This window comes from Pseudomonas frederiksbergensis (assembly GCF_003732275.1).
GTDB classification, from domain to species: Bacteria; Pseudomonadota; Gammaproteobacteria; order Pseudomonadales; family Pseudomonadaceae; genus Aquipseudomonas; species Aquipseudomonas frederiksbergensis_H.
In genome coordinates, this window is record NZ_MOBM01000039.1 from 1 (window position 1) to 115343 (window position 115343).

Here is a 115343-nt window from a genome sequence, read left to right on the forward strand (position 1 = left end):
GGTGGGTCAGTTTTACTTCGGTAGGGTGGGTCAGTTTTCAACCGGTGTTGACACGTTCTGACCAAGAGGCTGCTGTCAGCGCAATGCTAAGTCATGACACCGGTATCCTCTGCGCACCGACTGCTTTCGGTAAAACAGTGAGTGCTGCTGCGTTGATTGCCGCACGTGGCATTAACACGTTGGTGCTTGTGCATCGGACGGAACTGTTAAGGCAGTGGCAAGAGCGCTTGCAGGTGTTCTTGGGAGTCGGGAATGGTGTCGTTGGAACTCTTGGAGGCGGAAAAGCGAAGCTTACCGGCATCATCGACATTGCCGTAATGCAGTCGTTATCGCGAAAAGGCGAGATCAGCGATCAGGTAAAAAACTACGGCCAGATCATCGTTGATGAGTGTCATCACCTATCAGCAGTGTCATTCGAGGCACTACTGAGGAGCGCGACCGCGCGGTACGTGCTGGGACTCACGGCAACCCCAGTGCGCCGAGATGGGCAGCAGCCTATTATTTTCATGCAGTGCGGACCGATCCGACATTCTGCTGCTCGGCCAGCGAATGCGCCTCATGACCTATCTGTCGTGCCTCGATTGCTGTCCAAACCAATAGTGGTCCCCGACGGCTTTGGGATTCAGGACGTTTTTCGGCATCTAGCCGACGACTCTGAGCGGACAGCCAAAATCGTCTCGGAGATTGAGCTGGCGTACAGCGAGGGTAGAAAAATTCTAGTGCTAACGGAGCGGACGGAACATGTGGATGCCCTTGAATTAGAATTGAAGCAGCGTGTGCATAACCTTTTCACGCTTCATGGGCGAGTGCCTAAGAAACAGCGCCTTTCCCGTATGCATGAGCTTGAGTCCCTTCCCCCTGATGCTCCACGGGTGCTGTTGGCAACAGGAAAACTAGTAGGTGAAGGCTTCGATCACCCGCCGTTGGACACGCTGGTGCTGGCAATGCCCATCTCATGGAAGGGAATCCTTCAGCAATATGCGGGGCGGTTGCATCGATCGCATGCCGATAAGGCCGACGTGCGAGTGATCGACTTCGTTGACGAGGGTAATGTCGCGCTGCTGAGGATGTGGGATAAGCGCCAGGCGGGTTACAAAGCGATGGGCTACCGTATGGCTGATTCCATGGCCACCATGGACCTACTCTAACTCTAACGTGGTTGACAGTTGATCATCCTATTAAGTGAGACGTGGTTCGTAGGCCTGTTCCCGCCGTGCCGCTCGAAGAATTGCTAACTTGGAGGTAGCTATGTCCTCAATTGAGTTTTATGTGCCTGGTGATTATGACAGCCCTTTAACAGCCAGCGGTCGAGGTCGCACTATCGCAGCGTTTCATCTTGCGCAGGGTGACGTTGAGTTTTTGACCAAAGTTACTGAAATGCGTCGCGATGTACTTAATCGTCTCATGAGCCCTTCTGCCGTGAGCTATTGGATCGCTCAGAAATGGCTGGAGAAAGCCCGTGATGTCGGGAGGATTCAGCTTCTTCGACTCACCGCTAAGGGTTTGGTCACATGTAAAAACAGTGTCAATGGCGGAGGAAATGTACCTACAACCGCAGCGCTGGTAGCTCGGTGGAGGGCCAATATGAAACGAGGCGGCGTATCCTCGTTCACGCTAGTTTCGTTTGATCCGATCTCTGACTGAGTAGCCGCTGAGCTTTGGCCAGGTGGCTTTGTTTGTCGAGGCACATACACGCATTCAGACCAGACTGACGACACAGCGTACTTATACAGAAGTCACATCGACCGGTTGAATCCACAGCCAAAGCAGTCACTCGGATGTGTTTTCCTCATCCATCACAGTATGGCCTGCGTACGCCACCTTCAGAAGCTTGCTGCCGCCGTGCTCATGGGGTATCGAAAGAACTCCAATAAAAATACGGGCTTGATTAGGATAATCGTAGGGATATGAATACTAAAAATCAGCATAATTTCATTGTAAAACAAATACTTATTTTTTTATTCGAGTCCAGGTCGTGGAGCCAGACAGCAAAATCGAAAAGCCCCTGAATCGAAAGATTCAGGGGCTTTTTTGTGGCTGACGGAAAGACGCGAGCCTAGGTATTCCCTCCTCCGACAGAGTAGGAAACTTCCTGATTTTCTGTAGCCATATTTTAGGCTATCCCCTCAGCCCCCGAAAACCCTGTACTAGAGCATCAGTAGCTACTTTCATGATGGCCAGATGAGGTCTGTGAGGCAGCGAACTTGTGCGTTATGAATAGCGACTTTCACCTGCCGATATCCCTGGATCGTTCAAGTGTCAGAGTTACTCAAACTCAAGGAGAACGTCCTTGTCCCTCACCCTTGCGGCTCATTGAGCTTTGGCACCCTTCCCGACATGCCCCGGTTCAATTTACGGGGAGGTGAAATATTCCTGCGAGTCGGGATACACAAAGGAATCAATAAAGGATTCGGAGTTCGACATGTCTGGGAAGCCCAGAAGACCGACCTGGCGAAATATGGGTGCCACACCATTGATGATGTAGCGATACACATCGCCAAAATGGTCGTACCCGGCGCACCCATCTATTGTGAATTCAAGGAAATGAGAGGTGATCATAGAGTTGCCGTACTTAAAAACCCTACCGGCTCACTCATTTTGGAGCCTCGAAACGAGCGTCGCGGCTTCGGATATTACGTCGTAACCTGGTATCCCAAGAGACGCGCAGTAGGCACCCTTGTCGGCACAATAGCCAAACCGGGTTCCAGGCAATAAAAAAGGCGTCCCGAAGGACGCCTTTTGAATACATCGAGGAGTAGTCGCAGCGATTCTTTAGCTCCTGGTCACGAATGACCTTGGGTTCAGAATCCGACCGGCATGCCAGTCGTCACTACTTCAGAGGGAGCCAGCTTCTCTGCTGCCAACAAGATGGGGGGCCAATGCTGGAGGCCAAGCCCAAGGATGCGCAATTGCAGACCTCGAATTCAATTCTCAAGCATGAGTGGAGCGAGTGTCAACCTGACTGACAGTTGAATCGGTCGACCCACACTTGATCACTGTCAGACATGCTCACTGCTTTTCGCATGCGCCGCCCGCGGCTCTGCATGCCCATGCTCTGCCTCCACCACCGGAATCTCATTCCCGTCGCAGTCACGCAGCTTACCTTCGCTGAAATAATCCCCTTCCCGCAACGCTGCCAGGTCCTGATAACGCAACACGCGCTCAGCACCAGCCGCAAACACCGATTGTTGATCCGAGTTGCCGGCAGTGAGGTGGTTGAAGGTCAGGTTCAGCACGATGGCCATAATCGCCGAGGAGCTGATGCCCGAGTGGAAGATCGTCGCGAACCAGCTAGGGAAGTGGTCGTAGAAGTTCGGTGCAGCGATGGGGATCATGCCAAAGCCGATCGAAGTGGCGACGATGATCAGGTTGACGTTGTTGCGGTAGTCGACCTTGGACAGCGTCCGAATACCACTGGCCGCCACGGTGCCGAACAGCACGATGCCGGCGCCGCCGAGGACGGAGGTCGGCACAGCGGCGATGACCCGCCCCATGAAGGGCAGCAATCCGAGCACCACCAGGAACACACCGCCGGTGGCCACCACGAAACGGCTCTTGATCCCGGTTACCGCCACCAGCCCGACGTTCTGGGCGAAGGCGCTCTGGGTAAAAGAGCCGAAGATCGGCGCGACCATGCTCGACAGCATGTCGGCGCGCAGGCCGTTGCCCAGGCGTTTGGAGTCGACTTTGGTGCCGATGATTTCACCGACGGCCAGAATGTCGGCCGAGGTTTCCACCAGGGTCACCATGATCACGATGCACATCGACAGGATCGCGGCGAAGTGAAACGTCGGCATGCCGAAATGAAACGGTGTCGGGAAGCCGAACATCGGGCCTTGGGTGACGGACGAGAAATCCGCCATGCCGAGGAACACGGCTATAACGGTGCCGATGACCATGGCCAACAGGATCGACAAACGAGAGATAGTCGCACTGCCGATCTTGCTCAGTAGCAGCACCAGCACCAGCGTCACCGCCGCCAGACCAATATTCGCCACACTGCCGAAATCCGGAGCGTGACTGTTGCCACCCATGGCCCAGCGCGCGGCCACCGGCATCAGCGTCAGGCCGATAGTGGTGATCACAATGCCCGTCACCAGCGGCGGAAAGAACTTGGTGATTCGCGAGAACACCGGCGTGATCAGCAAACCAATCAGCGACGCGGCAATCACCGCCCCGAGAATCGACTGAAAGCCGCCCTCCCCACCACTGCTGACAATCGCCACCATGGTCGCAACGCCGGAGAACGACACGCCCTGTACCAGCGGCAACTGACAACCGAAAAACGGTAAACCCAGGGTCTGCAGCAATGTCGCCAGGCCCCCTGCAAACAATGAAGCAGCAATCAACAAACCGATGTCCGCCGGCGAGAGTCCGGCCGCCTGGCCGATGATCAATGGCACCGCGACGATACCGCCATACATGGTCAGAACGTGTTGCAGGCCGTAAGCCATATTCGCGCCGATCCCGAGATTCTCATCCTCGGGCCGTTGTTGTGAAACATGGGGCGTTTTCATGGTTGGGGGGTTCCCTGGTTTTTGTTGTGCGCACACTGTATTCAATAGTCAGGACAAATGTCTATAGAGTTGTATACAACTAATCAGTCAGATTATGGACAGATGTTCACACTGCCCTTTAGCTATAGAGCCCCAGCCTAAAAAACTCTTGAAATACATCCTTCCTCCGCTTTCCCTCCCCACCGCTAATCTTTTGCTTTCCAAGCGACCGCCGGCACGGCCGCCTCTCGCTTATACATATGAAGTATGCATAATTAAGTCATTCGAAATTCAGTATCACAAGGCAAAGAACGCGGCCAACAAACTAAAGCATCAAGGCGTCAGTCTCGCAGAGACAGAACCTGTGTTTTATGACGAACGAGCCCTGACGCTTCAGGACAACCAACATGATGAGCAGCGATGGATCATCATCGGGCTGGATGCCAAAGGTCGCTTGCTGGTCGTTGCATACACCTACCGCGACCCGAATTTCGTGCGAATCATTTCCGCGCGCATCGCCACCAAAAACGAGCGTCGCCACTATATGGAGGCTTGACCGATGAAAGATGAATACGACTTCAGCAACGCCAAGCGTGGAGCGATTGCCTCCAGCAAAGGCAAGACCCGAATCACCATCATGCTCGATGATGTCGTCATAGAGGCCGCGCGGGCGCTGGCAGAAAGCGAGGGGTATGGCTACCAGACGGTGATCAACAATACCCTGCGCCAGGCATTGCTCAGCGATAAAGGCAAAACGGCGAAGCCCGATCAGGACACTGCTGTTGCCAATGTCGGGCATTTCAAAAAAGGCATCACCGCCTCCGAGCTGAAAAGCCTGGAGAAAAAATTGTCAGAGGCCCTCAGCGAAATCCAGCATGTGATGGAGCTTGAAGTTCGTTCCTAGACACAACACCGATCAAAAGAAAAAGGGGCGAATTGATCAAATCCGCCCCTTTGCGTGGTGCTCAACTTACCTGCTAACAGGCTCAATCAACCGCTCAAGCGCCCGCTTCAACACTTCCTGCGCCGGCACTCGAATCCCGAATTCACTTTCCAGTAACCCGATCAACTCATCCACATCCGTCACCTGCCGCCGTTCGCTCTCGTTGCCCATGCGATGAATGGCAAAACTGCTGTTATTCAATGTGCGTCGCCATCCCTCCCCCGTCCGCGCCACCATCAGTTGTTTGATGAAGGACGATTCGGGATGGGTCGAGACGTACCAGTTGCCGAGGGTGTAATCGATGTCTTCCTGACGTTGCAGGTCGAAGATGTACATCGCCCGCCATTCACCGCCGACATTGGCGCGCAGGGTGTAGCCGTCGGCGTGTGGTTCGATGCGATAGGGTTCGTGGGGGGTGAACTGTTCGGCTTCGGTATCCAGCATCAGCGGTGCGGTGGGCACCATGCCGCCGAAGCCGACGTCAGTGATATAGCGCACGCCGTCGAGGGTTACCAGGCTCAAGCGGTGTGTTCGTGCGGTCCACGCGCCTTCGGGCTGGCCCATGACCACGCGACCGGTGATTCCACGTGCGTCGAAGCCCAGTGTCTGAAGCAAGGCCAGGAACAGGTTGTTGAGCTCATAGCAGTAGCCACCACGACCGTCGTGCAGGACTTTCTGCTCTATGGACGGCAGATCGATGAGCACCGGTTCGCCCAATAACGTGGTGAGGTTTTCGAACGGGAAGGCACCGGTGTGGCGCAGTTGCAGTTGGCGCAGGGTTTCCAGGGTCGGCGCCGGGGGCGCATCGAAGCCCAGGCGTTGCAGGTACAGCGCAAGATTTGTCAGTCGTGTCTCGCTCATCGCTCAATCCTTTATGCAGAGGTCCGCGGATCGCTCCGCCGATGGGCGCCATGTATAAGGGAAAACACCGTCGGACTGACAATTGATTTAGCCAATCGCCGCACACGCCAAGGTTATCGACGCTTGCGCGAACCCAATCGAATCCATGTCGGCGCATGATCGCTGGCATGAGGTTCGTTGCGAACCCAGGCATCGACGCCCGCCTCCTGCAGGTAAGGGCTCAGTGCCGGGTTGAGCAGCAGATGATCGATGCGCAACCCCGAGTTTTTCTGCCAGTGTTGACGGAAATAATCCCAGAAGGTGTAGATCCGCTCCTCTGGATACAGATGACGCAGGGCATCGGTCCAGCCCTGATCCAGCAACCGCTGATAACACGCGCGACTCTCGGGTTGCAGCAGCGCGTCCTTGAGCCAGGAACGCGGGTTGTAGATGTCCAGATCGGTGGGCACCACGTTATAGTCGCCGGCCAGCACCACCGGATGGTCGCTGCTCTGCAGGTCCTTGGCGTGCGAGATCAGCCGTTCGAACCACGCCAGCTTGTAATCGAACTTCGGTCCCGGTTGGGGGTTGCCATTGGGCAGGTACAGACAACCCACTAGAACCCCGTGCACGGCAGCTTCCACGTAGCGGCTATGGGTATCGCTGTCATCACCCGGCAAACCGCGTCGGCTCTCCAATGGTTGCGCATCGCGCGCCAGAATCGCCACCCCGTTCCACGACACCTGGCCGTGCCAGACGGCGCCATACCCGGCCGCCTCCAGTTCGGCGACGGGGAATGCGCCGTCAACCGATTTGAGTTCTTGCAAACAGGCGATGTCTGGCTGCTCCCGTGCAAGCCAGGCCAGTAGATTCGGCAAGCGGGCGCGCATGCCGTTGACGTTGAAGGTGGCGATTTTCAGGTTCTTCATGATCCGACGCTCGCAACGGATTGGGCGGTATCCAGTTGTGACCGGGGTGCGTCACGGCAGTTGCCGTGGCGCACGAAACAGGCGACTAAAGGTGCGTGCCCTGCGGCGGAAAATCATCCCTTGATGCCTTGAGCAACGGCAGCAGAGCATACTTGTCCACCGGCCGACTGAGGTAGAAACCCTGCACTTCATGGCACTGGTCCGAGATCAGGAAGTCCAGTTGCTCCAGCGTCTCGACGCCCTCTGCGGTCACGGTCAGCCCCATGGCCTTGCCCAGATTGATAATCGCCTGCACCACGGCGCGGTCATTGCTGCCGCTGCTCATGGACGCAATGAAGCGCTTGTCGATCTTGATCCCGTCGAAGGGATACGTGCGCAGGTAACCCAGCGAAGAATAACCGGTGCCGAAGTCGTCCATGTTCAGTCGTACGCCCAACTCCTTGAGCGCGTTCATGGTCGCCAAGGCGCCATCGACGTCGATGAGCATCACGTTTTCAGTGATCTCCAGTTCCAGTCGACTGGCCGGCAATCGGCTCTGGATTAACGCCTCCCGGACATCCTCGATCACATCGCTACGGGCAAATTGCACCGGCGACAAGTTGACCGACACCATCATCGCACCGGGCCAGGTCAAGGCCGTCTCGCACGCCTCGCGCAACACCCAGCGCCCTAATGGCACGATCAGATCGGTCTGCTCGGCCAGTGGAATAAACGCGTCGGGGTTTAACAAGCCTTGCACCGGATGCTGCCAGCGCAGCAGTGCTTCGACCGAGACGATCTGCTTGCCATCGACGTGATAACGCGGCTGGTAATGCATCACGAATTCGTTGTTCTTGATCGCCTGACGCAGGTCGCTTTCCAGTTGTCGGCGGTGCTGGATCTGATCGTTCATGTGCGCCGCAAAGTAGCACCAGGTCTTCTTGCCATTGGACTTGGCCTGATACAACGCAATATCGGCACAGCGAATCAGCTCCTCCGGAAGATGCCCTTGGCGCCGACTCAGGGCGACGCCGATGCTCGCACCAATGTGCAGCGTGTGGTGATCGTAATGGATCGGTTGATGCAGGCTATCGAGCAAGCGTTCGCAAAACCGGTCGATTTCCGCATGGCTGTCCATACCGTGGAGCACCAGCACGAACTCGTCACCACCCAATCGGGCAACCAGATCAATATCCCGCGTGCATTCGCGCAAACGGGTAGCAACCTCCAGCAGTACCGCATCACCGGCCGGATGGCCGAGGGAATCGTTGATCGGCTTGAAGTTATCCAGGTCGATCATCAACAACGTCAGCGCCGCCGATTGCTCTTTCAGTGCCAGCGCATCTTCGAGGTAGCGCGCCAGTTTGTTGCGGTTCGGCAAGCCAGTCAGTGCGTCGTGCATCGACAGATGCTGGATCTGCGCATGGGCGGCGACCTCATCGGTAATGTCGCTGGCCGTCCCGCGAAAACCGAGTACCGCGCCCTTGCGCTGGATCGGTCGCGCCGACACCCGGCACACCCGTTGTTGCCCCGACTGATCGCGGTAAGAGCAGCGCAAGTGGCTGACGGCTTGCTCCTCATCGAGTTTGTTCAGCCACAGCGACAAGGGCGTGGTATCGCAGTTGAGCAATTGGCCGATGTTCTGCCCCAGCCATTGCTGATCGGAGAATCCGGTGACGGTACTGAAGCGCCCCGACAGATAGGTGATGCAGTGCTGGTCGTCGATTTCCCAGATCCAGTCGGACGCGGCTTCGGCCACCGCACGAAAACGTTCTTCACTGGCCTCCAGTGCCTGATTCGACAAGTCGAGGCTGGTGTAACTGGCATCCACATGCCCGGACGTGCGCAGGACATATCGAAAGAAGTACGCCGTCAACAACGCCAGAATCAACAGCGCCCCGCCCAATGGCGGCAGCAGCGACCAGAGCAATTGGTGACCCGGTCGCTCAAGCCGGGAGACCAGGCTGTAACCGGTGCCGGTCAGGGCAACGGCTGGCTGACCGGGAACAATGGCGTCGTCGGCCGTCAGGCTCAAATCATTCAACCCGTAATCGGCCCCCAAGGTTTTGAGCTTTTCAGGGCTCAACTGGTCGACATATATCAACACCGAGGTGCTCTTGGGATCGACAGCCGGGCGTTCGTCATTGGGTACGATCGCGGCCGCCGTCAACAGCGCCGGTTTGCCTTCGAACAAGGTGTATCGGCTGACGGGCTCGATGAGGCTTTCCTGACTTTGAACCTCGTCTATAAGTGTCGCCATCGAGGTCGACAGATAGGTTGTCACCTGATCCTGAACCAGCAGCCCGCGCACCGTGGCGTATTTGGTTCGCTGACCATCGATCACGAAAACCCCGTCGTAGTGATCGATGGTAAACAGGGTTTTACCCACGTTCTGATCGACGTAGGCCCACTGCACATCAACCTTGTCGTTCAGGTGGTCGTAGGCGGTCGTCCAGTTGGCGTAGCTGGCGATGTAGTTTTTCGAGGCAGTGATGCGGTTCTCAAGTGCGCGCTGCGTGTAGAACGTGGTTTTACTCAGGTCTTCGGCATCGAGCCGTGCGGCAATGCTGAACAAAGCCATCAGCGCGATCAGCACCCCAACCATAAATAGCAGGCCGATGACGAACATCAGGTTGCGGGTAATCGGTGTATGACGCGCTGGTGCAGCGGTGGTAACGGCAGTCAAATCCATGCACTTGATCCTGTCAATCGATCGCCTTATCGGGTGAAACCGGCGGGGTCTAGTCTGTCGTCATGACAGCCAGACTCTCCACTGACCATAGCAGCCATGCTCGGTCACCGCCCTTGAATAATGCAAGTCATTGTCGCACTTGAAGAACCGAACATATCGCTATTGCCAATCGATAGACGCTGGCCTGTAATAGCACGCCTCATCCGCGCCTCTTTTCATGCAGAGAATGCCTGTCATGGACACACTGGAAGGTCAAAGAATCAGCCTGCGCCCCTTGCAATTCAGCGATGCCGCCACGCTGGTCAATGCCGCGCGGGATGGCGAGTTATGGAACCTGACGGTCACCGTAGTGCCCTCCTCGACCACCATCGACAGCTACCTAAAAAAAGCCCTCGACGGCCGCGATGCCGGTACCGTCCTGCCCTTTGTCATCGTGCTCAAGGACACCGGCGAAGTCATCGGCTCGACACGTTTCTGGAAAGTCGACCGACTCAACCGCAAGCTCGAAATCGGCAGCACCTGGATCTCGGCCAGTTGGCAGAAAACCTTCGTCAACACGGAAACCAAATACCTGATGCTGCGCTACGCCTTCGACGTGCTGGACTGCGTGCGAGTGCAATTCACCACCGACGAAAACAACCAGAAGTCGCGCAACGCGATTCTCAGGCTGGGTGCGCAACAGGAAGGCATCGTGCGCCACGAACGGATCATGCCAGACGGGCGCAAGCGCAACTCGGTACGGTTCAGCATTATTGATGAAGAATGGCCGAAGGTGCGGGAGAGTCTCGAACAGAAGCTGACGGGTTATGGTCTTCGATAATCACTGACGTATCGCCTGATGTCGCCTGACACACCGTTTTCGCGAGCAAGCCCGCTCCCACAGGTTTCGCACCTTAACTGACAGGCATTAGCGGTCCGAGCGCATCAGCGCCTCGACGCCGCCTTCCATCGACAACACCGCCGAACGATTTCGCCCCGAATGCTTGGCCTGGTAAAGCGCCGCGTCTGCGCGCTTGATCAACATTTCGGTGCTGTCATGCCCTGTCGGCACAAACGAGTAACAGCCAAGGCTGACCGTCACGTAGCCCGTGGGTGAACCGCTATGGATAATGTTCTTGTCCATGACGCTGCGGCGGATCTGCTCGGCGATCGTCAGCGCACCATGGATGTCGGTGTCCGGCAGCAACACTGCAAACTCTTCGCCACCGTAGCGCACCGCCAGATCGGCATTGCGGTGACAGCAACTCTTCAGTGCCCGCGCCACTTCGGCCAGGCAATGGTCCCCCGCCACATGACCGTAGGCGTCGTTATAGCGCTTGAAATAATCGATATCGAGCATGATCAGGCTCAGCGGACTCGAACGCCGGGCACCACGTCCGAACTCGATCTCCAGCGCCCGCTCGAACAATCGACGGTTGGCCAACCCGGTCAGGCTGTCGTGGGTGGCGATCAATTCCAGGGTTTTCTGCGCCTCGCGCAAATCCGCCTCGATGCGCTCACCCGCGCGCACCTGATGAATGAACACCCAACCGAACAACCCCACGCCGAGGACGACCAGAGCGACGATCACACTAGATCGAATCGCCGTGTCGTACCAGTCCTTGAATATCGCGTCTTCGGAAGATGCCGCCGCGACCACCACTGGATAGGCATCGAGCTGACGATAGCCATACAACCGGACGATGCCATCCACCACCGAGCCGATCATGGCGTTGCCCGATGTCGCGTTGGGCAAGAGCGTTTGAAAGATCTGCCCCTGAGCCAATGACGTACCGATCTGCGATTCCACAAACGGCCGTCGCGCCAGCAGTGTTCCATCGGTCAACGCCAAAAACATCGCGCCCTTGTTATCGAGGCTGAAGCTTTTGAAGAACTGATCGAAATACGACATCTTGATCCCGGCCAGCAATACGCCCTGGAAATTGCCGTTCTGGTCGTTGACTCGCCTGGAAACCGGAATGATCCATTCGCCATTCTCCCGACTGCGAATCGCCGGGCTGATGTGCGCCAGGGACGACGCGTTTTGCTGGTGAAACCTGAAATATTCGCGGTCCGCCACACCTGGGCCACGGGGCAGATTTTCGAACGACGTCACGACCCATTGCCCCTGCTTGTCGAACAGAAATATCCCGTGCAATTGATGCAACGTCTGCACCCGCCGCGCGAAGGTTTTCTGAAGGCGTGGTGTCTGGACAGCGTCGAAACCCTCAGCCTGAATCCAGTCCACCAGACTGGTCAGCACCAGATCGGCCTTCATGAACGTATCTTCGGCCTGCTGCGCCATGGCCCGGGTCAGGTTTGACGAAGACACCTGCGCCAACGCCAGATCGTGACGGCGCGACTGCTCCAGTTGCAGGTAAAGCAGCCCGCAGAGGCAGAGGCACACCGCCGCAATAAACAGCACCGCGGCTTTGAGCAGGGGCAGCCGCTTCAAGGCACCATCGGGCGCGTGGTGCGGATCGGGAATGGGGATAGGCAAAAGCGAGTCCTGAAAGGGTAAGTCATGGGCAGAGGCCCAAAACCCTTATTCTTTGTGAGCTTACTCTACAGGGTTGTGCGGGGCAATTGCGCCAGTTTTACAGAGGCCGATTTGCCCGCGCGAGCGAAATACGAAAACCCTCTCTGCTAGGATGAAAAACCTCAGGAGCCTATCGAACGCTTCGATATCGGCTGCCGCGCCTGCCCCGAACCGTTTACCCAAGGAGGAAAAACATGAGCGTTGCGCACCACCCTGCCCCCATTGACACCGTTGTCTTCGATCTCGGCAATGTCCTTATCCGCTGGAACCCCAGAAACCTTTACCGAAAGTTGTTCGGTGAAGATTTGGAGGCCATGGAAACATTCCTGTCAGAGGTCTGCCATACCGCCTGGAACGAACAACAGGACCAAGGCAGAACCTGGCAGGAGGCGATTGAGGAAGCCATCGCCCGACATCCGTCCCAGGAGGCGTTGATTCGCGCCTACCGCGAGCGCTGGGAAGAAATGCTCGATGGCGCCATAGAAGAGACGGTGAATATCCTCGATGAACTGCACGCCAAAGGCATGCGACTGTTGGCTCTGACCAACTGGTCCGCCGAAACCTTTCCGATTGCCCTTGAGCGCTTTGAGTTCTTGCAGCGATTCGAAGGCATTCTGGTGTCGGGTGCAGAGGGGATAATCAAGCCTTCGCCGGAGATTTTTCAGTTGCTGCTATCGCGGTTTGACGTTGATAGCCGCCGCGCGGTGTTCATCGATGATCATGCGCCGAATATTGCAGGAGCACGCCGGGAGGGATTTCATGCGGTTCAGTTCTTCAGCCCGGAACAATTGCGCGAGGAACTGGTGGCGCTTGGGTTGCCCGTACAAGGCCAATCAGCGAGGTAAACCGCTTTTCGCAGGAGCCAGCGGTGCGGCAAGCCTGGCTCCTGCTGGCCCGCCCATTTCTTCAAGACCGCGGGTGTTTCAATCACATGACGCAAGGCAAAACCGCATGACCTTGAAGGAGCTACGATTAACTGACATCACGACAGGAAATCGAAATGAATAAAGCAGACGAGCTCGCCGAGAAGCTGAAACAAATCCGGCAAACCAGTGCCGACGCGACCATCGCCGATCAGGCCATCGACAGCTGGCCCGCCCAGGTCTATGAGCTCTACCACCAGATCGAAGCCTGGCTGCAGCCACTGATCGAAGTGGGCCTGAAGCTGCGACGCAATTCCACTCACGTGTTCGAGAGGGCTCCGGACGGGGCGAGTTACGATTACGCCATCGGCCAACTGCTGATCGAAGGCAACCACCACAGCATCACCTTCGACCCTGTCGCTCGCTTCACCGCCGACGGTGCCGGGCGGATCGAGATCCACTCGACAGGCAAGGAACTCGCCCTGTTGCGAACCGTGAATGAACACGGCGAGACGCAGTGGTGGCTTCAGGCGATCGAGCAAGCCGGACAACAACCGGATGCGATCGCGCTGACGGAGCACAATCTGCTGCTGGCGGTGCAAGAGGGGCTGGAGCTTTAAGACCTAAAGCTTGCTCTGCCCCACCGCCATCGAGGGAGGCGTCGCTCGCCTCCCGTCCAGGGTTGGCCACTCCGAAGGCAGATTCAGCGCCCGCAACACCGGGTTATCGTACCCATACACATCAGGCTTGAACGTCACCCGCCCATCAAGGCTCAGGTCCACCGTCCAATAGGCCAACAGCACCGGCACTTTCACGGGGAGCCTGATGTTCTCTGTCTTGCCATTGGCTAGCTGTTTTTGAATCCCTTCGCTGCCCCAGCGAACCGGGTCGTTGAACAACAGCTCCACCAGTTGCAGCGGGTTTTCTACCCGAATACAACCGGAGCTGGTCGCGCGATTGGATTGCGCGAACAACTCGCGATGGGGGGTGTCGTGCAGATAAATCGAATAGTCATTGGGAAAGCGAATGACCACCTGTCCCAACGAGTTATCCGCCCCTGCATCTTGACGTAGCGTAAGACCGCGCGGGTTGTCCCAATCGACGGTCAACGGGTCGAGCACGTTGCCTTCTCGATCGATCACGCGAATCCGGCTTGCATCAAGGTAACCGGGATTGTTGCGAATTTTCGGCAGCATGTCCTTGACCAGAATGGTCGGCGGTACGGTCCAGGTCGGGTTGAACGTGACGTAGGTGATCTCCGATTGAAAAATCGGCGTGCTGCGATACGGTTTACCCACCTGCACCCGGGAGCGCCATATCAGCTTGCCATCGCGATAGAACGAAACCTTGTACCCCGCGATGTCAACGATGACAAAGGTGCCCTGAAGTTTGTACAGCAGCCACCGCGCCCGCTCCATGTTCACGCGGACCTGGTCGATTCGCGCCTCGACCGGCACGTTCAACGCCGCGAGCGTCGCCGGCCCCGCCACACCATCCGCCCCGAGGTATTGCTCGGCCTGATACTTCTTCACCGCCGCCATGACAGTGTCGTCGTAGTCGGAGCGTGCGTTCATTTTCGCGGTCAGATAACCACCCGCCACCAAACGGGCTCGCAATTGCGCAACCGAGGCGTCGTCCATACCCGGCCTGAGGGTCTGCCCTGCTGGAATCTTTGGCCAGCCGCCACTGTCGCGAACCCTGCGCAGTTGCGCCAAACCCTGTCGCAACGTGCCATAAATCGCTTCTTGTGGCGGCGCCTGGGCGAAGGCGCGCGCGACGTCATGGCTGTCGAGGGCGGCGAAGAAAAGGTCGACATCCTCCCGAGGATCGATGCCCACCGGGTCGAAATTCCAATGGATGTCCAGTCGTGAAGGGTCGACCTTGCCGCGCCGCAACTGCAGCAGCGCCGTGATAAACGTCTGGGTCGCCGAGATATCAAAAGCTGCCCGTTGCCCGGGGGTTGGCTCAGTTGTCTGCATCGAGTTTCTGGCCGTGACCAGTTCGGCAATTCGAAAGTCCTCGGGGTCCAGGCCATCAGCCCCAGTGTCGCTCAGGCTTTTCAATAACTGGACGACATCGCCATCGTCCGTCCAGGCGGCGCGATAGCCACGATGGCTATAAAAATCCAGCACCGCTCGGTTAACGTCGACCCGTTGATGACGTGGCGAGGTGAGCAATGGGGGAAATGCCGAACTCAATGGCGCCAGCGCCGCCTGAATCGCCTGACCAACGTAATCGCCAGGCGCTGCCTCCGCGACCACGCTAACGGGAGATGGCGGCTCAATCGGCGAAGTTTCCGCAATTGCCATGCCGCTTATCAGAAAGCCCATAAAAAATATGCGGCTTATGACGAATAACCTTGTTAACTGCCCCATGGATAATCCTTAATCTCCCGTTTTCAACCGGCTAGCGTCGTGCGCGCTGCTAGACTCGAAACAATCAGATGAGACTTGCATATGGCCCTAGACCGCTTCGGCTTTTTAATGACGGCCCTGTTGCTGACCGCGTGTACATTACCGGCAGCCTACGCCGATTCGCTTGAAGCCGCGCTGATCAAAGCGGCCCCCAATGCCAACGCCAAGGTGATTGCCTTGGCCGTACGCGCTTCCCAATGCAGTCGGGTTCAAAGCGCAGCCCCGGTTCAAAGACTAGCAGTCATCGATTATTCCCTGCCCTCGACTGCGCAGCGTCTTTGGGTGTTCGACCTTAAACAACGCAAATTGTTGTTCCATGAACTGGTCGCCCACGGTCGCAACAGCGGCGAAAACATGGCCCGCCAATTCTCCAATCAGAATGCCAGCTACGCCACCAGCCTCGGCTTGTATCGCACCCAATCCAGCTATGTCGGGCACAACGGTTATTCGTTGCGCATGGAAGGTCTGGAGCCGGGTTTCAACGACAACGCTCTCGATCGGGCGATCGTCATTCATGGCGCACCGTATGTCAGTCCTGATCTGGCGCGAGCGAATGGCCGGATCGGCAGAAGTCTCGGCTGCCCTGCTGTAAGGCCTGCGATTGCGCATCAGCTGATCGACTCGATGAAGGATGGGCAGTTGTTGTTTTCTTACTATCCGGATCAGCGCTGGTTGAAGTCTTCTTCGTATATCAATTGCGGTAATGCCACCGTGGCGGACTCGTCCAGGCCGACCGGAAGTCATTGAACACAGAGTGAAACTGTCAGAACTGTAATCTTCGCCTCAGCCTGCTGAAAGGCGCCGCCCGTTAGCCTCCACCTCATTAAGTTCTCTTCCCTCCGCTCAGGATGGACTTGAGGGCTTCATCAGGCTGACGGACGGGAACCAAACGGCATGCATTCCAACACCTCAAGACGCACCTTCGTGAAGGGCCTGGCCGCTGGCGGGGTTCTTGCTGGCCTCGGGCTGTGGCGCACGCCGGTCTGGGCGGTCACCAGCCCCGGCGAACCAAACGTGCTGGCCGGTACCGACTTCGACCTGTTCATCGGCGAAACCCCGGTCAACATCACCGGCAACCCTCGCACCGCGATGACCATCAACGGCGGCATTCCCGGCCCCTTACTGCGCTGGCGTGAAGGCGACACCGTCACACTGCGGGTGAAGAACAAACTCAAGGACAGCACCTCGATTCACTGGCACGGCATCTTGCTGCCCGCCAATATGGACGGGGTGCCAGGCCTGAGCTTTCACGGCATAGAACCGGATGGCATGTACGTTTACCAGTTCAAGGTCCGCCAGAACGGCACTTACTGGTATCACAGCCATTCCGGCTTTCAGGAACAGTCCGGGGTTTATGGGCCATTGGTGATCGACGCCAAGGAACCGGAGCCGTTCCAGTACGACCGCGATTACGTGGTGATGCTCACCGACTGGACCGACGAAGACGCCGTCGGCCTGATGAGCAAACTCAAGAAACAATCGGATTATTACAACTACCACAAGCGCACCGTGGGCGATTTCATCCACGACGTCAGCGAGAAAGGCTGGGGCTCGACGGTTGCCGATCGCAAGATGTGGGCCGAGATGAAGATGAACCCGACCGATCTGGCTGACGTCAGCGGCGTCACTTACACCTACTTGATGAACGGCCAGGCGCCGAACATGAACTGGACGGGTGTATTCCGCCCCGGCGAAAAGCTGCGCCTGCGTTTCATCAACGGCTCGTCCATGACTTACTTCGACGTTCGCATCCCCGGCCTGAAAATGACCGTGGTCGCGGCGGATGGCCAACACGTCAAACCGGTGAGCGTCGACGAATTCCGCATCGCGGTGGCGGAGACGTTCGATGTCATCGTCGAGCCGACCCAGGACGCCTACACCCTCTTCGCCCAGTCGATGGATCGAACGGGTTATGCCCGCGGCACCCTGGCGGTGAAGGCCGGGTTGTCGGCGCCGGTGCCACCGCTGGATCCGCGGCCGCTGGTGACCATGGATGACATGGGCATGGGCGGGATGGATCACGGCAGCATGGGCGGTGACATGGCGGGTATGGATCACAGTGCCACGCAAGGCATGACGGGCATGGACGGCGGTGACCTGCAGGGCATGGACAACATGACCGGGATGGATCACAGCAGCATGGCCATGGGTGGCATGGCCGGTATGCAATCCCATCCAGACACGGAAAAAGACAATCCGCTGGTGGACATGCAAGCCATGAGCCCCTCGCCGAAACTCGACGACCCGGGCCTTGGCTTGCGCGACAACGGTCGCCGGGTGCTGACCTATTCAGACCTGCGCAGCACCTTCGAAGACCCGGACGGCCGCGAGCCCGGCCGCACCCTCGAGCTGCACCTCACCGGCCACATGGAGAAATTCGCCTGGTCGTTCAACGGCGTGAAATTCTCCGATGCCGAACCGCTGCGACTCAAGTACGGCGAGCGAATCCGGGTGGTGCTGGTCAACGACACGATGATGACTCACCCCATTCATTTGCACGGCATGTGGAGCGATCTCGAAGACGAGAACGGCCAGTTCATGGTGCGCAAACACACCATCGACATGCCGCCGGGATCAAAGCGCAGCTATCGGGTCACCGCCGACGCGCTCGGCCGCTGGGCCTATCACTGCCATCTTCTGTATCACATGGAAATGGGCATGTTCCGTGAAGTTCGCGTGGAAGAATGAGGCGCTACCCATGACCAGACTGATTCGCTCTACCCGCCTCGCTTTGGCACTCGCTGGCTTCACGGCTTCTTCGGCCATGGCCGCCACCGGTGACATGCAGGGCATGGACCATAGCCAGATGTCGGGCATGGATCACAGCCAAATGCAGAGCATGGACGACGGCCAGATGCAGCCCGCCGCGCCAACCCAAAGCCGCACGCCGATCCCGGCATTGACCGACGCCGACCGCGCCGCCGTGTACGTCAGCCCCGCCGGCCACGCCGTGCATGACACCGCGCTCAACTATTACTTCCTCGCCGACAAACTCGAATGGCAGGACGCCGACGACGGCAGCGCGTTGGCCTGGGATCTGTCCGGGTGGATCGGCGGCGACATCGATCGCCTGTGGCTGCGCTCCGAAGGCGAACGCGTCAATGGCAAAACCGAAGACGCCGAAGTCCAGGCCCTCTGGGGCCACGCGATCAGCCCATGGTGGGACGTGGTGACCGGCGTGCGCCAGGATTTCAAACCCGGCGATCCGCAAACCTGGGCCGCGTTCGGCGTGCAAGGCATGGCGTTGTACAACTTCGAAACCGAGGCCACCGCCTTCATCGGCGAAGGTGGCCAGACCGCCGCACGGCTGGAAGGTGACTACGACATTCTGCTCACCAACCGGCTGATTTTGCAGCCGACCGCCGAGCTCAACGTCTACGGCAAAAACGACCCGCAGCGGGGCATCGGCTCCGGGCTGTCCAACACCGAAGCCGGCCTGCGATTGCGCTATGAAATTCGCCGGGAATTCGCGCCCTACATCGGCGTGACCTGGAACCGCACCTACGGCAAAACCGCCGACTACGCCAGGGACGAAGGCGAGGACCGCAGCGAAGCCCGCCTCGTGGTCGGCGTTCGGTTGTGGTTCTAAACGCTTCAATTCAAAAACCTAAAAACCAACCGCTTAAAGCGGTAAGAGGCCTTGCATGCGCACACTCAAAACCACCGCTGTTGCCATCGCACTTTCCACCGGGCTGCTCATGAGCGCACTGGCTCAAGCCCACCCGAAACTGCTCTCCTCCACCCCGGCCGAAGGCGCGGACGGCGCAGCACCCAGCAACATCGAACTGCGCTTCTCCGAAAACCTTATGACCCAATTCTCCGGCGCCAAACTGGTCATGACCGAAATGCCCGGCATGGCCCACTCGCCCATGCCGATGAAGGCTAAAGTATCCGGCGGCAGCGACCCGAAAACCATGCTCATCACCCCGCTCTCACCACTGCCCACAGGCAGCTACAAAGTCGAATGGCGCGCCGTGTCTTCGGACACTCACCCGATCACCGGCAACGTTACGTTCAAAGTGAAGTGATGGATGAGCGACTCAATCAGCATTGCCCTGCGCTTTGCGTTGTATGTGGATTTGATGCTGTTGTTTGGGCTGGCGCTTTTTGGGCTGTACAGCCTTAAAGGGCGGGAGCGGATGTCGGGAACGGTGTTGCCGTTCCGGTCGATGTTTGCGGGGACGGCAGTGCTGGGTGCGCTGCTGTCCGTTGCCAGCATGCTGATGATGGTGAGCGCCATGAGCGGGGAATCGGACTTCGCCGAACTGCGTCCGCACATCGAAATGATGGTGCTGGAAACGGACGTAGGGTTGGCGTGTGTGGTTCGCATCGTTGCGCTGGTGATTGCCGGTTTGGCGGTGATGCTCCGTGCGCCAGGCCTCAGCTTGTTGGTCGCAGCTTTTGCCGGCGCTATCGCCCTCTCCAGCTTGGCCTGGAACGGACATGGGGCGATGGATGAAGGCAGTCGTCGTGATTGGCATTTCGCGGTGGATATTCTGCACTTGCTGGCGGCTGGAGCCTGGCTTGGGGCGTTGCTGGCGTTTGCGTTGATGGCGAAAATCAATGCCCTGCAAACCGAAGCGCGCATCCGGTTGTTGGTCCGCGCGGTTAATCGATTTGAGGTGATTGGCGCGGTCATCGTGGTGCTCATCACGGTGACGGGGGTTGTGAATTATCTGTTCATCGTCGGGCCAAAACTGGATGAAGTTTTTCTCAGTACTTATGGGGTTTTGCTGTTCATCAAAGTGATGCTGTTTGCCGGGATGCTCGTGCTCGCCGCGCTGAACCGGTTTCACCTTGGGCCGTTTTTGGAGCGGTCGTTGCGGGACGGGCAATACACGGTCGCCGCCAATGCGTTGCGGCGTAGCGTGGTGGTGGAATGGGTGGCGGCGGTGTTGATTGTGGGGTTGGTGGCTTGGTTGGGGACGTTGAGCCCGGAGATGGACGTTCTGTAGAGAATGTAATCAGGGAAACACGCTCTACAGCATCCGATGACCGGCCATAGCAGTCAGTGGACAGGATGAGGGGCCTTTACTAGCGTCTAACCACACTAGATTTCAAGCCAGAGGGTTCAACACCCAAGCGCCAAGGTGAAAAAGAGGCGCAATTATCGAAAGGAGATCGAAAATGGCTGAAGTAATGAAAGTAGTGGATGTCGAGTTAAAATTACTTAAATCAAACCCACCGCAGCTACACATATCGGCAATTGGCCTCGTGAGTTCTGCTGGATGGACAAACCCGAGACTGGAGCCACGGGTTTATATTCAGTTCCCGCCTGACGGCATTCAAGACTTCGATTTTGTCGCTGATCCGCCCCAAGGAGCTGCTATACAGGTCATCCTTCCCATCGACGCATCAAAACTTTGGAAAGAGCCGCCACTCGATAAACTCAAGGGAGTAAGAGTCCACTCTGCCAGCAACTCGATTGAAGCTCATCTTAAGAGTTCGAAGTCCGTGGCTTGTGGATAAACAACTAATGTGAAGGGATACGTGTCGGGCCTTGCCTGGCACGTATCACGCATTGGAACGAATGGGTATTGGGACACTGGAGGACAGTCGAGAAGCGCTTTCACTACACTGACTCCCGCTTGAACCCCACTCCGTCACAAAAGCCCGATAACAATGAAAACCATAAAAAGCACAATGATGCTCTATGGCCCGCTGGCTCTATCCTGCGCAGCACAATAAGCCTCTGTAGGCGTTGTTTGATATGGATCAACAACGCCCTCCGGTCGTAGCGTAAGTTCGGGATTATTCCCTTCTATCGGGAACACGACATGCTCTGATCCGCAGCTGCTTAGCGCTGCCGATCCCCCTAATATTGTGGAGATTGTCATGCACACCTACGTCAAATCGCTCATAGCCGCACTGCTCATCAGCAGCCCATTGCCAGTGCTGGCCACCGACGAACATCACCCCGAAACAGCGCCTGCCGCCCCCACAACCGACTCAACCCAAACCACGCCCATACAAGACAAGGCCATGAGCGAACAGATGCAGAAAATGCAGGCGGCCCACGACAAAATGATCGCCGCCAAAACCCCGGCCGAACGTCAGGCGGCGATGCAGGAAGCCATGACCACGATGAAGAACGGCATGGGCATGATGCACGACAATTGCAAAGGCATGGGGATGGGCATGTCCGGCGGCAAGGATGGCCAGGGCACGGCGATGATGGACATGATGATGAAAATGATGGATCAGCAATCCAGCATGATGAAGACGCCGATGGGCCAATAAATCTCACTCGTCGCTGAGGTTCGCACTGGCCGGTTTGGCAGGACGAAACCCTTATGACATTCTCGTCAGAATGGAGCTCGCCACATGAACCACTCACCACCCTCGACGCCTCCAGCCTCCTCCTTCTGGCGCAGTAAACCCGGCATCGCGCTGGGCATGCTGCTGGTGATCGGTCTGTTTTACCTGGCCCGCGAGCATTACGGCCATATCTCCCCGATTCTGCCCTACCTGATTCTATTGCTGTGCCCGCTGATGCACCTGTTTGGCCATCACCACGGCGGCAGGCACTGACCCATGCATCGCCATAACGGACATCTGGATGACTTCAAGTCACCTGCTCAGACGCAGCAGGCACCGGAGTCGGCGGCAACCGAAAAAGAGTACACCTGCCCCATGCACCCGGAAATCCGCAAGCGCGGCCCGGGTACATGCCCCAAGTGCGGCATGACCCTGGAACCGGTTTTGCCCGAACTGGAGGAAGCAGGCAATCCTGAGCTCGAGGACTTTTCCCGGCGCTTCTGGTGGACCCTGCCGCTGACTCTGGCCGTCACCGCGCTGGCCATGGGTGGTCATGCCTTGAATCTGTTTCACGGTGCCACACAGAACGGGGTCGAATTGGTGCTCGCCGCGCCTGTCGTGCTGTGGGCCGGCTGGCCGTTCTATGTGCGCGGCGTGCGTTCCGTCATCCAGCGCAGCCCCAATATGTGGACGCTGATCGGCCTCGGTACCGCCGCAGCCTTCCTCTACAGCCTTGCCGCCACGCTGGCACCCGGCCTGTTTCCAGCCACCTTCATGATGGACGGCCGGGTGGGCGTGTACTACGAAGCGGCGGCGGTAATCATCTCCTTGACACTGCTCGGACAAATACTCGAACTCAAGGCGCGCTCGCAAACCTCGGCTGCGATCAAATCCCTGCTCGGCCTGGCGCCCAAGACCGCGCGCCGGATCAACGTCGATGGCAGCGAAGCGGACATTGCCCTGAGCCATGTGCACAGCGGCGATACCTTGCGCGTGCGCCCCGGTGAGAAAGTCCCGGTCGACGGTGTGGTGCTGCAGGGTGAAAGTGCGGTGGACGAATCCATGCTCACAGGCGAGCCGGTCCCCGTGATGAAACGCCCTGGCGACGAGCTGATCGGTGCGACTCTCAATACCCACGGAAGCCTGGTGATGCAGGCGCAGAAAGTCGGCTCTTCCACCGTGCTCGCGCAAATTGTGCAAATGGTGGTCCAGGCACAACGCTCCAAGGCCCCCATGCAACGCCTGGCAGACGTGATTGCCGGCTACTTCGTCATGGTAGTGATCGCCATCGCCGCCCTGACCTTTGTCGGCTGGGGGCTGTGGGGGCCGCAACCGAGCTGGGTGTTCGGCCTCATCAATGCGGTGGCCGTGCTGATCATCGCCTGCCCGTGCGCCCTCGGCCTGGCCACACCGATGTCGGTGATGGTCGCCACCGGTAAGGCTGCCAGCAGCGGCGTGCTCTTCCGGGATGCGGCGGCGATCGAGAACTTGCGCAAGATCGACATCCTGATCGTGGACAAAACCGGCACCCTCACTGAAGGTCGCCCGGCCTTCCACAGCGTCGAACCTGCGCCTGGCTACAGTGCTGACGAAGTGCTGCGTCTGGCCGCCAGCCTCGACCAGGGCAGCGAGCACCCGTTGGCCCACGCCATCGTCGAGCGCGCTCGCGCCAACGGCCTGGTATTGAGCACAGCGCAGACGTTCGAATCGGCGTCAGGGATCGGCGTGCGCGGACAAGTCGACGGGCACCGCGTTCAACTGGGCAACACCGCCCTGATGGCTGAAGCCGGCGTCGCCATCGAAGCCCTGCAGCCCAACGCCGAGCAACTGCGCAGCGACGGAACCAGCATCATGTACCTGGCCGTGGATGGCGTGCTCGCAGGGCTACTCGCCGTCGCCGACCCAATCAAACCCACCACCCGGCTCGCCGTCGAACGCCTCCAGGCCGATGGCGTGCGAGTGATTATGGCGACCGGAGACGGCCTCACCACCGCCCGCGCCGTCGCCCGCCAACTGGGCATCGAAGAAGTCCACGGCGAGGTCAAACCACAGGACAAGGAACGCTTGGCCGCCGGATTGCAGGAACGCGGGCACCGTGTGGCAATGGCCGGCGATGGCATCAACGACGCCCCGGCCCTGGCCCGTGCCGACGTCGGTATCGCCATGGGCACCGGCACCGATGTCGCCATGAACAGCGCTCAGGTGACCTTGGTCAAGGGCGACCTGCTCGGCATCCTGCATGCCCGCAGCCTGTCGGTGGCAACCGTACGCAACATGCACCAGAACCTGGCCTTTGCCCTGGCCTACAACGCCATGGGCATCCCCCTCGCCGCCGGGTTGTTCTACCCGCTGACCGGGCATCTGTTGTCCCCGTTGGTGGCTGCACTGGCCATGAGCGTCAGCTCTGCCTCAGTGGTATTCAACGCCTTGCGCCTGCGCCAGGCCTCGATTGACTGAGCACGAAACAAGCGCTTGACCTTGCCATCGTGACAAGGTCAACGATGACTTCAAGCGCTGATGGGCGCCGCCACCAAAGAGGTTTTATCCATGAACAGTATTGAACTGCACGTCGAAGGCATGAGCTGCAGCAGCTGCGTCAAACACGTCAACGCGGCACTGCAACCGCTGGCGGGGGTTGGCGAAGTGACGGTCGATCTGGCCCATGGCCGGGTCAAGGTGACGGGCGATGTACAAAGCAACACCCTGATTTCTGCGCTGACGGAGGCTGGTTATCCGGCAAGCCTGTTGGCCGCAGACATTGATGAGCGTGTCAGGAAAACGTCCGGGTGTGGGGGCTCCAGTTGCTGCTGTCATTGAGCCGGGCCATCGGTGGATGTCGTGGCATCGTCATCCAGCGTGCTGGCCGCTGCGGCGTGATGGATGACAGTCAAGAAGCGGTTTCACTACACTGATCCCGCCTTGCCCCTACTCCATCACAAAAGCCCGATAACAATGAAAACCATAAAAAGCACAATGATGCTCTGTGGCCTGCTCGCGTTAGCCAGCGGCGTTCAGGCAGAGCAAGGCCCTTCCCATCTGGACACCGTCCTGCAACAGGGCCAACTGCGAGTTTGCACGACCGGCGACTACAAACCCTATACCTTCAAAGGTGAAGACGGCGAATACTCGGGGATCGACATCGCCATGGCCCACTCACTGGCCGACAGCTTGGGCGTCAAAGTTGAGTGGGTCCAGACCACCTGGAAAACCCTGATGCCCGACATGCTCGCGGGCAAATGCGACATCGGCGTCGGCGGCATCTCCGTCACGCTGGAACGCCAGAAAAAAGCTTTCTTCAGCACCACGCTGGATGTCGACGGCAAAATCCCTCTGGTGCGTTGCGAAAATCAGGCTCAGTACCAGACCATCGAACAAATCAACCAACCTTCGGTTCGCCTGGTCGAACCGGCCGGCGGCACCAACGAAGCCTTCGTCCACGCCTTCCTGCCCAAGGCGCAATTGCAGCTTCACGACAACGTGACCATCTTCCAGGAACTGCTGGATAAGAAGGCTGACGTGATGATTACCGATGCGTCGGAGGCGCTGTACCAGCAGAAACTCAAACCGGGCCTGTGCGCGGTTAACCCGACGCAATTTATGCAGTATGGGGAGAAGGCTTATCTGTTGCCGCGTGATGATATTAGCTGGAAGTTGTATGTCGATCAGTGGCTGCATCTGGCCAAGGTGACGGGGAATTACCAGAAAATTCTGGGTCAGTGGATCGCGGTGCCAGAGGCGAAATAGCTCGCTAAATACACCATGGAGCAGCTGCGTTCGATTGCGCAGCAGTCGCAATATCAGAATGCGCGATTCGTCAGGTAGGTCACGCAACGGCGGAAGCATTTCAGCCGTTGCGTCACTTTTAGTCGTGCAGCAAGCCTGAGCTGTATTCATTGAAGCTATTGCCGATAGCGCTGCCGCCAAAGTTCACCTTGTTGGCGCTATGGCCATCGAACTGTTGGCAGGCTTCTGAAAAACACGTGCTGGTGCTCATGCCCGAACAGGCGCTCAGGAGCAAGGCACTGGAGATCATCACGACTTTGAAGAGGTTCGAGATCATTTTTCAGTTTCCTGTGGGGTGGAAGCGTGGTGACACGATCTTAGGTGAGCATCCTATGCCGCAAGCCTGACGAACTTGATGAAACATTGCTGAGCGACAGCGTTGGTTCAGCTAGTGTGGTTTCTTGAAGCGAAAAAAGGGCGTTCCTCAGGAACGCCTTCTTCTATTACGGTTTCCAGCAATTGCGTCATGAAGCTGCGGTAACGTGCTGCAGCGACGGCTAACCATAAGAAACCGTCAGATATTTCCTTATTTTCTTCGAATAAAATCGTTCGTTTAACTGAGATGTTTAAAGACACTCGCGGTTACTTCACAAAGGCTACAACGCCTTGCGTCGTCGCCTACGAGTGCGCCAGAATCCGCCGGCTTGTGCGCTTAAGGTCTGGGCCTTATCGTTTTCCCGTCGCTGAAAAATAGCGATCGGGTTTGGTAGCCCGTACATGAGGTTTGCACAGCATCACCATTCGCGGCGTTTTTCGTCTCGGCTTTATGGTGGTCATGCACAGGGCACCTTCGGGTGCGCCGGCTTCCTCATGTCCCGGTCTACCAACCTGCGCATGGCCGCCACCTTCGTTTGGTAGCGAGGTTGGATGGCTCCTTTATTTACGGCATGAGGAGTTTTATCTATGTTCAAACCAACACCCAATCCGCCGATCACAGACCCGGCATCCCCCTACGAATCACTTGATTCCAAAAAACTCAACGAAGCCGCCGAACGCGCCCTCGACTACCATCTCAAACCGGCCGCTCAAATCATGGCCACGGCCAATGAACCCGAGCGCATGTTCCTAGCCAACTCGGCATACAACACCGAATCCTTGCTGGCCAACGCCTGCGAGTCACTGGGATCGGCCACGGTTATGCTCAGTGATTTTGCAGCGCTGCTGGAGGGGACACACCGCAAAACCCTGCTGGGCATTGCGCAAGTGGTCATGTTGGGTGAGCTGGCGGTGAACCAGGCGCTGGATAACGTCGAGCCATCTAAGTAATCAATGCTGCACATCGGCGTGGGGTGGTGGGAGCCCCTCGCGCCACAGAACACCACTCCAAATGCAAGTGCATAGCCGTGAGTCACCTTTCAAAGCAAGTCTGATACAGTCGTCCCCGATGACAGATCAAATAGTGCATATAAACATACACTTGATATTTCAATTTCTTCCAAGGTCGGAAAATCTCCTGAGGTGAGAGCTTTGTGCTCGCCTATACTAAAAAAGTTAAATAGTGCTGACGAGTGCGTTTGGCAAGACATTGAAAATATTGAAATTTAAAATTGCAGGCACCCTTGGAGGTTGCTGGTTAAAAAATATTTTCTGTGATGGTGTGGTGTCGTGACGAGGATTTGATATGAACGTCTTGTTGAAAGAACTACAGGCCTATCATCATGAAGTGGCTATGAAAATTACTCAGATCAAAGAGTTGCTGAGAAAAATGAGGCATGAATCCGATGGGGCTGATGACTGCAAGCTGTTGTTCAAGACGCTGGAAGCCTTGCATGGTGATGCAGAGCGCCACCACCATGAAAATGAAGAACTTATTCGGCTGGCCTTGCTAGCGACTGAGGCACCGATTCACCAACGGGTCAAGGATATCGAGCGAGATCATCAGGCATTTGGGCGCATTGCTGGACAGCTGAAGATGTTGGAAGACACAACTCAGGAAACGAGAGTAATTGCTGACACTATCGATGACTTCATTAAAAAATATTACGATCATATGGACGCTGAGGAAAATATTTTCTTTCCTGCGGCAGATAAGTGGCTGTCAGACGACCAGTGGCAGGAAATCAAGCGTCAATGGCATTAATTGGAGCTCACCGTATACTTTCAAAATTTAGCTACTACTTAGTACTGACCTCACTAAGTAATTACGCGGACACCACGTATTAACTTACAGGGGTGTCCATATATCGACGATTCGTCATTGCAAGTCCCTTCGCTTTGGCGCCTGTACCAACGACACAAAGATCCAAGGCTATTTACCAATGGCCATACAGGGAAAGAGGAATGGAAAGAAAAATCGGGACACACAGTTAGCCGGTCTCGTACCAAGTCGCTCAATCCCTCCCGCTTCTGTGCTCACTCTCTCAACTACCGCCACTAGACTCGCCTGAGCCCCGCAAGCCCAATCCTGATAAACTCCCCACCTCCCAGCCTCACCCATTCCAGAAACGCCAATGCCCCCAATCACTGCCACACCCGCCCCGCTCTCCCGCCGCTTCTCCGTCGCCCCGATGATGGATTGGACAGACCGCCACTGCCGTTTCTTCCTACGCCTACTCTCCAAGCACGCCCTCCTCTACACAGAAATGGTCACCACCGGCGCGCTCCTTAACGGCGACCACGACCGCTTCCTGCGTCACAACGAAGCCGAGCACCCGTTAGCTCTCCAGCTGGGCGGCAGTGTCCCGCTGGACCTGGCCGCCTGCGCACGCATGGCCCAGGATCACGGCTACGACGAGGTGAATCTGAATGTCGGCTGCCCGAGTGATCGGGTGCAGAACAATATGATCGGCGCGTGCCTGATGGGGCATCCGCAGTTGGTGGCTGATTGCGTGAAGGCGATGCGCGATGCGGTGTCGATTCCGGTGACGGTGAAGCATCGGATCGGGATTAATGGACGGGACAGTTACGAGCAGTTGTGTGATTTTGTCGGCACGGTTCGGGATGCCGGATGCACGAGTTTTACGGTGCATGCGCGGATTGCGATTCTGGAGGGATTGTCGCCTAAGGAGAACCGTGACATTCCGCCTCTGCGCTATGACGTGGCGGCGCGGTTGAAGACGGATTTTCCGGAGCTGGAGATTATTCTCAACGGCGGGATCAAGACGCTGGAGGCTTGTCACGAGCATTTGCAAACGTTTGACGGCGTGATGCTGGGTCGTGAGGCGTATCACAATCCTTATATGATGGCTGAGGTGGATCAGCAGCTGTTCGGCAGCAAGACTCCGGTGATCAGCCGGGCCGAGGCGCTGGCGCAGTTGCGGCCTTATATCGCTGAGCATTTGCTGGCGGGTGGGGCGATGCATCACATCACCCGGCATGTGCTGGGGCTGGGCACCGGATTTCCGGGGGCGCGGAAGTTTCGGCAATTGTTGTCGGTGGATATTCATAAGGCTAAAGAGCCTTTGGCGTTGCTGGATCAGGCGGCGGAGTTGTTGGAGGGGCGTTAACGGTCACCTGCGTTGAACCTGTCCCCCATTTCAGCATCGTATCTACCGATACCACGCCCCGCCTTTCAAACATCCGTTTTCAGGATGTTGCCGCTGGGGCCATCGATACACGTACGCGCCCTTGAGTGGCTGCAAGCGCTCGGGTAATGTCATTAGACCCATAGGACAGAGCACGCTCATGACTTCCAAGCTGGAACAACTCAAACAAATGACCACCGTGGTTGCCGACACCGGCGACTTCGAAGCAATCGCTCGCGTTAAACCCGTGGATGCTACCACCAACCCTTCCCTGCTGCTCAAAGCGGCGGCCATTCCCGCTTATGCCGAGTTGCTGAACGCTTGCGTTCACGACTGCAAGGGCGATGTGGGCCTGGCCAGCGACCGTTTTGGCGTTGCGGTAGGGCAAGAAATCCTGAAGGTTGTACCGGGTCGTATTTCCACTGAAGTGGATGCGCGCCTGTCGTTCGACACTGACGCCGTATTGAAGCGGGCGCACCGTCTGATCGACCTGTACGACAAGGCCGGCGTTGGCCGTGACCGTGTGCTGATCAAGATCGCTTCGACCTGGGAAGGTATCCGCGCTGCCGAGAAGCTGGAAAAGGAAGGCATTCAGTGCAACCTGACGCTGCTGTTCTCCTTCGCTCAGGCTGCCGCCTGTGCCGATGCCGGGGTGTTTCTGATTTCGCCGTTCGTGGGCCGCATCTACGACTGGTACAAGAAAGCCACCGGCAACGACTACACCGGCGCGGATGATCCGGGCGTGCAGTCGGTGACGCGTATCTACAACTACTACAAGGCCAATGACTACAAGACTGTGGTGATGGGCGCGAGCTTCCGTAATCTGAATCAGATCGAGCAGTTGGCCGGTTGTGATCGTCTGACCATTAGCCCGGATCTGCTGGAGAAGCTGGCGGCGGACAATGGCAAGCTGGAGCGCAAATTGGCGCCGGGGCATGCCGGTGAAGCGCGTCTGAGCCTGAATGAAGCGCAGTTCCGTTGGTTGTCCAACGAGGATGCGATGGCGACCGAGAAGCTGGCTGAAGGTATCCGCCAGTTTGCTCGGGATCAGGAGAAGCTTGAGGCGTTGTTGCAGGCCAAGCTGTGATCTAGCTCGCAGCGATGCAAAAAGGGCGAACCTTAGCGGGTTCGCCCTTTTTTGTGTGCGTTTGGTAGTGGGGATTGGGTTGGCTTCGCGCTGGAGCCCGTGGTGGGTGTGCGGACGCCTTCGCGGGCAGGCCCGCTCCCACAGGGGATTCGTGGTGGGTCGGGATAGCGTGTTCGACGCGGGACTAATGTGGGAGCGGGCTTGCTCGCGAAAGGGCCAATACATTCAACATCGTAGCGACTGGACTGACGCTTTCGCGAGCAAGTCCGCCCACAGGGGATTTGTGGTGGGTCGCGATAGAGTGTTTGCGCGGGTCACCCATACCGCTTTAGGGAATCAGTGCCGCTCCAGCGCATTCACCAGGTCATGGAACGCTTCACGGTTGGAGTCGTTCAGGCCCATGAGGATTTTGTGCGCTTCGAGGACTTTGACACGCACCACTTCTTCGGACTGATCCTGGTCTGGCAGGTCGGTCAGGCATTCAGGGCATGGGATCGGGCGGTCAACGATGTTGAACACTTGCTCGAAGCCCATGGACTGCAGCAGGCGGGTGATGTCTTCGTGGGTGGTGACGACGGTCGGCAGCAGGCCGACCTTTTGCCGTGACAGGATCGACAGTTTGGCCAGCAGGCCCAGGGTGGTGCTGTCGATGCTGCGGGTTTCGGTCAGGTCGATCACGATAGCGTTGAAATTCAACGCGGTGAAGATCCGCTCAATAGTCGCATCCAACGCCGAACACAGGGTCAGGCGAACTTCACCGACGAACTTCAGGACGAAGGTGCCGTCCTGCTCGGCGAACTGGATTCTACCGGTACTCATTAAAGATTCCTGCTCAACACCAACAGGGCGATATCATCCGGCATCTCCCCTAGCGTGGCCAATCCAAAAACCTGGCGCAGACCATCCAGGCTGCCGCCCGCTGCCTTCACCCGTTGAGGCAAAGCAGCTTCTTTATCTTTGAGTGTGGGTTCTGGCAAAAGGTCCAAAATGCCATCAGACATCAGCGTCAAGCTGAACACTGGCGGCAATTCCAGTACGTGGTCTTCGTAGGTGGCTTCATTGAAGAGGCCCACCGGCAGACCGCGCCCTTCCAGGTAACGAACACTGTCTGGCGTGTACAACACGGGCAACGGCAGATGACCGCCGATGCTATAGGTCAACAAACCGGTCTCCTCGTCGATGACTCCACCGACCATTGTGACGTGTTTACCCAGCTTACAACTGATCAGGCCCCGGTTGATATGACCAAGAACCTCTGAAGGCTTGAACTCTGGCAATGTGCCGTTGCGCTTGGATTCGAACAGCAAGCGCGTGGTCATGAACTTCAACAGCACGGTAACGAAGGCTGAAGAGGCGCCATGACCGGAAACGTCCGCCAGGTAAAACGCTACCCGACGCTCGTCGACCCGAAAGTAGTCGACGAAATCGCCCGACAGGTACAACGACGGAATGATCTGGTGGGCAAACTGGAACTCGTCGATGCTCCAGGGGCTGACCGGCAGCATGTTCATCTGCACCTGGCGACCGGCGTTCTGGTCTTCCTGGAGCAGGTTCAGGCTGGCTTCGAGCTCGCGGTTGGCCTTTTCCAGCTTCTCGCGGTAGCGCTGGTTTTCCAGCAGCAGGCGCGCACGGTCCAGGGCCCGGCGCACGGAGTGCTCGAGCACGGCCAGATCTTCGAGAGGCTTGATCAGGTAGTCCGCCGCGCCCAGGCGCAGGGCCTCGACCGCGTCGTTCATCACGCCGGCGCCCGACACCACGATTACCGGTGTTTGCGGCGACAGCTCGGTGACCTGGCGAATGAGTTCGAGCCCGCCCATCTGCGGCATGCGCAGATCGCAGATGACCAAGTCGGGCTTGTCTTGCTCGAATACCTGAAGACCCTGCTGGCCATTGCTGGCCTGCAGGACACTGAAACCACTGTCTTCCAAGTAGGCTGCGAGGCTCGCGCGCACTACTTCGTCATCATCGATTATCAGCAGCGTGGCACTGGTTTTTGGCATGTGGGCAAACGGCGCCAGAATTAGGTTGGCGTAGCAGGCTGGGCAATGGGCCCTGCTTATACTACTGGATTCGCTTTCTAGCCTCTCTGACTGCACTGTTTTCGAGCGTTTGCCCTACTCACAAGTCCACCAAAGGTGCCCTTCTAAGGCGCAGACGGTACTCCCATCCGCGAGGCGTTTCAAGCTCACGCCGATGGTCGCTTGACGTCTTTACTTGTCAAATCACTGAGAGTTATAAGAACAGGCAAAACCGTAACCCAAAGGAAGGATCGAGCCCATGAGCCAAACTGATCGGGACTATAGCGAAAAGCGCGATTTCATCCGCATGCGGGTCGATGCCGATGTGGCACTGATTCATGAGGGCGATGAGGTGCCAGCCGTCTGTATCGACCTTTCCAGCAGCGGCATGCAGGTTGAGGCGCCCCGCTTATTCAAGGTCGGTGACCGGCTTAGCGTTCGGATCGATTCCGATCATGCGGCGCTAAAAGGCCTTGAGGCCGATACCGAAGTGGTATGGGTGAAAGCACAGGACGGTGCTAATCAGAAACTCGGGCTTACAATCCTGAAGATGAAATAACCCCGATACCCGCAAGCCAAACGAAAGAAGGCGGCCAAATGGCCGCCTTCTTCGTTTTACCGGTCGAGATTAAAAATCGTCTTCGACCTGGCCGTCCTTGACCTTGAATTCGCGATTTTGCAGGTACGCATTGCGAATAAAGGTGTATTTGTCGCCGCTGACCAGCTTCTCGGCCGACAGCAGGTTGGCGCGGGCGTCGACGATGTTCAGGCCGAAGATCGAATTACGCACCGGCACATCGTGGATGTAGTGGTACGGGCCGGTATAGCCGTCGACATACTTGGAAGGCGCATCACGCAAGGTGCTTGGACCCAGCAGCGGCAGCATTATGTATGGGCCGCTACCCACGCCCCAGTAACCGAGGGTCTGGCCGAAGTCTTCATCATTGCGATGCAGGCCCATCTGAGTGCCCACGTCGAAGAAGCCCAGCAGGCCGAAGGTGGTGTTGAAGATCAAACGCGCGGTGTCGACGCCTGCCGCGGCGGGCTTGACCTGCAACACGTCGTTGGCGAGGTTGGTCACGTCACCGACGTTGCGGAACATGTTGTGGATGCCATCTTCCAGAAACTGCGGCGTAACGAATTGATAGCCCTGAGCCAATGGCTTCAGTGCGTAAGTGTCGACAAAATCGTTGAACTTGTAGATCGGGCGGTTAATGCTTTCCCAAGGATCTTCTTCCGTGGCAGCCTGAGCTGCAAACGGAACCAGCAACACACTGGCACACATACAAAGCTGAGCGAGTCGATTGCTCCAGCGCATAGAGAAACTCCTTGGATTGTACTGACGCGGGCGCTTGGCCCAGTCGCAAAGACCGCTAGTATATGACGGATAACCCGGTTTAGGCAGCATCGTGCGCGACGGCCCCCGGATGACTCCTCCTGGCCGGGAGCGATTCACATCAGTGTCACTCAACTGTCACCGTCCACGAATAGCCTTGTTACTATTTCAAGGATGTTGATATGCCACGCGCCGAAACCTCGCCTCTCATCGCACCCAGCCTGACCGCTGTACTGTTCGGCCTCAGTGGATGCCTGGTGGATTTCGGCGCAAGCACTCGCCAAGCCGGCACACTGACTGCCGAGCATGCCGAAGTCACGCTCGGCGCTCTGGATAGCCTGTCCAGCCTGCAGCGCCAACAGATTCCTTGCGCCTGGCTCGATGAACTGCCCCCTGCCCTCAGCCACACTTTGGCTGCCGCACTCCCGGACTGGATCAAACCATCGCAATACCCGGCAACAATTAATCCATGGCCCGCGCCGAATGCCTGCTGGCAAGCGTTGATGGCGTTGAATGTCGAACGTCTGGACGGTTGCGTGCTGGTCAGCGGCGAACCGCGTCTTCTGCAATCGGGCCTGAATGCCGGGTTGTGGACCATTGGCCTGGCGTCCTGCGGCTCGCTGTGCGGGCTGGCCCCAAGCGAATGGCAGGCCTTGAGTCAAAAGGAACGGGAACACCTGCGCGGCAAGGCGACAATGCAGTTGTTCGGCCTGGGTGTGCATTCGGTGATCGATCATCTGGGCGAACTCGACACCTGCCTCGCCGATATCAGCCTGCGCCGGCTCAAGGGCGAAAAGCCCTGACCGAGATCATGCAGGTTGCGCGCGAGTGGATTAATCTAAAGGTCAAGCCATAGACCTTTGGCGCGCCGCTGCGGTCTATGCCAGTGCCTATCGATAAAAGGAAGAACGCCATGCCTGCCCGCGAACTGCAAGAACAGCTCAACAAACTGCGCGAGCAATTGGAACAGAATCCACCGCTGACTGAATCCGAGCGCGAAGACCTGCACGCGCTGATGCAACAGATCGAACTCGAGCTTGAACTCGAAACCAAAACCCAGGACACCAACCTCGCCGACAATGTGAATCTGGCCGTCGAGCGCTTCGAACTTGAACACCCGACCCTTGCCGGCACCTTGCGCAACATCGTACAAGCCTTGGGCAACATGGGGATCTGAACCCGCCAGATGCAAAAAAGCCCCGCTATCGATAGCGGGGCTTTTTCATATCTGGGATTTGTAAATGCAATCCCTTGTGGGAGCGAGCCTGCTCGCGATGGCTGAGTGTCAGTCAACATCACTGTTGAATGTGCTGGACTCATCGCGAGCAGGCTCGCTCCCACATTGGTTCGTCATTGACGGACCAGGCGATGGTTCGGCAGTTGCACTTCTTCAGTACTGCGATACGGGTTGATGTCCAACCCGCCGCGACGCACATACCGGGCATACACCGTCAGTTTCTCTGGTTTCAGCAACCGTTGCAGGTCGAGGAAAATCCGCTCCACACACTGCTCATGGAAGTCCGAGTGCTGGCGGAAGCTCACGATGTATTCCAGCAAACTCGCATGGTCCAGCGCCGCGCCGCGATACTCCACCGCTACGCTGCCCCAATCCGGCTGACTGGTGACCGGGCAGTTGGATTTGAGCAAATGGCTGTGTACGCACTCTTCAACAATGAGCGACTCATCGCACCGCAGCAGTTCCGGACGCGGATGCTCATAGTTGCTGACGCTGATGTCCAGGTCATCGATGCACACACCCGGCAACGCCACGACGCCTTCTGCCTCAACATCTTTCAAGCTGCGAATCCGCACGCCCACCGGTTTGCCGGCAGCGGCCGAGAGGTCTTTCGCCAGTGTCGCTTCAAGGCTTGCGGTGTCGGCAAACGCTGTTTGGTTCAGCGAGTTGAGGTACAGCTTGAACGACTTCGATTCGATGATGTTCGGCGAATCCGCCGGAATGCTGAATTCGCCAATCGCCACCACAGGCTTGCCGGATGGCAACAGCCACGACAGTTCGAAGCAGTTCCAGAAGTCCACGCCCTTGTACGGCAGGGTTTCAGCCGTCAGGCCCAGCTCGGCCCATTTCGCGGTGCGCGGGATCGGGAACAGCAAGGACGGCGTGTAGGTGGCGATGTATTCGCTGGATTTGCCCAGCGGCGAATGTTCGGCTGCGGGATGCATGGCGGAAACCTGACTGAAGAATCAGCGGATTCTACCAGCCTTTGCTCCCGCCTTTGAGTGCTTACTGACTGACTGTCAATTTGCCGACCATGCCGGCCTGATAGTGACCGGGGATATTGCAGGCAAATTCCAGGTTGGTGGCCTTGGTGAACGTCCAGGTCAGCTCGGCGGTTTTACCCGGTTCCACCAGCACACTGTTCGGGTCATCGTGTTTCATGCCATGCCCTTCGGAAGAATGGTCCATTGCGGCCATGGAGCCGTGGTCCATGGCCTTCATGCCTGTAGGCATCAGCATGCCGCTTTGCTGCATCTGGAGCATTTCCTGCTGGTGCCGGGCATGCATCGCCGCGTCGCCGAGGTTGAATTCGTGCAGCAACTGGCCTTTATTCACCAGTACAAAGCGAACGGTCTCACCGGCCTTGATCTCGATGGCTTTCGGATCGAACGACATATCGCCCATTACCACTTCAACGCTACGGGTAGCCCGGGCGGCCGGGGCCGATTGACCGAAGTCGTAGGTATGCGCCGGCGAGGCCTCTAGCCCTACACTCAGTGTCAGCAAGCAAGCGGCCAACACCAGACGCTTTCGCAAAAACATAGTCGCACTCCAACAAGATGAGGTTCAGCTTGTGGGAAACTCTAACCCGCGGGCTCTGCCAGCCACCTGACAGGCAGATTACAACTTTGTCAGGTTGGCCTGTATCGCCGCCGCCCACGGTATAACGCACCTGTTCCAATTGCCCGAGCCGCCCATGAAACTGCTGATTGTCGAAGACCAACCGAAAACTGGCCATTACCTGCGTCAGGGCCTGACCGAAGCCGGGTTCACCACCGAATTGGCGGCAGACGGCAGCACCGGCCAGCAACTGGCGTTGAGCGGCGATTACGCCTTGTTGATCCTCGATGTGATGCTGCCCGGTCGCGATGGCTGGCAAATTCTGCAAGCGGTGCGCGGCGCGGGCCTCGACACGCCGGTACTGTTTCTTACAGCGCGAGACGCGGTGGAGGACAGAGTCCACGGCCTGGAACTGGGTGCCGACGACTACCTGGTCAAACCGTTCGCCTTCTCCGAACTGCTCGCGCGGGTTCGTAGCCTGCTGCGGCGCGGCAGCACCACGCCTCAGGAAACCAGCCTGCAACTGGCCGACTTGCGCCTGGACCTGATCCGCCGCCGGGTCGAGCGCAACGGTCAGCGCATCGACTTGACCGCCAAGGAATTCGCCCTGCTGGAAATGCTCCTGCGGCGCCAAGGCGAAGTTCTGCCCAAATCGCTGATCGCTTCCCAAGTGTGGGACATGAATTTCGACAGCGACACCAACGTTATCGAAGTGGCGATCCGTCGTTTGCGCCTGAAGATCGACGACGACTTTCCGAACAAATTGATCCACACCGTACGCGGCATGGGCTACGTCCTTGAAGAGCGCCCTGCCTGATGCGCCGGCTCTCACTAAGCAATCGTCTGGCGCTGCTGTTCGCAGCTTGCACTGCCGTGGTGTCGTTGTTCGCCGGGGTGTTGTTCAGCCGCGCCAGCGAGGCGCACTTTGTCGAATTGGACCAGCAGTTGCTGGATGGCAAGCTGATTGGCTTGCGCCGGGCGCTGGATGACATCCAGTCCAGCGAAACCGAGTCCAAACTGGCCGATGAGTTGAGCCGACAAGCCGATCTTTCGCTGCGCATCATCGGCAGCGACGGCCAACGCTTGTACGACAGCTCGGACCGTTTACCCAAAGACTTGCCGCGCCAGCCTGGCCTGTCGACAGTGAGCGACGACGGCACCGACTACCGCGTCCTGAATGCGCCGCTGTTCCTCGATAAACCCGACTCACCGCAACTGACCCTGCTGCTGGACATCACCCATCACCAACACTTTTTGCAACGCATGCAGCACTTGATTTGGCTGACGGTCGGCTTGTCGGCGTTGGCCACCGCCCTGCTCGGTGCCTGGGCGGCGCGCAGTGGTTTGCGCCCGCTGCGACGCATGAGTGCGGTTGCCAGCGGCGTGTCGGGGCAATCGCTCAACGCGCGCCTGCCGGAAGCAGGCATGCCGCCAGAACTCGCGGAAATGGCCCACAGCTTCAACGCCATGCTCGGACGCCTTGACGACTCTTTTCAGCGGCTTTCGGCGTTTTCCGCCGACATCGCCCATGAACTGCGCACACCGCTGTCAAACCTGCTGACCCACACCCAGGTCACCCTCACCCGCCCTCGCCCAATCGAGGATTACCGCGAGGCGCTGCACAGCAACCTCGAAGAACTGCAATGGATGGCGCAACTGGTTAACGACATGTTGTACCTGGCCAAGGCCGACCACGGCTTGCTGATGCCCAAGCGCGAACCGCTGGAACTGGCGGAAGAAGCCGATGTGCTGCTGGAGTTCTTTGCACCGCTGGCCGAGGACGCTCAGGTGAAGTTGAGTCGTGACGGCAGCGCGCGCATGCAGGGCGACCGCAGCATGTTGCGTCGGGCGCTGTCCAATTTGCTGGACAATGCGTTGCGGTTTACCCCGGCCAATGGCGAGGTGCGGGTAAAGATTATCGAGCAGCCGACAAGCTTGAGCCTGACTGTTGAAAACAGTGGTGAAGGGATTTCTGAAGACTTGTTGCCGCGTTTGTTTGACCGTTTCTACCGGGCAGACCCGGCGCGTCGTGAAGGCAGCAGTGAGCACGCGGGATTGGGATTGGCGATTACCCGGTCGATCATCCGTGCCCATGGCGGGCAGATTCGTTGCGAATCGGATAACGGATGGACGCGGTTTGTGATTGAGTTGCCGAAGGGGGATTGAGGGCAGCAGGGCCGGCCCCATCGCGAGCAGGCTCGCTCCCACATTGGACCTGAGTCAGCTCGGAAAATGTGGGAGCGAGCCTGCTCGCGATGGGGGTGTAAAAGGTTACGAATACCGCAATGCCGTAGCCGGCTCGACTTTCGCCGCCCGCCACGCCGGATACACCGTCGCCAAAAAGCTCATGATGAAACCGGCGGAACAGATCAACAACACATCCGCGCCCTGCAGCTCCGACGGCAAGTTACTGACAAAGTACACATCGGAACTGAAGATGTGCTGCCCGCTGACCCGCTCCATCCAGCCCACCAGTTCACTGACGTTCAGCGCTGCGATCACGCCCAGCACGCCGCCAATCAAGGTGCCGACAACCCCGATCACCGTACCCTGCACCATGAAGATCGCCATGATTTGCCGAGGTGTCGCGCCGATGGTGCGCAGGATCGCGATGTCCGCGCCCTTGTCGTTCACCACCATGATCAGGGTGGCGATGATGTTGAACGCCGCCACCGCGACGATCATCAGCAACAGCAGGCCGATCATGGTTTTTTCCATTTTCATCGCGCTGAACAGACTGCCTTGGGTATGGGTCCAGTCGTCAGCCTTGTAGGCGGCGCCCAGGCCGGTCGCGATATCGCTCGACACTTGCGGCGCGGCGTACAGATCCTTCACCGCCAGGCGCACGCTCTGCACCTGATTCGGCTGCCAGTGTTGCATCTGCGCGGCATCGGCGACGTGGATCAGCGCCATGGAGCCGTCCAGCTCGGCGCCAACCTTGAACACGCCGACCACATTCAATCGCTGCATGCGTGGGGTAATCCCGCCCGGTGCAGTGCTGATTTCCGGCACGATCAGGGTGATCTTGTCGCCGACATTCAAGCGAAAGCGCCGAGCAGTGATCTCACCGATCACCACGCCAAACTCGCCTGGCTTCAAGGCATCGAGACGCCCCTGAACAATGTGCTTGGCAACAATCGACACCTTGCCTTCCAGCGCCGGGTCGACACCGCTGACCTGGATCGGCTGCATCGTGCCCTTGTAGGACAGCATGCCTTCCATTTCGGTGAACGGCACCGCCGCCGTCACTTCAGGATTCTTCATCGCCGCGGCGGCCACCGGCTGCCAATCGTCGATAGGGTTAACGCCGACGATGGTCGCGTGGGGCACCATGCCGAGGATGCGCGAGCTCATTTCGCGCTGGAAACCGTTCATCACCGACAGCACCACGATCATCGCCAGCACGCCCAGGGCGAGGCCGATCATCGAGGTCATCGAGATGAAGGAAACAAAGCGATTGCGGCGCTTGGCGCGGGTATAGCGCATGCCGATAAAGATCGATAACGGTCTGAACATTCGCTGGGGCACCGTATAAAAATAAAAGACCCGACGCACTGTTCAGTACGCCGGGTTTCGGTCAATCAGATGGGTGTCAGGTAACCTTCCTGCAAATGCAGGACGCGATCCATCTGGCGGGCCAGGTTCATGTCGTGGGTCACCACCAGGAACGCGGTGCGCATCGAGGTGCTGAGTTCCAGCATCAAATCCTGAATGCCTTGAGCGGTGTGGGAGTCGAGGTTGCCGGTCGGCTCGTCGAGCATCACCAGGCCCGGCTTGTTCACCAGGGCACGGGCAATGGCCACACGCTGGCGTTCGCCACCGGACAATTCCGCCGGTTTGTGCTCCAGACGATGACCCAGCCCTACCCGCTCCAGCAACGCCGTCGCACGCTGACGCGCTTCCGGGATCGCGGTTTTACCGATCAGCAACGGCATGCAGACGTTTTCCAGCGCGGTGAACTCAGGCAGCAAGTGGTGGAACTGGTAAACGAAACCCAGCGACCGATTGCGCAGCAGGCCACGGGCCTTTTCGTTCAGTGCCGAGAGCTCTTCACCGGCCAGCCAGACGCTGCCCTTGGTCGGCGTATCGAGGCCGCCCAGCAGGTTGAGCAAGGTACTTTTGCCCGAACCCGAGGTACCGACGATCGCCACGCGTTCACCTGGGTGCAACTCCAGTTGCAGACCCGCCAGAACCTCTACCGATTCCGGGCCTTCCACGTAGGATTTGCCCAGGTTGCGGCAGCTCAAGATTGCTTTATCACTCATGCCCGACTCACTCATAACGTAGCGCCTCCGCAGGCTGGGTGCGCGCGGCACGCCAGGCTGGATACAGGGTGGCGAGGAAACTCAGGACCAACGCGGCGGCGCAGACCATCAACACGTCCTGGCTCTGCACTTGCGACGGCAGGTAATCGATGAAATACACGTCGGCGTTCAGGAATTTGTGGCCGATCAGCCCTTCAAGGGCCGAGATCGCGGCGCTGACGTTCAGCGCGGCGAAGATCCCGACCACAGCACCGATCAGCGTGCCGACCACACCAATGACCGTGCCCTGGACCATGAAGATCGCCATGATCTGCCCCGGCGTGGAGCCCAGGGTGCGCAGGATCGCGATGTCGCCCTTCTTATCGTTCACCACCATCACCAGCGTGGAGATGATGTTGAACGCAGCAACAGCGACAATCAGCAACAGCAGCAGGCCGATCATGGCTTTTTCCATACGGATCGCCTGATACAGGTTGCCGTGGGTGCGGGTCCAGTCGCGGGCGTAATACTGATCTTCGCCGAGTTGCTGGGCGATGGTCCACGCCACGCGTGGTGCCTGGAACAGATCGTCGAACTTCAAGCGGAGGCCCTGGACCTGATCCGGCTTCCAGCGGTGCAGCTTCGCCAGATCCTGCAAATTGGTGACGCCCAGATACCCGTCGATCTCACCCGCACCGACGTGGAAGATGCCGACCACGGTAAAGCGTTTCATGCGCGGAAACATCCCGGCCGGTGTCACGGTGACTTCCGGCGCGACAAACGTCAGCTTGTCGCCGACCGCCACGCCGAGCTTGGCCGCGGCCTTGTCGCCGATGACGATGCCGAAACTGCCCGGCGCCAGATCGTCGAGTTTGCCCTGCTGCATGAAGTTATCAATGATCGACACCTGCCGTTCCTGCACCGGGTCGATGGCATTGAGCAGCACTTTGGAAACCTTGCCGTTGTTGGTCAGCAGGCCCTGCATCTGGACAAAGGGCGCAACCGCCGCCACCTGCGGGTTCTGCTTGACCTTGGCGGCCAGGCTTTGCCAGTCGCTGATCGGCTCACCGGACTCGATGGTCGCGTGGGGCACCATGCCCAGCACGCGGGTGCGCATCTCATGATCGAAGCCGTTCATGACCGACAGCACGACGATCATCACGACCACGCCAAGGGCGAGTCCGATCATCGAGGTCAGGGAAATGAACGACACAAAATGATTGCGACGCTTTGCACGGGTATAACGCGTGCCAATAAATACGAAGAGAGGTCTGAACATGTCGGGGCTTGTTCGGAGGGAAAAGGAACGTCCTTGTGGCGGGGGTCGATAACCAGCTTTACACTCAGACCACCGCCGCTACCATGGGTTCGCCATGTCGACATTAGATGAAGAAGATCGCCGCGAATACTACCGTATCGAGGACACGATCGCACTGGAAATTCGGCCCCTGTCTGCTCCCGAAGCCGCAGGCCAGGAAGTGTTGCAGGATGCTTCCCCTCTATTCAACCTGCTCAGCGAACTGCACCTGAGCGAATTCGAGTCGCAACACCTGCTGCGACAGATCAGCGAGCGCGACCGGACCATCGCCGCATTCCTGAAATCCCAGAACAAACGCATCGACCTGCTGAGCCAGGTGGTCGCCCTGACCGTGCTCGGACAGATCGGCGAACCACAGCCAGTGATCATCTCCGAAGGGGGCATCGACTTTCAGCATCCGACGCCTATCGCCACCGGCGCGCACCTGTCGGTGAAACTGGTGCTGATGCCGCAAGCCCTTGGACTGTTGCTGCGGGCTCGCGTTACCCATTGCGACCGTAAGGGCGACGGCTACGACATCGGCACCGAGTTCGAATACCTGTCCGATGCCCAGCGGCAATTGCTGGCCCGTTACATCTTGCAGCGACAGGCACAAGAACGACGCCTGGCCCGCGAACAGAACGAATCAGGCATTTAATTTAAGGAAGAACCGTGACTCTCATCTATGGCCATCGCGGCGCCAAGGGCGAAGCACCGGAAAACACCCTGACCAGCTTTCAGGAATGCCTCAAGCACGGCGTACGCCGTTGCGAACTGGACTTGCACCTGTCCAAGGATGGCGAGTTGATGGTGATCCACGACCCGACCCTCAAACGCACCACCGAGCGTCGCGGCAAAGTAGTCGAACATACCGCCGGGGAGCTGGTGACCTACGACGCGCGCAAGGGTGGCCCGGGCTGGATCAAACCTTGCCCGATTCCAACGCTGGAAGAGTTGTTCGAAAAATGTGATTTCGATCACTGGCAGCTGGAGGTCAAAAGCGCTTCACGCACCCGTGCCGCGACCACCGTGCTGGCGATTCGTGAGATGGCTCAGCGTTTTGGTATGCGGGACAAAATCACGATTACCTCGAGCTCACGCGAAGTATTGAAAGCCGCGCTGGACCTGGTGCCGGACGTGTCTCGCGGATTGGTGGCCGAGTACGCCTGGCTAGACCCGCTGAAGGTCGCGCAAAACTATGGCTGCGAGATTCTGGCGCTGAACTGGACCCTGTGTACGCCGGAACGCCTGCAGAAGGCGCAGCGTCAGGGGTTGCATGTGTCGGTATGGACAGTCAACGAGCCCGCGCTGATGCGCAGACTCGCCGACTTCGGCGTTGACAGCCTGATTACAGACTTTCCCGGTTTGGCCACCGCCACGCTCGAGAATTGCTGAAATCGGTCTCCCCGGCCGGCTCAGGCCACCGGCCGGAGCCGCTCAAAAAAGCCGGTTGAGGCCGTCGTACGCCGCTACCCGATAGGCTTCAGCCATGGTCGGGTAGTTGAACGTCGTGTTGACGAAATACTTCAGGGTGTTCTGTTCGCCCGGCTGGTTCATGATCGCCTGACCGATGTGCACGATCTCCGACGCCTGATAACCGAAGCAGTGAACGCCCAGCACTTCCAGCGTATCGCGGTGGAACAGGATCTTCAGCATGCCTTGCGGCTCGCCGGCGATCTGCGCACGCGCCATGCCCTTGAAGAACGCCTTGCCCACTTCGTACGGCACCTTGGCCTGAGTCAGCTCCTGCTCGTTCTTGCCGATCGAGCTGATTTCCGGAATGGTGTAGATGCCGGTTGGCACGTCGTTGACGAAGCGCCAGCTGCCATTGTCGACAATACTGCCAGCGGCCGAACGGCCCTGGTCGTGGGCGGCACTGGCCAGGCTCGGCCAGCCGATCACGTCACCGGCGCCATAAATATTCGGCACGCAGGTGCGGTAGTTTTCATCGACTTCGATCTGACCACGGCTGTTGACCTTCACGCCGATGTTTTCCAGACCGAGCGCGTCGGTGTTGCCGGTACGGCCGTTGCACCAGAGCAAGGCGTCGGCCTTGATCTTCTTGCCGGACTTCAGGTGCAGGATCACACCGTTGTCCACGCCTTCGACGCGGTCGTAGTCTTCGTTGTGGCGAACCGTGATGTTGTTGTTGCTGAAGTGGTAGCTCAGGGCTTGGGAAATTTCCGAGTCGAGGAAGCTCAGCAACTGACCGCGGTTATCGACCAGCTCGACCAACACACCCAGACCACTGAAGATCGAGGCGTATTCACAACCGATCACGCCGGCGCCGTAAACGATGAGTTTGCGCGGGGTATGGCCCAGGCTGAGGATGGTGTCGCTATCGTAGATACGCGGGTGATGGAAATCGATGTCTGCCGGGCGATAAGGACGCGAGCCGGTGGCGATGATGATGTGCTTGGCCACCAGTTTTTCAACCACGCCGTTGGCGCAGACCACTTCGATGGTTTGCTCGTCGGCGAAGCTGCCGGTGCCGAAGAACACATCGACGCGGTTACGGGCATAGTAGCCGGTGCGCGAGGCGACTTGTTTGGAGATGACTTTTTCGGCGCTTTTCAAAACGTCCGGGAACGAAAACCAGCGCGGCTCACCAATCGCCCGGAACATCGGGTTGGTGTTGAACTGCATGATCTGCCGGACCGAGTGACGCAAGGCCTTGGACGGGATGGTGCCCAGGTGGGTGCAGTTGCCGCCGACCTGGCGACGACTATCGACCATCGCCACCTTGCGCCCTGCTTTGGCGGCATTCATTGCCGCGCCTTCTCCCGCCGGGCCGGAGCCCAACACCACCACGTCGTAGTTGTAGACAGCCATGCATACTCCTCAGAACAGGCCGCGGCGCCCTCGGCACCTGCGGCTAAATCACACCGATCTGCGGCGTGAAGGAACAATTTGGGGCCAGTGCAGAACCCGGACACAGTCTATAGAAGCGTCAACGCCGCGCACATTAACCCTTGGTCGCGTCGTAGGCTACTTTTGCCTGCACTACAACGCCATCAAAAATGCTTCTGATGCCGCAATCACTTGGTTTTCTCACCCGCCAGGCGTTCAAAAGCCTGATTGGTGCGTGTGACAAAACCTGTATCGGCACGAATCACAAAGAATGCACCAATGTCATGGGTTTCGGCATAGTCCCAACCCCGTTCAGGACCGAGAATCAGCAACAGCGTCGATAGGCCATCGGCCATTAACGCTGAAGGATGAATCACTGTGACTGACGCCAGGGTGTGTAGGACCGGCGCTCCGGTACGGGCATCGAAGGTGTGGGAATAGCGCCGGCCGTTCTGCTGAAAATAATTACGGTAGTCGCCGGAGGTGGACACACCGTAGCCGTCGACGGCGATGATGCGTTTGGCCACTTGTTGGTCATCGCGGGGTTCCTCAAGGGCGACGTGCCAGGCCGAGCCATCGGGTTTGTGCCCGGTAGCCTTGAGCTCTCCAGTGGCTTCAGCGAGGTAACTGTCGATGCCCAAAGCCTCGAGCCTGCCGGCGATCCGGTCGACAGCATAGCCAGCGGCGAGACTGTTGAAGTCGACTTCCACCGAGGCATCTTTACACAACCGATCGCCGTCGATGCGTAAGTGACCATATCCAACGCGCTGTCGCGCCAGGGCCAAGGCGTCGGCGGTCGGCACTTTTTCTTCCCGGGACTGCGGACCGAATCCCCACAGGTTGAGCAACGGCTCCACCGTCAGGTCGAAGGAGCCGTCGCTTTGGGATGACAACTGCTCGCCCACACGGATCAATTCGAGCACAGGGCCAGGCATGACCTGACAGCGACCGGCCGGCAATGCGTTGAAGCGTACGGTGTCCGAGTCGCTGCGATAGGTCGAGAATTGTCGATCCACTTCGGCGAGGATATTTTCTACTTCGGCCTGCACTGCTTTCGGCCCGGGCGTGGAGGAATGTCTTACGTATTGGATGGAATAACGACTGCCCATGGTCGGGCCGTCGAAGCGTTCCAGGCTGTCGCCGTTACCACAACCGGACAAAACGCCGGCCAGCACCACAAGTCCACCCCACCGTCCAGTTAACAAATCTTCATCTCCCCTCAAAACCGCGCCCGCCATTATGGGCCTCAGAGCGCATGAGAGCGAGGTCTGCCGGCGCCCGTCAGCCAGACGCAAAACCTGTGGGAGCGAGCCTGTGTGGCGAAGGGGCTTGCCCCCGTCCGATTGCGAAGCAATCGTAAATCCGGTCACCGCTATCGCGAGCAAGCTCCCACAGGCGCAGCGTTTTCAAACAAGATTTACCAGCGTGAGTACCTACAAATGTCTTCCAATACGAGCAACGGCAAAGCAATTTTTCGCGTCGTCAGCGGAAACTTCCTGGAGATGTTCGACTTCATGGTCTATGGCTTTTACGCCACGGCCATTGCTAAAACCTTCTTCCCTGCCGACAGCGCTTTCGCTTCCCTGATGCTGTCTTTGGCCACTTTCGGGGCCGGCTTCCTGATGCGTCCGCTGGGGGCGATTTTCCTTGGGGCTTACATCGACCGTCACGGCCGCCGCAAAGGCTTGATCATCACATTGGCAATGATGGCCGCCGGCACACTATTGATTGCCTGCGTTCCGGGTTACGCAACGCTGGGCGTCGCGGCGCCGCTGATCGTATTGTTCGGTCGCCTGTTGCAAGGCTTCTCGGCGGGCGTGGAACTGGGCGGTGTGTCGGTGTACCTCGCCGAGATCTCCACACCAGGCCGCAAAGGCTTCTTCGTCAGCTGGCAGTCCGCCAGTCAGCAAGCCGCGGTGGTATTCGCCGGCCTGCTCGGCGTGGGCTTGAACCATTGGCTCAGCCCGCAAGAAATGGGTGAATGGGGCTGGCGCGTACCGTTCCTGATCGGCTGCATGATCGTGCCGGTGATCTTCGTGATTCGCCGTTCGCTGGAAGAAACCCCGGAATTCCAGGCGCGCAAGCACCGCCCTACCCTGCAAGACATTGTCCGCTCGATTGGTCAGAACTTCGGCATCGTCCTCGCCGGCATGGCGCTGGTGGTGATGACCACGGTGTCGTTCTACCTGATCACCGCCTACACCCCGACCTTCGGTAAAGCCGAACTGCATTTGTCGGATCTGGATACGTTGCTGGTGACCGTGTGCATTGGCCTGTCGAATTTTTTCTGGCTGCCGGTGATGGGTTCTGTGTCTGACAGAATCGGGCGCAAACCCCTACTGTTGGCGGCGACGATTCTGGCGATCCTCACGGCTTATCCGGCGCTGTCATGGCTGATCGCGAACCCGAGCTTCAGCCATCTGCTGATCGTCGAGTTGTGGCTGTCGTTCCTGTATGGCTCGTACAACGGCGCCATGGTGGTGGCCCTGACCGAGATCATGCCGGTGGAAGTTCGCACGACCGGTTTCTCCCTTGCCTACAGCCTGGCGACCGCGACCTTTGGTGGTTTCACACCGGCGGCCTGCACGTATCTGATCCATGTGCTGGACAACAAGGCGGCGCCGGGGATCTGGCTCAGTGGCGCGGCGGTGTTGGGGTTGATTGCGACGCTGGTGCTGTTCCGGGGCAACAAGCATGAGTTGCGGACGGCGCAAGCTGCTGTAATCGGCGGTGCCTGATCGATCGCCATCGCGAGCAGGCTCGCTCCCACAGGGGTCTGCGGCGCTCACACATTGGTGATCACACCGCAATTCCAATGTGGGAGCGAGCCTGCTCGCGATGAGGCCGACACAAGCAACACACCTCCACCTAAAAACCCGCACAAACAAAAACGCCCCGACCAAAGTCAGGGCGTTTTCATGTGCGGTTAAGGCTTAGCGCGGGAACGCTGGCGGGTTTACACCGGCCATGTCTTCCATCACGCGGACTACCTGGCAGCTGTAGCCGAACTCGTTGTCGTACCAGACGTACAGAACAACGCGGTTGTCCTGAACGATGGTCGCTTCAGCGTCCACAACGCCTGCGTGGCGCGAGCCAACGAAGTCGGTGGAAACCACTTCCTGCGAATTGACGTAGTCGATTTGCTTGTGCAGATCGGAGTGCAGCGCCATGTAGCGCAGGTACTCGTTCATCTCTTCACGGGTAGCGGCTTTCTCAAGGTTCAGGTTGAGAATGGCCATCGACACGTTCGGCGTCGGAACACGGATCGCGTTACCGGTCAGCTTGCCGGCCAGCTCAGGCAGCGCCTTGGCAGCAGCGGTGGCAGCACCAGTCTCGGTGATGACCATGTTCAGCGCGGCGCTACGGCCACGGCGATCACCCTTGTGGAAGTTGTCGATCAGGTTCTGGTCGTTGGTGTACGAGTGAACAGTTTCGACGTGACCGTTGATGATGCCGAACTTGTCATTCACAGCTTTCAGCACCGGCACGATGGCGTTGGTGGTGCAGGAAGCGGCGGACACGATCTTGTCGTCAGCGGTGATTTCACCGTGGTTGATGCCGTGAACGATGTTCTTCAGCTTGCCTTTGCCAGGCGCGGTCAGAACAACGCGATCGATACCCGGGCAGGTCAGGTGCTGGCCCAGGCCGTCGGCGTCACGCCATACACCGGTGTTGTCCACCAGCAGCGCATTTTTGATGCCGTACTGGGTGTAGTCCACTTCAGTCGGGTTCTTCGCGTAGATAACCTGGATCAGGTTGCCGTTGGCGGTGATGGTGTTGTTGGCTTCATCAATGGTGATGGTGCCATTGAACGAACCATGCACCGAGTCGCGACGCAGCAGGCTGGCACGCTTGACCAGATCGTTCTCGGCGCCCTTGCGGACAACGATGGCGCGCAGACGCAGGCCGTCGCCACCACCGGTTTTCTCGATCAGGATGCGCGCCAGCAGACGGCCGATACGACCGAAGCCGTACAGAACAACGTCGGTGCCGGTACGGCCGGAACCATTCTGCTTGCCGACCACATCGGCCAGTTCGTCACGGACGAACGCTTCGGCGGTACGGCCATTACCTTCGGCTTTGAATTTGATAGCCAGCTTGCCCAGATCTACCGAAGCAGCGCCGAGCTTGAGCTCGCTCATTGCCTTGAGCAGCGGGAATGTTTCGTGGACGGACAATTCGCTGTCATCGGACTGGCGATGGCGAGCAAAGCGGTGAGCTTTGAGAATCGCGATGACAGACTGGTTGATCAGACTGCGGCCATAGATCGAGCTCACCACGTTGTTATTGCGGTAGAGCTGACCGATAAGCGGAATCATCGCTTCTGCGAGTGCTTCACGGTCGATCCATTCACCAAGACACTGGTCGGGCTTCTGAGTCACGGGAACCTTCCACATGTAGGGGCAGAAAAAAGGGGCTACATTATGCCGCCGAGTGCCTCCCGTAGCAATGCGCGCCTGTCGCACAGGCGGTAACAAAATCCTGTTCAAAAAAATTACGCCCCGCTCCAGCCCAGTAAAACCGGGGCTTTCAGCATCGTCAATTTTTTGGAGACATCGCTGCCTTGTCCGTAACCATCCGTAACACGCGTTCGTTTTGCCACTACATAATCAGTAATTTTCACTAAAAAACCGCTCGATTTTGTCATTACCACTACATTTTGCCCAACCCGCGTAATAGACATATCTGCAACTGACAGCCGGCACCTGAGGCCGTTACAATTGTCGACTTTGTCGCAACGCTTGGAGCTCAACCTTCCGTGCCCGTTCTGCGTCTACCGCTTCTCCCTGCCGCGGCAGGTAAACAGCACTGGGGCAACCTGCCCGGTGCCGCCCTGAGCCTGGCCATCGCCGAGGCCGCCAGCGCTGCCAAGCGCTTTACCCTGCTACTGACCGCCGACAGCCAGAGTGCCGAACGGCTGGAACAGGAGCTGAGTTTCTTCGCCCCGGATTTGCCTGTCCTGCATTTCCCCGACTGGGAAACCCTGCCCTACGACCTGTTCTCGCCACACCAGGACATCATTTCTCAGCGCATCTCCAGCCTGTATCGGTTGCCGGAGCTGGAGCATGGCGTGCTGGTCGTGCCAATCACCACAGCCCTGCACCGCCTGGCGCCGACCAAATTCCTGCTCGGCAGCAGCCTGGTGCTGGATGTCGGCCAGAAGCTTGATGTCGAGCAAATGCGCAGCCGGCTTGAGGCCAGCGGCTATCGTTACGTCGATACAGTCTATGAGCACGGCGAATTCACTGTACGCGGCTCGTTGATCGATCTGTTCCCGATGGGCAGTAAACTGCCCTTCCGCATCGATCTGTTCGACGACGAAATCGAAACCCTGCGTACCTTCGATCCGGAAAACCAGCGCTCCATCGACAAGGTGGACACCGTTCGCCTGCTGCCGGCGCGGGAGTTCCCTCTGCAAAAGGACGCGGTCACCCGTTTCAAGGCGCGCTTTCGCGAGCGTTTCGATGTCGACTTCCGTCGCTGCCCGATCTTTCAGGATTTGAGCAGCGGGATTACACCGGCGGGTATCGAGTACTACTTGCCGCTGTTCTTCGATGAAACCTCCACCCTGTTCGATTACCTGCCCCAGGACACACAAGTGTTCTCTTTGCCGGGCATCGAACAGGCCGCAGAGAATTTCTGGAACGACGTGCGCAATCGTTACGAAGAGCGTCGCGTCGACCCATCCCGTCCTTTATTGCCACCGGCCGAGCTGTTCTTGCCCGTGGAAGATTGCTTTGCCCGCCTGAAGAGTTGGCCCCGTGTGGTTGCCAGTCAACAGGACGTGGAAACCGGTGTCGGTCGCGAGCGCTTCCCGGCTCAGCCGCTGCCGAACCTGGCCATCGAAGCCAAGGCCACTCAGCCGTTGGCGGCGCTGGCCGGTTTCCTCGACGAATTCCCTGGCCGCGTGCTGTTTACCGCCGAGTCCGCGGGCCGTCGTGAAGTACTGTTGGAATTGCTGGAACGCTTGAAGCTGCGGCCGAAAACCGTCGACAGCTGGCCGGACTTTGTCGCCAGCAAGGAGCGCTTGGCGATCACCATCGCGCCGCTCGACGAAGGTCTGTTGCTGGACGATCCAGCGCTGGCCCTGGTCGCTGAAAGCCCGTTGTTCGGGCAGCGCGTGATGCAGCGCCGTCGTCGCGAGAAACGCGCCGATGCCAACAACGATGCAGTGATCAAAAACCTCACCGAGCTGCGCGAAAACGCACCGGTGGTGCATATCGATCATGGCGTCGGCCGCTATCTGGGGCTGACGATTCTGGAAATCGACAATCAAGCCGCCGAATTCCTGACCCTTGAATATGCCGAGAACGCCAAGCTGTACGTCCCGGTAGCCAACCTGCACCTGATCGCCCGTTACACCGGCAGCGACGATGCCCTGGCGCCGCTGCACCGCCTCGGCTCCGAGACCTGGCAGAAAGCCAAGCGCAAAGCCGCCGAACAAGTGCGCGACGTGGCCGCCGAGTTGCTCGACATCTATGCCCGCCGCGCCGCTCGCGAGGGTTATGCCTTCGCCGACCCGAAAGCCGATTACGCAACCTTCAGCGCCGGTTTCCCTTTCGAAGAAACGCCGGACCAGCAGACCACCATCGAAGCGGTGCGCGCCGACATGCTCGCGCCGAAACCGATGGATCGCCTGGTCTGCGGCGACGTCGGTTTCGGCAAGACTGAAGTGGCGATGCGCGCGGCGTTCATTGCGGTGCATGGAGGTCGTCAGGTGGCGATTCTGGTGCCGACCACCCTGCTCGCCCAGCAACACTACAACAGCTTCCGCGACCGCTTCGCCGACTGGCCCGTGAGCGTGGAAGTGATGAGCCGCTTCAAGTCGACCAAGGAAGTCAACGCCGCGGTCGCGGACCTGGCCGAAGGCAAGATCGATATCGTCATCGGCACACACAAGCTGCTGCAAGACGACGTGAAGATCAAAAACCTCGGGCTGGTAATCATCGACGAAGAGCACCGTTTCGGTGTCCGTCAGAAAGAACAGCTCAAGGCACTGCGCAGTGAAGTCGACATCCTGACGCTGACCGCCACGCCGATTCCGCGCACGCTGAACATGGCGGTATCGGGCATGCGTGACCTGTCGATCATCGCCACGCCACCGGCCCGTCGCCTGTCGGTGCGCACGTTCGTCATGGAGCAGAACAAGAGCACGGTCAAGGAGGCCTTGCTGCGTGAGTTGCTGCGTGGCGGCCAGGTCTACTACCTGCACAACGACGTGAAGACCATAGAGAAATGCGCCGCCGACCTCGCCGAACTGGTGCCGGAAGCACGGATCGGCATCGGCCACGGGCAAATGCGTGAACGCGATCTCGAACAAGTGATGAGCGACTTCTACCACAAGCGCTTCAACGTGCTGATCGCCTCGACCATCATCGAGACCGGCATCGACGTGCCGAGCGCCAATACCATCATCATCGAGCGTGCCGACAAGTTCGGCCTGGCGCAGCTGCACCAATTGCGTGGCCGCGTCGGTCGCAGTCACCACCAGGCGTATGCTTACCTGCTGACACCGCCGCGCCAGCAAATCACTCCCGACGCAGAAAAGCGCCTGGAAGCGATCGCCAATACCCAGGACCTCGGTGCGGGCTTCGTACTCGCCACCAACGACCTGGAAATCCGTGGCGCCGGCGAGCTGCTGGGCGACGGTCAGAGCGGGCAGATCCAGGCCGTCGGTTTCACCCTGTACATGGAAATGCTCGAGCGCGCGGTGAAGTCGATCCGCAAGGGCGAACAGCCGAACCTCGATCAACCGTTGGGCGGTGGTCCCGAAGTAAATCTGCGTGTACCGGCATTGATTCCCGAGGACTACCTGCCGGATGTGCATGCTCGACTGATTCTCTACAAACGCATTGCCTCGGCCACCGATGAGGAAGGTCTCAAGGACCTGCAAGTGGAGATGATCGACCGTTTCGGCCTGCTGCCGGAGCCGACCAAGAACCTGGTGCGGATCACGGCGCTGAAATTGCAGGCCGAACAGCTGGGCATCAAGAAAGTCGACGGCGGCCCGCAAGGCGGTCGTATCGAGTTCGCGGCGCAGACACCGGTCGACCCACTGACACTGATCAAACTGATCCAGAGCCAACCCAAACGCTACAAATTCGAAGGCGCCACGATGTTCAAATTCCAGGTGCCTATGGAAAGCACGCAAGAGCGTTTTAATACTGTAGAGGCGTTGTTCGAGCGCCTCATTCCGACCACTGCTTAAGGACGCCGCATGCGCCTGTTTCGCTCACTGACCTTGTTGATGACGTTGTTGATGTCACTGCTCGCCTCAACGGCGTTTGCCGATGATCTGTACCAGGTTGAAATGATTCTGGTGCGGCAAAATGCTGTGCCCGCCATCGTCAGCCGCGCAGCGCCGGAAGACTGGGCTGCCGGCGCTCAACGCGTCAGCCCCGACAGCTTTCGCACGCCGAGCCTTAATCCCGAAGTGGAAAAGCTCACCGCCAGCAACGAATACACCGTGTTGCTGCACAAGGCCTGGCAACAAAAGCTCGGCGAAGAAGCCAGCAAAGTCGCGATCAGCGAAGGCACCGAGCAGTTCGGCCAGTTCCCGATCGAGGGCACGCTGGGCCTGAAACTGGGGCGCTTCACCGACGTCGACGCCGACTTCTGGGTCAATCAGATTGATACCAACGGGCTGGTCACCGCCAGCGAACGCCTGAAACAGGAAAGCCACACCAAGAACGGTCAGCTGAACTTCCTCGACAACGGCCACCTGGGCCTGCTGATCAAGATCACCTCGCTGACCGCCCCTGCGCCTCGGCCAGTCCCCGATGAAATTCCGGACTGATTGATGCCCCCGCCCCTGAGCAAACCCCTGGCAACATCCTGGGTCAGCCGATTCAAGGAACAGAGCCTGGAGCGTGGCCGTCGCTACGCGCTGGAGAACCGCGTCAGGATCGTCGAAGTCGGCGACGCCACCATCACCGCCAGTTGCGAAGGCTCTGGCGGTAACGTTTACCGTCAGACCATTCGCCTGCGCGAGTCGGCCAAAGGCACCTTGCTGATGATCGACGCCACATGCACCTGCCCGGTTCATAGCAACTGCAAACATTGCGCGGCGGTGTTGCTGCAAGTGCAGGAAACCCTCGCTTATCCGGCCGCTGCCAAAGACGCTGAACTGCTGGAAAAACTGCAAGCCGTACTGGAAAACCGTAGCCCGAAAGCGCCGCCGCAAGTGTTGGTGGACAACGTGCAACCGGTGCCGCGCCTGTGGCTGGCGAGCATCGAGTTCAGTGCCTTCGAACCGCGCAACGGCAAGATGCAGCGGTACATCCAGCATCGCGCAGCGCTGTCCTTCAGCTATCTGGATGAATACGTCAGCGGACAGAAAAACACTGACATCCTGATTCGCCAAGAGACGCAGACGCTGCGGATAAAACGTCACCCGGAAATCGAACAAGCCTACAGGGAACAGCTGCGAATCCTCGGTTTCAAGATCGCCACCCGACAAAGCAAGGCCCTGCCGGAAAGTGCCGGCGAACTCTACGAGATGGTCAACGACAGCGCCTGGCTGACCTTCACCCTCAACGAGTTGCCAAAGCTGCGTACCCAGGGTTGGGAATTGCAGATCGACGAGGATTTCGGCTTCGACCTGACCGCCGTTGATGACTGGTACGCCACTGTCGAGCAGGCACCTGAGCGCGACTGGTTCGACTTGGAATTGGGGATTATCGTCAACGGCGAACGGCTGAGCCTGTTGCCGATCCTGTTGAACCTGATGCGTTCGCATACCGAGATCCTCAACCCGGAACGGCTCGCCCGGCGTCGCGATGACGAACTGATTCTGGTGAACATCCCGCAGCGCCGCAGCACCGACCAAGGCCCGTTGCAGGTCGCCCTGCCCTTCGGCCGCCTGAAACCGGTACTGGCCACCCTCGGCGAGTTTTACCTGCAAGAGCCCGGCGAAACCACGTTGCGCCTGAGCAAGGCCGACGCCACACGACTGAATCCGCTGGAAGGCCTGCCGTTGCTCTGGGAAGGTGGCGAGCAGATCCGCACCTTTGCCCAGCGCCTGCGTGATATCAAAGACCACACTGCGGTGGCACCCGAAGGCTTGAATGCCACCTTGCGCCCGTATCAGCTGGAAGGTCTGAGCTGGATGCAGTCGTTGCGCCAACTGGAAGTCGGCGGGATTCTCGCGGACGACATGGGTTTGGGCAAAACCCTACAGACCCTGGCGCACATTCTCAGCGAGAAGAACGCCGGGCGCCTTGACCGGCCGTGCATGGTGGTCATGCCCACCAGCCTGATCCCCAACTGGCTCGACGAAGCCGCGCATTTCACGCCGCAGCTCAAAGTACTGGCGCTGTACGGTGCCAGTCGCAAAAAGCATTTCGAGCACCTGGCCGATTACGACCTGATCCTGACCACTTATGCACTGTTGCCCAAGGACGTCGAACGCCTGGCCGCGCAACCGTTTCATGTACTGGTACTGGATGAAGCGCAGTACATCAAGAACCCCAACAGCAAGGCCGCCCATGCAGCCCGTGAGCTGAATGCTCGCCAGCGCCTGTGCCTGAGTGGCACGCCGCTGGAAAACCATCTGGGAGAGTTGTGGTCACTGTTCCACTTCCTGCTGCCCGGCTGGCTCGGTGACGTGAAAAGCTTCAACCGCGATTACCGCGTACCGATAGAAAAACGTGCCAGCGAAGTAAGACTTCAACACCTCAACGGTCGGATAAAACCGTTCCTGCTGCGCAGAACCAAGGAACAAGTGGCCACCGAACTGCCGCCGAAAACCGAGATCATCCATTGGGTCGAGCTCAATGAAGCCCAGCGCGACGTGTACGAAACCATGCGCCTGGCCATGGACAAAAAAGTCCGCGACGAGATCACCCGCAAGGGCGTGGCGCGCAGCCAGATCATCATTCTCGAGGCCCTGCTGAAGCTGCGTCAGGTGTGCTGTGATTTACGCCTGGTCAACGATGCTGCGCTGCCCGCGCGCGGGAGCACTTCCGGCAAGCTCGATAGCCTCATGGAAATGCTTGAAGAGTTGTTCGAAGAAGGTCGGCGGATTCTGCTGTTTTCGCAGTTCACCTCAATGCTGTCCTTGATCGAGGACGAGCTGAAAAAACGTGGCGTGGCGTATGCGATCCTGACCGGACAAACCCGCGACCGACGCACGCCAGTGAAGGAATTCCAGGGCGGCAAGCGTCAGATCTTTCTGATCAGCCTGAAGGCCGGCGGCGTAGGACTGAACCTGACCGAAGCGGACACGGTGATTCACTATGACCCTTGGTGGAACCCGGCGACAGAAAATCAGGCGACTGATCGCGCGTATCGCATTGGTCAGGAGAAGCCGGTATTCGTCTACAAGATGATTGCCAGGGGTACGGTGGAAGAGAAAATTCAGCATCTGCAGAAGGAAAAATCCGATCTTGCCGCAGGCGTGCTGGATGGGCGCAAAACCGGAGACTGGAAATTGCAGAGCGATGATATCGAGGCGTTGTTTGCGCCGTTGCCGGAAAAAATTGATAAGTAGCGTTGATTATTAAATCGCCATCGCGAGCAGGCTCGGTCCCACATTAATTTTGTGCTGCCTCCATTATGGTGGGCAAACACAGATCCAATGTGGGAGCGAGCCTGCTCGCGATGGGGTCGACTCGGTATAACGACTGATTAGCCCTTAAGCACCCGCGCCAACGTCGACTTCACCTTACCCATACCGTCATGCAATGCCTGCTCGATCTCGGCCATGGTGATCACCGCTGTCGACTTGCCCGCTGCCGGGTTCACCACCAGCGCCAGACAGGCATAATCCAGTTCCAGCTCACGTGCCAATGCCGCTTCCGGCATGCCGGTCATGCCGACGATATCGCAACCGTCACGTTCCAGGCGCGCAATTTCAGCGACGGTTTCCAGACGCGGTCCCTGGGTGCAGGCATACACGCCATGGCTGGTGTAGCCAACACCTTCAGCCGCCAACGCCGCGATCAATTGCTGACGCAGGAGTTCGCTATAGGGATAGCTGAAGTCAATGTGCGTGACCTGTTCCAGGTCATCGGCGAAATAGGTGTGTTCGCGACCGCTGGTGTAGTCGATCAATTGGTGCGGAACGCAGAAATGTCCGGTGCCCATCGCAGCATGAATCCCGCCCACGGCGTTGACCGCGAGAATCGCTTCAGCACCGGCCTGCTTCAAGGCCCACAGGTTGGCACGGTAGTTCACCTGATGCGGCGGGAACCGGTGTGGGTGCCCGTGACGCGCGAGAAACAGCACTTCCTTGCCAGCGTATTCACCGATCTGCACTTCGGCTGAAGGCGCGCCGTAGGGAGTGTCCACCGCCAATGACTGACGAATGCTCAGGCCTTCGAGCTGAGTCAGGCCGGTGCCACCGATAATCGCGTAAACCGTCATTGCAAAAAGTCCTTAATCAATCAATTGAGCTTCTTTGAGCGCGCCGATGGCCGTCAGCCAGCGCGGGTCTTGACGGTATTCGGTGTTGGCATACGACTGCCCACGCATCCGCGCAATACGCGCCGACGGCTTGACCTTCAAACGCTGGGCAGCGCTCAAAGCCAGCTCGGCAGCCGCGCGATCGTTGCACACCAGGCCCATGTCGCAACCGGCGGTCAATGCCGCTTCGATGCGACTGGCGGCATCGCCGACCACATGGGCACCTGCCATGGACAGATCGTCGCTGAAGATCACGCCTTCAAACTGCAGTTCGCCGCGCAGGATGTCCTGCAACCAGCGACGGGAGAAGCCGGCAGGCTGGGAGTCGACTTGAGGATAAATCACATGGGCCGGCATGACGGCGGCCAGTTGTTTGCTCAGTCGCGCAAACGGCACCAGGTCATTGGCGCGGATCTCGTCGAGGCTACGCTCGTCGTTGGGAATCGCGACGTGCGAATCGGCCTCGGCCCAGCCATGACCGGGGAAATGCTTGCCGGTGGCGGCCATTCCGGCACTGTTCATACCACGGATGAAAGCTCCGGCGAGCAAGGCGGCGCGCTCGGGATCGCCTTCGAATGAACGAGTCCCGACAACGGCGCTGCGCTGGTAATCCAGATCCAGCACCGGAGCGAAGCTCAGGTCGAGACCGGCCGCCAGCACTTCGGTCGCCATGATCCAGCCACACTGCTCGGCCAGGTCTTCGGCATTCGGGTTATCGGCGATGGCACGCATGGCTGGCAGTCGCACGAAGCCCTGACGCAGCCGCTGAACCCGACCGCCCTCTTGATCCACCGCCAGCAACAGATCGGGACGAATGGCGCGGATCGAAGCGCTCAATTCGCGCACTTGACGCGGGTGTTCGATGTTGCGGGCAAAAATGATCAGGCCGCCCACTTCGGGCTGGCGCAACAATTGGCGATCTTCAGCCGTCAGCCAGGTACCGGCGACGTCCACCATCAACGAGCCTTGCAGGCCAGCAGTCATAGAGATTCCTTGATTACGATAAACCCGACCCGCACGAATTCGCCGCCATGGGCAGAGCCCGGCAGGTCGGCGATATCAATGAGGAGCGGATTCAGAACGAGAGTCGGCATGGGCGGCTAGCTTAGCGGATGTCAGCTGCCGCGCCCACCCGTGTGCGGTTAAACCTTGGCGGCGACCGGAGCCGATTTGCTGCGTGGACGCAACTGCGCGGTGGCCATGGCAGTGTCGGTGACGCCGGTTTCGGCCCGCATGCCAGCGGCCAGGAACGGCACCATCAGACGCATCACTTGTTCGATGGAGGTGTTGACGCCGAAATCGGTCTCGGCAATCGCACGCAAGGCCTTGATCCCCGACATGCTGAACGCCGCTGCACCCAGCATGAAGTGCACACGCCAGAACAGTTCGATAGGGGGAATGCGCGGCGCGGCCTCGTTGACCAGCATCATGTAGCGGCGGAACACCTTGCCGTACATATCTTCCAGATAACGACGCAAGTGCCCTTGGCTCTGACTGAACGCCAGCCCCAGCAAACGCATGAAAATGGACAAGTCGTTGCCGCTGCGTGGCTGCACCACCAGGGCTTGCTCGACAAGGATCTCCAGCAACTCTTCAAGGGTCGGCTTGTTCTCGGGCTTGGCCTGACGACGCTCCAGCTCTTTATCGAGACTGAGGCAGAATGGCCCGAGAAAACGCGAGAAGACCGCCTGAATCAGCGCCTTCTTCGACCCGAAGTGATAATTCACCGCCGCCAGATTGACACCGGCCTTGCTGGTGATCAGACGCAATGAGGTTTCAGCAAAACCTTTTTCTGCGAACAACTGCTCGGCAGCATCGAGAATGCGTTCAACGGTTTCCGACTGGGCCATGGCTACTCCGCCTGACAAACACTTGTTTGAAACATACGTTTCAGCCTTGGCCTTGTCAAGTCTGGCGGTTCGTTTTGGGAATGGTCGGTCAGGTATTTAACCATACAACAGTGCCGCTTCAATCCGCGAGCGAAATGACCATCCAGCGGCCGACAAAAAATGGGGCATTGCCAAGACCAGTTCACTGTATATAATCCCAGTCACTGTATAAAAAGACAGAGCGATCAATATGCTAAAGCTTACGCCACGCCAAGCAGAGATTCTGGCCTTCATCAAACGTTGCCTCGAAGACAACGGCTACCCGCCGACCCGCGCGGAAATCGCTCAGGAACTGGGTTTCAAATCGCCCAATGCGGCGGAAGAACACCTCAAGGCACTGGCTCGCAAGGGGGCGATCGAGATGACTCCGGGCGCCTCCCGCGGCATCCGCATCCCTGGCTTCGAAGCCAAGGCCGACGAGTCCAGCTTGCCGATCATTGGCCGGGTGGCTGCCGGTGCGCCGATCCTCGCCCAGCAGCACATCGAAGAATCCTGCAACATCAACCCTTCCTTCTTCCATCCTCGCGCCGACTATCTGCTGCGGGTCCATGGCATGAGCATGAAGGACGTCGGCATTTTCGACGGCGATCTGCTGGCCGTCCATACCACCCGTGAAGCCCGCAACGGCCAGATCGTGGTGGCGCGGATCGGCGACGAAGTGACCGTCAAGCGCTTCAAGCGCGACGGCAGCAAGGTTTGGTTGATTGCCGAAAACCCTGAATTCGCACCTATCGAAGTCAACCTGAAAGATCAGGAGCTGGTTATCGAAGGCTTGAGTGTCGGCGTGATTCGCCGCTAAAGGAGGCTTTATGCAGTTCCCACATACCTCACAGCAAGCCCAACTGCCGTTGTTTGAGGCGTTCATGGCACAGCCATTGGCGCCGATCCTGAAAGACGTGGTCGAATCGCCCTGGAGCGCCGAGCCCGAAGTCTTCAGCGAGCTATCACTGCGCGGCGCGGCCGGGAACTGCCTGAACCTTCTGGCACCGATTCTCAGGGAACTGAGTCAGGATCAGGATGCGCGCTGGCTGACGCTAATCGCCCCGCCCGCCAGCCTGACACAAGCCTGGTTACGCGACGCCGGCCTGAACCGTGAGCGCATTCTGCTCCTGCAACCGCGCGGCACGCAGAGCGCTCAGCAGTTGACCTGCGAAGCCTTGCGACTTGGCCGCAGCCATACGGTCGTCAGCTGGCTTAACCCGCTGAGCACAACATCGCGGCAACAGTTGATCAGCGCCGCCCGTATCGGAGATGCGCAAAGTCTGAATATTCGACTGGGCTAACTGACAAATACTGTGCGCGCTGAACAGCGCGGGGCTTCTCCAGGGATAGAGAAGCCAATTTGTAGAGGTATCCGAAGAATCCGACGGGCGGGATCAATGAAGAACCCGCGGCCCCTCTTCCTTATCAAATTCGCCTTCAACCAGGCGTCCTGCCATCTGAACACCGACGCTCAACATCGCCTTGGCGACTTCCACATGCTGGCCTTGCAGGAAAACCTTGGCATCCTCGGAGAAATCCAAAGTAACCAGAGAACCTTCGTCCTCGGCCCTGCGCAGCTCGATTCGGCCGTCTGGTAACTCGACAATTTCTAGAAAGGACGTTGGCATAAAGGTCTGTTCTCCACGAAAGGCGGGGATTATATAGGCATCAGCCAAGCTTCGCTCGGGATCTTGACCAAATGCCATCACGAAGAGAAATTTCTGACATCACTCTTCCTTGAGCAGACCCTTCCCTAAACACTCAATCCTTCAGCACTCGTTCAACCCTTCGCGAAACCGAATCGCCAGACCTTTAAGGTTCTGACGCCAGCTCTCCAGCTCTTCCCGACTCAGCTCTTCGGGCGCCTCTTCTTCATCCAGATTAACGGCCAGAATAAGCGGCTGCGTCACATCGCCCTTGGGCTTGTGCGGAGCGCGAGGCGGCTGAAACAGTGCGGCATGTGCCGATAGCAGCTTGGCCAGCCAGGTTTCAGGGTTTTGCGCCAGTTCGACCATCTCGGCCATTTCCGGAATAGCGATGGTTTCCAGCACTTCGCGGGTCAGCAGCATCTCCGCCCGCGGCGCATTGGCCTGAGGCAGGCGATAGAAACCGGCGATTTCATGGCACAGTCCCAACAGCGCACCGTACAGGTGAAACAACGCCGATTCGCGCCCGGCCTGAATCAGCGCCAGGGAGTTCATCGCCCGCCCCTCTTCGGCTTTGGCGAGCGCTTCCAGCGACAGGCCGGCGAAATAAATCTTCTGGTTGGTACGGGTATAGAGTTCGTGGGCCATGACGGCAGCCTCCACAACGAAATAATTGCTTCACGCAGGTCAGACAGTGTCGTGGATCACCTGAGCTTCCCGCAAGCCCAAAACAAAAGGCCGCATGAAAACCCGAGGGTTGTCATGCGGCCTTTTGTGTCCAGCCTTTTAAGCCTTGGCTGATGGACGCTTGTCTTCAACCGTCCACTTGCCACCGTCGTAATACGCCTTCCAGCCAGTCGGCTTACCGTCGACCTCTGTCTGCACGTACTGCTCTTTGGTCTTGCGGCTGTAACGGATCACTGCCGGGAGACCGTCCGGGTCTTTCTTCGGCGCTTCGCAGAGGAAGTGGTACTTCGGATCGATCTCATCCTTGTGCGGCACGATCTCCATGACCAATGGAGCACGGGTCTCACGGTTTTTCGGGAACTGGCTGGCCGCCAGGAACAGGCCGGAAGCACCGTCGCGCAGGATGTAGGTGTCGTTGACCTTTTCGCATTTGAGCTCAGGCATCTTCACCGGGTCCATCTTCGGCGGCGCCGCATCACCGCTTTTCAGCAGTTTGCGGGTATTTTTGCAGGTCGGATTTGTGCAACCGAAGAACTTGCCAAAACGACCGGTCTTGAGCTGCATCTCACTGCCGCACTTATCGCATTCCAGACTCGGGCCTTCATAGCCCTTGATGCGGTAGGTGCCCTCTTCGATTTCGTAGCCAGAGCAATCCGGGTTGTTGCCGCAGATGTGCAGCTTGCGCTTCTCGTCGAGCAGGTAAGCATCCATGGCCGTGCTGCAGATCGGGCAGCGATGCTTGCCACGCAGGACCAGCGACTCGGATTCACCCTCGTCGTCCGCGGCGATTTCATCGCCAGGCACCAGGTTGACGGTGGCTTTGCAGCGCTCTTTCGGCGGCAGGCTGTAGCCCGAGCAACCGAGGAACACGCCTGTCGACGCAGTACGGATCTGCATCGGACGACCGCACAACACGCACGGAATGTCAGTCATTACCGGCTGGTTGGCGCGCATGCCGCCTTCGGCGCTTTCTGCCACTTCGAGTTTCTTCTTGAAGTCGCCGTAGAACTCGTCGAGCACGTTTTTCCAGTCGCGTTCACCCTGGGCCACGTCATCGAGGTTCTCTTCCATGCCGGCGGTGAAGCCGTAGTCCATGAGATTGGAGAAGCTCTCGGCCAGACGCTCGGTGACGATGTCGCCCATCTTTTCCGAATAGAAACGACGGTTGTGCAGCGCCACGTAGCCGCGGTCCTGGATGGTCGAAATGATCGCCGCGTAGGTCGAAGGACGACCGATGCCGCGTTTTTCCATTTCTTTAACCAGGCTCGCTTCCGAGTAACGCGCCGGCGGCTTGGTGAAGTGTTGGGTCGGATCAAGCTTGATCAGCTTCATCGCGTCGCCCTGGGCCATGTCCGGCAGCACGTCGTCATCGCCAGGCTTGGCAATTTGCGGCATGACGCGGGTGTAACCGTCGAACTTCAGGATGCGGCCCTTGGCACGCAGCTCGAAGTCGCCGGCACCGACGGTGACTGTGGTCGACAGGTATTGCGCCGGCAGCATCTGGCAGGCCAGGAACTGGCGCCAGATCAGCTCGTAAAGCCGCTCCGCATCACGCTCCATGCCCGACAGCTTGCTTGGCTCGGTATTGGCGTCGGACGGACGAATCGCTTCGTGAGCCTCTTGTGCGCCTTCCTTGCTGCTATAGACGTTCGGGTTTTCCGGCAGGTATTTCTTGCCGAACTCACCTTCAATATAGGTACGCGCCATCGCCACGGCATCGACCGAGAGGTTGGTGGAGTCGGTACGCATATACGTGATGTAGCCGGCTTCGTACAAACGCTGGGCCATCATCATGGTTTTCTTCACACCGAAGCCCAGGCGGTTACTCGCGGCCTGTTGCAGGGTGGAAGTGATGAACGGTGCCGACGGCTTGCTGCTGGTCGGCTTGTCTTCGCGCTTGACGATGCTGTAGCTGGAAGCCTTGAGCTTTTCCAGCGCGGCCATGGCCTGGGCTTCGTTCAGCGGCTTGAAGGCTTCGCCTTTCTCGCGGGCCACGTCGAAACGCACGGTCGCGCCCTTGGCGGTGCCGAGGTCGGCATGAACTTCCCAGTACTCTTCCGGGTTGAACGCGCGAATTTCACGCTCACGCTCGACCACCAGCTTCACGGCAACCGATTGCACGCGACCGGCGGACAGGCCACGGGCGACCTTGGCCCATAGCAGCGGCGAAACCATGTAACCCACCACGCGGTCGAGGAAGCGACGCGCCTGCTGGGCGTTTACTCGATCGATGTCCAGCTCGCCCGGTTTGGAGAAGGCTTCCTGGATCGCTTTCTTGGTGATTTCGTTGAACACCACGCGCTTGTAGCGGCTGTCGTCACCACCGATGGCTTCGCGCAGGTGCCAGGCAATGGCTTCCCCCTCGCGATCCAAGTCGGTTGCGAGATAGATGGTGTCAGCATCTTTGGCGAGCCGGCGCAGCTCTTCGATGACTTTTTCCTTGCCCGGGAGGATCTCGTACTTGGCTTTCCAGCCATGATCGGGATCGACACCCATGCGCGAGACCAGCTGCTTGCGCGCTTTCTCTTTCGGCGTGAGCACCGGACCTTCACCTGCGGCGGCCTTGCCGCGCTTGGCGGCAGGCTCTTTGCTGGCGCTAGCCGAACCGCTGGTGGGCAGGTCTCGGATATGGCCGATACTCGACTTCACCACGTATTGGTTACCCAGATACTTGTTGATGGTCTTGGCCTTAGCCGGGGATTCCACAATGACCAGCGATTTGCCCATGGATCAGAAAATTCCTGAATTCTAGAAGTGAAAGGCGGTTGGCGCCTGACGCGGCACCGCTATATATAGTGGCTACAAGGTGAGGTCAAGCGCAGGGTTCTGCGCGCACTCCCCTTATGGCTGCGGAAAAACGCTCGGTTCGGCTTGCACCAAAGCAAAGCGTGGCACCTGTTCGCCGTCAACCTCGACCGACTCCAGGAACATGCTCAAGGGGCGCACCCAAAAGCCGTAATCGCCATACAGGGCTTGGTAAAAGACTACTTCCTCTTCGGTTTCCGAATGCCGCGCAACAGCGAATACGCGGTACTGCGGACCTTTGTAATGTTCGTAGAGCCCAGGTTGTATCGGCATGCTTTGGCCCTCACTGAAATTTTTTCAAAATAAAAACAAAATAAATCCGGAAAAACAAAAACCGGGGCACTTGGCCCCGGCTTCCATCAGCGAAACGCTTAAACGCGTTCGAAGACGGTGGAGATGCCTTGGCCGAGACCAATGCACATGGTAGCCACCCCGAAGGTGCCGCCATTCTGCTTCATCACGTTCAGCAAAGTGCCGGAGATACGGGCACCGGAGCAACCGAACGGGTGACCCAGGGCGATCGCGCCGCCGTGCAGGTTAACCTTCTCGTTCATCTTGTCGAGCACTTTCAAATCTTTCAGCACTGGCAGCGCCTGTGCGGCGAAAGCTTCGTTGAGCTCGAAGAAGTCGATATCGTTGATACCAAGACCCGCGCGCTTCAGTGCTTTCTGCGTTGCCGGTACTGGACCATAGCCCATGATCGCCGGGTCCACACCTGCCACTGCCATCGAACGAATCACCGCCATCGGCTGGATGCCCAGGTCCTGGGCACGCTGCGCCGACATCACGATCATGCACGAAGCACCGTCGGTGATCTGCGACGAAGTACCGGCTGTCACGGTGCCGCCCTTCGGATTAAACGCTGGCTTCAGAGCTGCCAGGCTTTCCAGGGTGGTTTCCGGACGAATGGTTTCGTCGTAGTCGAACAGTTTCAGGAAACCGTTCTCGTCGTAGCCCTGCATCGGGATGATTTCGTCTTTGAACTTGCCTTCCAGAGTCGCTTTGTGGGCGAGCTGGTGGGAGCGCACGCCAAAGGCGTCCTGTTGTTCGCGAGTAATGCCGTGCATTTTGCCGAGCATTTCTGCGGTCAGGCCCATCATGCCCGAGGCTTTCGCCGCGTACAGAGACATGTGCGGGTTCGGATCGACACCGTGCATCATGCTCACGTGACCCATATGCTCGACGCCACCAACCACGAACACGTCACCGTTACCGGTCATGATCGCTTGCGCAGCGGTGTGCAGAGCACTCATCGACGAGCCACACAGACGGCTGACGGTCTGGCCGGCGGCGGTGTGCGGGATCTGCGTCATCAGGGACGCCATGCGGGCGATGTTCCAGCCCTGCTCCAGGGTCTGGTTCACACAGCCCCAGATCACGTCTTCGACTTCGCTCGGGTCGACCTTGACGTTGCGTTCCAGCAATTTGCTGATCAGGTGCGCCGACATGTCTTCGGCGCGGGTGTTGCGGTGCATGCCGCCCTTGGAGCGGCCCATCGGCGTACGACCGAAGTCGACAATCACGACGTCTCTAGGATTCAAGCTCATATACTTTCACTCTCGCTCTAGTGTGGGCGCTTAACCGAAGAAGCTCTGACCGTTTTTGGCCATTTCACGCAGCTTCGCGGTCGGGTGGTACAGCGCGCCCAAATCAGCGTACTGGTCAGCCAGGGCAACGAACTCTGCAACACCGATCGAGTCGATGTAGCGCAGCGCACCGCCACGGAATGGAGGGAAACCAATACCGTAGACCAGGCCCATGTCGGCTTCGGCGGCGGTTTCGACGATGCCGTCTTCCAGGCAACGCACGGTTTCCAGGCACAGCGGGATCATCATCCAGTTGATGATGTCTTCGTCCGTGACTTCGCGCTGTTCGAACACGATTGGCTTGAGCACTTCCAGTACCGAAGGATCGGCGACTTTCTTCTGCTTGCCGCGCTTGTCGGTCTCGTAGGCGTAGAAGCCTTTGCCATTCTTCTGGCCCAGGCGCTTGGCTTCGTAGAGCACGTCAACGGCCGAACGGCGATCGTCCTTCATACGATCCGGGAAGCCTTCAGCCATTACATCGCGACCGTGGTGACCGGTGTCGATGCCGACCACGTCCATCAGGTACGCCGGGCCCATTGGCCAGCCGAATTTTTCCATGACCTTGTCGATGCGGACGAAGTCCACGCCGGCGCTGACCAGTTTGGCGAAACCGCCGAAGTACGGGAACAGCACACGGTTGACCAGGAAGCCCGGGCAGTCGTTGACGACGATCGGGTTCTTGCCCATTTTCTTGGCGTAGGCAACGGTAGTGGCAACGGCCACTTCGCTGGACTTCTCGCCACGGATCACTTCAACCAGCGGCATCATATGCACCGGGTTGAAGAAGTGCATGCCGACGAAGTTTTCCGGACGCTTGAGGGCCTTGGCCAGCAAGGTGATGGAAATGGTCGAGGTGTTGGACGCGAGGATGGTGTCCTCTTTGACCTTGTCTTCAACTTCGGCCAGAACGGCTTGCTTGACCTTCGGGTTCTCGACAACGGCTTCGACGACCAGGTCGACGTGGCCGAAATCACCGTAGGACAAGGTCGGACGAATGCCATTGAGCACTTCGGCCATTTTCGCCGGAGTCATGCGACCTTTATCAACGCGGCCCACCAACAGCTTGGCGGCTTCAGTCAGACCTTGCTCGATGCCGTGCTCGTTGATGTCTTTCATCAGGATCGGCGTACCTTTGGAGGCCGACTGATAAGCGATACCGCCACCCATGATGCCGGCGCCCAATACGGCGGCCTGCTTCACATCCTTGGCGATTTCATCGTAGGCCTTGGCCTTTTTCTTCAGTTCCTGATCATTCAGGAACAGACCGATCAAGCTCTGCGCGGCAGAGGTCTTGGCCAGTTTGACGAAACCGGTGGCTTCAACTTCCAGAGCCTTGTCGCGACCGAAGTTCGCGGCTTTCTGGATAGTCTTGATCGCTTCAACCGGTGCCGGGTAGTTCGGGCCCGCTTGACCGGCCACGAAACCCTTGGCGGTTTCGAACGACATCATTTGTTCGATGGCGTTGAGCTTGAGCTTTTCGAGCTTCGGCTGACGCTTGGCCTTGTAATCAAATTCACCGGAGATGGCGCCTTTGACCAGGTTCAGAGCCGCTTCCTGCAATTTGTCTGGCGCGACCACGGCGTCGACGGCACCGACTTTCAACGCGTCTTCAGCGCGGTTTTCCTTACCGGCGGCAATCCACTCGATGGCGTTGTCGGCACCGATGATGCGCGGCAAACGCACAGTACCGCCGAAGCCTGGGTAGATGCCCAGTTTGACTTCTGGCAGACCGATTTTGGCGGTATTGGTCATGACGCGGAAATCTGCCGCCAGGCACATTTCCAGACCGCCACCCAATGCGATGCCATTGATAGCGGCGACAGTCGGGACATTGAGGTCTTCGAAATCGCTGAAAATCTTGTTGGCTTCGAGGTTACCAGCGACAAGCTCTGCATCCGGCAGCTTGAAGTTGTCGACGAATTCGGTGATGTCGGCGCCGACGATGAACACGTCCTTGCCACTGCTGACGATCACACCCTTGATCGAAGCATCTGCCTTGATGGTGTCTACAGCCTGACGCAGTTCGTTCAGGGTTAGACGGTTGAACTTGTTGACGGACTCACCCTTGAGGTCGAATTTCAATTCGACGATGCCACTTTCAAGAGCCTTAACCGTGATGGCTTTACCTTCGTAAATCATCAACTGATCTCCACGATATGGAAGCTGAACAGTACACGTCGGACGCAGGCGATTGGCTCGGCAGGGACGTTTATCGTCGATGCTAACGCCAACTCACCCGGCACACCCGCCAACGCGATAGTCGGGATTCTGTAGGAGCGATCTGTAATACAAACGCTCAATTCATACGCCCGTTTGATTTGGGTATGTCACCTTCACGGAATTTCCGGCAATTGTCAATCGCCCAAAATACTGGTTGAAACGCGACTTTCCGGTCACTTCCGTACCACGAAGCCCTACAACACGCTCATGCATGTGAGGCCATTCATAGAATCAATAGTTAGAAAAGTCGCCCTAATTACCGGCAGCCGGTGTTTAACAAGCTACGCTGGCGGGACCCTGAAGAAAAAATTTGAACGCTTTGACGAATGCCCAGCGTAAGATCAGCGCACAAAGAATTACCGGCCTGCCTGGCCAACCTCAGCCCGATGATGATGTCGGGCTTTTTATTGCCTGTCTGCCGGACGACGGCGCGCCAATGTGTAGGAGCTGCCGCAGGCTGCGATCTTTTGATGTGGCTCTTAAAAACAAAATCAAAAGATCGCAGCCTGCGGCAGCTCCTACGGGGGATTGGATTTCAGGCCAGCGCTTTCAGCAGCGCATCAATGTCCCGCAAAACATTCGATTCGCCCTTCTCGCCCCAATACAGGGCAATCATTTGCTTGTCTGCTTCAACCTTGTAGACGTTGGCAGGCAATTTTTCGAAATGATTCAGCAGCATTCCATCCTCACAGACCTCCTGCCACTGATTGACCCACACGCCCGGCGCCTTCTGCCAATAACTCCAGCATGCCGGTCGCGTGCCACGGCGCGGCCGATGGTACTGGGCGCAAGGACTCGGCGGCTCCTCGTTCAGCCAGTGCGGCCATTCCTGGGGCGCCAGCTGCATGGCCAGGCCAATGCGCCGCGCCTCCATGCGCAGGGCCATGCGCCCGCTCTGGGCACGCGACGGTCGCAACCAGGCCAGTGGGCTCAAGACCACCAGCAGGATTGACACCACTATCCAGACCGTCATATCTGTACTCCCGATTCTTGATGAGCCCATTGAGTCACTTTGAAACCAATGCGCTTGAAACCAGCCATACTTACCAATATTGCAATTCTCAGGAGGAGCACCTCATGCCCTACCACCACATTCTGGTCGCTGTAGATCTAACCGAAGAGTGCGATCCTGTAATCCACCGAGCTCGCGAACTCTCGGTGAGCAATGGCGCGAAGCTGTCCCTGGTGCATATCGTCGAACCGATGGCCATGGCCTTTGGCGGCGACGTACCGATGGACCTTTCCCAGTTGCAGCAGCAACAGTTCGATCAGGCCAAAGAGCGCCTTGAGCGATTGATCCTGAAGTATCCGGAGCTCTCCAAGGAATACAGCCACTTGACCTACGGCCAGCCGCGTCAGGAGATTCACCACCTTGCCAAGGAGCAAACGTGCGACCTGATCGTGGTGGGCAGTCATGGCCGACACGGTCTGGCACTGTTGCTCGGCTCCACCGCCAATGACGTACTCCACGGCGCGCCTTGCGATGTGCTGGCGGTGCGCCTGATCAAAAGCTGACAACACAATACTAAAATGTGGGAGCGAGCCTGCTCGCGAAGGCGGTGTAACAGTCGACAGATCTGTTGGATGTTAAACCGTCTTCGCGAGCAGGCTCGCTCCCACAGGGGATCTAACACAGCCAATAGATCGCATTTCATACGAAAAGCCCGGCGTTCATCACTGAACGCCGGGCTTTTTTATCGCCGGATCAATCAGGCATCCAGCTCGGCCCAGCGCTCGACCATCACGTCGAGTTCAGCCTGCAACTGCTCCAGCTGAGCGATCACCGCAGCCGTCTCGGCAGCAGGACGCTGATAGAAGCCGGCATCCGCCATCTGCGCTTCAACCACCGCGATCTGCTGCTCCATGGCCTCGATCTGACTCGGCAACATTTCCAGCTCACGCTGCAACTTGTAGCTGAGCTTCTTCTTTGCCACCGGCGCCTCTACTACCGCAGCGACTGGCACTGGCTCAGCAGTGACGACAGCCGAGTTCAGGTCGGCCTTGCCGGATTTGCTCTCGGTCACGCCCAACAGGCGCGGCGAGCCGCCCTGACGCAGCCAGTCCTGATAACCACCGACGTATTCGCGAACCTTGCCTTCGCCTTCGAAGACCAGGGTGCTGGTGACCACGTTGTCGAGGAATGCCCGGTCGTGGCTGACCATCAGCACGGTGCCGTTGAAAGTCAGCAAGACCTCTTCCAGCAACTCGAGGGTTTCCACGTCCAGATCGTTGGTCGGTTCGTCGAGTACCAGCAGGTTCGCCGGCTTGCTGAACAGTTTGGCCAGCAACAGACGGGCACGCTCACCACCGGACAGCGCCTTGACCGGCGTGCGGGCACGCTGCGGGCTGAACAGGAAGTCGCCGAGGTAGCTCAGCACATGGCGGCTCTGACCATCGATATCGATAAAGTCGCGACCTTCGGCCACGTTGTCGATCACGGTCTTTTCCAGGTCCAGCTGATGGCGCAACTGGTCGAAGTAGGCCACGTCGATGCGCGTCCCCTCTTCCACTGTGCCGCTGGTCGGTTGCAGACCGCTGAGCATCAGTTTCAGCAGCGTGGTCTTGCCGGTACCGTTGGCGCCGAGCAGACCGATACGGTCGCCGCGCGTCAGGACCATCGAGAAATCCTTGATCAGGAACGGGCCACCCGGGTGAGCGAAGCTCACGTTCTCGAGGACCATCACCTGCTTGCCGGACTTGTCAGCAGTGTCCAGCTGAATGTTGGCCTTGCCGGTGCGCTCACGACGCTCGCTACGTTCGACGCGCAAGGCTTTCAGGGCGCGGACGCGGCCTTCGTTACGGGTGCGGCGAGCCTTGATGCCCTGGCGGATCCAGACTTCTTCCTGGGCCAGTTTCTTGTCGAACAACGCGTTGGCGGTTTCTTCAGCAGCCAGAGTCGCCTCTTTATGCACGAGGAAACTGGCGTAGTCGCCGTTCCAGTCGATCAGGCCGCCACGATCCAGTTCGAGGATGCGGGTCGCGAGGTTCTGCAGGAATGAACGGTCGTGCGTGATGAACAGCACGGCGCCCTGGAAATCCTTCAGCGCTTCTTCGAGCCAGGCAATGGCACCGATGTCCAGATGGTTGGTCGGTTCGTCGAGCAGCAGCAGATCCGGTTCGGAAACCAGGGCCTGAGCCAGCAGGACGCGGCGACGCCAGCCGCCGGACAATTCGGCGAGGGTCTTGTCGGCCGGCAGTTGCAAACGGCTCAAGGTGCTGTCGACCAGTTGCTGCAAACGCCAGCCGTCGCGGGCTTCGAGGTCGTGCTGGACATGCATCAGTTTGTCCAGGTCGGCGTCGGTGACGATGTTCTGGCTCAGGTGGTGATACTGCGCGAGCAGCTCGCCGACACCGTCCAGGCCTTCGGCAACCACGTCGAACACGGTCCGCTCGTCGGCTACCGGCAATTCTTGCGGCAATTCGCCAATCTTTAGGCCAGGTGCGCGCCAAACAGAGCCCTCATCAGGCTTCTGGTCGCCCTTGACGAGCTTCATCATGCTGGACTTGCCAGTGCCATTGCGGCCGATGATGCACACCCGCTCACCACGGGCGATCTGCCAGGACACCTTGTCCAACAACGGCATAGCGCCGAAAGCAAGGGACACATCGCTGAATTTGAGCAGGGTCATGAGCTTCTCCAAAAACCGGGCGCGCATTCTACCTGACTTGAGGCTTCAGAAGGCCGGCAATTTCAATGTCGAAGCACTCTGCACAACAATTGTTGCGAACTTGTGCCGACAGCTCGGCAAAGCTTTCGCCCGCTGCTGGCAAAAGGCTAAGCTACAGATAATTCAGTGCCGCTCTCGCCGGCACTTGTCATGATTTCTCTGCCCGGACGTCTCATGCGCAGTCGCCTTTTCAATCTTTTTTCGTGTTTGCTTCTTACAGCCGCTGCCGCTCAAACCGCCCAGGCGGTGGACCTGTCCACTCAACGCCAGTATTACGATGAAGCCAAGCGTGCCTTGGCCAAAGGCGATTCCGGCCCTTATTTCCGTTACAGCCAGGCCCTGCGCGATTATCCGCTGGAGCCCTATCTGGCCTATGACGAATTGACCGCGCGTCTGAAAACCGCGAGCAACGCCGAAATCGAGAAATTCCTCGCCGAACATGGCGACCTGCCGCAAGCCAACTGGATGAAGTTGCGCTGGCTGCGCTGGCTGACCGAACGCGGCGATTGGGCAACCTTCGTCAAATATTATGACCCCAAACTCAATTTCACCGAACTGGACTGCCTGAACGCGCAGTATCAGATCAGCCATAACCGCAAGGCTGAAGGCTACGCCAACGCCGATAAACTCTGGCTGACCGGCAAAACCCAACCCGACGCTTGCGATGGTGTGTTCGGCATGTGGGCCGCCGATGGCCAACTGACTGAACAGAAACGCTGGGAACGCACCAAGCTCGCCGCCCAGGCACGCAACTATCCGCTGGCCAACAGCCTGATCAATAGCCTGACGACACTCGCCCCGCGCGGTCGCCTGCTAGTGGATGTGGCACAGAATCCCGAGCTGCTCAATCAGCCATCGCGCTTCATCCCGGCCGATGAACCGATGTCCGACATTGTCAGCCTCGGCCTGCGCCGCCTGGCCCGTCAGGATCCGGACAAGGCCATGGCCCTGCTCGACGGTTACGCCAGCAGCATGCACTTCTCCCGCGACGAAAAAGTCGCGATTGCCCGGGAAATCGGGCTGACCCTCGCTCGTCGTTTCGACAGCCGCGCGCTCGATGTAATGACCAAATACGACCCGGAGCTGCGGGACAACACCGTTTCCGAATGGCGTTTGCGCCTGCTGTTGCGCCTGGCCCGTTGGGACGATGCCTATCAGTTGACCCGCCGCCTGCCCCAGGACCTGGCCACCACCAACCGCTGGCGTTACTGGCAGGCTCGCAGCCTGGAGCTGGCGCAGCCACAGAATCCGGAAGCACAGACGCTTTACAAGGGCCTGGCTCGCGAGCGCGACTTCTACGGTTTCCTGGCGGCTGATCGCTCGCAATCCCCCTATTCGCTGAACAACAAACCGCTGGTGCTCAGTCAGGCGCTGATCAACAAGGTGCGCAATACCCCGGGCGTGCGACGGGCCCTGGAATTCCATGCCCGCGGGCAGATCGTCGATGGTCGGCGCGAGTGGTACCACGTCAGCCGGCACTTCAGCCGTGACGAAATGGTCGCCCAGGCGAAACTGGCTTACGACCTGAAATGGTATTTTCCGGCGATCCGTACCATCAGTCAGGCGCAGTATTGGGACGACCTGGACATCCGCTTCCCGATGGCCCACCGCGAAACCCTGGTGCGCGAAGCCAAGGTCCGTGGCCTGCACTCGAGTTGGGTGTTCGCCATCACCCGCCAGGAAAGCGCCTTCATGGACGACGCCCGCTCTGGTGTCGGCGCCAGTGGCTTGATGCAACTGATGCCTGGCACCGCCAAGGAAACCGCGCGCAAGTTCAGCATTCCCCTCGCTTCGCCGCAGCAAGTGTTCGATCCGGACAAGAACATTCAGCTCGGTGCCGCTTACCTGAGCCAGGTCCACAGCCAGTTCAACGGCAACCGTGTCCTAGCCTCCGCCGCTTACAACGCCGGCCCCGGCCGCGTACGTCAATGGCTGCGTGGCGCCGATCACCTGAGCTTCGATGTGTGGGTGGAAAGCATCCCGTTCGACGAAACCCGGCAGTACGTGCAAAACGTGCTGTCGTACTCGGTGATCTACGGCCAGAAGCTCAACTCACCACAACCGTTGGTGGATTGGCATGAACGGTATTTCGACGATCAATGATCTGTAGGCGCTGCCGCAGGCTGCGATCTTTTCCGCAACTGTAAAAAATGCCCGCCTCTTTCGAGGCGGGCATTTTTGTTTGCAGCACAAGGCAAGATCAAAAGATCGCAGCCTGCGGCAGCGCCTACACAGATCTTGACCGTGCCGCGGTCTGCTTGCCAAGTCCGGTCAAGCGATACCGTTGAGCCGGACTATTGGGCGACTCGGGGTTTGTCATTTCAATCAAATCGGCGGCTAACGCCGGTTTGAGATAGTTAGCCCGAAACGTTGCCTTGTGAGCCAATCCGACCTCTGTCATCAACTCACTGACCTTCAGCGGACCGCTTCCATCGAGAGCCCAAAGCAATTTCGCTACTTGGTCGGTTACTTGGTCGGTTACTTGGTCGGTTACTGGCTCGCTCCTGGCGGCCTCCAGAAGGGCAAGGCTCAGCGCTCGCAGCATGAACTCGACAAAAGGAGTTGATTCGGCCAATTGGTCGGCAGCCGATAATGCGGCGTAATAATCGTCCTGCTGCTCTCGAATTACCGCTTCGACCGGCAGATAAGCCAGCACCGGTCGCCATTGACTGAGTATCAAGGTCTGCCAAAGGCGACCCATACGCCCATTACCGTCGGCGAAAGGATGGATGAACTCAAACTCGTAGTGGAAAACACAGCTAGTGATCAACGGATGCCAGTCCGAAGCTGCGAGCCATGCCAGCAAATCATCCATCAAATGCCCAACGCGACTCGGTGGCGGCGCCATATGAACCAATTTCTCGCCACGGTAGATGCCCACCCCGGCTCGACGAAGCTGCCCACAGTCGTCAATCAATCCCCGCATCAGCAACTCATGCGCCTGGAGCAGGTCGGACCGGCTGCTCGGCTGCCACTGCGGCATGGATTCATAGGCTGTAAAAGCGTTACGTACTTCCTGGATTTCTCGTGGCAGGCCAAGCACTCGCTGCCCTGCCAGAACGGCAGTCACCTGTTCAATGCTCAGGGTGTTGTTCTCGATCGCCAAAGAAGCCTGAATCGTACGAATTCGATTACTACGGCGCAGTTGAGGCGTCTGCCGACGATCATCCATCGCCGAAAGCTGACCAATTTGTTCACTGATCTCAGCGATCAACGCCAATATTCTTGTGGTCAGGGTCAACGGTGGTTGATAACGGCTCATATCCTCATCCAGGCTCGCAACAGAGGCCGACATAATGCCCGAACGCGGCCGCATTTATTTAAACCTCGTGGCCATTTTCGATCTTTGATGGAATCGAAAAGATCGTCCCGAACCGGCAGTGCCTACACTCGCAGATCGGTTTCGGCTTTGCCGTCATTGAACTGCAACGCCGCCAACCGTGCATACAGCGCATTACTGGCAATCAACTCCTGATGCGTCCCCACCGCCACCAGTTTCCCTTGGTCCATCACCGCGATCCTGTCGGCGTTTTTCACTGTGGCCAGTCGGTGGGCGATGACCAGTGTGGTGCGATTTTTCATCAGGCTGGGCAGGGCTTGCTGGATCAGGTGCTCACTTTGGGCGTCGAGGGCGCTGGTGGCTTCGTCCAGCAGCAGGATCGGCGCGTCCACCAGCAGCGCCCGGGCGATGGCCAGGCGCTGGCGTTGCCCGCCGGATAAACCGAGACCAGCGTCGCCCAGGTGTGTCTGGTAGCCGTTGGGCATTTGCTCGATGAAGTCGTGGGCATAGGCGATTCTCGCGGCTTCCTGGACCTGAGCCAAAGTCGCCGTCGGGTGGCCGTAGCGAATGTTCTCTTCGATGCTGCCGAAGAACAGCGCCGGGGTTTGCGAGACGAGGGCAAAACAGCGACGCAGGTCCAGAGGATCGAGCTGGGTCAGCGGCACACCGTCCAGCAGGATGCGTCCTTCGATGGGGTCGTAAAAGCGCAACAGCAGGTCATACACCGTCGACTTGCCGGCACCGGACGGCCCGACCAATGCAAGGGTTTCGCCAGCATTGATAGTCAGATCAAGACCATCGACAGCATAACTTTGCGGACGCGACGGGTAGGAAAAACGCACATCTTGCAGCACCAGATCGCCCTTCACCCGCTCAGGCAACGTCACCAGGCCCCGGGTCGGTGGCTGGATGATGTTTTCCGAACGCAATAACTCGGCAATCCGCTCCGCTGCCCCTGCCGCACGCTGCAGTTCGCCGATCACTTCACTCAACGTGCCGAAGGCACCGCCGACGATCAGGCTGTAAAAGACGAACGCTGCCAGCTCACCCGCGGAAATCCGCCCGGCGATGACATCCATGCCACCGACCCAGAGCATTACCCCGACCGCACCCAACACCAGCAGGATCACCAGGGTAATCAACCAGGCGCGCTGGAAGATGCGCTTGCGGGCAGTGTTGAAAGCCTCTTCCACGGTCGTGGCAAAACGTTGCTCGTCCTGGACCTGATGGTTGTAGGCCTGCACGGTTTTGATCTGGCTCAGGGTTTCGGAGACATAGCTGCCGATTTCGGCAATCCGGTCCTGGCTCAGACGCGACAGGGTGCGCACCCGGCGACCAAAAATCAGGATCGGCGCGACCACCAGCGGCAACGCGACCACCACGATGCTGGTGAGTTTGGGGTTGGTGATGAACAGCAAGACAATCCCGCCGATCACCATCAGCCCATTACGCAGGAACAGCGACAGCGAAGAGCCGATTACCGATTGCAGCAGCGTGGTGTCGGCAGTCAGCCGCGACTGGATCTCGGAGCTGCGGTTGTCTTCATAGAACCCCGGATGCAGGTAGACCAGATGGTTGAACACCCGACGGCGGATGTCGGCGACAACGCGCTCGCCGATCCACGACACCAGGTAAAACCGTGCAAAGGTGCCAATCGCCAGCCCCATCACCAGCAGCATGAACACGCCGATGGATCGGTTGAGCAAATGCGGCGACTGGGTCATGAAACCCTGATCCACCAGCAGGCGAATCCCCTGCCCCATGGACAAAGTGATGCCGGCAGTGACGATCAACGCCAGCAAGGCACCCAAAGCCGGCCAGCGATAAGGCGCGAGGAAACGGCTGGCCAGACGAATGGCGCGGCGGTGACGGGAAGAGAGCATGAAGATCATCCGATGGCGCAACCAATGGTTTTAACTCGACCAAGCCTACACCGGTCAATGGAGTTAAACGCTGTAAATCATAATGAGTCGGGTTAATTATGACCGCCAAGACTAGTGGCTAGAGATTATTGGTCTAAAGTCCGGGTGGAAACGTCAGGGTATTTCTGATGGACTGAAGATGCCGACCTGAAAGATCGCAGGGAGTTGTCACAGCCCGGTCACTTGGCGGTTTTACAGTAAGCACACAACCTGATGAGGAGACAGGCCATGTCCTTGCAAAACAGCAGCGATGACAAGATTCCAGTGATCCGCACGCAGCCAGACCAGTCTCTGGGTTGCTCGATTATTGATAAGGATGGGCACGAAGTACCGATCACTGAAAACATGATCCAGGACGCTTGCCGCGAACTGGAAAAGCGATTGGTCAAGCCTGCCGAACAAGAGTGATATAGCCACCGTCTTCTTGACCCGGCTCTGATGGCCGGGTTTTTTATGGGTGCTTTTCCGGAAATGGTGGTGCGCCCATCGCGAGCAGGCTCGCTCCCACATTTAAACTCAGTCGTATAGAAAACCTATATTCACTGAAGATCTATTGTGGGAGCGAGCCTGCTCGCGATGGGGCCACCTCGATTTTCAGACAGTCGTAGCACCCAACGCCGCCACGATCCGCTGCAACGCCGGCGAATCCTCCTCGATCCGCACCTTCAACCCATCGATCTCACGCCGCAGAGGGTAATGCTTGCGCAGTGCATCGAATGCCGCACGCTGCTCGCTCACGTTGCCTACAAGGCTGCGACGGAAATTCGCGTCGTCACGGCGTGGGTCGTACACGCCCCGGCACAACATCGCCAGTGCCCAGGCCGGATCGCTGTCGGCGTTCAACGTCACTGCCGACAACCATGGCGCCGGCAGCAAGTCGTTCAGGTTGATCTGTTCCGGCTGCTCAAGGAACTCGCAAAGCGCCTGATAGATCTGCGCCGTCCCGCGCTGCCTGCCGTCAAGGCTGTAACCGGCAATGTGCGGCGTCGCCAGCACACACAACTCGGCCAGTGCCACATCGACCTCGGGCTCGCCCTCCCAGACATCCAGCACCGCTTGCAGGTCTTCACGTTGCAATAGCACTTGGCGCAGGGCGGCGTTGTCGATCACCGGGCCGCGACTGGCGTTGATCAGCCAGGTGCCGGGCTTGAGTTGGTTCAACCGGTTCTTATCGAACAGATGCCAGGTCGCCTGAGGGCCTTGCTTGTCCAGCGGGGTGTGCAGACTGATGACGTCGCATTGCTCGATGATCTGCTCGAGACTGACGTATTCGCCCCCCTCAGCGGCTTGCCGTGGGGGATCGCAGACCAGCACGTTCCAGCCCAGACCTTGCAGAACCTTGACCAGCCGCCCGCCCACTTCACCGGCGCCGACCACACCGTAGGTGCGTTGAGTCAGGTCGGCACCTTCGATTTCGGCCAGGGTCAGCAGGCTGCCCAGCACGTAATCGACCACCCCCCGGGCATTGCAGCCTGGCGCGCTGGACCAGGTGATACCGGCCTGTTGAAAGTAATCCAGATCCAGGTGATCGGTGCCGATGGTGCAGGTGCCGACGAAGCGCACCTTGCTGCCTTCAAGCAATTCGCGGTTGACGTTGGTCACCGAGCGCACCAACAGCACATCGGCCTGCTCGACAGTGGCGCGGTCGATGGCACGTCCAGGCACCCGGCGGATTTCACCGAAACCTGCGAAGAAGGCATCGAGCAGCGGGATATTTTCGTCGGCAACAATCAGCATGGCAGGCTCCTTTGGCGGATCGGCAGTGTAGGCGGAGATGACCGTGATGGGCCAGCAGGCATTGTTCACCTCAGGTGCAAAAGCACCACCTGTCCCTGTGGCGAGGGACTTGCTCCCGTCCGGCTGCGAAGCAGTCGTAAAGACTGATGCCGCGGTATGTCTGAAAAAAGGGGGGGCTGATTTTGGGGCTGCTGCGCAACCCAGCGGGAGCAAGCTCCCTCGCCACAGAGGGTGGGAACATCTGCAAAACCGATTACAAATCCCTAACACAGGACTTTTCCTGACCACTGCGTCAAGGCGTAGAATGCGCCGCCTTGCGCATCAAAATCCTTTGGACGTTTCGCCTTGAATTCCGTGACTGACCGCCCCACCGCTATTTCCCTCAACCGCCCGGCCCGGGTTCGCCTGGAGCTGAAAAACCTGCTCGGCCTGGCGTTGCCGATCATGATCGCGCAACTGGCGACCACCGCCATGGGCTTCGTCGATGCGGTGATGGCCGGTCGTGTCGGGCCTCGAGATCTGGCGGCCGTCGCGCTGGGCAACTCGATCTGGGTACCGGTTTTTCTGCTGATGACCGGCACACTGCTGGCCACCACCCCGAAAGTCGCCCAGCGTTTCGGCGCCGGCACTCACAGCGAGATTGGCCCGATCGTGCGTCAGGCGTTGTGGCTGGCGCTGGTGGTGGGGTTGATGGCGACCGGCATGCTGTTCAGCGCCGAACCGATCCTGCACATCATGAAGGTCGACCCCGAGCTGATCGGCCCGTGCATGCAGTATCTGCACGGCATCGCCAGCGGCCTGCCTGCCGTCGCGTTCTATCACGTGCTGCGCTGCTTCAGTGATGGCCTGGGTCGCACCCGGCCGGCCATGGTCCTTGGCCTGTGTGGGTTGGCGCTGAACATTCCGCTCAATTACATTTTCATCTACGGCCACTTTGGTGTGCCGGCCATGGGTGGCGTCGGCTGCGGCTGGGCCACGGCGATTGTGATGTGGGTGATGGCGCTGGGCATGGCCGGCTGGGAGCGCTGGGCGCCGGCCTATCAGGCGAGCCAGTTGTTCAGCCGTTTCGACTGGCCACAGTGGTCAGTGATCAAGCGTTTGCTGGGCATCGGCCTGCCGATCGGTATCGCGGTGTTCGCCGAGTCGAGCATCTTCGCCGTGATCGCCCTGCTGATCGGCAGCCTCGGCGCCACCGTGGTCGCCGGGCACCAGATCGCGCTGAACTTCAGCTCGCTGGTGTTCATGATCCCCTACTCCCTCGGCATGGCCGTGACCGTGCGGGTCGGCCAGGCGCTCGGCCGTGAGGAACCACGCGAAGCACGTTTCGCCGCCGGTGTCGGCATGGGCACCGCCCTGGCATATGCGTGCCTGTCGGCGAGCATGATGCTGTTGCTGCGTGAACCCATCGCTGCGATTTACACCGCCGACCCGACGGTGATTCGAGTGGCGGCAATGCTGATCGTGTATTCGGCGCTGTTCCAGTTTTCCGATGCGATCCAGGTGACGGCGGCTGGCGCACTGCGTGGCTATCAGGACACGCGGGTGACGATGATCCTGACGCTGTTCGCTTATTGGGGGATTGGTTTGCCGGTGGGTTACGCCCTGGGCCTGACCGACTGGCTCGGTGCGCCGAGCGGCCCGAGCGGGCTGTGGCAGGGCTTGATCGTCGGCTTGAGTTGCGCGGCGCTGATGCTGTCGATCCGCCTGACGCGCAGTGCACGCAAGCGGATCCGCATCAGTCGTTCGGCGGGTTAAGCGAGTTTCTTGCGAATCCAGTAGAGGTAGGTGCCTGCCTCTTCGTGCTGCGCGACCAGTTCGTGGTCGAGAAACACGCAAAACTTGGGGATGTCGCGACGGGTCGACGGGTCGGTGGCGATCACCTTCAGCAGGCCGCCAGGCACCAGGTCACGGATGTGCTGGTGCAGCATCATCACCGGTTCCGGGCAATTGAGGCCGGTGGCGTCGAGGGTGCCGTCTACCGGCGTATCGATCATTTCACTCATGATTTACTCCTGAAACTTGCCGGCATTGTCGCGCATTGCCGGGCTTAACGTCATCTGTGTCATACATCGGACCTGTGGGAGCGAGCCTGCTCGCGATGAGGGCATCACATCCAACATTGATACTGTCTTCTAGACCGCTATCGCGAGCAGGCTCGCTCCCACAGAGGTCCGTGTGGTTCAGCGGGACTTGGGTTTCTTTACGTCGAGACGGCGAAGATGGCAGGTCACTTCTTCCCGGTCGTGGTACAGCTGCTTGCAGCCGATCTCGACCCGAATGCCTCGCGCCTTGAACCCGTCGGCAATACGTTCCAGCAAGCGCTTCACTTCGGCATAACGCTGTTTCATCGGCAGTTTGAGGTTGACCACCGCTTCCCGGCAATGCCCCTCGCCAATCCATTCTTCCAGCATCGCCGCGTTGCGCGCCGGTTTCTCGACGATGTCGCAGACCATCCAGTCGACTGGTTGCTTGGGCTTGAAGGTGAAACCGTCAGCCATCAAATGCTGCACCAAACCGGTGTCCATCAGGCTTTCGGCCATCGGGCCGTTATCGATGGCGGTCACCAGCATGCCGCGGTTGACCAATTGCCAGGTCCAGCCGCCGGGTGCAGCGCCGAGGTCGACACCGGTCATGTCGCTGTGCAGGCGCTCGTCCCACTGGTCGCGGGGGATGAAATGGTGCCAGGCCTCTTCCAGCTTGAGGGTCGACCGGCTCGGCGCTTCACGGGGGAATTTCAGACGTGGAATGCCCATCGGCCACATCGCCGAATTGTTAGATTCCGCCAGGCCCATGAACACTTCGCGGCCGCTCTTGAAGGTCAGCAACAGCCGTGGCTTGTGGGCGTCTTCCACCAGTTTGCCGGCCGCCATCAGCGCCTTGCGCAGGTGGCCTTCGAATTTCTTGCAGAAGTTCGACAGCTCTTTGCCATCGTTGGTGTCGACCATTTCCAGCCACAGGCTGCCGCACAGCGGGAAGTCCGCCATGTGCGCAAGGATCACGCTGATGCGGTCGGTTTCCGGCAGATCGATGAAGATCCCGCGAGCCCACTGGCGCGGAAAGATCAGATCGGCGAAACGCTGACCACGCATCAGGCGCTCGGCGCCGTCTTCCTCGGTGCAGATAAATTCGGCGCAGGCGCTGGCGGTTTTGGCCTTGGCATAACCGGCCACGTTCAGCCGTGCGGCATGTTCGGAAATCTCGGAACAGACTTCGCTTTCGAAGCCCGGCCGGCAATGCATAAAGAGGGTGTTCATTCTTACTCCTGGGCAGTTGGCGAAGAATTCAGCCACTGCGCGATGCCCAGACTTGCGTTGAAGCAAAGCCTGTCACGAAAACCGGCGCATGATAGCCGAGATCGGAACCTTGGACTTGTCCTTAGGGTCCAGTAATTAGCCTTAAGCATCAAACAGGACTAGGTTTAAGCCTCAGTTCGTTCCCTCAGTCCGTAGCCGTGCGGATTTAAAGGAGTCATTTCAATGCCGTCCCTCGATAGCCTGAAAACCCTTAAAACCTTACAAGTCGACGACAAGACTTATCACTATTTCAGCCTTCCCGAAGCCGCCAAAAGCCTGGGCGACCTCGACAAGCTGCCGATGTCGTTGAAAGTGTTGCTGGAAAACCTGCTGCGCTGGGAGGACGAGAAAACCGTTACTGGCGCCGACCTCAAGGCGATTGCCGCCTGGCTCAAGGAGCGTCGCTCCGATCGCGAAATCCAGTACCGCCCGGCGCGGGTATTAATGCAGGATTTTACCGGCGTCCCCGCCGTGGTCGACCTGGCCGCCATGCGCGCCGCCATGGCCAAGGCCGGTGGCGACCCGCAGCGAATCAATCCGCTGTCGCCGGTGGACCTGGTGATCGACCACTCGGTGATGGTCGACAAGTACGCCAGTTCAAGCGCCTTCGAACAGAACGTCGACATCGAAATGCAGCGCAACCACGAGCGTTACGCCTTCCTGCGCTGGGGCCAGAGCGCCTTCGACAATTTCTGCGTGGTGCCGCCTGGCACCGGCATCTGCCACCAGGTCAACCTGGAGTATCTGGGCCGCACGGTCTGGACCAAGGACGAGGACGGTCGCACCTATGCCTTCCCCGACACCCTGGTGGGTACCGACTCCCACACCACCATGATCAACGGCCTCGGCGTGCTCGGCTGGGGTGTGGGCGGGATCGAAGCGGAAGCAGCGATGCTCGGCCAACCGGTGTCGATGCTGATTCCGGAAGTGATCGGCTTCAAACTCACCGGCAAGCTCAAGGAAGGCATCACCGCCACCGACCTGGTGCTGACCGTTACCCAAATGCTGCGCAAGAAAGGCGTGGTCGGCAAATTCGTCGAGTTCTACGGCGACGGCCTCGCCGATCTGCCGCTGGCCGACCGCGCGACCATCGCCAACATGGCCCCGGAATATGGCGCCACCTGCGGCTTCTTCCCGGTGGACGAGGTGACTCTGGAGTACTTGCGCCTGTCCGGCCGCACCCCGCAAACCGTGAAACTGGTGGAGGCCTACAGCAAGATCCAGGGCCTGTGGCGCCTGCCCGGCAAGGAACCAGTGTTCACCGACAGCCTGGCCCTGGACATGGGCAGCGTCGAGGCCAGCCTCGCCGGGCCGAAGCGCCCGCAGGACCGCGTCTCGTTGCCGAATGTCGCGCAAGCGTTCACTGACTTTCTCGGCCTGCAATTCAAACCCTCCAGCAAGGAAGAAGGTCGCCTCGAAAGTGAGGGTGGCGGTGGCGTCGCGGTGGGTAACGCCGATCTGGTCGGTGAAACGGACTACCATCACGAAGGCCGTACGTATCGGCTGAAAAACGGCGCGGTGGTGATTGCTGCAATCACGTCCTGCACCAACACCTCCAACCCCAGCGTGATGATGGCCGCGGGTCTGGTGGCGAAGAAAGCCATAGAGAAAGGCCTCAAACGTAAACCCTGGGTCAAGAGTTCACTGGCCCCCGGCTCGAAAGTGGTGACCGACTACTACAAGGCAGCCGGCTTGACTCAATACCTTGATGAACTCGGTTTTGCGTTAGTCGGTTATGGCTGCACCACTTGCATCGGCAACTCCGGACCGTTGCCGGAACCGATAGAAAAAGCCATCCAGAAAGCCGACCTGACGGTTGCCTCGGTGCTCTCGGGCAACCGCAACTTCGAAGGTCGCGTGCATCCGCTGGTGAAAACCAACTGGCTGGCCTCCCCGCCCCTGGTCGTCGCCTATGCATTGGCCGGCACGGTGCGCATCGACATCAGCAGCGAACCCTTGGGCAACGACAAGGACGGCCACCCGGTTTATCTGCGAGACATTTGGCCGAGCACTAAAGAAATCGCCGACGCGGTGACTCAGGTGAACACCGCGATGTTCCACAAGGAGTACGCCGAAGTATTTGCCGGCGACGAGCAGTGGCAGGCGATCGAAGTGCCACAGGCGGCGACGTATGTCTGGAACAACGATTCGACGTATATCCAGCATCCGCCATTCTTCGATGACATCGGCGGCCCTGCGCCGGTGGTCAAGGACATCGAAGGGGCGAAAGTCCTCGCGCTGCTCGGCGATTCGGTGACCACCGACCACATCTCCCCGGCCGGTAACATCAAGGCTGACAGCCCTGCCGGCCATTACCTGCGCGAGCAAGGGGTGGAACCGCGGGACTTCAACTCCTACGGCTCGCGTCGCGGTAATCATCAAGTGATGATGCGCGGCACCTTCGCCAACATCCGGATTCGCAATGAGATGCTCGGCGGCGAAGAAGGCGGCAACACGATTTATATTCCGACCGGGGAGAAACTGCCGATCTACGACGCGGCCATGCGTTACCAGGCGTCAGGTACGCCGTTGGTGGTGATCGCCGGGCAAGAATACGGTACCGGCTCGAGCCGCGACTGGGCGGCCAAGGGCACCAATCTGCTGGGGGTCAAAGCGGTCATCGCCGAAAGCTTCGAGCGGATTCACCGCTCCAATCTGGTGGGCATGGGCGTGTTGCCGTTGCAGTTCAAGCTGGATCAGAACCGCAAGAGCCTGAACCTCACCGGCAAGGAAACCCTGGACATCCTTGGCCTGACGGGCGTCGAACTGACTCCGCGCATGAACCTGTCACTGGTCATCACCCGCGAAGACGGCAGCAAGGAAAAGGTCGAGGTGTTGTGCCGGATCGATACCCTCAATGAGGTGGAGTACTTCAAGGCCGGCGGGATTTTGCATTATGTGTTGCGGCAATTGATTGCCTCGTAACAGCCTGCTGACAACGACACCGCCTTCGGGCGGTGTTTTTGTTTACGCGGTGGACGTCTCTATAATCGTGCGCCCATTAGTTTTGTGTCGATCACAGATCAACTGTGGGAGCCCTGTGGCGAGGGGGCTTGCCCCCGTTTGAGTGCGTAGCACTCACAAGATCTTTGGTACATCAGAGATTTTGGGACTGCTTCGCAGCCCAACGGGCGCAAGCCCCCTCGCCCACAGGGCTCCCACAGGGACTGAGGCAATCCGCAGAATCTCTGAAACAAGGACTTCAAATGATCGCTCTGCCATGGACTTATCTGGCACTTCTCTCCATTGGCTACGGCCTGGCTTTGATCTACGGCCATCTCGGCTGGCTCGCCGCTATCTCTTTCGCGTTGCTGCTGATCGCCGGTTTCGCCGTTCGCCAACAACACGTCCCCGTTGGCCGCCACCTCGGCCACGGCTTGTTCATCGTCCTGGCGGTGGCGCTGGCTATCCATTGGCTTCCCGGCTTCTACAATGGTCGCGCCATCAATCCCCAGCGTTTCACCGACGATGCAGTACCGTTTGCGATGTACCTGAATCAGGACAAACCGCTGATCGGCTTCTGGCTGTTGCTGGTTTGTCCATGGATTATCGGCCGACGCTCGTTGCGACTGTCCGTTTATGCCACCGCCCTCGCCCTGGCCATAAGCGCCGTGCTGGCCTTGGGTGGCGCGCTGTTGCTGGGCGTAATCAGTTGGGCACCGAAGTGGCCGGATCAAGCCTGGTTGTGGGTACTGAACAATCTGTTGCTGGTGACCCTGGTGGAAGAAGCGTTGTTTCGCGGCTACATCCAGGGCGGTCTGAGCCGACAGTTCAAACAGCTGCCTTATGGCGAAAATCTTGCCTTGTTGCTCGCATCAATGCTGTTCGGCCTCGTTCATCTGGGCGCTGGCTGGCAATGGGTGTTGCTGGCGGGCCTCGCGGGTGTCGGTTATGGCCTGGCCTATCGTTTTGGTGGGTTGGGCGCGGCCATCGCCACCCACTTTGGTTTGAATCTGCTGCATTTCGGGCTGTTCACTTATCCGATGCTCGCCGGCTGACGCAATGGTCGTTTTGCGACGCGTCACTGATTTTTGAAAAAAACATTTCAATAAATACCTGACGATGCCGATACGCCTTCAAAGCCTTGCGGATTGAAAAAAGCCATGCGTAACAACCAGCCCATTACACAACGCGAACGGACCTTCCCGGCTCAGCAACGGTTGATTTCCACCACCGATGCCAAGGGCGTGATCACCTACTGCAACGACGCTTTCGTCGAAATCAGCGGGTTTTCTCGTGAGGAATTGATCCGTGCGCCGCATAACCTGGTCCGTCACCCCGACGTCCCGGCGGCGGTGTTCGCGCACATGTGGGACACACTGAAACAAGGCTTGCCATGGATGGGCATTGTCAAGAATCGCTGCAAGACCGGTGACCACTACTGGGTTAACGCCTATGTCACACCGGTGTTCGACGGCAATCAGGTGATCGGTTACGAGTCGGTGCGGGTCAAACCCACCGCCGAACAGATCCGCCGTGCCGAAGCGCTCTACCAACGCATCAACCAAGGCAAGTCAGCCGTTCCTCAAACGGATAAGTGGCTACCGGTGCTTCAAGACTGGCTGCCGTTCATTCTGGTCAGCCAGTTGAGCTTCATGGTCGGCGCTTCGCTCAACTCTCAATGGGGCTTCGCCCTCGCGGCCGGCCTCTCGGTGCCGTTGGGCTTGATGGGTTTGAGCTGGCAACAGCGCGGGATCAAGCGTTTGCTGCGCCTGGCCGAACAGACCACGTCCGACCCGTTGATCGCGCAGATGTACACCGACAGCCGCGGTGCCCAGGCACGCCTGGAGATGTCGATCCTCAGTCAGGAAGCACGCCTGAAAACCTGCTTGACCCGTTTGCAGGACACCGCCGAACACCTGACCGAACAAGCGAAACAGTCCGACACCCTGGCCCACAACAGCTCCACCGGCCTGGAACGTCAACGCATCGAAACCGAGCAAGTGGCGACCGCTGTGAATCAGATGGCTGCCACCACTCAGGAAGTCGCCAGCCACGTGCAGCGCACCGCCGACGCCACTCAGGAAGCCAATCGCCTGACCGGGCGCGGTCGTGACATCGCCGGGGAAACCCGCGAAGCCATTCAGCGCCTGTCGGTGGTGGTCGGTGAAACCGGCCTGACGGTCACGCAACTGGCCAAGGACAGCGACGAAATCGGCGGCGTGGTCGATGTGATCAAAGGCATCGCCGACCAGACCAACCTGCTGGCCTTGAACGCCGCGATTGAAGCGGCTCGCGCCGGTGAGATGGGTCGTGGCTTTGCGGTGGTGGCCGACGAAGTGCGCCAACTGGCGCAACGCACCAGCGAATCCACCGGGCAGATCCACGCCCTGATTGCCAAGCTGCAACAAACCGCCAGCACCGCGGTGCAAACCATGGAGACTGGCCATCGCCAGGCCGAAGAAGGTGTGGCGCGGGTCTTGGAAGCGGACCAGGCACTGGTGGGCATCAGCGAAGCGGTGGCCAATATCACCGACATGACCACCCAGATCGCTGCCGCCACCGAAGAGCAAAGTGCAGTGGCCGAAGAAATCAGCCGCAACATCAGCAACATCTCGCAACTGGCTGACCAGACCTCGGAACAGGCACAGCACTCGGCGCTGTTGAGTGAAGAACTGACCAAGACCGCGAACACCCAGTATTCGTTGGTGGAGCGGTTTAACCGCTGACAACAACGTCAAAAGATCGCAGGCTGCGCCAGCTCCTACATTTGAACGGCGTACACCCTGTAGGAGCTGCCGAAGGCTGCGATCTTTTGATCTTGTTTCTCACAGAAATCCAGCAACCTTCTTCGCTGTCGCGTCCAGATGCTGCTCATGGGTAAACCCCGAAGCCTTCAACGGCTTCAAATCATGGTCCCCTGCCGCCAGCCAGAACACCTCGATACCCGGGGCCAATGTGTAAGCCTCCACGGCTTCACGATTACCCAACGCATCCCTCTCCCCCTGCACGATCAACGTCCGGGTCTTCAGCGCCGCCAGATGCTCGACCCGCGGTTTCTCCGGTTTGCCCACCGCATAAAACGGATAACCCAGGCACACCAGCGCATCCGCGCCCAACTCATCGACCAACAAACTCGCCATCCGCCCGCCCATGGACTTGCCGCCAATGGCCAGGCGCCCAGCGACATGGCGTCGCACCACGGCATACACCTCACGCCAGCATTCCTGCAGTTTGGGTGCCGGGTTCGGAGGACGCTTACCGCCATCGATACGCCGCTGTGCCATGTAGGGAAACTCGAAACGCAACACGTTGACCCCATGCGCAGCAAGGCGCGCAGCCATGTCGCTCATCCAGCCGCTGTCCATCGGCGCACCGGCGCCGTGAGCGAGAATCAGCGTTGCCGAGGCCGGCGCTGTGGCGGCATTCCACAACCATCCATGATCCCGGACACACTGCGCCCATTGATCCCCGTCAATACTGGCCTTGTGCTCTTTGTCCATGCTTGCCTCGCTTTTAGTCTGCCTATAACTCCAGGCGAAGGGAGCGTTGCCTTGCGCAAACGTTCTCACTTCGGCTGAACCGTGGATGGGGAACCATGAACACTTCTATCAGTACCGCCTACAACTACAAGGTGGTCCGCCAATTCGCCATTATGACGGTGGTGTGGGGCATCGTCGGCATGGGGCTCGGGGTTTTTCTCGCCGCCCAATTGGTCTGGCCTGAACTCAACTTCAACCTGCCGTGGACCAGCTTCGGCCGTCTGCGCCCGCTGCACACTAACGCGGTGATCTTCGCTTTCGGTGGTTGCGCCCTGTTCGCCAGTTCGTTCTACTCGGTACAACGCACCTGCCAGACCCGCCTGTTCGCACCGAAGATCGCCGCGTTCTGCTTCTGGGGCTGGCAGCTTGTGATTCTCTTGGCGGCCATCAGCCTGCCACTGGGTTACACCAGTTCCAAGGAATACGCCGAGCTGGAATGGCCGATCGACATCCTGATCACCATCGTCTGGGTGGCCTATGCCGTCGTGTTCTTCGGCACGATCATGCAGCGCAAGACCAAACACATCTATGTCGGCAACTGGTTCTTCGGTGGATTCATCATCACCGTGGCGATCCTGCACATCGTCAACAACCTTGAGTTGCCGGTGAGTTTCACCAAGTCCTACTCGGTGTACGCCGGTGCGACCGATGCCATGGTGCAGTGGTGGTATGGACACAACGCCGTAGGCTTTTTCCTCACCGCCGGTTTCCTCGGGATGATGTACTACTTCGTGCCGAAACAGGCCGAGCGCCCGGTGTATTCCTATCGTTTGTCGATCGTGCATTTCTGGGCGCTGATCACTCTGTACATCTGGGCCGGCCCGCACCACTTGCACTACACCGCGCTGCCGGACTGGGCGCAGTCGCTGGGCATGGTGATGTCGCTGATCCTGTTGGCGCCGAGCTGGGGCGGGATGATCAACGGCATGATGACGCTCTCGGGCGCCTGGCATAAGTTGCGCAGCGACCCGATCCTGCGCTTCCTCGTGGTGTCGCTGGCCTTCTACGGCATGTCGACCTTCGAAGGGCCGATGATGGCGATCAAGACAGTGAACGCCCTCTCCCACTACACCGACTGGACCATTGGCCACGTGCATGCCGGTGCGCTCGGCTGGGTGGCGATGATTTCCATCGGTGCGCTCTACCACATGATTCCGAAAGTCTTCGGCCGCACGCAGATGCACAGCATCGGCCTGATCAACGCGCACTTCTGGCTGGCGACCATCGGCACCGTGCTGTACATCGCGTCGATGTGGGTCAACGGCATCGCCCAGGGTCTGATGTGGCGCGCTGTCAACGAGGACGGCACGCTGACCTATTCCTTCGTCGAAACCCTGGTGGCCAGCCACCCAGGCTTCGTCGTGCGACTGGTAGGCGGTGCGATCTTCTTCAGCGGCATGTTGCTGATGGCTTACAACACCTGGCGCACCGTGTGGGCCTCGCAGCCTGCCGAAGCCGCCGCTGCCGCGCAGATCGCCTGAGGAGTCCGCCATGAAACACGAAACAATCGAAAAAAACGTCGGCCTGCTGATGTTGCTGATGGTGCTGGCCGTGAGCATCGGCGGCCTGACCCAGATCGTCCCGCTGTTCTTTCAGGACGTGACCAATAAACCGGTGGAAGGCATGAAGCCCTACACCGCGCTGCAACTGGAAGGTCGCGACATTTACATCCGCGAAGGCTGCGTCGGTTGCCATTCGCAAATGATCCGCCCGTTCCGCGCCGAGACCGAGCGCTATGGCCACTACTCGGTGGCAGGGGAAAGTGTCTGGGATCACCCGTTCCTCTGGGGCTCGAAACGAACCGGACCGGACCTGGCGCGCGTCGGCGGTCGTTACTCCGAAGACTGGCACCGCGCGCACTTGTACAACCCGCGCAACGTGGTGCCGGAATCGAAGATGCCGGCCTACCCATGGTTGGTGGCCAATCAGGTCGATAGCAGCCACACCGAAACCAAGATCCGCGCCATGCGCACCCTCGGCGTGCCGTACACCGACGAAGACATCGCAGGCTCAGTCGCCTCGCTCCAGGGCAAGACCGAAATGGACGCGCTGGTCGCCTACCTGCAAGTGCTCGGCACTGCCATCAAGAGCAAGAGGTGAGCCATGTCCATGCCCTTTGAAATAGTAAGCGAAATGAGCAGTGGAATGATCCGCGGCCTGGGCACGGTCGTGGTGTTCGTGGCCTTCGTCGGCCTGACCCTGTGGGTGTTCAACAGCAAGCGCAACCCGGAATTCGCCGAAGCGCGCCTGCTGCCGTTCGCCGACGAGCCGCAATCCGAAAACAGCACCCAACAAGAATCCGCCACGAGGAGCACCCGGCCATGACCACCTTCTGGAGTACGTGGATCTGCGTACTGACCATCGGCAGCCTGATCGGCCTGACTTGGTTGCTGATCGGTACGCGCCGAGGGGAAACCAAGGGCAGCACCGACCAGACCATGGGCCACAGCTTCGACGGCATCGAGGAGTACGACAACCCGCTGCCGCAGTGGTGGTTCATGCTGTTCGCCGGCACGTTGGTGTTTGCCGTCGGCTATCTGGTGCTTTACCCGGGCCTGGGCAACTGGAAAGGCATATTGCCCGGTTATGAGGACGGCTGGACCGGCGTCCACGAATGGGAAAAGGAGATGAACAAGGCTGACGCGAAGTTCGGGCCGATCTTCGCCAAATTTGCGGCCATGCCCGTCGAAGAAGTGGCCAAGGACCCGCAAGCGCTGAAAATGGGCGGTCGCCTGTTTGCGTCCAATTGCTCGGTGTGCCACGGCTCGGATGCCAAGGGCGCGTTTGGTTTCCCGAACCTGGCCGACAGCAACTGGCGCTGGGGCGGCGATGCCGACATGATCAAAACGACCATCATGAGTGGTCGCATGGCCGCGATGCCGGCCTGGGGTGAAATCCTCGGCGACGCCGGCGTGAAAAACGTCGCCGCTTATGTGCGTCATGAACTGGCCGGCCTGCCCTTGCCTGCCGACAACACAGCTGATCTGCACGCTGGACAGCAAGCGTTCAGCACCACCTGCGTAGCCTGTCATGGGGCAAACGGCCAGGGCACTGAAGCCATGGGGGCGCCGAATCTGACGCAACCGGCCGGATTTATCTACGGTACAAGCCTGGCGCAACTGCAACAAACCATCCGTCATGGTCGCCAGGGCCATATGCCGGCGCAGAACGAACTGCTCGGCAACGACAAGGTGCAATTGCTGGCCGCTTACGTGTACAGCCTGTCTCAAGGCCTGAATACCGAGCGTTTACAGGCTGAAGGCAAAAGAGAATAAATCCCGACCGCTCTGCTGCCGCATTCACCCGGATGCGGCAGTTCCCTGCCCCTTTGCGACGCATTGTCGCACCCTCCCTTGGTCTTCCTTTCGGTTCGCCGGATTCGGGTCTAAGCTTCCCTGCGATACGGACTGGTCAGCGCCGGTTCCAGGTCGACCCAACCCGATGTGTTCGACGAATCTGCTCGATGACAGGCCGCAAAGGCTGGTAGATACCGGCTGCCGTGCCAATTGCCATCCATCGCCCGATCGTTGTGTTTGAACACACCCCGTTACATCCGACCTGACCCCCTCACCATTTTCATCCGTTGCGACATTTGTCCGAGGGCAATTTTGTCCTTACGCGGCGCATGGAAAGGCCGCAGAATCAGCTTTTGAAAGCATTGACCCACGTCATGGCGCGTTGCAATGACCCCCCGCTTTCTCCATACTTGCGGCCGATTTTTACTCCTAATAAAACACCCAAACCGTGGAACCTTAGAATGAGCACAGCAATCAGTCCGACTGCTTATAACTATAAGGTAGTCCGCCAGTTCGCCATCATGACGGTGGTCTGGGGGATCCTTGGCATGGGGCTTGGTGTCTTCATCGCCTCACAGCTCGTATGGCCGGAATTGAACTTCGGTCTGCCGTGGACGACTTTTGGACGCTTACGCCCGTTGCACACCAACCTGGTGATTTTCGCCTTCGGTGGTTGTGCACTGTTTGCCACTTCCTATTACGTCGTGCAGCGAACCTGCCAAACGCGACTGATTTCCGACAGCCTCGCGGCCTTCACCTTCTGGGGTTGGCAAGCGGTGATCGTCGGCGCGATCGTGACCTTGCCGCTGGGTTACACCACCACCAAGGAATACGCGGAACTGGAATGGCCCCTGGCTATTCTGCTGGCCATCGTCTGGGTTACTTACGGTCTGGTGTTCTTCGGCACAATTACCAAGCGCAAGACCAAGCACATCTATGTCGGTAACTGGTTCTACGGTGCCTTCATCGTCGTGACGGCGATGTTGCACATCGTCAACCACGCCTCCCTGCCGGTCAGTTTCTTCAAGTCCTACTCGGCCTACGCCGGTGCGACTGACGCGATGATCCAGTGGTGGTACGGCCACAACGCCGTAGGCTTCTTCCTGACCACCGGCTTCCTGGGGATGATGTACTACTTCGTTCCGAAGCAGGCCGAGCGTCCGATCTACTCCTATCGTCTGTCGATCGTGCACTTCTGGGCGCTGATCACCCTGTACATCTGGGCCGGTCCGCACCACCTGCACTACACCGCACTGCCGGACTGGGCTCAATCCCTGGGCATGGCAATGTCGATCATCCTGCTGGCACCAAGCTGGGGCGGCATGATCAACGGCATGATGACCCTGTCGGGCGCCTGGCATAAGCTGCGCACCGACCCGATCCTGCGTTTCCTCGTGGTATCGCTGGCGTTCTACGGCATGTCGACCTTCGAAGGCCCGATGATGGCCATCAAGACCGTGAACTCGCTGTCGCACTACACCGACTGGACCATCGGCCACGTACACGCCGGCGCTTTGGGCTGGGTAGCAATGATCTCGATCGGCGCCATCTACCACATGATCCCGAAACTGTTCGGTCGTGCGCAGATGCACAGCATCGGCCTGATCAACACGCACTTCTGGCTCGCGACCATCGGTACCGTGCTGTACATCGCGTCGATGTGGGTCAACGGCATCACCCAGGGCCTGATGTGGCGTGCAATCAACGACGACGGCACCCTCACCTACTCGTTCGTTGAAGCGCTGCAAGCCAGCCACCCTGGCTTTATCGTTCGCGCCCTGGGCGGTGCGTTCTTTGCCAGCGGCATGCTGTTCATGGCTTACAACGTATGGCGTACCGTACGTGCCTCGAACCCGGCTGAAGCCAAAGCTGCTGAACAGATTGCTGTAGTTGGAGCTCACTGATGAAGCATGAAGCAGTCGAGAAGAATATTGGCCTGCTGGCCTTCTTCATGGTTATCGCCGTCAGCATCGGCGGCCTGACTCAAATCGTTCCGCTGTTTTTCCAGGACGTCACCAACAAGCCGGTCGAGGGCATGAAGCCGCGCACCGCCCTTGAACTGGAAGGCCGCGACGTGTACATCGCCAACGGTTGTGTCGGCTGCCACTCGCAGATGATCCGCCCGTTCCGTGCTGAAACCGAACGTTACGGCCACTACTCGGTCGCCGGTGAAAGCGTTTGGGACCACCCGTTCCTGTGGGGTTCCAAGCGTACCGGTCCGGACCTGGCCCGTGTCGGCGGTCGTTACTCCGATGACTGGCATCGTGCGCACTTGTACAACCCGCGCAACGTAGTGCCCGAATCGAAAATGCCGGCCTACCCGTTCCTCGTGGAAAACAAGCTCGACGGCAAAGACACCGCCAAGAAAATGGAAGTCTTGCGCACGCTCGGCGTTCCTTACACCGACGAAGACATCGCCGGTGCCAAGGATGCTGTGAAGGGCAAAACCGAAATGGACGCGCTGGTGGCCTATCTGCAAGGCCTGGGCACCATCATCAAAAGCAAACGGTGATTTAGATGGATATCGGGATGATTCGTGGCCTGGGCACCGTTGTTGTGATGGTGGCCTTCATCGGTCTGGCGCTATGGGTGTTCAGCCCCAAGCGCAAGTCGGAGTTTGAAGACGCGACCTTGCTGCCTTTCGCGGATGATCCCGAAGCCATCAAGCACGTCGAGCAAGCTTCTAGGAGTAACAAAGAATGACTACGTTCTGGAGTCTGTACGTCACAGTCCTCAGTCTCGGCACCATCTTCGCCCTGACCTGGCTGCTGCTGTCCACCCGTAAGGGCCAGCGCAGCGAATCCACCGATGAAACGGTCGGCCACTCCTTCGACGGAATCGAGGAGTATGACAACCCGCTGCCCAAATGGTGGTTCATGCTGTTCGTGGGCACCATCATCTTCGCCCTCGGCTATCTGGTGCTGTACCCGGGCCTGGGTAACTGGAAAGGCCTGCTGCCGGGTTACAACTACCTCGATAACGACAAGCAGACCGCGTTCGCCAACGGCCAGACCGGCTGGACCGGCGTTCACGAGTGGGAAAAGGAAATGCTCAGGTCGGACGCCAAGTTCGGCCCGATCTTCGCCAAGTTTGCTTCCATGCCGATCGAAGAAGTCGCCAAAGACCCGCAAGCCCTGAAGATGGGTGGCCGCCTGTTCGCCTCCAACTGCTCGGTCTGCCACGGTTCCGACGCCAAAGGCGCCTACGGCTTCCCTAACCTGACCGACGCCGACTGGCGCTGGGGCGGCGAGGCAGAAACCATCAAGACCACCATCATGGGCGGTCGCCACGCCGTGATGCCGGCCTGGGCTGCAGTGATCGGCGAGCAAGGCGTTGCGGACGTTGCCGCGTTCGTGGTGACCAACCTTGATGGCCGCAAGCTGCCGGAAGGCACCAAGGCCGATCCGGTTGCCGGCCAGAAACTGTTCGCCGCCAACTGCGTGGCGTGCCACGGTCCGGAAGGCAAAGGCACTCCAGCGATGGGCGCACCTAACCTGACCCACCCCGCGGCGTTCATCTACGGTTCGAGCTTCGCTCAACTGCAGCAGACCATCCGTTATGGCCGTCAGGGCCAGATGCCTGCGCAAGAACAGCTGCAAGGCAACGACAAGGTTCACCTGCTGGCCGCTTACGTCTACAGCCTTTCTCATGGTGAGAAAGCCCCGGCGGAAGACGCCCAGTAAGATCCACGCCTGAGCGATGCATATAGGCCCCGCCAATGAAAGTTGACGGGGCCTTTTTATTCCCCCTCGGCTTAAGCGGTGGCTGTGCAGATGACGCGAGGCGCGGGTGGGTTCCTGTTATTTACGCACTCGCGCTTCGGCGGCTATTCGACGAGTGGACCAGTTGTTGCTTTTGACGACGCTGACCTCAAGACTCTGCCTGTCCTCGATAAAACTGGCGATCAGATACGTTTGTTGCGAAGACGATCCACTCAGGAAAACCGGCACCTCGCCAAAAAGCTCTTCCCCACGGCCATACCATCCAACGCCCCAATGGTCATGACCACCGAACACCGCGGTAACCTTGTAGGTGTTGATCATCTCCCTGAAGCGCTTGATCTGGGCCGCGTTACCGGCCCAGTCATAGACCTTGTGCATGTTCAAGATAATGATCTTATCGTTCGCCCGGGCCTGAGCCAGGTCTTTCTCCAGCCAGTCAAGCGCATGAGTGATTTCGTAGTGGGTCGATTTAAGAATTCCCGAGCTGAAGGTGACGGTATAAGTTGGCTCGTTGTGCAACTGAACCAAATGCACATCACCAAAGGTTTTTGAATAGGCGAGGCTGCCGTAATAGGTCTTGCCTAGCCCCGATGCTCGGGCAGCCAAGTCCATCGAATCAACGCTCCCCCAATAACGGTTTTTTAAATCATCCACACTCCCAGCCGCACAGTTATTGAGAAAACAATCATCTACGTTATTGGCGTAATCATGATTACCCAGGCCGTAGTCATACGCGCCCTCCAGCTTGTCCTCGAACATGGCACGCATGAACGAACGTTCGCCACCATGCCCGAACGACGTGATGTCTCCGTTGATCATGACGGGTACGCGAGCCGCGCCGCCATTGAGCTTGCGAAAACTGGCCATACTGGAATATTGCGCGTCAATCAGCTCAGCCGAACGCTTTTCGACATTCGGATCACGGATATCGGCATCGGTCAGATCACTCCACGGATATTGCGAATCAGAGGCGAAGATCAAGTGGCCGGGCAACTCTTCAACGGCCCATGCCGGAAACCCGGTCAATATTAAAAATAGTCCCAACCATCGCGGGGAACTAAAGGTTAAGTTCATGGAAATCCTTTTCATGACAAGATAGTTATTTAAATACACATGCGTTATATGCTGCGCCTCCAAACTTATGGCAATACGAACGACAAGACAATTAGTGTGGCCTTTGGGATTACCAACAGATATGTCGATCTCCAATTTTCCACCGTAACCGGCCAAGGCCAGCGCCATGAAGCAGCTATAGTCAATTGATCTGGGTCACGACTTGTTACATCCGCTACACCATCCGCCCCCGTCACCCAACGCGACCAAAGGTCGCACCCTTGCCCCAGAGCTACAGGCGTATCATTGCGCCACTGCAACACCTCTTTTTGACCGCGGTCGGCACGTACTGACCGAGGCATTTTTCCACTGCCGTGGGATGCAATGATGAGCAATCAGATTCCGGTACACGACGTCACTCCGCCTGCCAAGAACGCAAACAACAGCGTCGACCTCTACGCTTCTCGAGAAAAGATCTACACCCGCGCCTTCACCGGCCTGTTCCGCAACCTGCGGATGATCGGCGGCGCCGGGCTGTTTCTGCTGTATTTCGGCACGGTGTGGCTGAACTGGGGCGGTCATCAGGCCGTCTGGTGGAACCTGCCGGAGCGTAAATTCTTCATTTTTGGCGCGACCTTCTGGCCTCAGGATTTCATCCTGCTCTCGGGCATCTTGATCGTCAGCGCCTTCGGCCTGTTTTTCATCACCGTGTATGCCGGTCGGGTCTGGTGCGGCTACACCTGCCCGCAAAGCGTCTGGACCTGGATCTTCATGTGGTGCGAAAAAGTCACCGAAGGCGACCGCAACCAGCGTATCAAGCTCGACAAGGCGTCGATGAGCGCCAACAAATTTCTGCGTAAATTCAGCAAGCACACGATGTGGCTGCTGATCGGTTTCGTGACCGGCATGACCTTTGTCGGTTATTTCTCGCCGATTCGCGAACTGGTGCTCGATTTCTTCACCGGCCAGGCCGATGGCTGGTCGTATTTCTGGGTCGGCTTCTTCACCCTCGCCACCTACGGCAACGCCGGCTGGTTGCGCGAGCAGGTGTGCATTTACATGTGCCCGTACGCACGCTTCCAGAGCGTGATGTTCGACAAGGACACGCTGATCGTCTCCTACGACCCGCGCCGTGGCGAAAGCCGTGGCCCGCGCAAGAAAGGCATCGACTACAAGGCTCAGGGCCTGGGCGATTGCATCGACTGCACCATGTGCGTCCAGGTTTGCCCCACCGGTATCGACATCCGCGACGGCCTGCAAGTCGAATGCATCGGCTGCGCGGCGTGCATCGACGCCTGCGACAGCATCATGGACAAGATGGATTACCCGCGCGGCCTGATCAGCTACACCACCGAGCACAACCTGTCGGGGCAAAAAACCCATAAACTGCGTCCGCGCCTGATCGGCTATGCCACGGTGCTGCTGGCGATGATCGCGTTGCTGATGACCGCGTTCTTCATGCGTTCGCTGGTCGGTTTCGACGTCAGCAAAGACCGCGTGTTGTACCGCGAGAACGCCGAAGGCCGGATCGAAAACGTCTACAGCTTGAAGATCATGAACAAGGACCAGCGCGACCACACGTACGTGCTGGAAGCCACCGGCCTGCCGGACCTCAAGCTGCAAGGCAAGCGCGAGATCAAAGTCGCCGCCGGGGAGATTTTCAGCCAGCCGGTCGAACTGTCCAGCGCACCGGAACAACTGCCGTCGAGCACCAACGAGGTGAAATTCATCCTCAAGGATGCCGATGACGCCAACGTCCACGTTGAAGCCAAGAGCCGATTCATCGGCCCACAAATTCGTTGAGAGAAGTGATCATGCCCGCTGCAACTGCCGCAAGTCCCTGGTACAAGCACCTTTGGCCGTGGATCATCATCGCCATCCTGGCCTGCTCGGTGACCTTGACCTTGTCGATGGTGACCATCGCGGTGAACAACCCGGACAACCTGGTCAACGACAATTATTACGAGGCCGGCAAGGGCATCAACCGTTCGTTGGACCGCGAACTGCTGGCCCAGACCCTGCAGCTGCGTGCCAGTGTGCATCTGGATGACGTGACCGGCGAAGTCGACCTGCGCCTGAGCGGCAACAGCCAGCCGAAAACCCTTGAGCTGAACCTGATTTCGCCAACCCAGCCGGAGAAAGATCGCAAGATCACCCTGGCCCGCAGCGAAACCGAACAAGGCCGCTACATCGGCCAGTTGAGCGACAAGATTGAAGGTCGTCGCTTTGTCGAATTGCTGGGCGTGCAGGATGACAAAATCTGGCGCATGTTCGAAGAAGAACAGGTCAGCCATGCCAAGGATCTGCTGCTCGGTGATGAGCCGCTGCAGGGTGCGGAAGACCTGAAAAAATAGTACTTGCGAAGGCGATCAAATGTGGCGAGGGAGCTTGCTCCCGCTGGGGCGCGAAGCGGCCCTGAAACCTGCAAACCGGTCCTTTCAGGCAGAGCGAGTTCTCAGTATTGCGACTGCTTCGCAGCCGAGCGGGAGCAAGCTCCCTCGCCACAATGGTTTTCATGGCAACAAACATGACCAGTCCAACCCCCTGCTACCACTGCGCCCTGCCCGTCCCGGCCGGCAGCCGCTTCACGGCCGCCGTCCTCGGGGATACCCGCGAGTTCTGCTGCCCGGGTTGCCAGGCAGTGGCCGAGGCAATCGTGGCCGGTGGGCTGGAAAGCTATTACCAGCATCGCAGCGAAGCCTCGGCCAACCCCGAAGCCTTGCCGGTGCAGTTGGTGGATGAGCTGGCGCTGTACGACCGCGCCGATGTGCAACAACCCTTTGTCCGCCACGAAGGCGAACTCGCCGAAACCACGCTGTTGATGGAAGGCATCAGTTGCGCCGCCTGCGGCTGGTTGATCGAGAAACACCTGCGCGCCCTGCCAGCGGTGGCCGAAGCACGCCTGAACCTATCCAACCATCGCCTTCACGTGCGCTGGGCCGACGCGCAATTGCCATTGAGCCAGGTGCTCAGCGAATTGCGCCACATCGGATACGCCGCCCACCCCTATCAGGCCGACCGCGCCAGTGAACAACTGGCCAGCGAAAACCGCCTGGCCCTGCGCCAACTCGGTGTGGCCGGACTGCTGTGGTTCCAGGCGATGATGGCAACCATGGCCACCTGGCCGGAATTCAACATCGACCTCAGCCCCGAGCTGCATACCATCCTGCGCTGGGTTGCGCTGTTTCTGACCACCCCGATCGTGTTTTACAGCTGCGCACCGTTCTTCAAGGGCGCGATGCGCGATCTGCGCACCCGTCACCTGACCATGGACGTCTCTGTGTCGCTGGCGATCGGCAGTGCCTATATCGCCGGGATCTGGACCTCGATCACCGGGGTCGGCGAGCTGTATTTCGATGCGGTGGGGATGTTCGCGCTGTTCTTGCTGGCCGGGCGTTATCTGGAACGTCGCGCCCGGGAACGCACCGCCGCCGCGACCGCACAGCTGGTCAATCTGTTGCCCGCCTCCTGCCTGCGGCTGAGTGCCGACGGCCAGAGTGAGCGGATTCTGCTCAGTGAATTGCGCGTCGGTGATCAGGTGCTGGTGCATCCCGGCGCGATTCTGCCGGCCGACGGCAAGATCCTCGACGGTCAGTCGAGCATCGACGAATCCCTGCTGACCGGCGAATACCTGCCACAACCACGGACTCCGGGCGATGCCGTCACCGCCGGTACCTTGAACGTCGAAGGTGCGCTGACCGTGGAAGTCCTGGCGCTGGGTCAGGACACACGACTGTCGGCCATCGTCCGCCTGTTGGATCGCGCCCAGGCCGAAAAGCCGCGACTGGCGGAAATCGCCGACCGCGCCGCCCAATGGTTTTTGCTGTTGTCACTTATCGCGGTGGCCGCCATTGGCCTGCTGTGGTGGGAGCTGGATTCTTCGCGAGCCTTCTGGATCGTCCTGGCAATGCTGGTTGCGACGTGCCCGTGCGCCTTGTCGCTGGCCACACCAACCGCCCTCACCGCCGCCACCGGCACGCTGCACAAGCTCGGTCTTTTGTTGACGCGCGGCCATGTGCTGGAAGGCCTGAACCAGATCGACACGGTGATTTTCGACAAGACCGGCACCCTCACCGAAGGCCGCCTGGCCTTGCGCTCGATCCGGCCGCTTGGGGCCCTGACCAGCGATCAATGCCTGAGCCTCGCCGCGGCCCTTGAAAACCGCTCCGAACACCCGATTGCCCGGGCTTTTGGCCGCGCACCGCTGGCTGCCGAAGAAGTTCACAGCACGCCGGGCCTGGGCCTTGAGGGGTTGGTCGGCGCCCAACGCCTGCGCATTGGCCAGCCGGGGTTTGTCTGCGAACTCGGCGGCGCTCAAACGCCAGTAATGCCCGATGAGCCCGGCCAATGGCTGCTGCTCGGCGACAGCCAAGGGCCGCTGGCGTGGTTCGTACTCGACGACCGTTTGCGCGCCGACGCGCCCGCCCTGCTGGCCGCGTGCAAGGCTCGCGGCTGGCGCACGCTGCTGCTGTCCGGCGACAGCTCGCCGATGGTCGCCAGCGTCGCTGCCGAACTGGGCATCGACGAGGCCCGCGGCGGTTTGCGTCCGGACGATAAATTGCAGGTGCTGCAACAGCTGCACAAGGAAGGCCGCAAGGTGTTGATGCTCGGTGACGGGGTCAACGATGTGCCAGTGCTGGCCGCCGCCGACATCAGCGTGGCAATGGGTTCGGCCACCGATCTGGCGAAAACCAGTGCCGACGCGGTGCTGCTGTCAAACCGCCTCGACGCGCTGGTGCAAGCCTTCAGCCTGGCCCGTCGCACCCGTCGGGTCATCATTGAGAACTTGCTGTGGGCAGCGCTGTACAATGGCCTCATGTTGCCGTTCGCCGCCCTCGGCTGGATCACTCCGGTATGGGCTGCGGTCGGCATGTCGATCAGTTCGTTGACCGTGGTGCTCAATGCCCTGCGCCTGACTCGCCTGCCAAGCGCGCCGGCTACCAGCACCACGCCAGAAACCCGCCCGCTGCCGGCCTGAGCCGCGCGAGCATGGAGTCCAGATGCCAGCCCTTTACGTGATGATCCCGGCCGCGCTGCTGATCGTGGCCATCGCTATCTACATCTTCTTCTGGGCGGTCGACAGCGGTCAGTACGACGACCTCGACGGCCCGGCCCACAGCATCCTGTTCGACGATCAGGACCCGAACCACAAGGCGGCGGTCGACGAGGCCAGCGGCCATCCGGCCAAACCGGACGACAAGGCGCCGCCCCATGTTTGAGTTGGCGCCCCTGCTGGTGTCTGCAGTGATCCTGGGCCTGCTCGGTGGCGGGCATTGCCTGGGCATGTGCGGCGGCTTGATGGGCGCGCTGACCCTGGCGATTCCCAAGGAACAACGCAGCCGACGCTTTCGATTGTTGCTGGCCTACAACCTGGGGCGAATTCTCAGCTACGCCGCGGCCGGCCTGCTGATCGGCCTGGCCGGCTGGGCCGTGGCCAATAGCCCGGCGGCGATGTTCATGCGCATCCTCGCCGGACTGCTACTGATTGTCATGGGCCTGTACCTGGCCGGTTGGTGGAGCGGCCTGACCCGTATCGAAAGCCTCGGCCGTGGCCTGTGGCGGCACATCCAGCCGGTGGCCAACAAACTATTGCCCGTGTCGAACCTGCCCCGCGCCCTGCTGCTGGGCGCACTGTGGGGCTGGCTGCCGTGCGGGCTGGTTTACAGCACATTGCTGTGGTCGGCGAGCCAGGGCAACGCGCTGGACAGTGCGTTGCTGATGCTGGCATTCGGGCTGGGCACCTGGCCGGTGCTGCTCGCCACAGGGCTGGCGGCCGAGCGCGTCACGGCGTTGTTGCGCAAACGCAGCGTCCGCATGACCGGTGGCTTGCTGGTGATGGTGTTCGGCATCTGGACCTTGCCGGGGCCGCATCAACATTGGCTCATGGGGCATTAAAACAAAGATCAAAAATCGCAGCCTTCGGCGGCGCCAACAGGCGCGTAGGAGCTGCCGAAGGCTGCGATCTTTTGATCTTGACCTCCTTTGATGCAAATCAAGATGCCCATACGTCGCACCTCCTAGACTCGCCCACACTGCAAGCCTATCCGGGGGAATGCCCGCATGCTCGACGCCATTCGTTGGGACACAGATCTGATCCGCCGTTATGACCTGGCGGGACCGCGCTACACCTCGTACCCGACCGCCGTGCAATTCGACAGCCAGGTCGGCACCTTCGACCTGTTTCATGCCCTGCGCAACAGCCGTAAAGCCCTTCGGTCGCTGTCGCTGTATGTGCATGTGCCGTTCTGCGCGAACATTTGCTACTACTGCGCCTGCAACAAAGTCATCACCAAGGACCGCGGCCGCGCCCTGCCCTATTTGCAGCGTCTGGAACAGGAGATCCAGCTGATTGCCTGTCATCTCGACCCCTCGCAGAAAGTCGAGCAGCTGCATTTCGGCGGCGGCACACCGACCTTTCTCAGCCATGACGAACTGCGCCAGTTGATGGCTCAGCTGCGCAAGCACTTCAATTTGCTGGACGACGATTCCGGCGACTACGGCATCGAGATCGACCCTCGCGAGGCTGATTGGTCGACCATGGGTCTGCTCCGGGAACTGGGCTTCAACCGGGTCAGCATTGGCGTTCAAGACCTCGATCCGGCGGTACAACGGGCGGTCAATCGCCTGCAAAGCCTGGAAGAAACCCGTGCGGTGATCGATGCCGCCCGAACCCTGCAATTTCGCTCGATCAACATCGATCTGATCTACGGCCTGCCGAAGCAGACGCCCGAAAACTTCGCCCGCACCGTCGACGAAGTCATCAGCCTGCAACCGGACCGGCTCTCGGTGTTCAACTACGCCCATCTGCCGGAACGCTTCATGCCGCAACGGCGGATCAACAGCGACGAACTGCCGACCCCGGCGCAAAAACTGGAAATGCTCCAGGGAACCATCGAGCAGCTGACCAAGGCCGGTTATCAATACATCGGCATGGACCACTTCGCGCTGCCCGACGATGAACTGGCGATTGCTCAGGAAGAATCGACCCTGCAACGTAACTTCCAGGGCTATACCACCCACGGTCATTGCGATTTGATCGGTCTGGGGGTATCGGCGATCAGCCAGATCGGCGATTTGTACTGCCAGAACAGCAGTGATCTGAACCAGTACCAGAATGCGTTGGCCAGCGCACAGCTGGCCACCAGCCGTGGTCTGCTGTGCAACGCCGATGATCGCCTGCGACGTGCGGTCATCCAACAACTGATCTGCACTTTCGGCCTGGAATTCGCCCAGATCGAACAAGCCTTCAACATCGACTTTCGGGGTTACTTCGGCGAACTCTGGCCACAGTTGCAGGGAATGGCCGAAGACGGACTGATCGAACTTGATAATGAACGGATCACCGTACTGCCTGCCGGACGATTGCTGGTGCGTTCGGTGTGCATGGTGTTCGACGCGTACCTGGAACAGCAAAATCGCCAGCGGTTTTCACGGGTTATCTAGCCATCAGCTCACTGGCCGGTCCGCGAAACGCTGATTTTACGACCCTGCGACAAAATCGCCGCGTGCCTGAATGTCCTCCCGTGGGTTACCCTTACAGCTTATGTGTGTTTTCCCACAAGGATTAAAGAAATGTCCGAGCCAGTAAAGCTGCGCGCTCATAGCCAGGCCCATTGCAAGGATTGCAGCCTGGCCCCCCTCTGCCTGCCACTTTCTTTGAATCTGGAAGACATGGATGCGCTGGACGATATCGTCAAACGCGGTCGCCCGCTGAAAAAAGGCGAGTTCCTGTTTCGCCAGGGCGACACGTTCGATTCCGTTTATGCAGTACGCTCCGGCGCCCTGAAGACTTTTAGCCTGAGCGATGGCGGCGAAGAGCAGCTCACCGGCTTTCATTTGCCGAGTGAACTGGTCGGCCTGTCGGGCATGGACACTGAAAAGCACCCGGTCTCGGCGCAAGCCCTGGAAACCACCTCTGTGTGCGAAATCCCTTTCGATCGCCTCGACGAACTGGCCCTGCAACTGCCACAACTGCGCCGTCAGTTGATGCGGGTAATGAGCCGCGAGATTCGCGACGATCAGCAAATGATGTTGCTGCTGTCGAAGAAAACCGCCGACGAGCGCATCGCCACTTTCCTGGTCAACCTGTCGGCACGTTTCCGCGCCCGGGGCTTCTCGGCCAACCAGTTCCGGTTGAGTATGTCGCGTAACGAAATCGGCAATTACCTGGGCCTGGCGGTGGAAACCGTGTCCCGGGTGTTCACCCGCTTCCAGCAAAACGAACTGATTGCCGCCGAAGGCAAGGAAATCCACATCCTCGATCCGATCCAGCTCTGCGCCCTGGCCGGCGGTTCGCTCGAAGGCTGATAGCAACGATTGCGGCTGAGCGAAACGGTTCAGCCGCCGTTATACTGCGACGTTTGCAGCCCGCCAGGACACTTCGACGATGGTCTTCGACTCCTTCGACATCAAATCCCTGATCCGCCCCGTGATCGACTTCCCCAAGCCGGGCGTGATCTTTCGCGACATCACCCCATTGTTCCAGTCACCCACGGCCCTGCGCCTGGTGATGGACAGCTTTGCCCATCGTTACGTCGAAGCCGACTTCACCCACATCGGCGCCATGGATGCCCGTGGCTTCCTGATCGGCTCGATCCTGGCCTATCAGTTGAACAAGCCGCTGGTGCTGTTCCGCAAGCAGGGCAAACTGCCGGCCGACGTGCTAGCCGAGGGTTATCAGACCGAGTACGGCGAAGCGTTTCTCGAAGTCCATGCCGACAGCCTGTGTGAGGGTGATGCGGTGGTGATGTTCGATGACCTGATCGCCACTGGCGGCACGCTGATTGCGGCGACGAACCTGGTTCGACGCATGGGCGCGCGGGTGCATGAAGCGGCGGCGATCATTGATTTGCCGGAGCTGGGTGGCTCGCAGCGGCTGGAAGACATGGGGATTCCTACGTTTTGCCTGACGCAGTTTGCATTAAGCGATAAGTAAGCCGGCGTCTGCACCGACGCCTTCGCGAGCAGGCTCGCTCCCACAGTTAATCTCTGTCATGCACAAAACTTGCGTACACAGAAAATCCCCTGTGGGAGCGAGCCTGCTCGCGATGGCGTCAGCCGCTACACCGCAGATTAGAGCCCCATCTGCTTACTGATGATCTCGTTCATCACTTCCCGCGTCCCGCCGCCGATCGACAGAATCCGGTTATCCCGGTACAGCCGCTCCACCAGACTGTCACGCATATAACCCAGACCGCCCAGAATCTGCACCGCGTCGGTCGTAATGCGATCAGCCGTGTCGGTAGCAAAATTCTTGGCCATGGAAATCTCTTTGATCACACTCTGCCCGGCGGCCATTTTCGCCGCCTGGCGGTAGGTAAATTCCCGTGACACCTCCAGCGCCGTGGCCATTTCCGCGAGTCGGTGCTTGAGCACCTGGAACTTGCCGATGGGTTTGCCGAAGGCTTCACGCTGACGAGCCCATTTCAGGCTCTCCTCCAGTGCCAACTGCGCGGTCATGTTGGCCATCAGCGCCAGGGCCAGACGCTCGCTCTGAAAGTTGCCCATGATGCAGGCGAAGCCCATGTTCTCGGCCCCGATCAGATGGCCAACCGGCACCCGGCAATCATCGAAAAACAATTCCGCGGTGTCCGACGCCCACCAGCCCATTTTCTTCAACTGACGACCGACGGTGAAACCGGGTGTGCCCTTCTCGATCAGCAGCAAACTGATGCCGCCAAACCCAGGCTCGCCGGTGCGCACCGCGACGGTGTAGAAATCCGCACGAACGCCGCTGGTAATGAAGGTTTTGCTGCCGCTGACCCGGTAAAAGTCGCCGTCACGTACGGCGCGGGTTTGCAGGTTGGCGACGTCGGAGCCGCCGCTGGGCTCGGTGACGGCCAGGGCGCTGATCTTCTCGCCTGCGAGCACCTGAGGCACAACGCGATCGCGGAGTTCGGGCCTGGCCCACTTGAGGATCGGCGGCAGACCGATGTCCAGCGAGCCCAGCCCCGCGACCAGACCACCGGAACCGCAGCGCATCAGCTCTTCACTGGCGGCGATCTTGGCGAACACATCACCTTCGTGACTGCCGCCCAACGCTTCGGGATAACCAATGCCCAGAATCCCCGCCGCGCCGGCCTTTAAGTAGAGCTCACGGGGGAAGCTTTCGGCTTCTTCCCACTGGTCGATGCCCGGAAGAATCTCGCGCTCGACGAAACGTCTGACGCTGTCGCGGACCAATTGGTGGCTGGGATCGAAGTATTCCTGAAAGGCAGGCATCGGCGAGCTCCACTGAAGGTTCAGCGAAGTTAACCGAGCGCTTGCTTGGTTTTCAAGTGAGGATTTGAAGATCAAAAGATCGCAGCCTTCGGCAGCTCCTACATTCGGATGACGTACACCCTGTAGGAGCTGCCGAAGGCTGCGATCTTTTGATTTTGATGTGGTTACAGCGAGATCGGCTTACGCCCGGCAAACGAATGCGCCAATGTCCCGCCGTCCACCAGTTCCAACTCGCCACCCAACGGCACGCCATGGGCGATGCGCGAGGCGATCAGGCCTTTGTTGCTGAGCAACTGGGCGATGTAATGCGCCGTGGCTTCGCCTTCCACCGTCGGGTTGGTGGCGAGGATGACTTCGGCAAACGTGCCCGCTTCCTCGATCCGCGCCAGCAGTTGTGGAATGCCGATGGCGTCCGGCCCCAACCCGTCGAGGGGCGACAGGTGGCCTTTGAGCACGAAGTAGCGACCGCGGAAACCGGTCTGCTCCACCGCGTAAACATCCATCGGACCTTCCACCACACACAGCAAGGTGTCGTCGCGGCGTGGATCGGCGCATTGCGGGCACAGATCATCTTCGGTCAGCGTGCGGCACAAGCGGCAGTGGCCCACTCCTTCCATGGCCTGGCTCAGCGCCTGAGCCAATCGAGAACCGCCGCTGCGATCACGCTCAAGCAGTTGCAACGCCATGCGCTGGGCAGTTTTCTGACCCACACCCGGCAAAATTCGCAGGGCATCGATCAGTTGGCGAATCAAAGGGCTGAAGCTCATGGGGAAAAGTCCGACATAACAACGAGACGCGGTTTATACCCGCGCCTCGAATGACCGTCAATTATTCAGTCTTGCGCAACCCGCACCACCAGTTTGCCGAAGTTGCGTCCCTCCAGCAGACCGATGAACGCCTGAGGCGCGTTCTCCAGGCCGTCGACCACGTCTTCACGGAATTTCACCTTGCCGTCACGCACCCATGGCACCACGGCGCTGATGAACTCCGGCTGACGATCACCGTAGTCGTCGAACACAATGAAGCCCTGAATCCGCACGCGCTTGGTCAGCAGCGTGCGCTGCAATTGTGGCAAGCGATCCGGCCCGCTCGGCGCTTCATGGGCGTTGTAGGACGCAATCAGACCGCAAAGAGGAATCCGCGCCTTGGGGTTGAGCAGCGGCAGCACCGCATCGAACACCTTGCCACCGACGTTTTCAAAGTAGATATCGACGCCTTTGAAGCAGGCCAGCGCCAACTCTTCGGCGAAATCCGGGCGCTTGTGGTCGATACAGGCATCGAAGCCCAACTCCTCAACCACATAGCGGCATTTTTCCGCGCCACCGGCCACACCCACTACTCGCAAGCCCTTGATCTTCGCCACTTGGCCGACCACCGACCCCACCGCGCCGGACGCAGCCGCTACCACCAGGGTTTCGCCTTCCTTGGGCTGGCCGATGTCCATCAACCCCATGTAGGCGGTCATGCCGGGCATGCCCAGTACACCCAGGGCCATCGAAGGACTCTGCAGCCCGGACGGGATCGGAATGATGTTGCGTCCGTCACTGATGCTGTGGCTTTGCCACCCCGTGACGCCGACCACCAGATCGCCTTCATGGAATTTCGGATGCAGGGAGCGTTCGACACGACTGACAGCCCCACCGGTCATCACCTCGTCGATTTCTACCGGCGCAGCGTAGGACGGCGCGTCACTCATACGACCGCGCATGTAGGGATCGAGCGACAGATAAAGTGTCTTGAGCAGTACCTGACCGTCAGCCAGGTCTGGCAGCGCTACCCGTTCCAGGCGGAAATTCTCTGGCGTCGGCGCGCCCACCGGGCGGGACACCAGAACGATACGCTGGTTGAGGGTCAATGCTTGTGGCATGTGAACGTCTCCTTGATCGATGAATTTCGGCGGTATAGGGAGCAGACCTTTGTGGTGGTATGGCGTTCGATGTTTTTGCCTTTCATTGTGGCGAGGGAGCTTGCTCCCGTTGGACTGTGCAACAGTCCCATTTTGGGGCCCTTCGCGGCCCAGCGGGAGCAAGCTCCCTCGCCACAGAAGCCGGTACCCCAACAAACAGAAACAAAAATGCCAGGCGCGATGCCTGGCATTTTTTTGTAACCCATCCGACGCGCGTTGGCGAATCAGAATGGCAGTTTCATACCCGGTGGCAATTGCATGCCAGCGGTCACGCCAGACATTTTGTCCTGGCTGTTGGCTTCGATCTTGCGCACGGCGTCGTTGACGGCTGCGGCGAATACCGCCTCCAGCATTTCCTTGTCGTCTTCGCTCAGGCCTTCGACCAGGCTTGGGTCGATGGTCACGCGCTTGACGTCGTGACGACCGGTCATTACCACGGTGACCATGTCGCCACCGGCTTTACCGGTGACTTCGGCGTTGGCCAGTTCTTCCTGCATCTTGGCCATTTTTTCCTGCATCTGCTGCGCCTGCTTCATCAGGCCGGCCATGCCACCTTTCATCATGGGAATCACCTCAAAAGTACTTGGATAAAAACAGCGCCCGGCGAATGTGGCCAAGCGCCTTCAGTTATTAGTCCTGACTGACCAGGGCCTCGACAGGTTCAATAGTATCGTGACGGACCACCGCCCCGAACTGCTGCATCATTTGCTGGATGAACGGATCGCCGTGGATCGATTCTTCGGCCTCACGCTGACGGTTGGCACGACGGCGGGATGAGGCCTGAGCCGGGGTTTCCTGCTCGGGCTTGATCAGCTCCATGCTCAGGGTCAGCGTGCGCCCGTGGAACTGGTTCAGTGCATCGTTGAGGCGACGTTGTTGTGTCGCGTTGAACAAGGCGCTGTGGGCCGGGTCCAGGTGCAACAACCAATTGTCGCCATCGACGGCGATCAGCGTGCAGTTGGCAGCGATGCTGGCGGTCATGCCGGACACCGGCAGTTTCGGGAACACCTCCAGCCATTGCAGGGCCAGACCCGTGGCCGGCATCGCGGCCGGTTCTGGCTCGGGTTCCGGCGCAGGTTCGGCGGTGTGCTCGCTGGCCAGTTCGTCGAGATAGCTATAGGCCGAATCCATGTCCGGCTCGATGTAGTCCTCGTCCAGCGGCGGCTCGTCGTCCTGATCCATGCCTGGCGTGGCGGCATCGACTTCGGCCATGGACGGTTCCGGAATCGGCGCAGCGGCCCATTCCGGCGCGTCCGGCACCACACTGTCCGGGGTCGGCATGGGCATCGGTGACAATCCGGGTTGTTCGCCAGCCGTTTCCAGCACCGGCTCGACGGCGGGCTGCTGGACAACTTCAGGCTCTACAGGATCGTTCCATGGCAGGTCGACAACTTCTTCGACGGCTACGGGCTCGACAACAGGCTCGGGCTCAGGCGCGACCACGGGCACAGCCACAGGGGTGACCGGCTCAGGCGCAGCTACCGGGACAGGGGCCGGAGCAACCACTGGCGCGACCGGAGGCGGTGTAACGGCCGTAGCGACTACCGGCGCAACAACCGGCGCGGCAGCCACTGAGTTTGCGGAATCAACTGTGGCCTGGCTGATCCCCACTGTCTTTAGCGGTTGCCTCGGCGCGTCGGCGGTATCTGCCGGCCGGAACGCAAGCATTCGCAGCAGGACCATTTCAAAGCCGCCGCGCGGGTCCGGCGCCAGCGGCAAGTCCCGGCGCCCGATCAGGCCCATCTGGTAATAGAACTGCACGTCTTCGGCCGGCAAAGCCTGGGCCAGAGCCAATACACGGTCACGGTCGCCATGGCCGTTGTCGACACCTTCAGGCAGGGCCTGGGCGATGGCGACACGGTGCAGCACGTTGAGAATTTCCGAGAGCACGCCGTTCCAGTCCGGGCCTTGCTCGGCCAGATGGCGCACGGCTTCGAGCAACGCCTTGGCGTCGCCCTCGATCAGCGCATGCAGGACGTCGTAGACCTGGCCGTGATCGAGAGTACCGAGCATGGCCCGCACGTCGGCGGCCATGACCTTGCCTTCACCGAAAGCAATGGCTTGATCGGTCAGGCTCATGGCGTCGCGCATCGACCCGTCGGCGGCGCGGCCCAGCAGCCACAGTGCATCGTCTTCGAACGGCACGTTCTCGACGCTCAGCACGTGGGTCAGATGCTCGACCACCCGTTCCGGGGTCATGTTCTTCAGGGAGAACTGCAGGCAACGCGACAGAATCGTTGCAGGAAGTTTCTGCGGATCGGTGGTCGCCAGGATGAACTTGACGTAGGGCGGCGGCTCTTCAAGTGTTTTCAACAGCGCATTGAAGGAATGGCTGGAGAGCATATGCACTTCGTCGATCAGGTAGACCTTGAAGCGCCCGCGGCTCGGCGCGTACTGCACGTTGTCGAGCAGCTCGCGGGTATCTTCGACCTTGGTCCGGCTCGCGGCGTCGATCTCGATCAGGTCGACGAAGCGGCCTTCATCGATTTCCCGGCACACCGAGCACTCGCCGCAGGGGGTCGAAGTGATACCTGTTTCACAGTTCAGGCATTTGGCGATGATCCGCGCAATGGTGGTCTTGCCGACCCCGCGGGTACCGGTAAAAAGGTATGCGTGGTGCAGCCGTTGGCTGTCCAAGGCATTGATCAGAGCCTTGAGCACATGGGTCTGGCCGACCATTTCGCCGAACGAGCGCGGACGCCATTTACGTGCAAGAACCTGATAACTCATCGAAAACCGTCGCAACGAAGGAACAGAAGCGGCTAATGCTAGCGGAGCAAGGCCAAAATTGCATCCGGTGCGCTCGTCTATTCTGGCTAAGCTGCTCTTTAAGGGGCTTTTATTGGCTCAGGTTTGAGCGGTACCGGAGCGTTTATGCGTTTTGCCTTGGGGGCACTGCTGTTGGTCAGCCTGAGCGTCGCGGCCGCCGAGGCGCCGTTGCGCTTTGTCGTGTCCGACAGCTGGGCCATGCCCATGGTGCAGATGGAGCGCGGCCGGCCAACCCAAGGCATTCTGCACGACATCATGCTCAGCCTGGCGACGCAGATTGGCGTGCCGGCGCAATTTCATGTATTGCCTCGGGCGCGTGTGCAAAACGCCATGGAACACGGCGAAGTCGATGTGCGCTGCTATATCTCACAATCCTGGCTGCCGAACCTGTCCGGTGACTATATCTGGAGCGTTCCACTGCTGGTTCAGCGCGACTTGCTGATTGGCCGGCGAGGCTCACCCAACACGGTCAACCCGGCAGAGCTGCCGCAGCAGTCGATCGGCACCGTGCTCGGCTATAGCTACCCGACCCTGCAACCGCTATTCGAAGCCGACCGCCTGCACCGCGATGACGCGCGCAATCAGGAACAGGTGCTGGATAAACTCCTGGCCGGACGCTACCGCTATGCCGTGAGCAGCCAATGGACCCTGGACTGGTTCAACCAGCGCCTGCTGCCCGATCGGCAACTGCAAAGCGTAGCGCTGGTGCATGAACAAACCGTCGGCTGCTACGTGCGCAACGACCCCAAAGTACCCGTGCAACGCATTCTGAATACGTTGCTGCAAATGAAAATGTCCGGGGAGATCGATGACATTATCCGGCTCTATACCGGTAACTAGCCCTAGCCGGTTCAGGCTGTCTGATCAAGCGTCTGCCATTGCGACGGAGCGACAAACCCCGCTACCCAGCTCGGCACTTCACCGGGCGGCATCGGGCGAGCGATGAAATAGCCTTGAGCGACTTCGCATCCCAGCCGCAACAGCAACTCACCGTGCTCAAGGCTTTCCAGCCCCTCGGCAATCACCTGCCGACCGAACGCGCGGGCCAGGCCAATCACCGCCTTGGTCAGGGCCAGATCGTCACGATCATTCAGAATGTCGCGCACGAATGACTTATCGATCTTGATGGTTTGGGTTCGCAAACGCTTGAGATAGCTCAGGGACGAGTAACCGGTGCCAAAGTCACCCAGCGAAAACTGCACCCCCAACGCCTGACAGGCCTGCAAACAGGCACTGACATGCTGGATATTCTCGATCGCCACCGACTCGACGATTTCCAGATCGAGCATCTGCGGGGCGACCTGGGCATGTCGAGCGAGTACGTGCTTGAGCCGGTCGACGAAATCGGCGCGCTGAAAATGTCGCGCCGCGATATTGATACTGATCGGCCAGCCCTGCCCTGCTTGCTGCCAGCGGTGCAACTGCGACAAAACCTGATCCATTACCCATTCACCGATATCGATGATCAGGTCAGTGTCCTCCACCAGCGGCAAAAACTCCCGGGGTGGCACCATGCCGTTTTGCGGGTGCTCCCAACGCAACAGCGCTTCGAAACCGACGACCACGCCTCGGCGCATGTTCACTTTGGGCTGAAAATGCACGCGCAACTCACCGGCGACCAGCGCCTGCCGTACTCGCTCGACGGTCTGGTGAGTGGCCTTGACCTCCTGATCCCGAGAGACATCGAATAGATGAAAGCGGTTTCGCCCGCTCTGCTTGGCCACGTACATCGCCTGATCGGCATGACGCAGCAGGGTTTCGGCATCTTCGTTGTCGTGGGGAAACAGGGTGACGCCGATACTGGCAAACACATTGATGTCCTTGCCGTGCAGTGTGTAAGGCGCCGAAATCGCCCCCAACACGCGATTCAGCGCTGCGCGCAATTCCGTTAGATCACGCACATAACGCAGCACCAGCACGAACTCGTCACCGGCCAGTCGCGCCACTACGTCTTCGCCGCGCACAATGTCGCGCAAACGCTTGGCCACTTCCACCAGCAACAGATCGCCACTGGCGTGACCATAGCCGTCGTTGACCGCCTTGAATCCGTCGAGGTCAAGCATGCACACCCCCAACAGAATGTTTTCATGTCGAGAGAATTCCAGTGCCTGATCCAGCAATTCCGAGAGGAACGCGCGATTGGGTAGCCCGGTCAGCACGTCATGCCCGACCCGCCATTGCAGGGTTTGCAACAGTTGACGTTTTTCGCTGATATCAAAACGAATCGACAGGTATCGGTGAATGCGCCCGGTGGCATCATCAAGCACCGGTACCATGGTGCTGTCGACCCAATACAGGCTGCCATCCTTGGCGCGATTACAGATCTCGCCCTTCCAGATATTGCCCAGAGCGATGGTGCGCCACATGGCGGCGAAGAAGTCGGCGGAATGCAGGCCGGAGTTCAGCAGGCGATGGTTTTGCCCCAGCAGTTCCTCACGGCTGTAGCCGGACACGGCGCAGAATTGATCGTTGACATAGGTAATCCGGCCGTTGAGATCGGTCTCGGAAAAAATGGCAGCGGCATCCACGGCCCTGCGGTATTTCTCATCCATGAGTCAGGCTCACTGTCGCTAGCGGTGGTACCGCTCGACCAGCGCAGGATGCCCGGAAGAGGTGTTTTGAGACGTACTGCGCAGAGACACGTTATCACTCCATGAACAGCATTTGATGGCCCCCCGGACCGCCGAAGATCAACTAGGCTCAAAGGCCTCGGGCAAGGTAGCGACACCGACTCTGGTAACATTTTCGCGAGGTTTCACAACGCCAACGGCTTCTGCCATGGATCCGGCAGGAAATGCAATGCTGGCTGTTTCGCATCGCCTAAACTTCAGAAAGCAGCTCATCAAAAACTCGTTCGAAGCGGCGATTCTACGAAATGCATCACATTTTGCAAAGCAAGGTGATGGATCATGCAGTTGCCTAATGCAAAAATCTATCGTTAAGTTCTTGATTCTAAATGGGAATTGAGCGATGCAAATTTCAAGTTTGGGTCCGGCCATCCGACGCTATCGTAAGGTCGCAGGGCTTACTCAGGCTGAACTCGGCGAAAAAACCGGTTTTGACCCCAAAACCATCAGCCGCTTCGAAACAGGCACCTATACCCCCAGCGTGGAAGCATTGTTTTTGCTTGCCGACGTGCTGGGCGTGAAACTGAAAGCCTTTTTCGCAGATCTGGCCGACGAAGATGAACAGCGGGCGTACCTGTTCAGCGTCATACACAAAGCCACCCCGAAGGATCTGGGAAAGCTGATCGCAGCGGTTGACCAGGCCTTGTCCAAGCCTTAGTGCCAGTAAATGAAAAAAGGAGGCCGGTCTGTCGAATACGACAGATCGGCCTCCTTTTTTTGTATCCCGCTCTTTAATTCGGAAACGACGAAAAACCACCCTGGAGGAGCTCCATGGCAGGGAAAACAAAACAGTATTTTTAGATGGAAGACACGAAAGAGGGTTCGTGTTGCGTTATGGAGGCAACCCCACCAGCCACACCCCGGCACACAATGTTCCCGCTGTGGCTGCTCCCTTCCGGGTCTGACCAGGTTCACGGGTAATCGTTGCGGGGGGACCGATGGGGTCACCATAACGACGCTCACCTGACGGCGAGCCGCGCCATTGTACCTATCTGAGACGAAGTTACAACCGTTCGGGCGGATTAAAAAATATGAGCCGCTTCAAGGACATGCGCTGGCCTTTAAAAGATCGCAGCCTGCGGCGGCGCCCACAGGCGAGCAGGAGCTGCCGAAGGCTGCGATCTTTTTGATCCTATTGCGCCAACACCTCATCCGCCCTGCCGCCCTCTTGCTGGATCACCAGGTGAATGAAATGCAGCTTGGCAATCACCGCCGGCGGCAGAACGAACGGATAGAAATCCGGCTGGCCCATACTGCGTGACAATTCGTTGAGCATCCCGGCCAGCTCGATCCATGCGTTGACGAACGACAGGAACGCCGGGCCTCCAGGGTGCTGCGG

The 115343-nt window shown here is 59.0% G+C and carries 103 protein-coding genes and 1 other RNA gene (1 of these 104 running past the window's edge); 60 read left to right on the forward strand and 44 right to left on the reverse strand.

The features are described from left to right. Together BK662_RS25940 and BK662_RS25945 are read left to right on the forward strand one after the other, a co-directional pair. On the forward strand, positions 1–1148 hold a 1148-nt coding region (locus tag BK662_RS25940; protein ID WP_148057945.1), incomplete at its 5' end, for a DEAD/DEAH box helicase. Between the two features lie 100 nt (positions 1149–1248). Further along, positions 1249–1644, forward strand: a complete 396-nt coding sequence (locus tag BK662_RS25945) for a hypothetical protein (protein ID WP_123359945.1) — start codon at positions 1249–1251, stop codon at positions 1642–1644. A 1355-nt stretch (positions 1645–2999) separates the two neighbouring features. On the opposite strand, the gene BK662_RS25955 is transcribed toward BK662_RS25945, so the two are convergent. Beyond that, positions 3000–4517 carry a nucleobase:cation symporter-2 family protein gene (locus tag BK662_RS25955; protein WP_123359947.1) on the reverse strand — a complete coding sequence of 506 codons (1518 nt, stop codon included), beginning with the start codon at positions 4515–4517 and terminating at the stop codon, positions 3000–3002. A 253-nt stretch (positions 4518–4770) separates the two neighbouring features. Here BK662_RS25955 and BK662_RS25960 point away from each other — a divergent pair, with 253 nt between their 5' ends. Both BK662_RS25960 and BK662_RS25965 read left to right on the forward strand, forming a co-directional pair. Beyond that, a complete protein-coding gene (locus BK662_RS25960) occupies positions 4771–5052 on the forward strand; it encodes a BrnT family toxin (RefSeq protein WP_123360715.1) in 282 nt (93 codons plus the stop codon). 3 nt (positions 5053–5055) lie between these two features. After that, positions 5056–5400: a BrnA antitoxin family protein gene (locus BK662_RS25965; RefSeq protein WP_123359948.1), complete on the forward strand. Its 345-nt coding sequence runs from the start codon at positions 5056–5058 to the stop codon at positions 5398–5400. 66 nt (positions 5401–5466) lie between these two features. Here BK662_RS25965 and BK662_RS25970 read toward each other — a convergent pair whose 3' ends face one another. The 3 genes from BK662_RS25970 to BK662_RS25980 all read right to left on the reverse strand — a co-directional run bounded on the left by BK662_RS25970 (position 5467) and on the right by BK662_RS25980 (position 9879). Next, positions 5467–6300 carry an arylamine N-acetyltransferase family protein gene (locus BK662_RS25970; protein WP_123359949.1) on the reverse strand — a complete coding sequence of 278 codons (834 nt, stop codon included), beginning with the start codon at positions 6298–6300 and terminating at the stop codon, positions 5467–5469. A 113-nt stretch (positions 6301–6413) separates the two neighbouring features. After that, positions 6414–7208 carry an exodeoxyribonuclease III gene (gene xth / locus BK662_RS25975; RefSeq protein WP_123359950.1) on the reverse strand — a complete coding sequence of 265 codons (795 nt, stop codon included), beginning with the start codon at positions 7206–7208 and terminating at the stop codon, positions 6414–6416. Positions 7209–7293: 85 nt separating this feature from the next. Beyond that, entirely contained in the window at positions 7294–9879 is a 2586-nt protein-coding gene (locus BK662_RS25980; RefSeq protein ID WP_123359951.1) for a bifunctional diguanylate cyclase/phosphodiesterase, read from the reverse strand. Positions 9880–10114: 235 nt separating this feature from the next. On the opposite strand from BK662_RS25980, the gene BK662_RS25985 reads away from it, so the two are divergent. Next, positions 10115–10699 (forward strand): GNAT family N-acetyltransferase, encoded by a 585-nt coding sequence (locus BK662_RS25985; protein WP_123359952.1) that lies wholly within the window; start codon positions 10115–10117, stop codon positions 10697–10699. Positions 10700–10786: 87 nt separating this feature from the next. Here BK662_RS25985 and BK662_RS25990 read toward each other — a convergent pair whose 3' ends face one another. Next, positions 10787–12358, reverse strand: a complete 1572-nt coding sequence (locus tag BK662_RS25990) for a sensor domain-containing diguanylate cyclase (protein WP_123359953.1) — start codon at positions 12356–12358, stop codon at positions 10787–10789. A gap of 233 nt (positions 12359–12591) precedes the next feature. Here BK662_RS25990 and BK662_RS25995 point away from each other — a divergent pair, with 233 nt between their 5' ends. Together BK662_RS25995 and BK662_RS26000 are read left to right on the forward strand one after the other, a co-directional pair. Continuing rightward, positions 12592–13242: an HAD family hydrolase gene (locus BK662_RS25995; RefSeq protein ID WP_123359954.1), complete on the forward strand. Its 651-nt coding sequence runs from the start codon at positions 12592–12594 to the stop codon at positions 13240–13242. Positions 13243–13397: 155 nt separating this feature from the next. Next, positions 13398–13880, forward strand: coding sequence for a hypothetical protein (locus tag BK662_RS26000; protein WP_123359955.1), 483 nt, complete (start codon positions 13398–13400; stop codon positions 13878–13880). A 3-nt stretch (positions 13881–13883) separates the two neighbouring features. Here the strand turns inward: BK662_RS26000 and BK662_RS26005 are convergent, their stop codons facing one another. Then, positions 13884–15635 carry a L,D-transpeptidase family protein gene (locus BK662_RS26005; protein WP_123359956.1) on the reverse strand — a complete coding sequence of 584 codons (1752 nt, stop codon included), beginning with the start codon at positions 15633–15635 and terminating at the stop codon, positions 13884–13886. 81 nt (positions 15636–15716) lie between these two features. On the opposite strand from BK662_RS26005, the gene BK662_RS26010 reads away from it, so the two are divergent. From BK662_RS26010 to BK662_RS26060, 11 genes are all read left to right on the forward strand, one after another. Continuing rightward, the gene (locus tag BK662_RS26010; protein ID WP_123359957.1) at positions 15717–16421 is read left to right on the forward strand and encodes a murein L,D-transpeptidase catalytic domain family protein; all 705 of its coding nucleotides are present in this window, start codon (positions 15717–15719) and stop codon (positions 16419–16421) included. Between the two features lie 147 nt (positions 16422–16568). Continuing rightward, positions 16569–18362, forward strand: a complete 1794-nt coding sequence (locus tag BK662_RS26015) for a copper resistance system multicopper oxidase (RefSeq protein WP_123359958.1) — start codon at positions 16569–16571, stop codon at positions 18360–18362. A 10-nt stretch (positions 18363–18372) separates the two neighbouring features. After that, complete coding sequence (locus BK662_RS26020) at positions 18373–19263, forward strand: copper resistance protein B (protein ID WP_123359959.1); 891 nt, start codon at positions 18373–18375, stop codon at positions 19261–19263. 55 nt (positions 19264–19318) lie between these two features. After that, positions 19319–19702 carry a copper homeostasis periplasmic binding protein CopC gene (gene copC / locus BK662_RS26025; RefSeq protein ID WP_123359960.1) on the forward strand — a complete coding sequence of 128 codons (384 nt, stop codon included), beginning with the start codon at positions 19319–19321 and terminating at the stop codon, positions 19700–19702. A 3-nt stretch (positions 19703–19705) separates the two neighbouring features. Continuing rightward, complete coding sequence (gene copD, locus BK662_RS26030; RefSeq protein ID WP_123359961.1) at positions 19706–20629, forward strand: copper homeostasis membrane protein CopD; 924 nt, start codon at positions 19706–19708, stop codon at positions 20627–20629. Between the two features lie 172 nt (positions 20630–20801). Further along, positions 20802–21143, forward strand: coding sequence for a hypothetical protein (locus tag BK662_RS26035; protein WP_123359962.1), 342 nt, complete (start codon positions 20802–20804; stop codon positions 21141–21143). A 366-nt stretch (positions 21144–21509) separates the two neighbouring features. After that, positions 21510–21914: a hypothetical protein gene (locus tag BK662_RS26040; RefSeq protein ID WP_123359963.1), complete on the forward strand. Its 405-nt coding sequence runs from the start codon at positions 21510–21512 to the stop codon at positions 21912–21914. 84 nt (positions 21915–21998) lie between these two features. Then, positions 21999–22205: a DUF2933 domain-containing protein gene (locus BK662_RS26045; RefSeq protein WP_063340940.1), complete on the forward strand. Its 207-nt coding sequence runs from the start codon at positions 21999–22001 to the stop codon at positions 22203–22205. A 102-nt stretch (positions 22206–22307) separates the two neighbouring features. After that, positions 22308–24389 (forward strand): copper-transporting P-type ATPase, encoded by a 2082-nt coding sequence (locus tag BK662_RS26050; protein ID WP_221179118.1) that lies wholly within the window; start codon positions 22308–22310, stop codon positions 24387–24389. A 90-nt stretch (positions 24390–24479) separates the two neighbouring features. Beyond that, positions 24480–24749 (forward strand): heavy-metal-associated domain-containing protein, encoded by a 270-nt coding sequence (locus BK662_RS26055; protein ID WP_123359964.1) that lies wholly within the window; start codon positions 24480–24482, stop codon positions 24747–24749. A gap of 135 nt (positions 24750–24884) precedes the next feature. Next, positions 24885–25676: a transporter substrate-binding domain-containing protein gene (locus BK662_RS26060; protein WP_123359965.1), complete on the forward strand. Its 792-nt coding sequence runs from the start codon at positions 24885–24887 to the stop codon at positions 25674–25676. Positions 25677–25794: 118 nt separating this feature from the next. Here the strand turns inward: BK662_RS26060 and BK662_RS26065 are convergent, their stop codons facing one another. Next, the gene (locus BK662_RS26065) at positions 25795–25992 is read right to left on the reverse strand and encodes a hypothetical protein (RefSeq protein WP_123359966.1); all 198 of its coding nucleotides are present in this window, start codon (positions 25990–25992) and stop codon (positions 25795–25797) included. 626 nt (positions 25993–26618) lie between these two features. Between BK662_RS26065 and BK662_RS26070 the strand changes: the two genes are divergently transcribed. The 4 genes from BK662_RS26070 to tal all read left to right on the forward strand — a co-directional run bounded on the left by BK662_RS26070 (position 26619) and on the right by tal (position 30266). Further along, positions 26619–26981: a DUF6124 family protein gene (locus BK662_RS26070; protein ID WP_123359967.1), complete on the forward strand. Its 363-nt coding sequence runs from the start codon at positions 26619–26621 to the stop codon at positions 26979–26981. 355 nt (positions 26982–27336) lie between these two features. Continuing rightward, complete coding sequence (locus BK662_RS26075; protein ID WP_123359968.1) at positions 27337–27795, forward strand: hemerythrin domain-containing protein; 459 nt, start codon at positions 27337–27339, stop codon at positions 27793–27795. Positions 27796–28165: 370 nt separating this feature from the next. Continuing rightward, on the forward strand, positions 28166–29161 hold the full coding sequence (dusA, locus tag BK662_RS26080) for a tRNA dihydrouridine(20/20a) synthase DusA (protein ID WP_123359969.1): 996 nt from the start codon (positions 28166–28168) through the stop codon (positions 29159–29161). Between the two features lie 178 nt (positions 29162–29339). Continuing rightward, positions 29340–30266 carry a transaldolase gene (gene tal, locus BK662_RS26085; protein ID WP_123359970.1) on the forward strand — a complete coding sequence of 309 codons (927 nt, stop codon included), beginning with the start codon at positions 29340–29342 and terminating at the stop codon, positions 30264–30266. Between the two features lie 336 nt (positions 30267–30602). Here the strand turns inward: tal and rssC are convergent, their stop codons facing one another. Further along, the gene (rssC, locus tag BK662_RS26090) at positions 30603–31085 is read right to left on the reverse strand and encodes an anti-sigma factor antagonist RssC (RefSeq protein WP_007897104.1); all 483 of its coding nucleotides are present in this window, start codon (positions 31083–31085) and stop codon (positions 30603–30605) included. Continuing rightward, positions 31085–32266 carry a two-component system response regulator RssB gene (rssB, locus tag BK662_RS26095; protein ID WP_038979995.1) on the reverse strand — a complete coding sequence of 394 codons (1182 nt, stop codon included), beginning with the start codon at positions 32264–32266 and terminating at the stop codon, positions 31085–31087. Before rssB ends, rssC begins: the two co-directional genes overlap by 1 nt. A 277-nt stretch (positions 32267–32543) precedes the next feature. On the opposite strand from rssB, the gene BK662_RS26100 reads away from it, so the two are divergent. After that, the gene (locus BK662_RS26100) at positions 32544–32843 is read left to right on the forward strand and encodes a PilZ domain-containing protein (protein WP_123359971.1); all 300 of its coding nucleotides are present in this window, start codon (positions 32544–32546) and stop codon (positions 32841–32843) included. Positions 32844–32912: 69 nt separating this feature from the next. Here the strand turns inward: BK662_RS26100 and BK662_RS26105 are convergent, their stop codons facing one another. After that, on the reverse strand, positions 32913–33602 hold the full coding sequence (locus BK662_RS26105; protein ID WP_123359972.1) for an MlaA family lipoprotein: 690 nt from the start codon (positions 33600–33602) through the stop codon (positions 32913–32915). Positions 33603–33802: 200 nt separating this feature from the next. Here BK662_RS26105 and pcrP point away from each other — a divergent pair, with 200 nt between their 5' ends. Next, positions 33803–34423 carry an HAD superfamily inactivated hydrolase PcrP gene (gene pcrP, locus BK662_RS26110; protein WP_123359973.1) on the forward strand — a complete coding sequence of 207 codons (621 nt, stop codon included), beginning with the start codon at positions 33803–33805 and terminating at the stop codon, positions 34421–34423. Between the two features lie 110 nt (positions 34424–34533). Then, positions 34534–34797 carry a DUF4404 family protein gene (locus tag BK662_RS26115; protein ID WP_123359974.1) on the forward strand — a complete coding sequence of 88 codons (264 nt, stop codon included), beginning with the start codon at positions 34534–34536 and terminating at the stop codon, positions 34795–34797. Positions 34798–34970: 173 nt separating this feature from the next. Here the strand turns inward: BK662_RS26115 and queF are convergent, their stop codons facing one another. Next, the gene (queF, locus tag BK662_RS26120; RefSeq protein WP_123359975.1) at positions 34971–35801 is read right to left on the reverse strand and encodes an NADPH-dependent 7-cyano-7-deazaguanine reductase QueF; all 831 of its coding nucleotides are present in this window, start codon (positions 35799–35801) and stop codon (positions 34971–34973) included. Between the two features lie 61 nt (positions 35802–35862). Next, positions 35863–36399 carry a copper-resistant cuproprotein CopI gene (gene copI, locus BK662_RS26125; protein ID WP_123359976.1) on the reverse strand — a complete coding sequence of 179 codons (537 nt, stop codon included), beginning with the start codon at positions 36397–36399 and terminating at the stop codon, positions 35863–35865. A gap of 154 nt (positions 36400–36553) precedes the next feature. On the opposite strand from copI, the gene BK662_RS26130 reads away from it, so the two are divergent. Continuing rightward, positions 36554–37234 (forward strand): heavy metal response regulator transcription factor, encoded by a 681-nt coding sequence (locus BK662_RS26130; protein WP_123359977.1) that lies wholly within the window; start codon positions 36554–36556, stop codon positions 37232–37234. Continuing rightward, the gene (locus BK662_RS26135; protein ID WP_123359978.1) at positions 37234–38583 is read left to right on the forward strand and encodes a heavy metal sensor histidine kinase; all 1350 of its coding nucleotides are present in this window, start codon (positions 37234–37236) and stop codon (positions 38581–38583) included. The genes BK662_RS26130 and BK662_RS26135 overlap by 1 nt, the downstream gene beginning before the upstream one ends. Positions 38584–38688: 105 nt before the next feature. Here BK662_RS26135 and BK662_RS26140 read toward each other — a convergent pair whose 3' ends face one another. The 3 genes from BK662_RS26140 to BK662_RS26150 form a co-directional block, all read right to left on the reverse strand. Further along, positions 38689–39933, reverse strand: a complete 1245-nt coding sequence (locus BK662_RS26140) for a lipoprotein-releasing ABC transporter permease subunit (RefSeq protein ID WP_123359979.1) — start codon at positions 39931–39933, stop codon at positions 38689–38691. 65 nt (positions 39934–39998) lie between these two features. After that, positions 39999–40682 (reverse strand): lipoprotein-releasing ABC transporter ATP-binding protein LolD, encoded by a 684-nt coding sequence (gene lolD / locus BK662_RS26145; RefSeq protein ID WP_020700644.1) that lies wholly within the window; start codon positions 40680–40682, stop codon positions 39999–40001. Between the two features lie 7 nt (positions 40683–40689). Then, the gene (locus BK662_RS26150; RefSeq protein WP_123359980.1) at positions 40690–41940 is read right to left on the reverse strand and encodes a lipoprotein-releasing ABC transporter permease subunit; all 1251 of its coding nucleotides are present in this window, start codon (positions 41938–41940) and stop codon (positions 40690–40692) included. A gap of 94 nt (positions 41941–42034) precedes the next feature. Here BK662_RS26150 and BK662_RS26155 point away from each other — a divergent pair, with 94 nt between their 5' ends. Continuing rightward, complete coding sequence (locus BK662_RS26155) at positions 42035–42616, forward strand: PilZ domain-containing protein (RefSeq protein WP_123359981.1); 582 nt, start codon at positions 42035–42037, stop codon at positions 42614–42616. A 14-nt stretch (positions 42617–42630) separates the two neighbouring features. After that, the gene (locus BK662_RS26160) at positions 42631–43353 is read left to right on the forward strand and encodes a glycerophosphodiester phosphodiesterase (protein WP_123359982.1); all 723 of its coding nucleotides are present in this window, start codon (positions 42631–42633) and stop codon (positions 43351–43353) included. A 42-nt stretch (positions 43354–43395) separates the two neighbouring features. On the opposite strand, the gene sthA is transcribed toward BK662_RS26160, so the two are convergent. Then, entirely contained in the window at positions 43396–44790 is a 1395-nt protein-coding gene (gene sthA, locus BK662_RS26165) for a Si-specific NAD(P)(+) transhydrogenase (protein WP_105346766.1), read from the reverse strand. A gap of 206 nt (positions 44791–44996) precedes the next feature. Further along, positions 44997–46046: an FAD:protein FMN transferase gene (locus tag BK662_RS26170; protein ID WP_259695959.1), complete on the reverse strand. Its 1050-nt coding sequence runs from the start codon at positions 46044–46046 to the stop codon at positions 44997–44999. 201 nt (positions 46047–46247) lie between these two features. Here BK662_RS26170 and BK662_RS26175 point away from each other — a divergent pair, with 201 nt between their 5' ends. Then, complete coding sequence (locus BK662_RS26175; RefSeq protein ID WP_123359984.1) at positions 46248–47546, forward strand: MFS transporter; 1299 nt, start codon at positions 46248–46250, stop codon at positions 47544–47546. Positions 47547–47741: 195 nt separating this feature from the next. Here BK662_RS26175 and BK662_RS26180 read toward each other — a convergent pair whose 3' ends face one another. Next, on the reverse strand, positions 47742–49205 hold the full coding sequence (locus BK662_RS26180) for a glyceraldehyde-3-phosphate dehydrogenase (protein WP_123359985.1): 1464 nt from the start codon (positions 49203–49205) through the stop codon (positions 47742–47744). Between the two features lie 362 nt (positions 49206–49567). Here BK662_RS26180 and mfd point away from each other — a divergent pair, with 362 nt between their 5' ends. The 3 genes from mfd to BK662_RS26195 are packed head-to-tail and all read left to right on the forward strand — an operon-like array spanning position 49568 to position 56299. After that, complete coding sequence (mfd, locus tag BK662_RS26185; RefSeq protein WP_123359986.1) at positions 49568–53017, forward strand: transcription-repair coupling factor; 3450 nt, start codon at positions 49568–49570, stop codon at positions 53015–53017. Between the two features lie 9 nt (positions 53018–53026). Then, positions 53027–53605: a CsiV family protein gene (locus BK662_RS26190; protein WP_123359987.1), complete on the forward strand. Its 579-nt coding sequence runs from the start codon at positions 53027–53029 to the stop codon at positions 53603–53605. 3 nt (positions 53606–53608) lie between these two features. Beyond that, the gene (locus BK662_RS26195) at positions 53609–56299 is read left to right on the forward strand and encodes a DEAD/DEAH box helicase (protein ID WP_123359988.1); all 2691 of its coding nucleotides are present in this window, start codon (positions 53609–53611) and stop codon (positions 56297–56299) included. Between the two features lie 137 nt (positions 56300–56436). On the opposite strand, the gene BK662_RS26200 is transcribed toward BK662_RS26195, so the two are convergent. From BK662_RS26200 to BK662_RS26210, 3 genes are all read right to left on the reverse strand, one after another. Next, positions 56437–57174 carry an S-methyl-5'-thioinosine phosphorylase gene (locus tag BK662_RS26200; RefSeq protein WP_123359989.1) on the reverse strand — a complete coding sequence of 246 codons (738 nt, stop codon included), beginning with the start codon at positions 57172–57174 and terminating at the stop codon, positions 56437–56439. A gap of 12 nt (positions 57175–57186) precedes the next feature. Continuing rightward, the gene (gene nagZ / locus BK662_RS26205) at positions 57187–58185 is read right to left on the reverse strand and encodes a beta-N-acetylhexosaminidase (protein WP_185047202.1); all 999 of its coding nucleotides are present in this window, start codon (positions 58183–58185) and stop codon (positions 57187–57189) included. A gap of 170 nt (positions 58186–58355) precedes the next feature. Beyond that, positions 58356–59063 carry a TetR/AcrR family transcriptional regulator gene (locus BK662_RS26210; RefSeq protein ID WP_007907768.1) on the reverse strand — a complete coding sequence of 236 codons (708 nt, stop codon included), beginning with the start codon at positions 59061–59063 and terminating at the stop codon, positions 58356–58358. A gap of 229 nt (positions 59064–59292) precedes the next feature. Here BK662_RS26210 and lexA point away from each other — a divergent pair, with 229 nt between their 5' ends. Both lexA and sulA read left to right on the forward strand, forming a co-directional pair. Then, a complete protein-coding gene (gene lexA, locus BK662_RS26215) occupies positions 59293–59901 on the forward strand; it encodes a transcriptional repressor LexA (RefSeq protein ID WP_007907770.1) in 609 nt (202 codons plus the stop codon). Between the two features lie 10 nt (positions 59902–59911). Beyond that, the gene (gene sulA, locus BK662_RS26220; RefSeq protein ID WP_008073066.1) at positions 59912–60385 is read left to right on the forward strand and encodes an SOS-induced cell division inhibitor SulA; all 474 of its coding nucleotides are present in this window, start codon (positions 59912–59914) and stop codon (positions 60383–60385) included. 93 nt (positions 60386–60478) lie between these two features. Here sulA and BK662_RS26225 read toward each other — a convergent pair whose 3' ends face one another. The 7 genes from BK662_RS26225 to BK662_RS26265 form a co-directional block, all read right to left on the reverse strand. Continuing rightward, positions 60479–60712 carry a hypothetical protein gene (locus BK662_RS26225; protein ID WP_007907774.1) on the reverse strand — a complete coding sequence of 78 codons (234 nt, stop codon included), beginning with the start codon at positions 60710–60712 and terminating at the stop codon, positions 60479–60481. Between the two features lie 141 nt (positions 60713–60853). Further along, a complete protein-coding gene (locus tag BK662_RS26230) occupies positions 60854–61378 on the reverse strand; it encodes a DUF6586 family protein (protein WP_038979974.1) in 525 nt (174 codons plus the stop codon). A gap of 138 nt (positions 61379–61516) precedes the next feature. Then, positions 61517–64144 carry a type I DNA topoisomerase gene (gene topA, locus BK662_RS26235; RefSeq protein ID WP_123359991.1) on the reverse strand — a complete coding sequence of 876 codons (2628 nt, stop codon included), beginning with the start codon at positions 64142–64144 and terminating at the stop codon, positions 61517–61519. 114 nt (positions 64145–64258) lie between these two features. Further along, positions 64259–64495 (reverse strand): DUF1653 domain-containing protein, encoded by a 237-nt coding sequence (locus BK662_RS26240; RefSeq protein ID WP_007907781.1) that lies wholly within the window; start codon positions 64493–64495, stop codon positions 64259–64261. Between the two features lie 98 nt (positions 64496–64593). Next, on the reverse strand, positions 64594–65769 hold the full coding sequence (gene fadA, locus BK662_RS26245; RefSeq protein WP_008007076.1) for an acetyl-CoA C-acyltransferase FadA: 1176 nt from the start codon (positions 65767–65769) through the stop codon (positions 64594–64596). A gap of 30 nt (positions 65770–65799) precedes the next feature. Then, the gene (gene fadB / locus BK662_RS26250) at positions 65800–67947 is read right to left on the reverse strand and encodes a fatty acid oxidation complex subunit alpha FadB (protein WP_123359992.1); all 2148 of its coding nucleotides are present in this window, start codon (positions 67945–67947) and stop codon (positions 65800–65802) included. Positions 67948–68563: 616 nt separating this feature from the next. Next, positions 68564–69001, reverse strand: a complete 438-nt coding sequence (locus BK662_RS26265; RefSeq protein WP_123359994.1) for a hypothetical protein — start codon at positions 68999–69001, stop codon at positions 68564–68566. Positions 69002–69105: 104 nt separating this feature from the next. Between BK662_RS26265 and BK662_RS26270 the strand changes: the two genes are divergently transcribed. Further along, the gene (locus tag BK662_RS26270) at positions 69106–69543 is read left to right on the forward strand and encodes a universal stress protein (protein WP_123359995.1); all 438 of its coding nucleotides are present in this window, start codon (positions 69106–69108) and stop codon (positions 69541–69543) included. Positions 69544–69737: 194 nt separating this feature from the next. On the opposite strand, the gene BK662_RS26280 is transcribed toward BK662_RS26270, so the two are convergent. Further along, positions 69738–71657, reverse strand: a complete 1920-nt coding sequence (locus BK662_RS26280) for an ATP-binding cassette domain-containing protein (protein WP_123359997.1) — start codon at positions 71655–71657, stop codon at positions 69738–69740. A 213-nt stretch (positions 71658–71870) separates the two neighbouring features. Between BK662_RS26280 and BK662_RS26290 the strand changes: the two genes are divergently transcribed. Next, on the forward strand, positions 71871–73799 hold the full coding sequence (locus BK662_RS26290) for a transglycosylase SLT domain-containing protein (protein ID WP_123359998.1): 1929 nt from the start codon (positions 71871–71873) through the stop codon (positions 73797–73799). 124 nt (positions 73800–73923) lie between these two features. On the opposite strand, the gene BK662_RS26295 is transcribed toward BK662_RS26290, so the two are convergent. After that, positions 73924–74958: a Fic family protein gene (locus tag BK662_RS26295; protein ID WP_123360717.1), complete on the reverse strand. Its 1035-nt coding sequence runs from the start codon at positions 74956–74958 to the stop codon at positions 73924–73926. A 122-nt stretch (positions 74959–75080) separates the two neighbouring features. Next, on the reverse strand, positions 75081–76859 hold the full coding sequence (locus BK662_RS26300; protein WP_123360718.1) for an ABC transporter transmembrane domain-containing protein: 1779 nt from the start codon (positions 76857–76859) through the stop codon (positions 75081–75083). 267 nt (positions 76860–77126) lie between these two features. Between BK662_RS26300 and BK662_RS26305 the strand changes: the two genes are divergently transcribed. Then, positions 77127–77306 carry a PA1571 family protein gene (locus BK662_RS26305; protein WP_007907798.1) on the forward strand — a complete coding sequence of 60 codons (180 nt, stop codon included), beginning with the start codon at positions 77127–77129 and terminating at the stop codon, positions 77304–77306. A gap of 186 nt (positions 77307–77492) precedes the next feature. On the opposite strand, the gene pdxB is transcribed toward BK662_RS26305, so the two are convergent. Next, complete coding sequence (pdxB, locus tag BK662_RS26310; protein WP_123359999.1) at positions 77493–78635, reverse strand: 4-phosphoerythronate dehydrogenase PdxB; 1143 nt, start codon at positions 78633–78635, stop codon at positions 77493–77495. 345 nt (positions 78636–78980) lie between these two features. Between pdxB and BK662_RS26315 the strand changes: the two genes are divergently transcribed. Beyond that, a complete protein-coding gene (locus BK662_RS26315; protein WP_123360000.1) occupies positions 78981–80390 on the forward strand; it encodes an MATE family efflux transporter in 1410 nt (469 codons plus the stop codon). On the opposite strand, the gene tusA is transcribed toward BK662_RS26315, so the two are convergent. Both tusA and rlmM read right to left on the reverse strand, forming a co-directional pair. Beyond that, complete coding sequence (gene tusA, locus BK662_RS26320) at positions 80387–80638, reverse strand: sulfurtransferase TusA (protein ID WP_007907805.1); 252 nt, start codon at positions 80636–80638, stop codon at positions 80387–80389. The genes BK662_RS26315 and tusA overlap by 4 nt on opposite strands. Before the next feature lie 177 nt (positions 80639–80815). Next, complete coding sequence (gene rlmM, locus BK662_RS26325) at positions 80816–81889, reverse strand: 23S rRNA (cytidine(2498)-2'-O)-methyltransferase RlmM (RefSeq protein WP_008072978.1); 1074 nt, start codon at positions 81887–81889, stop codon at positions 80816–80818. A 222-nt stretch (positions 81890–82111) separates the two neighbouring features. Here rlmM and acnA point away from each other — a divergent pair, with 222 nt between their 5' ends. From acnA to BK662_RS26340, 3 genes are all read left to right on the forward strand, one after another. Further along, positions 82112–84853 (forward strand): aconitate hydratase AcnA, encoded by a 2742-nt coding sequence (gene acnA, locus BK662_RS26330; RefSeq protein WP_123360001.1) that lies wholly within the window; start codon positions 82112–82114, stop codon positions 84851–84853. Positions 84854–85134: 281 nt separating this feature from the next. Then, entirely contained in the window at positions 85135–85926 is a 792-nt protein-coding gene (locus BK662_RS26335; RefSeq protein ID WP_123360002.1) for a CPBP family intramembrane glutamic endopeptidase, read from the forward strand. Between the two features lie 105 nt (positions 85927–86031). Next, a complete protein-coding gene (locus tag BK662_RS26340; protein ID WP_123360003.1) occupies positions 86032–87597 on the forward strand; it encodes a methyl-accepting chemotaxis protein Aer in 1566 nt (521 codons plus the stop codon). 99 nt (positions 87598–87696) lie between these two features. Here the strand turns inward: BK662_RS26340 and BK662_RS26345 are convergent, their stop codons facing one another. Then, positions 87697–88371 carry an alpha/beta family hydrolase gene (locus BK662_RS26345; protein ID WP_123360004.1) on the reverse strand — a complete coding sequence of 225 codons (675 nt, stop codon included), beginning with the start codon at positions 88369–88371 and terminating at the stop codon, positions 87697–87699. A gap of 95 nt (positions 88372–88466) precedes the next feature. Here BK662_RS26345 and ccoN (BK662_RS26350) point away from each other — a divergent pair, with 95 nt between their 5' ends. The 8 genes from ccoN (BK662_RS26350) (at position 88467) to ccoP (BK662_RS26385) (ending at position 95389) form a co-directional block, all read left to right on the forward strand. Further along, positions 88467–89891 (forward strand): cytochrome-c oxidase, cbb3-type subunit I, encoded by a 1425-nt coding sequence (gene ccoN / locus BK662_RS26350; RefSeq protein WP_123360005.1) that lies wholly within the window; start codon positions 88467–88469, stop codon positions 89889–89891. Positions 89892–89901: 10 nt separating this feature from the next. Then, positions 89902–90510 carry a cytochrome-c oxidase, cbb3-type subunit II gene (gene ccoO / locus BK662_RS26355; protein ID WP_123360006.1) on the forward strand — a complete coding sequence of 203 codons (609 nt, stop codon included), beginning with the start codon at positions 89902–89904 and terminating at the stop codon, positions 90508–90510. 21 nt (positions 90511–90531) lie between these two features. Continuing rightward, positions 90532–90735, forward strand: a complete 204-nt coding sequence (locus tag BK662_RS26360; protein ID WP_123360719.1) for a cbb3-type cytochrome oxidase subunit 3 — start codon at positions 90532–90534, stop codon at positions 90733–90735. After that, complete coding sequence (gene ccoP, locus BK662_RS26365; protein WP_123360007.1) at positions 90732–91685, forward strand: cytochrome-c oxidase, cbb3-type subunit III; 954 nt, start codon at positions 90732–90734, stop codon at positions 91683–91685. The genes BK662_RS26360 and ccoP (BK662_RS26365) overlap by 4 nt, the downstream gene beginning before the upstream one ends. Before the next feature lie 482 nt (positions 91686–92167). Then, on the forward strand, positions 92168–93610 hold the full coding sequence (gene ccoN / locus BK662_RS26370) for a cytochrome-c oxidase, cbb3-type subunit I (RefSeq protein WP_123360008.1): 1443 nt from the start codon (positions 92168–92170) through the stop codon (positions 93608–93610). Then, complete coding sequence (ccoO, locus tag BK662_RS26375; RefSeq protein WP_123360009.1) at positions 93610–94218, forward strand: cytochrome-c oxidase, cbb3-type subunit II; 609 nt, start codon at positions 93610–93612, stop codon at positions 94216–94218. The genes ccoN (BK662_RS26370) and ccoO (BK662_RS26375) overlap by 1 nt, the downstream gene beginning before the upstream one ends. A gap of 5 nt (positions 94219–94223) precedes the next feature. Then, positions 94224–94409, forward strand: coding sequence for a CcoQ/FixQ family Cbb3-type cytochrome c oxidase assembly chaperone (locus BK662_RS26380; RefSeq protein ID WP_003175465.1), 186 nt, complete (start codon positions 94224–94226; stop codon positions 94407–94409). Beyond that, positions 94406–95389 (forward strand): cytochrome-c oxidase, cbb3-type subunit III, encoded by a 984-nt coding sequence (gene ccoP, locus BK662_RS26385; protein WP_123360010.1) that lies wholly within the window; start codon positions 94406–94408, stop codon positions 95387–95389. The genes BK662_RS26380 and ccoP (BK662_RS26385) overlap by 4 nt, the downstream gene beginning before the upstream one ends. Before the next feature lie 117 nt (positions 95390–95506). Here ccoP (BK662_RS26385) and BK662_RS26390 read toward each other — a convergent pair whose 3' ends face one another. After that, complete coding sequence (locus BK662_RS26390; RefSeq protein ID WP_123360011.1) at positions 95507–96502, reverse strand: metallophosphoesterase family protein; 996 nt, start codon at positions 96500–96502, stop codon at positions 95507–95509. Between the two features lie 366 nt (positions 96503–96868). On the opposite strand from BK662_RS26390, the gene ccoG reads away from it, so the two are divergent. The 8 genes from ccoG (at position 96869) to BK662_RS26435 (ending at position 105416) form a co-directional block, all read left to right on the forward strand. Beyond that, on the forward strand, positions 96869–98284 hold the full coding sequence (gene ccoG, locus BK662_RS26395; RefSeq protein ID WP_123360012.1) for a cytochrome c oxidase accessory protein CcoG: 1416 nt from the start codon (positions 96869–96871) through the stop codon (positions 98282–98284). An 11-nt stretch (positions 98285–98295) separates the two neighbouring features. Continuing rightward, complete coding sequence (locus BK662_RS26400; protein WP_123360013.1) at positions 98296–98835, forward strand: FixH family protein; 540 nt, start codon at positions 98296–98298, stop codon at positions 98833–98835. Between the two features lie 173 nt (positions 98836–99008). Further along, positions 99009–101459, forward strand: coding sequence for a heavy metal translocating P-type ATPase (locus BK662_RS26410; RefSeq protein ID WP_123360014.1), 2451 nt, complete (start codon positions 99009–99011; stop codon positions 101457–101459). Positions 101460–101481: 22 nt separating this feature from the next. Further along, on the forward strand, positions 101482–101700 hold the full coding sequence (ccoS, locus tag BK662_RS26415; RefSeq protein ID WP_123360015.1) for a cbb3-type cytochrome oxidase assembly protein CcoS: 219 nt from the start codon (positions 101482–101484) through the stop codon (positions 101698–101700). After that, entirely contained in the window at positions 101693–102376 is a 684-nt protein-coding gene (locus tag BK662_RS26420) for a sulfite exporter TauE/SafE family protein (protein WP_123360016.1), read from the forward strand. The genes ccoS and BK662_RS26420 overlap by 8 nt, the downstream gene beginning before the upstream one ends. Positions 102377–102541: 165 nt before the next feature. Further along, a complete protein-coding gene (gene hemN, locus BK662_RS26425; RefSeq protein WP_123360017.1) occupies positions 102542–103924 on the forward strand; it encodes an oxygen-independent coproporphyrinogen III oxidase in 1383 nt (460 codons plus the stop codon). A gap of 129 nt (positions 103925–104053) precedes the next feature. Beyond that, positions 104054–104788, forward strand: a complete 735-nt coding sequence (fnr, locus tag BK662_RS26430) for a fumarate/nitrate reduction transcriptional regulator Fnr (RefSeq protein WP_123360018.1) — start codon at positions 104054–104056, stop codon at positions 104786–104788. Between the two features lie 79 nt (positions 104789–104867). Then, positions 104868–105416: an adenine phosphoribosyltransferase gene (locus BK662_RS26435; protein WP_123360019.1), complete on the forward strand. Its 549-nt coding sequence runs from the start codon at positions 104868–104870 to the stop codon at positions 105414–105416. 137 nt (positions 105417–105553) lie between these two features. Here BK662_RS26435 and BK662_RS26440 read toward each other — a convergent pair whose 3' ends face one another. The 5 genes from BK662_RS26440 to dnaX form a co-directional block, all read right to left on the reverse strand. Next, the gene (locus BK662_RS26440; protein WP_123360020.1) at positions 105554–106702 is read right to left on the reverse strand and encodes an acyl-CoA dehydrogenase family protein; all 1149 of its coding nucleotides are present in this window, start codon (positions 106700–106702) and stop codon (positions 105554–105556) included. A gap of 164 nt (positions 106703–106866) precedes the next feature. After that, complete coding sequence (gene recR, locus BK662_RS26445; protein ID WP_123360021.1) at positions 106867–107469, reverse strand: recombination mediator RecR; 603 nt, start codon at positions 107467–107469, stop codon at positions 106867–106869. A 65-nt stretch (positions 107470–107534) separates the two neighbouring features. Beyond that, entirely contained in the window at positions 107535–108569 is a 1035-nt protein-coding gene (gene curA / locus BK662_RS26450) for an NADPH-dependent curcumin/dihydrocurcumin reductase (protein WP_123360022.1), read from the reverse strand. Between the two features lie 263 nt (positions 108570–108832). Then, entirely contained in the window at positions 108833–109171 is a 339-nt protein-coding gene (locus tag BK662_RS26460) for a YbaB/EbfC family nucleoid-associated protein (protein ID WP_007905413.1), read from the reverse strand. 67 nt (positions 109172–109238) lie between these two features. Next, complete coding sequence (gene dnaX / locus BK662_RS26465) at positions 109239–111338, reverse strand: DNA polymerase III subunit gamma/tau (protein WP_123360023.1); 2100 nt, start codon at positions 111336–111338, stop codon at positions 109239–109241. A gap of 144 nt (positions 111339–111482) precedes the next feature. On the opposite strand from dnaX, the gene BK662_RS26470 reads away from it, so the two are divergent. Beyond that, positions 111483–112217 carry a substrate-binding periplasmic protein gene (locus BK662_RS26470; protein ID WP_123360024.1) on the forward strand — a complete coding sequence of 245 codons (735 nt, stop codon included), beginning with the start codon at positions 111483–111485 and terminating at the stop codon, positions 112215–112217. Positions 112218–112228: 11 nt separating this feature from the next. On the opposite strand, the gene BK662_RS26475 is transcribed toward BK662_RS26470, so the two are convergent. Next, on the reverse strand, positions 112229–113929 hold the full coding sequence (locus BK662_RS26475; RefSeq protein WP_123360025.1) for a putative bifunctional diguanylate cyclase/phosphodiesterase: 1701 nt from the start codon (positions 113927–113929) through the stop codon (positions 112229–112231). A 418-nt stretch (positions 113930–114347) separates the two neighbouring features. On the opposite strand from BK662_RS26475, the gene BK662_RS26480 reads away from it, so the two are divergent. After that, complete coding sequence (locus BK662_RS26480) at positions 114348–114662, forward strand: helix-turn-helix domain-containing protein (protein WP_123360026.1); 315 nt, start codon at positions 114348–114350, stop codon at positions 114660–114662. A gap of 186 nt (positions 114663–114848) precedes the next feature. On the opposite strand, the gene ffs is transcribed toward BK662_RS26480, so the two are convergent. Together ffs and BK662_RS26490 are read right to left on the reverse strand one after the other, a co-directional pair. Next, positions 114849–114945: signal recognition particle sRNA small type (gene ffs / locus BK662_RS26485), an RNA gene on the reverse strand. Between the two features lie 191 nt (positions 114946–115136). Further along, on the reverse strand, positions 115137–115343 hold the final stretch of the coding sequence (locus tag BK662_RS26490) for a zinc-binding metallopeptidase family protein (RefSeq protein WP_123360027.1). 957 nt of this gene lie beyond the right edge of the window; the window shows 207 of its 1164 coding nt (coding positions 958–1164); its start codon lies off the right edge, out of view; its stop codon occupies positions 115137–115139.

Coding starts and splice junctions, on each gene's coding strand:
- ccoS (WP_123360015.1), top strand. CDS start 101,482: ATGCCAGCCCTTTACGTGATGATCCCGGCCGCGCTGCTGATCGTGGCC.
- BK662_RS26130 (WP_123359977.1), top strand. CDS start 36,554: ATGAAACTGCTGATTGTCGAAGACCAACCGAAAACTGGCCATTACCTG.
- BK662_RS26055 (WP_123359964.1), top strand. CDS start 24,480: ATGAACAGTATTGAACTGCACGTCGAAGGCATGAGCTGCAGCAGCTGC.
- BK662_RS26270 (WP_123359995.1), top strand. CDS start 69,106: ATGCCCTACCACCACATTCTGGTCGCTGTAGATCTAACCGAAGAGTGC.
- BK662_RS26105 (WP_123359972.1), bottom strand. CDS start 33,602: ATGCGCTGGAGCAATCGACTCGCTCAGCTTTGTATGTGTGCCAGTGTG.
- BK662_RS26005 (WP_123359956.1), bottom strand. CDS start 15,635: ATGGGGCAGTTAACAAGGTTATTCGTCATAAGCCGCATATTTTTTATG.
- fadB (WP_123359992.1), bottom strand. CDS start 67,947: ATGATTTACGAAGGTAAAGCCATCACGGTTAAGGCTCTTGAAAGTGGC.
- BK662_RS26280 (WP_123359997.1), bottom strand. CDS start 71,657: ATGACCCTGCTCAAATTCAGCGATGTGTCCCTTGCTTTCGGCGCTATG.
- rlmM (WP_008072978.1), bottom strand. CDS start 81,889: ATGAACACCCTCTTTATGCATTGCCGGCCGGGCTTCGAAAGCGAAGTC.
- BK662_RS26050 (WP_221179118.1), top strand. CDS start 22,308: ATGCACCCGGAAATCCGCAAGCGCGGCCCGGGTACATGCCCCAAGTGC.
- BK662_RS25985 (WP_123359952.1), top strand. CDS start 10,115: ATGGACACACTGGAAGGTCAAAGAATCAGCCTGCGCCCCTTGCAATTC.
- ccoN (WP_123360008.1), top strand. CDS start 92,168: ATGAGCACAGCAATCAGTCCGACTGCTTATAACTATAAGGTAGTCCGC.
- BK662_RS26175 (WP_123359984.1), top strand. CDS start 46,248: ATGTCTTCCAATACGAGCAACGGCAAAGCAATTTTTCGCGTCGTCAGC.
- BK662_RS25980 (WP_123359951.1), bottom strand. CDS start 9,879: ATGGATTTGACTGCCGTTACCACCGCTGCACCAGCGCGTCATACACCG.
- dnaX (WP_123360023.1), bottom strand. CDS start 111,338: ATGAGTTATCAGGTTCTTGCACGTAAATGGCGTCCGCGCTCGTTCGGC.
- BK662_RS26210 (WP_007907768.1), bottom strand. CDS start 59,063: ATGGCCCAGTCGGAAACCGTTGAACGCATTCTCGATGCTGCCGAGCAG.
- BK662_RS26000 (WP_123359955.1), top strand. CDS start 13,398: ATGAATAAAGCAGACGAGCTCGCCGAGAAGCTGAAACAAATCCGGCAA.
- BK662_RS26475 (WP_123360025.1), bottom strand. CDS start 113,929: ATGGATGAGAAATACCGCAGGGCCGTGGATGCCGCTGCCATTTTTTCC.
- BK662_RS26115 (WP_123359974.1), top strand. CDS start 34,534: ATGCCTGCCCGCGAACTGCAAGAACAGCTCAACAAACTGCGCGAGCAA.
- BK662_RS26060 (WP_123359965.1), top strand. CDS start 24,885: ATGAAAACCATAAAAAGCACAATGATGCTCTGTGGCCTGCTCGCGTTA.
- copC (WP_123359960.1), top strand. CDS start 19,319: ATGCGCACACTCAAAACCACCGCTGTTGCCATCGCACTTTCCACCGGG.
- BK662_RS26155 (WP_123359981.1), top strand. CDS start 42,035: ATGTCGACATTAGATGAAGAAGATCGCCGCGAATACTACCGTATCGAG.
- pdxB (WP_123359999.1), bottom strand. CDS start 78,635: ATGCTGATTGTTGCCGACGAAAATATCCCGCTGCTCGATGCCTTCTTC.
- BK662_RS25965 (WP_123359948.1), top strand. CDS start 5,056: ATGAAAGATGAATACGACTTCAGCAACGCCAAGCGTGGAGCGATTGCC.
- BK662_RS25970 (WP_123359949.1), bottom strand. CDS start 6,300: ATGAGCGAGACACGACTGACAAATCTTGCGCTGTACCTGCAACGCCTG.
- xth (WP_123359950.1), bottom strand. CDS start 7,208: ATGAAGAACCTGAAAATCGCCACCTTCAACGTCAACGGCATGCGCGCC.
- lolD (WP_020700644.1), bottom strand. CDS start 40,682: ATGAGTGATAAAGCAATCTTGAGCTGCCGCAACCTGGGCAAATCCTAC.
- BK662_RS26480 (WP_123360026.1), top strand. CDS start 114,348: ATGCAAATTTCAAGTTTGGGTCCGGCCATCCGACGCTATCGTAAGGTC.
- lexA (WP_007907770.1), top strand. CDS start 59,293: ATGCTAAAGCTTACGCCACGCCAAGCAGAGATTCTGGCCTTCATCAAA.
- dusA (WP_123359969.1), top strand. CDS start 28,166: ATGCCCCCAATCACTGCCACACCCGCCCCGCTCTCCCGCCGCTTCTCC.
- BK662_RS26075 (WP_123359968.1), top strand. CDS start 27,337: ATGAACGTCTTGTTGAAAGAACTACAGGCCTATCATCATGAAGTGGCT.
- BK662_RS26295 (WP_123360717.1), bottom strand. CDS start 74,958: ATGAGCCGTTATCAACCACCGTTGACCCTGACCACAAGAATATTGGCG.
- tal (WP_123359970.1), top strand. CDS start 29,340: ATGACTTCCAAGCTGGAACAACTCAAACAAATGACCACCGTGGTTGCC.
- BK662_RS26460 (WP_007905413.1), bottom strand. CDS start 109,171: ATGATGAAAGGTGGCATGGCCGGCCTGATGAAGCAGGCGCAGCAGATG.
- BK662_RS26345 (WP_123360004.1), bottom strand. CDS start 88,371: ATGGACAAAGAGCACAAGGCCAGTATTGACGGGGATCAATGGGCGCAG.
- BK662_RS26225 (WP_007907774.1), bottom strand. CDS start 60,712: ATGCCAACGTCCTTTCTAGAAATTGTCGAGTTACCAGACGGCCGAATC.
- queF (WP_123359975.1), bottom strand. CDS start 35,801: ATGCATCCCGCAGCCGAACATTCGCCGCTGGGCAAATCCAGCGAATAC.
- rssB (WP_038979995.1), bottom strand. CDS start 32,266: ATGCCAAAAACCAGTGCCACGCTGCTGATAATCGATGATGACGAAGTA.
- BK662_RS26150 (WP_123359980.1), bottom strand. CDS start 41,940: ATGTTCAGACCTCTCTTCGTATTTATTGGCACGCGTTATACCCGTGCA.
- fnr (WP_123360018.1), top strand. CDS start 104,054: ATGTCCGAGCCAGTAAAGCTGCGCGCTCATAGCCAGGCCCATTGCAAG.
- BK662_RS26010 (WP_123359957.1), top strand. CDS start 15,717: ATGGCCCTAGACCGCTTCGGCTTTTTAATGACGGCCCTGTTGCTGACC.
- BK662_RS26305 (WP_007907798.1), top strand. CDS start 77,127: ATGTCCTTGCAAAACAGCAGCGATGACAAGATTCCAGTGATCCGCACG.
- BK662_RS25995 (WP_123359954.1), top strand. CDS start 12,592: ATGAGCGTTGCGCACCACCCTGCCCCCATTGACACCGTTGTCTTCGAT.
- BK662_RS26015 (WP_123359958.1), top strand. CDS start 16,569: ATGCATTCCAACACCTCAAGACGCACCTTCGTGAAGGGCCTGGCCGCT.
- ccoG (WP_123360012.1), top strand. CDS start 96,869: ATGAGCAATCAGATTCCGGTACACGACGTCACTCCGCCTGCCAAGAAC.
- copD (WP_123359961.1), top strand. CDS start 19,706: ATGAGCGACTCAATCAGCATTGCCCTGCGCTTTGCGTTGTATGTGGAT.
- fadA (WP_008007076.1), bottom strand. CDS start 65,769: ATGAGCTTGAATCCTAGAGACGTCGTGATTGTCGACTTCGGTCGTACG.
- BK662_RS26265 (WP_123359994.1), bottom strand. CDS start 69,001: ATGACGGTCTGGATAGTGGTGTCAATCCTGCTGGTGGTCTTGAGCCCA.
- hemN (WP_123360017.1), top strand. CDS start 102,542: ATGCTCGACGCCATTCGTTGGGACACAGATCTGATCCGCCGTTATGAC.
- BK662_RS26410 (WP_123360014.1), top strand. CDS start 99,009: ATGACCAGTCCAACCCCCTGCTACCACTGCGCCCTGCCCGTCCCGGCC.
- BK662_RS26040 (WP_123359963.1), top strand. CDS start 21,510: ATGCACACCTACGTCAAATCGCTCATAGCCGCACTGCTCATCAGCAGC.
- BK662_RS26390 (WP_123360011.1), bottom strand. CDS start 96,502: ATGAACTTAACCTTTAGTTCCCCGCGATGGTTGGGACTATTTTTAATA.
- BK662_RS26180 (WP_123359985.1), bottom strand. CDS start 49,205: ATGTGGAAGGTTCCCGTGACTCAGAAGCCCGACCAGTGTCTTGGTGAA.
- BK662_RS26195 (WP_123359988.1), top strand. CDS start 53,609: ATGCCCCCGCCCCTGAGCAAACCCCTGGCAACATCCTGGGTCAGCCGA.
- ccoP (WP_123360010.1), top strand. CDS start 94,406: ATGACTACGTTCTGGAGTCTGTACGTCACAGTCCTCAGTCTCGGCACC.
- BK662_RS26045 (WP_063340940.1), top strand. CDS start 21,999: ATGAACCACTCACCACCCTCGACGCCTCCAGCCTCCTCCTTCTGGCGC.
- ccoP (WP_123360007.1), top strand. CDS start 90,732: ATGACCACCTTCTGGAGTACGTGGATCTGCGTACTGACCATCGGCAGC.
- acnA (WP_123360001.1), top strand. CDS start 82,112: ATGCCGTCCCTCGATAGCCTGAAAACCCTTAAAACCTTACAAGTCGAC.
- BK662_RS26200 (WP_123359989.1), bottom strand. CDS start 57,174: ATGACGGTTTACGCGATTATCGGTGGCACCGGCCTGACTCAGCTCGAA.
- topA (WP_123359991.1), bottom strand. CDS start 64,144: ATGGGCAAATCGCTGGTCATTGTGGAATCCCCGGCTAAGGCCAAGACC.
- sulA (WP_008073066.1), top strand. CDS start 59,912: ATGCAGTTCCCACATACCTCACAGCAAGCCCAACTGCCGTTGTTTGAG.
- BK662_RS26135 (WP_123359978.1), top strand. CDS start 37,234: ATGCGCCGGCTCTCACTAAGCAATCGTCTGGCGCTGCTGTTCGCAGCT.
- BK662_RS26300 (WP_123360718.1), bottom strand. CDS start 76,859: ATGCTCTCTTCCCGTCACCGCCGCGCCATTCGTCTGGCCAGCCGTTTC.
- rssC (WP_007897104.1), bottom strand. CDS start 31,085: ATGAGTACCGGTAGAATCCAGTTCGCCGAGCAGGACGGCACCTTCGTC.
- BK662_RS26290 (WP_123359998.1), top strand. CDS start 71,871: ATGCGCAGTCGCCTTTTCAATCTTTTTTCGTGTTTGCTTCTTACAGCC.
- BK662_RS26140 (WP_123359979.1), bottom strand. CDS start 39,933: ATGTTCAGACCGTTATCGATCTTTATCGGCATGCGCTATACCCGCGCC.
- recR (WP_123360021.1), bottom strand. CDS start 107,469: ATGAGCTTCAGCCCTTTGATTCGCCAACTGATCGATGCCCTGCGAATT.
- BK662_RS26170 (WP_259695959.1), bottom strand. CDS start 46,046: ATGGCGGGCGCGGTTTTGAGGGGAGATGAAGATTTGTTAACTGGACGG.
- BK662_RS26190 (WP_123359987.1), top strand. CDS start 53,027: ATGCGCCTGTTTCGCTCACTGACCTTGTTGATGACGTTGTTGATGTCA.
- ccoN (WP_123360005.1), top strand. CDS start 88,467: ATGAACACTTCTATCAGTACCGCCTACAACTACAAGGTGGTCCGCCAA.
- BK662_RS26230 (WP_038979974.1), bottom strand. CDS start 61,378: ATGGCCCACGAACTCTATACCCGTACCAACCAGAAGATTTATTTCGCC.
- BK662_RS26435 (WP_123360019.1), top strand. CDS start 104,868: ATGGTCTTCGACTCCTTCGACATCAAATCCCTGATCCGCCCCGTGATC.
- sthA (WP_105346766.1), bottom strand. CDS start 44,790: ATGGCTGTCTACAACTACGACGTGGTGGTGTTGGGCTCCGGCCCGGCG.
- ccoO (WP_123360006.1), top strand. CDS start 89,902: ATGAAACACGAAACAATCGAAAAAAACGTCGGCCTGCTGATGTTGCTG.
- tusA (WP_007907805.1), bottom strand. CDS start 80,638: ATGAGTGAAATGATCGATACGCCGGTAGACGGCACCCTCGACGCCACC.
- BK662_RS26400 (WP_123360013.1), top strand. CDS start 98,296: ATGCCCGCTGCAACTGCCGCAAGTCCCTGGTACAAGCACCTTTGGCCG.
- BK662_RS26470 (WP_123360024.1), top strand. CDS start 111,483: ATGCGTTTTGCCTTGGGGGCACTGCTGTTGGTCAGCCTGAGCGTCGCG.
- BK662_RS26380 (WP_003175465.1), top strand. CDS start 94,224: ATGGATATCGGGATGATTCGTGGCCTGGGCACCGTTGTTGTGATGGTG.
- copI (WP_123359976.1), bottom strand. CDS start 36,399: ATGTTTTTGCGAAAGCGTCTGGTGTTGGCCGCTTGCTTGCTGACACTG.
- curA (WP_123360022.1), bottom strand. CDS start 108,569: ATGCCACAAGCATTGACCCTCAACCAGCGTATCGTTCTGGTGTCCCGC.
- BK662_RS26035 (WP_123359962.1), top strand. CDS start 20,802: ATGGCTGAAGTAATGAAAGTAGTGGATGTCGAGTTAAAATTACTTAAA.
- BK662_RS26100 (WP_123359971.1), top strand. CDS start 32,544: ATGAGCCAAACTGATCGGGACTATAGCGAAAAGCGCGATTTCATCCGC.
- BK662_RS26335 (WP_123360002.1), top strand. CDS start 85,135: ATGATCGCTCTGCCATGGACTTATCTGGCACTTCTCTCCATTGGCTAC.
- BK662_RS26240 (WP_007907781.1), bottom strand. CDS start 64,495: ATGCCGATACAACCTGGGCTCTACGAACATTACAAAGGTCCGCAGTAC.
- ccoO (WP_123360009.1), top strand. CDS start 93,610: ATGAAGCATGAAGCAGTCGAGAAGAATATTGGCCTGCTGGCCTTCTTC.
- BK662_RS25955 (WP_123359947.1), bottom strand. CDS start 4,517: ATGAAAACGCCCCATGTTTCACAACAACGGCCCGAGGATGAGAATCTC.
- BK662_RS26070 (WP_123359967.1), top strand. CDS start 26,619: ATGTTCAAACCAACACCCAATCCGCCGATCACAGACCCGGCATCCCCC.
- BK662_RS26420 (WP_123360016.1), top strand. CDS start 101,693: ATGTTTGAGTTGGCGCCCCTGCTGGTGTCTGCAGTGATCCTGGGCCTG.
- BK662_RS26340 (WP_123360003.1), top strand. CDS start 86,032: ATGCGTAACAACCAGCCCATTACACAACGCGAACGGACCTTCCCGGCT.
- BK662_RS26020 (WP_123359959.1), top strand. CDS start 18,373: ATGACCAGACTGATTCGCTCTACCCGCCTCGCTTTGGCACTCGCTGGC.
- pcrP (WP_123359973.1), top strand. CDS start 33,803: ATGCCACGCGCCGAAACCTCGCCTCTCATCGCACCCAGCCTGACCGCT.
- BK662_RS26065 (WP_123359966.1), bottom strand. CDS start 25,992: ATGATCTCGAACCTCTTCAAAGTCGTGATGATCTCCAGTGCCTTGCTC.
- BK662_RS26440 (WP_123360020.1), bottom strand. CDS start 106,702: ATGCCTGCCTTTCAGGAATACTTCGATCCCAGCCACCAATTGGTCCGC.
- BK662_RS25945 (WP_123359945.1), top strand. CDS start 1,249: ATGTCCTCAATTGAGTTTTATGTGCCTGGTGATTATGACAGCCCTTTA.